We start from the raw sequence: 112,950 nt of genomic DNA, 5'->3' as shown, positions 1-112,950 counted from the left end.
TCGAACTCCTTCCCGCCGTCGACGTCCGTGACGGCCAGGCCGTCCGCCTCGTGCACGGTGAGTCCGGGACCGAGACGTCCTACGGCTCCCCGCTGGAGGCCGCCCTCGCCTGGCAGCGCTCCGGCGCCGAGTGGCTGCACCTGGTCGACCTGGACGCCGCCTTCGGCACGGGCGACAACCGGGAGCTGATCGCCGAGGTGGCCAGGGCGATGGACATCAAGGTGGAGCTGTCCGGCGGCATCCGCGACGACGACACCCTCGCCGCCGCCCTCGCCACCGGCTGCACCCGGGTGAACCTCGGCACCGCCGCCCTGGAGACCCCCGAGTGGGTCGCCAAGGTCATCGCCGAGCACGGCGACAAGATCGCGGTGGGCCTGGACGTGCGCGGTACGACGCTGCGCGGCCGCGGCTGGACCCGTGACGGCGGCGACCTCTACGAGACGCTGGAGCGCCTCGACAAGGAGGGCTGCGCCCGCTACGTCGTCACCGACATCGCCAAGGACGGCACCCTCCAGGGCCCGAACCTGGAGCTGCTGCGCAACGTGTGCGCCGTGACGGACCGGCCGGTCGTGGCGTCCGGCGGCGTGTCGTCGCTCGACGACCTCCGGGCCATCGCCGAGCTGGTACCCCTCGGTGTCGAGGGCTCCATCGTCGGGAAGGCCCTGTACGCGAAGGCGTTCACCCTGGAAGAGGCCTTGGAGGCTGTGTCGTCATGAGCGATGCCGTGCGGCGCGTGCAGAGCGGAAGTCCCTGGGAAGAGAGCTTCGGGTTCGCGCGCGCCGTCGCGGCGGGTGACCGTGTGCTGGTGGCCGGTACGACGTCCTTCCGGGGCCGTGTGGTGTACGGGGAGGGGGACCCGTACGAGCAGGCCAAGGTGGCGTTCACCAGCGCGCTGGAGGCGATCGCGGAGTTCGGGCTCGGTATCGAGTCCGTGATCCGCACGCGGATGTACCTGACACATGTGCGGGACGTGGACGCCGTGGGCCGGGCCCACAAGGAGATCTTCGACTCCGTGCGCCCGGCCTCGACCCTGCTGGTCGTCGAGGGCTTCGTCGACCCGCGCATCCTGGTCGAAGTGGAACTAGAGGCATTCAGAGGAGCCGTGAACTCATGACCCTGGCGGTCCGAGTCATCCCCTGCCTGGACGTGGACAACGGCCGGGTCGTCAAGGGCGTCAACTTCCAGAACCTGCGCGACGCGGGCGACCCGGTCGAGATGGCCAAGGTGTACGACACCGAGGGCGCCGACGAGCTGACGTTCCTGGACATCACCGCCTCGTCCGGCAACCGCGAGACGACGTACGACGTGGTCCGCCGCACCGCCGAGCAGGTGTTCATCCCGCTGACCGTCGGCGGTGGCGTCCGCACGGCCGAGGACGTGGACAAGCTGCTGCGGGCCGGCGCCGACAAGGTGGGCGTCAACACGGCGGCCATCGCCCGCCCGGACCTGATCCGTGAGATCGCCGAGCGCTTCGGCCGGCAGGTGCTGGTGCTGTCCGTGGACGCGCGCCGCACCGAGTCCGGATCCTTCGAGGTGACCACCCATGGCGGCCGCCGTGGCACCGGCATCGACGCCGTCGAGTGGGCGCACCGGGCCGCCGAGCTGGGTGCCGGCGAGATCCTGCTGAACTCCATGGACGCGGACGGCACCAAGGACGGCTACGACCTGGAGATGATCGCGGCCGTGCGCAAGCACGTCACCGTCCCGGTGATCGCCTCGGGCGGCGCGGGCCGGCTGGCGGACTTCCCGCCGGCCGTCGAGGCGGGCGCGGACGCTGTCCTGGCGGCCTCCGTCTTCCACTTCGGCGACCTGCGCATCGGCCAGGTCAAGCAGACGCTGCGGGAGGCGGGACACCCGGTGCGCTGACACTGCGCCGAGTTTCGGCCCCGGTCGCCCTCGGGCAGCCGGGGCCTTCTCGTCGGCGGACAGGAAAGGGAAGTTGCGCAAAATCTGTTGCGCAACTTTTCTTTCCCATTTAGCGTTGCGTGCATGACAGCCAAGGGGAGTCGTCCCATCACGGACGTGGGCACGCTGAAGGCGTTCGCCCACCCGCTGCGGATGAAGCTGTACCGAGCCCTGTGCGTGGCCGACAAGGCGACCGCCTCGCACCTCGCCGACCAGGTCGACGAGGCCGTCTCGCTGGTCAGCTACCACCTGCGCAAGCTCGCCGAGCACGGTCTGATCGAAGAGGCCGAGCCGCAGAGCGGGGACGGCCGGGAACGCTGGTGGCAGCCCGCGTCTGAGGGGGTGAGCATCCGCGACGGAGACTTCCGGGACGCACCCGAGAAGGCGGCCGTGCACCTGGCGGCGACCCGGCTCTTCCACGACCAGCGTGCCGAGATGTACCGCCGCTACCTGGACGAGAGGGCCACCTGGAGCGCCGAGTGGAACGCCGCCGCACCCGACAGCGAGTCCCTGCTGCGCCTCACCGCGGCCGAACTGGACGCACTGCGCCAGGAGCTGATCGCTCTGGTGCGGAAGTACGACGAGAGGGGCCGGTCCGCCGAAGCCGCCGGTGAGACCGAAGGGCGCGAGCACGTCGCGCTGCACGTGTCCGGATTCCCGTTCCGCGTCTGAGAGAGGGCACCGCCGTGACCGTCCTGTCCGACATACCCGCTCGGCAGCTCGAAAAGGCCGCCCACCGCGACCCCAACGTCCTGCGCTGGCTGGGTGCCTACACCTCCTCGATGCTCGGCGACAGCATCTACTACATCGCCCTGTCCTGGGCCGCCGTCCAGGCCGGAACGCCCGCGCAGGCCGGTGTGGTGATGTCTGCCAGCGCGCTGCCGCGGGCCGTGCTGATGCTCGGCGGGGGAGTGCTCGCCGACCGGCTGGGCCCGCGCCGTGTCGTCATCGGCAGCGACGCGGTGCGCTGTGCCGCCGTCCTCGCGGTGGCCGCCCTGCTGTTCCTGACCAGTCCCGGGCTGTGGCCGCTCGCCCTGCTGGCCCTCGTCTTCGGCACCGTCGACGCCGTGTTCATGCCCGCCGTCGGCGCCCTCCCGGCACGGATCACCGGCAAGGACCAGCTGGCCCGGGTCCAGGGCATGCGGGGCCTCGCGATCCGCTTCGCGAACGTCGTCGGGGCCCCGCTCGGTGGCCTCGGCGTGGCGCTCGGCGGCGCGGCGACCGCGTTCACCCTCGCCGGACTGCTCATCGCGGTGTCGGTGCCGCTGCTGGTCTGCGTACGGGTCCGGAAGCTGCCGGCGGACGACCGGACGGGCCCCCGGGAGACGTCCGCCTGGCAGGACCTGCGGGACGGTCTGCGCCACATCCGCCGCCACCGCGTCCTCGCCCCGCTCATGCTGGCCATCGCCCTCGGCGACTTCGGCTTCGTCGGGCCCTTCAACGTCGGCCTGACCCTGCTCGCCGACCGGCGTGGCTGGGGTGCCTCCGGAATGGGCTGGATCCTCGCCGGCTTCGGCGTCGGCGCGGGCGCCGCCTCGCTGCTGCTCACCGTCCGGGGGCGGCTGCCGCGCGCCGGGCTGGTCGCCGGTTACGCCATCCTCGGGGGCTCCGTCGCGATCGGCGCCCTCGCCTTCGTTCCGAGCCTCGCCGGGGCCGTCGGGGTCGCCCTGCTCGTCGGGCTCCTCGCCGGGCTCAGCGGCGCCATGTGCGGAGCCCTGCTCCAGACCCAGGCGGACCCCGCCCACCTCGGCCGGGTCACGGCCGTCTCCGGCCTGGTCAGCCTCGGACTCGCCCCGCTGAGCATGCCGTTCGCGGCCGCCGCGATCGGCACCTGGGGCCTCGGGCCGGTCTACGTCGTCAGCGCCGTCGTCTGCGGCCTCGGCGGGGTCGTCGCCCTGTGCGTCCCGGGACTGCGCCGCGCCGAACTGCCCCGCTGAGACTCAGCCGTGGGCCGGCTTGGGCTGGGTCAGCTGGACCAGGTTGCCGACCGTGTCGTCGATCACGGCCGCGATCACCGGACCCTGCTCCTGGGGCTCGTGGGTGAAGTGCACGCCCAGGTTCACCAGCCGCTTGTACTCCGCCTGGATGTCGTCCACCGAGAAGACGATGCACGGGATCCCGGCCTCGTACAGGGCCCGGCGGTACGGCTCCGCGATGGGGCCGTCGCCGGGCTCCAGCAGCAGCTGGAGATCGTGCTGGGCCCCGCCGGGAGCGCCGACCGTGACGAACAGCGTGCCGCCGCCCAGGTCCAGACGGGTACGGGTCTCGAAGCCGAGGACGTCCGTGTAGAAGGCGTGCGCCTTCGGCACGTCGTCGACGTACACACCGGTCATCGCGACCTTGATCATGAGGTGCCTCTCAGATGCCCAGCTGTTTGGACTCGTGCAGCTTCGCGATGGCGTTCTCGTCGCCGTCCAGCTCTACCTTCGCCGCGCTCTGCCGGCCGAACGCGAACATCAGCAGCTCCGCCGGCTCGCCGGTCACCGTCACCACGGGCGCACCCCGGTGGGCGACGGCCGTCTGGCCGTCCGGGCGCCGCAGGACCAGGCCCGTCGGCACACCCCGGCCCAGCAGGCGGGAGGTGCGCTCCAGCCGGGACCACAGCGACTCCTGGAAGACGGGGTCGAGCTCGCGCGGCGTCCAGTCCGGCTGGGCGCGGCGCACATCCTCCGTGTGGACGTAGAACTCCACGATGTTGGCCGCCTCGTCGATCTGCTTGAGCTGAAAGGGCGAGAAACGCGGCGGGCCGGTCCGGATCAGCTGGATCAGCTCCTCGTACGGCTTCGCGGCGTACTCGGCCATCACCTTCTCCAGCCGCGGCGCGAGCTGCTTGATCAGCGTGCCCCCGGCCGCGTCCGGCCGCCGCTCCCGCACCACCACGTGCGCGGCCAGATCGCGTGTCAGCCACCCCTCGCAGAGGGTCGGGGCCTCCGGACCGGTGGTTTCCAAGAGGTCGGCGAGCAGAAGCCGTTCACGCTGAGCGAAGGTCGACATGCAGTCAGCCTACGACTACGCACAGGGTCCGCCCACCCGTCACCCGGCCACCGCCCCACGACGAGGCGCTGCGCGCCACTCGGCCCGATCAGTGGACCTGGGCCGTGACGGTCCGCGCCGCGCGGCACAATGGCACCCATGACCAGTACGCCTCCGCCCAGCAGCCTGGACGCCGGGATCGCCGCGCGCCTGAAGCGCAGCGCCGACGGGCTCCTCCCGGCCATCGCCCAGCAGTACGACACCGGTGAGGTGCTGATGCTCGGCTGGATGGACGACGAGGCGCTGCATCGCACGCTCACCACCGGCCGCTGCACCTACTGGTCGCGCAGCCGCCAGGAGTACTGGGTCAAGGGCGACACCTCCGGCCACTTCCAGTGGGTCAGGTCCGTCGCCCTGGACTGCGACGCCGACACCCTGCTGGTCAAGGTCGACCAGGTCGGCGCCGCCTGCCACACCGGCGCCCGCACCTGCTTCGACGAGGACGTGCTGCTCAAGGACGCCGATTCCGGCGTGCGGGCACTCGATCAGTAAGGTCAGCCGCCATGGACCTCGAGACCTTCCGCAAGCTCGCCACCGACCGACGCGTCATCCCGGTCACGCGCAAGCTCCTCGCCGACGGCGACACCCCGGTCGCGCTCTACCGCAAGCTCGCCGCCGAACGCCCCGGCACCTTCCTGCTGGAGTCCGCGGAGAACGGCCGCTCCTGGTCCCGCTACTCCTTCGTGGGCGTGCGCTCCGCCGCGACCCTCACCACCCGGGACGGCGAGGCCCACTGGCTCGGTGCCCCGCCCGTCGGCGTCCCCACCGGCGGGGACCCGCTCGCTGCCCTGCGCGCCACCGTCCAGGCCCTGCACACCCCGCACCAGGAGGGCATGCCGCCCTTCACCGGCGGCCTGGTCGGCTACCTCGGCTACGACATCGTCCGCCGTCTGGAGAAGATCGGCCCCGGCGAGCGCGACGACCTGAAGCTGCCCGAGCTGACCATGCTCCTCACCAGTGACCTCGCCGTCATGGACCACTGGGAGGGCTCGGTCCTGCTGATCGCCAACGCGATCAACCACAACGACCTCGACACCGGGGTGGACGAGGCCTACGCCGACGCCGTGGCCCGCCTCGACGCCATGGAGGCCGACCTGTCCCGGGCGGTCGCCCAGCCCCCGGCCGTCCTGCCGCCCTCCGAACTGCCCGAGTACACCGCCCTGTGGGGCGGCCCCGACTTCCAGGCGGCCGTGGAGGACGTCAAGGAGCGCATCCGCGCGGGCGAGGCCTTCCAGGTCGTGCCCTCCCAGCGCTTCGAGACCCCGTGCACGGCGAGCGCGCTGGACGTCTACCGGGTCCTGCGGGCCACCAACCCGTCCCCGTACATGTACCTGTTCCGCTTCGACGGGTTCGACGTCGTCGGCTCCTCCCCGGAGGCGCTGGTCAAGGTCGAGGACGGGCGCGCGATGGTCCACCCCATCGCCGGCACCCGGCACCGCGGCGCCACCCCGCAGGAGGACCAGGCCCTCGCCGAGGAGCTGCTCGCCGACCCCAAGGAGCGCGCCGAGCACCTGATGCTCGTCGACCTCGGCCGCAACGACCTCGGCCGGGTCTGCGAGCCCGGCTCGGTGGAGGTCGTGGACTTCATGTCCATCGAGCGCTACTCGCACGTCATGCACATCGTCTCCACGGTCACCGGCCGGGTCGCCCAGGGCCGTACGGCCTTCGACGTGCTGACCGCCTGCTTCCCGGCGGGCACCCTGTCCGGCGCCCCCAAGCCCCGGGCCATGCAGATCATCGACGAACTCGAGCCGTCCCGGCGCGGCCTGTACGGCGGCTGCGTCGGCTACCTCGACTTCGCCGGCGACTCCGACACGGCCATCGCCATCCGCACCGCCCTGCTCCGGGACGGCACGGCCTATGTGCAGGCCGGCGCGGGCATCGTCGCCGACTCCGACCCCGTCGCCGAGGACCAGGAGTGCCGCAACAAGGCCGCCGCGGTGCTGCGGGCCGTCCACACGGCGAACCGTCTCGGACGGTAGCGACCGGTCGGCGGAACACGGTGGAGAGCGTCACATGTGAACCCCCGGGTGACGGTTCGCCCGGGGTTCAGGCGATAGTGGACCACGTGACTGCCCTACCTCACCCCCGTTCCGAAGCCGCCGCGCCCGCCCGCTCCGGCCGGCGGAGCCTCGCCGTGGCCCTGCTGTTCGGTGCCCTCGGCGCGGCCGTGGCGCTGCTCGCGACCCGGCAGCGCTGGGCGGAGGGCACCGCCACGGTGGCCGGCGGCGCGTTCCCGCTGACCGCCAAGGGCAGCGACGTCACGGGCGTCCCCGCGGCCCTCGCCATAGTGGGCCTCGCCGCGCTCGTCGCCGTCTTCGCCGTCCGCGGGGCGGGCCGGCTCGCCGTCGCCGCGGTGCTCGCGCTCTCCGGCGCGGGCATCGTCGCCGCCGCCCTCGTCGGGGCGTCCGACGGCTCCGCGCTGGACGAGAAGGCCGCGCAGACCACCGGAGACACCTCGGCCTCGGTCGCCGCGCTCAGCCACACCGGCTGGCCGTACGTCGCGGCCGTCGGCGGCGTCCTGATCCTGCTCGCCGGGCTGCTCGCCCTGCGCTACGGCAGCCGGTGGCCGGCCATGTCCGGCCGCTACGAGCGCGGGGCCGAGCGCCCGCGGCGCAAGGCGCGCCCGGTGGACCCCGAGCGTCCCGAGGAGATCTGGAAGGCCCTGGACCGGGGTGAGGACCCGACCGGCGCCTGAGCGGTAGACCCCCTGGCGGTCGCCGGATGTGGCGAACCAGACGCCACCCCAGCGTCCGGCACGCGTGTACGTACGGGACAATGGACGAAGAGCGTCCGGCTCGGACTAGGACACACAGCAACGAGGAGCAAGTCATGGCGGGCAGCAGTCACGGTCACACCCCGGCCGCCTGGACCGGCGTCACCATCGCCTTCATCGGATTCTGCGTCGCGGGCGCCTTCATGGTGATGGCCCAGCCCGTCGGCTTCTGGGCCGGCATGGCGATCGTGGTCCTCGGTGGCGTCGTGGGCTCCGCCATGCGTGCCATGGGCCTCGGCCAGCCGAAGCAGCAGGCGCACGCCGTCGTGCACGCGACCCCCGCCGCGACCCGCGAGCCGGTCGGCGCCGAGAGCTGAGCACCACCGCTTCCCGCGAGGGGCGGCCCTAACCCCAGGAGGGTACGGGCCGCCCCTCGCGCGTGTCGGGGCCCGGCCGGCGTCCGTCGCCGGCGGCGCCGCGGGGCCGGTGCGTGTCAGCGCCGCCGAGCCCGCCCCTCGCGCGCGTGCGCGGGGCGTACGGGGCAGAATGCATGGCGTGAACGCCGACAGCCGCAGCGCCCCGCGCACCAGCCCGCCGCCCGCCCTGTGGGGCCGGCTCGCCCTGCCGGCCGGACTGCTCGCCGCCGTCGCAGGGGCCTTCGCCTACGTCGGCACGGTCGACCCGAACGAGCCCGGCCACTACCCGGTGTGCCCCCTGTACCGGCTCACCGGCCTGTACTGCCCCGGCTGCGGCGGACTGCGCAGCGCGCACGCCTTCGTCCACGGCGACTTCCTCGCCGCCCTGCACGACAACGTGCTGGGCGTGGCCGCCTACCTCGGCTTCGTGGTGCTGTGGACCGTCTGGGTGGTCCGTGCGGTGCGCGGCCGGCCGCTGCGGATCGAACTCGGGCGGGTGCAGATGTGGGGCGTCGGCGCGTTGCTGCTGGTCTTCACCGTGGTCCGGAACCTGCCGGGCGGCGGCTGGCTGCACCCCTAGACCCGGCTCCCGGACCCGGCCGCGGAATGTCCAGGTGGTGGGACCGGTATAGATCGGATGCAGGGCCATCGTGGACCTGCGGATACCATCAAAGTGACCAAGGGTTTTCAGAACCCGAAGGAACAACCGTCTGAAAGGGGGCCGCTCGCGTGAGTGTGCTCGACGAGATCATCGACGGAGTCCGTGCCGACCTCGCGGAGCGGCAGGCGCGCGTCAGCCTCGACGAGCTCAAGGAGCGTGCGGCGAAGGCCCCCGCCGCCAAGGACGGGGTGGCCGCGCTCAAGGGCGAGGGCGTCAAGGTGATCTGCGAGGTCAAGCGCTCCAGCCCCTCCAAGGGCGCGCTGGCCGCGATCGCCGACCCGGCCGGGCTCGCGGCGGACTACGAGGCGGGCGGTGCCGCCGTCATCTCCGTCCTCACCGAACAGCGCCGCTTCGGCGGCTCGCTTGCCGACCTGGAGGCCGTCCGCGCGCGCGTGGACATCCCGGTCCTGCGCAAGGACTTCATCGTCACGTCGTACCAGCTGTGGGAGGCCCGGGCGTACGGCGCCGACCTCGCGCTGCTGATCGTGGCCGCCCTGGAGCAGCCGGCTCTCGAGTCGCTGATCGAGCGTGCCGTCTCCATCGGCCTCACCCCGCTCGTCGAGGTGCACGACGAGGAGGAGGTCGAGCGGGCCGTGGCCGCCGGCGCCAGGATCATCGGCGTCAACGCGCGCAACCTGAAGACCCTGGAGGTCGACCGCGGCACCTTCGAGCGGGTGGCCCCGGAGATCCCCGACAGCATCGTCAAGGTCGCCGAGTCCGGTGTGCGCGGGCCGCACGACCTGATCGCGTACGCCAACGCCGGTGCCGACGCGGTCCTGGTGGGCGAGTCCCTGGTCACCGGCAAGGACCCGAAGACGGCTGTCTCCGACCTGGTCGCGGCGGGCGAGCACCCCGCGCTGCGACACGGCCGAAGCTGATCAACGACTAGGCTTGCCGCGATGACTCCGACCACACCCGCCACGGCCATGGACCGGTACGCCCGCCTCGCGCGCGGCTGCCGCCCGCGTGGTTGCCGCGCGCCCGCCCGCAGGGTGCACGGCCGGCGGGTGCGGTACGTCATCGGCGACGAGCCCGGGCAGGTCAACGGCATGCGATGGCAGCGCCCCCTCGGGGGCGCGGGGCAGTGCCCGAACACGCGGCTTCGCCGCGTGGGCGCGACCAGCCACTGACGGCCGGCACTCGACCGGCGAAACCCCGCCCCCACGGCGACCAGTGCTGTTCACACACCACTCCACTCACCGTGAGGATTCCGCATGCCCAGCGAGTTCTTCATCCCTGACCCCACCGGCCAGGTGCCCAGCGGCGAAGGCTACTTCGGCGCGTTCGGCGGCAAGTTCATCCCGGAGGCCCTCGTCGCCGCCGTGGACGAGGTCGCCGTCGAGTACGAGAAGGCGAAGCACGACCCCGAGTTCGCCCGCGAGCTCGACGACCTGCTCGTCAACTACACCGGCCGCCCCAGCTCCCTCACCGAGGTGCCGCGGTTCGCCGAACACGCCGGTGGCGCCCGGGTGTTCCTCAAGCGGGAAGACCTGAACCACACCGGCTCCCACAAGATCAACAACGTTCTCGGCCAGGCCCTGCTCACCAAGCGCATGGGCAAGACCCGTGTCATCGCGGAGACCGGCGCCGGCCAGCACGGCGTCGCGACGGCCACCGCCTGCGCCCTGTTCGGCCTCGACTGCACCATCTACATGGGCGAGATCGACACCCAGCGCCAGGCCCTCAACGTGGCCCGTATGCGCATGCTCGGCGCCGAGGTCGTTGCCGTGAAGTCCGGCAGCCGCACGCTGAAGGACGCCATCAACGAGGCGTTCCGGGACTGGGTCGCCAACGTCGACCGCACCCACTACCTGTTCGGTACGGTCGCCGGTCCGCACCCCTTCCCGGCCATGGTCCGCGACTTCCACCGGGTGATCGGCGTGGAGGCGCGGCGGCAGCTCCTGGAGCGCGCCGGCCGTCTCCCCGACGCCGCCGTCGCCTGCGTCGGCGGCGGTTCCAACGCCATCGGCCTCTTCCACGCCTTCATCCCCGACGAGGGCGTCCGTCTGATCGGCTGCGAGCCGGCCGGGCACGGCGTGGAGACCGGCGAGCACGCGGCCACCCTGACCGCGGGCGAGCCCGGCATCCTGCACGGCTCCCGCTCCTACGTCCTGCAGGACGACGAGGGCCAGATCACCGAGCCGTACTCGATCTCGGCCGGTCTGGACTACCCGGGCGTCGGCCCGGAGCACTCCTACCTGCGTGACAGCGGCCGCGGCGAGTACCGCGCGATCACCGACGACGCCGCCATGCAGGCCCTGCGCCTGCTGTCGCGGACCGAGGGCATCATCCCGGCCATCGAGAGCGCCCACGCCCTCGCCGGTGCCCTGGAGGTCGGCAAGGAGCTGGGCAAGGACGGGCTGATCGTGGTCAACCTGTCCGGCCGAGGCGACAAGGACATGGACACTGCGGCGCGCTACTTCGGCCTCTACGAGACCGACGCCGAGGTGGCCGCCAACGAAGCCGACACCGCCGAGATCGAGGGGGACGCCAAGTGAGCGGCAACATCCAGCTTCTGAACGACACCCTCGCCGCCGCCAGGGCGGAAGGGCGCGCCGCCCTCATCGCCTATCTCCCGGCCGGCTTCCCGACCGTGGACGGCGGCATCGAGGCGATCAAGGCCGTCTTCGACGGCGGCGCCGACATCGTCGAGGTCGGCCTGCCGCACAGCGACCCGGTCCTCGACGGTCCGGTCATCCAGACCGCCGACGACATCGCCCTGCGCGGCGGCGTCAGGATCGCGGACGTCATGCGGACGGTCCGGGAGGCGCACGAGGCGACCGGCAAGCCGGTGCTCGTCATGACCTACTGGAACCCCATCGACCGCTACGGCGTCGAGCGCTTCACCGCCGAGCTGGCTGAGGCGGGCGGCGCGGGCTGCATCCTGCCCGACCTGCCGGTCCAGGAGTCGGGCCTGTGGAGGGAGCACGCGGAGAAGCACGGCCTCGCCACCGTCTTCGTCGTCGCCCCGAGCAGCAAGGACGAGCGGCTCGCCCAGATCACCGCGGCGGGCAGCGGCTTCGTCTACGCGGCCTCGCTGATGGGTGTCACCGGCACCCGTGAGTCGGTCGGCGCCCAGGCCCACGACCTGGTCGAGCGCACCCGGGCGACCGGCAGCCCGCTGCCGGTGTGCGTCGGGCTCGGCGTCTCCAACGCGGTCCAGGCCGCAGAGGTCGCCGGCTTCGCCGACGGCGTCATCGTCGGCTCGGCGTTCGTGAAGCAGATGCTGGACGCCCCGGACCACGCCTCCGGCATCGAGGCGGTGCGCGGGCTCGCCGGTGACCTGGCGAAGGGCGTCCGCCGACAGGCATAACCGTCTGTAACGGAAGATTCGGTCACTCGAACGAGTGGACCTCAGGCCGGGGAGGCGCGCTGCGCCTCCCCGGTTCGTTCTGGGGGTGTGAGCGAGAAGAACCGTGACGGAAAGCGCACCGCCCGGGAGCGGCTGGCGGTCGAGCGCGAGAAGCAGAAGTCCGCGGAGAAGCGACGGCGCGCACTGATCGTGGGCGCGAGCGTCGTCTGCGTCCTGGGACTCGCGGCGGTGATCGGCGTGATCGCCGCCAACTCGGGCAAGAAGAAGTCCGCCAGCGCGGGGCCGGTCGTGGCGCCCTCCGGCGCGCAGGGCAAGGACAGCCTCGCGATCCCGGTCGGCAAGGACGGCGCCAAGGCGACGCTCACGGTCTGGGAGGACTTCCGCTGCCCGGCCTGCCAGGCCTTCGAGACGATGTACCGGCCCACGCTCCACGAGCTCACCGACGCGGGCAAGCTCAGAGTCGAGTACCACCTGGTCCGGCTGATCGACGGCAACCTCGGCGGCACCGGCTCCCTGCGCGCCGCCAACGCGGCGGCCTGCGCCCAGGACGCCGGAAAGTTCCGCGACTACCACGACGTGCTGTACGCGAACCAGCCGAAGGAGACCGACGACGCCTTCGCGGACAACGCCAAGCTGATCCAGCTGGCCGGCAAGGTGAACGGCCTCGACACCCCCGCGTTCCAGAAGTGCGTCAAGGAAGGCACCCACGACAGCTGGGTGAACCAGTCCCACAAGGCATTCCAGACCGGCGGTTTCAGCAGCACGCCCACCGTCCTGCTCGACGGCAAGAACATCTACGCGGACCAGACGCTGACCCCGGCGAAGCTCAAGCAGATGGTGGAGGACGCGAACCGCGGGTAAGCGTGTTTCTCACGTGCCCGTTATGGACCCGTAGCCGGGCTGCCTGCCGTCCTCGCCGCCCGGCACGGTAGCGTCGACCTTGCCATGGAACTTGCCTACATTCCCAGCCCGTCGCGCGGGGTCTGGAACCTCGGTCCGATCCCGCTGCGCGCTTACGCCTTCTGCATCATCATCGGTGTCTTCGTCGCCGTCTGGCTCGGCAACAAGCGCTGGATCGCCCGGGGCGGGCGAGCCGGCACGGTCGCCGACATCGCGGTCTGGGCCGTTCCCTTCGGCCTCGTCGGAGGCCGGCTCTACCACGTGATCACGGACTACGAGCTGTACTTCAGCCCGGGCCGGAACTGGGTGGACGCCTTCAAGGTGTGGGAGGGCGGCCTCGGCATCTGGGGCGCGATCGCGCTCGGCGCCGTGGGCGCGTGGATCGGCTGCCGGCGCCGGGGCATCCCGCTGCCCGCCTACGCCGACGCCATCGCCCCCGGCATCGCCTTCGCTCAGGCCATCGGCCGTTGGGGCAACTGGTTCAACCAGGAGCTGTACGGACGCGAGACCCATGTGCCGTGGGCGCTGCACATCACCTCCTCCGAGGGCGGCCGGGTGCCGGGCTACTACCACCCGACCTTCCTCTACGAGTCCCTGTGGTGCATCGGCGTCGCCCTCCTGGTCATCTGGGCCGACCGCCGCTTCCAGCTGGGCCACGGCCGGGCCTTCGCCCTGTACGTCGCCGCGTACTGCGTGGGCCGCGGCTGGATCGAATACATGCGCGTCGACGACGCCCACCACATCCTGGGCCTCCGCCTCAACGACTGGACCGCGATCATCGTGTTCCTGCTGGCGGTGACGTACATCGTGGTGTCGGCGAAGAAGCGGCCGGGCCGTGAGGCGGTGGTGGAACCGGGTGCCTCCGACGGTCCGTCCGAGGACGCCGCAGGTGCCGAGGCCGAAGCCGTCGGCGCGGAGGCCGACACCGAGGCGGACGCCGAGGTCGAGGACAAGGCCGAGCCGGATGCCGTGGAGGCGAAGGACGAGCCGGAGTCGGCGAAGAAGAGCTGACGTCCGGTCGTACGACTGGTTGTACGGCGTCGAGGGCGCCCGGAATCTTCCGGGCGCCCTCGACGCGTGCGCAGGGAGGTTCAGTGCCTCCGCCCCAACGACAGAGTCCGCTGCGCCGCGGCCACCACCGCAGCGTCGACGAAGCGGCCGTCGGGCAGGGCCTGGGCGCCCTCGTTCGTCGCCGCGGCCTTGATGATCGTTTCCGCTGCCTCGATCTCCGCGGACGTCGGGAGATACGCCCGCTCGATCACCGGCAGCTGCCGTGGGTGGATCGCCGCGCGGCCCAGGAAACCGAGGGTGCGGCCGCGGGCGCAGGAGGCGGCCAGCCCGTCCAGGTCGCGGATGTCGGGGTGGACGGACTGGGCCGGCGGTGCCAGGCCGGCCGCGCGGGCGGCGACGACCACCCGGGAGCGGGGCCAGTCGAGGCCCGCGTCGGCCCGTACGCCCAGGTCGGCCCGGAGGTCGGCCTCGCCGAGGGAGACGCCCCGCAGGGACGGGTGAGCGGTGGCGATGGCGTACGCGTGCTCGATGCCGAGGGCCGACTCCAGGAGGGCGTACAGGGGGACCGGAGTGGCCACGGCGACCTGCCTGATCTCGCCCGGGGACGTCACCTTCGGCAGTCGTAGCCCGGACAGGCCCGGCAGCGTGGCCAGCGCCGTCAGGTCGGCGGCCGCCCAGGGGCCGTCGAGGGCGTTGACACGGACGTGGACCGGGACGGGCTGCGGCTCGCGGAGGCGCTCGGTCGTGGCCGCGCGGGCGTAGTCCTTGCGGTCGGGGGCGACCGCGTCCTCCAGGTCGATCACCACCACGTCGGCACCCGCGGCCAGCGCCTTGGCCACGACGTGCGGGCGGTCGCCGGGCACGTAGAGCCAGGTCAGCGGGAACGGCGTCACAGGGCGCCCTCCTCGCGCAGGGCGCGCAGCTCGGCCGGGGTCAGTCCCAGCTCGGTGAGCACCGCGTCCGTGTCGGCGCCGTGCGGGCGGCCGGCCCAGCGGATCGCGCCGGGCGTGGCGGACAGCCGGAAGAGCACGTTCTGCATGCGCAGCGGGCCCAGCTCCGGGTCGGCGACGGTGGTGACCGTGTCCAGGGCCTGGTACTGGGGGTCTTCGAGAACGTCCCGGGCGTCCTGGACCGGGGCCACCGCCGCGTCCGCCTTCTCGAAGGCCGCGAGCACCTCGGCGCGGTTGCGGGCCGCGATCCAGGAGCCCACCGCCTCGTCCAGGACGTCGGCGTGCGCGGCCCGGTCCGTGCCCGTGGCGAACCACGGCTCCTCGATCAGCTCCGGACGGCCCACCAGCCGCAGCACCCGCTCCGCCACCGACTGCGCGGAGGTGGAGACGGCGACCCAGCGGCCGTCGGCGGTGCGGTAGGTGTTGCGCGGGGCGTTGTTCGCGGACCGGTTGCCGGTGCGTTCCTGGACGTAGCCGAGCTGGTCGTACCAGGTGGGCTGGGGGCCGAGGACGGCGAGGATCGGCTCGATGATCGCCATGTCCACGACCTGCCCCTCGCCGGTCCGGTCCCGCGCGGCCAGGGCCGTCAGCACGGAGTACGCCGTGGTCAGGCCCGCGACCGAGTCCGCGAGCCCGAACGGCGGGAGCGTCGGCGGTGCGTCCGGTTCGCCGGTGAGGGCCGCGAAGCCGCTCAGCGCCTCGGCGAGGGTGCCGAAGCCGGGCCGGTGCGCGGACGGACCGAACTGCCCGAAGGCCGTGACCCGGGTGAGGATCAGCCGCGGGTTGGCGGCGGACAGCTCCGCCCAGCCCAGATCCCACTTCTCCAGGGTGCCGGGGCGGAAGTTCTCGATCACCACGTCGGCGGTGGCGGCGAGCCGGAGCAGGGTCGCGCGGCCGCCGGGCTTGGACAGGTCGAGGGTGATGGTGCGCTTGTTGCGGCCGAGCACCTTCCACCACAGGCCGACGCCGTGCTTGGCCGGGCCGTGCCCCCGGGACGGGTCGGGGCGGCCGGGATGTTCCACCTTGATCACCTCGGCGCCGAAGTCGCCGAGCAGGGTCGCGGCCATGGGGCCGGCGAAGAGGGTGGCCAGATCGAGGACCCGCAGGCCGTGCAGGGGCTGGATCCGCGGGGCCGTACTCGCACTCGTCGTCGTGGCTGTCGTCGTACTCATGCTCATGCCGTGCACTGGGCGTCGATCTCCGGGCGGTACGGCATCGACGCCGACGCACCCTCCCGCTGCACGGACAGGGCCGCGGCGGCGGCCGCCCAGGACAGGGCCTCCCGCACCGGCTTCTCCTCGGTGAGGGCCACCGCGAGCGCGCCGATGAAGGTGTCGCCCGCCCCTGTGGAGTCCACGGCCTTCACCTCGGGTGCGGGCACCACCAGGGGTTCGGCGCCCCGCGCCAGGTACAGGCTGCCGGTCGCGCCCAGGGTGACGACGACCTCCGGGACCAGGTCGAGCAGAGCGGCGGCCGCCTCCCGCGGGTCGGTGCGGCCGGTGAGGGTGACGGCCTCGTACTCGTTGGGGGCCAGCAGGTCGGTCGCGGCGAGGAGTTCGGGCGGGAGCGGCTGGGCGGGGGCCGGGGTGAGGATGGTACGGACACCGTGCCGGCGGGCCGCCTGCGCACCCGCGACGACCGCGGCCAGCGGGATCTCCAGCTGGAGCAGCAGGGCGTCGACGGAGGCGAGCACGCCCTCGTCGCCGGGCGCGAGGTGGTCGACGGTGCCGTTCGCGCCGGGGATGACGACGATGGAGTTGCCGCCCTCGTCGTCCACCACGATGTGCGCGGTGCCGGACGGTCCCTCGACCGTGCGCAGGAAGTCGCTGTCCACACCGGAGTGTTCGAGGGTGTCGCGCAGGCGCACCCCGAAGGCGTCGTTGCCGACCGCGCCGATCATGGAGACCGTGGCGCCGGCGCGGGCCGCGGCGATCGCCTGGTTGGCGCCCTTGCCGCCGGGGATCGTGCGGAACTCCCGTCCCGTCACGGTCTCGCCGCGCTGCGGAGCCTTGGTGACGTAGGTGACGAGGTCCATGTTGGTGCTGCCGAGGACGGCGATGTGGGTCATGGTCGGGTCGCCTCCAGGTGCGTGAGGTGGGCGAGGGTGTCGAAGCCGGTGCCGTCGAAGTGGGCGACGGAGCTGGCGAGCCGGTTCTTCAGCGGGGCCCGCCAGCGCTCGGGGAGCGCCCCCGGGGCGCCGGCGAGGAGGCCGGCGACGCTGCCGGCGGTCGCTCCGTTGGAGTCGGTGTCCCAGCCGCCGGACACCGCACGGCACACGGAGCCGGTGAAGTCGCCGTCCGCGTGGGTGAGGGCGGCGACGATCAGCGCGGTGTTGGGGATGGCGTGGACCCAGTGGTGGGTCGCGGAGTAGGCGGCGTGGAGTTCGTCCACGACGTCGTCGAAGTCCCTGTGCTTCCCGGCCGTCCGCAGGGCGTGGCCGATCGCGTGTGCCAGGCGCGAGCGGGGTGGGACCACGCTGCGGCCGGTGCGCAGACAGGCGTGGATGTCGTGGGTGCCGGTGGCAGCCGCCGCGAGGGTGGCGGCCGTGAACATCGCCGCGTAGACGCCGTTGGCGGTGTGGGTGAGGCGCGCGTCGCGGTGGGCCTGCTCGGCGGCGGCCGCGGGGTCGCCCGGGTTCGTCCAGCCGTGCACGTCGGCGCGGATCAGGGCGCCGATCCACTCACGGAACGGGTTGCGGTGGCGGGCGGTGTGCGGGGGCTCGATGCCGGTCAGGAGGTTGCGCAACGCGATGCGCTCGGCGGTGAAGGTGCGGCCGGGCGGGAGTTCGTCGAGCCAGAGCCGCGCCACGTCGGCGGTGGTGAAGGTCCTTCCGTGGCGCCTGAGCAGGAGCAGGTTGAGGAGGGGGTAGTTGAGGTCGTCGTCCTCGGGCATGCCGTCGATGTTCTCGGCGAGGCAGCTCGCGGCGGAGCGGCGGTTCCAGGGGTACTGCGCGAGCAGGTCTTCGGGGACGCCCTTCGCGGTGAACCAGGTGGACAGGGGCCAGTTGCCGGCGGACCGGGCGAGGGCGCGGATGCCGCCCAGGGGGAGCTTCTCGACGGGTTTGCCGAGCAGACAGCCGATGGCCCGGCCCAGCCAGGACGCTTCGAGGGCGAGGGGGGTGAGAGCGGGCGCGGGGCGTCCGGAGGGTTCGGGCCAGTCGGGGCACAGCGCCTTGACGCGGGCCAGGTCCGTCGGCTCGTCGTCGGCCAGCCTGCCGGGCAGGTCGGCGAGTTCGTCCAGCAGGTCCTCCGCCAGCAGCCGTAGGTACCGCGACGCCGGCCGCGGTGAGGCTCCCGCGCGCTCCGGCGGCTCCAGACCTCCCGCGGCGCGCCATCTCGCCTCGATCCGCGACGGTTCCCGGCCGTCCAGACGGGCCTGGCAAAGTTCGTGGCCCAGGAGGTCCTCCGGCTGGACCCAGGTCAGGCGGAGCATGCCGAGCCTCCGAGCGCCGCGAAGGCCCGCTCGTGTGCACGCCGGCGGCGCACGTCCCGTGCGAAGACCTCGCGGGTGACCGCGGCCAGGGTGCGGGCCGGCTCCCACAGGTCCAGGCGGCTCGCCTCCGCCACCGTCTTCGCCCAGTCCTCGGGGACCGGTGAGCCCAGGGCGCCCGCGAGCGCGCCGGCCATCGTGGCGGTCGAGTCGCAGTCGCGGCCGTAGTTGACGGCGCCCAGGACCGCCCGGCGGTAGTCGCCGCCGGCGACCAGCAACATGCCGAGGGCGATGGGGAGTTCCTCGATGGAGTGCAGCCGGGAGGGCCGGCGGGCGCCGAGCGAGGGGGCGCGGTAGTCGGGGCCGACCGTGTCGTACGGGGCGACCGCCTCCCGGAGGGGGACCAGGGCCGACTCGAAGTCGCCGTGGCCGCACGCCACTTCGCAGACCTTCTCGATCGCCGTGCGCGTGCCGTCCTTCGCCAGGGACAGACAGGCGCTCACCACGGAGTCCGGGGTCGCGCCCGGTGCCGTGGCGGCGGCGACCGCCGCGGCGAAGACCGCGGCGGCCTCACGGCCGTACGACGACTGGTGCGCACCCGCGACGTCCAGCGCCTCGGCGTAGGCCCCGGCCGGGTCGGCCGCGTTGACCAGGCCGACGGGGGCCATGTACATCGCCGCACCGCAGTTGACGATGTTGCCGACGCCCGCTTCCCGCGGGTCCACATGGCCGTAGGCCAGCCGTGCCACGAGCCACTTCTCGGCGAGGAAGACGCGGTGCAGCGGCAGCGCCTCGGCCTCCAGCTCCGGGATCCAGCGCGGGTTGGTCATCAGGTCCGGGACCAGGTGGTCGGCGACGGCGTACGCGTCGAGGTGGTCGCGGACCCGGGCGTAGACCCTGACCAGTGCGTGGGTCATCAAAGTGTCGTCGGTGACGTGGCCGTCGCCCTTGTGGTACGGCGCGATGGGACGTGCCGTGCGCCAGTCGTCGCCGTGCCAGGGGCCGACGATGCCGTGGACCCGGCCGCCGTGGCGGTCGGTGATCTGGTCGGGGGAGTAGCCCTCGACGGGGCCGCCGAGCGCGTCACCGACGGCGGCTCCGACCAGGGCGCCGGTGATCCGCTCGTCCAGACCGGGCCCGCGGTTTTCTTCTCCTATGGGCGTCATGCCCCGAATCATCCTCCTGGTCGGGCCCGTTGTGCGGCTTCCAGGAGTCCGGCGAGTTCCACCAGGTCGGTGCCGGTGAGGCGGGGGAGCGCGCAGCCGGAGAGGACGCGGCAGGCGTCGCGCCAGCCGGCCGGGACGGCCGCGCCGCCGCCCAGGGCGCCGGTGAGCGCACCCGCGAGGGCGGGGGCGGAGTCGGCGACCCGGGACAGACAGGCGGCGGCGGGGACGGCCTCGGCGAGACGGCCCCGGGCGGCCGTGGCGAGGGCCAGGGCGACGGGGACGGTCTCGGCGGCGGCGATGCCGTAGCTGTAGACGTGGTCGACGATCTGGTGTTCGAGGAGGGGGACCAGGGCGAAAGCCGACTCGCTGTCCTCGGCCAGGGCGAGGGCGTGGCGGGTGTTGCGGCCGATCTCCGTCGCCGCGGGAAGCTCGGCGAGCGCGGCCGTCACACAGGTGTCCGGGTCCGCTCCGGCGAGGGCGAGCGAGAGGGCCGCCGCCATCGCGCGGGCGCCGTGCACGCCGTCGCCGTCCTGGGTGTAGCGGGCGTCGAACTCGGCCAGGCCGGCGGCGCGTTGGGGGTCGCCGGGATGGGCCACCGCGAGGACGCAGGCGCGGACGCAGGCGGCGTCGTCGAAGTAGTGCGGGTTGTCGTGGCCGGTGGCGGGCGGGCGCAGGCCGGCGGCGAGATTGCCGAGGCCGGCGCGGACCGAGATACGGGCGCGCAGGGGCAGTACGGCGGACTCGATCTCGGGGGCGCGGTCCGCCGCCGCGGCGACCTCGGCGGCCACGGCGGTCCAGGTGAGGTCGATGGCGGCGCGCATACGGCGTTCCCGGCTGAGGTCGCCCAGCACGTCGTCGTCGCCCGCCCGCAGGACCGCCTCCGCGGCGAACGCCGCCCACTCGGCGTCGTCGGAGGGGCCGAGACGGAGGGGTTCCGGCGGCTGGTTGAGTGCGATCGGCACGGGCAGGGTGGTGGTGGCGTTCTGCTCGGCGAAGGTGTCCAGCTCGCGGGTCAGACGGCGGGTCCACTCGGGCATCCGGGCGGCCCGGTGCCGGGCGGCGGGCCAGCCGGCGGCGTCTCCCGCGGCGAGGCCGAGCAGCAGTCCCTCGATGCGGCGCGTCATGACACCCGCTCGCTGTCCTGGAGGGCGCCGGCGGGGGCGGGGACCAGCAGCTCCGCCACGTCCAGGACGTGATGGCCGGTCATGGAGGGCAGACAGCGGCCCCGTACCGGACCGATGGCCGATGCCCACTCCGGGGGGATCGCCGAGACACCCTGGGTCGCGCCCGACAGGGCGCCCGCCACCGCGGCCGTCGTGTCCGCGTCGCGGCCCATGTTGACCGCCGTGAGGACCGCCTCCCGGAAGTCGCCGTCCGCCGCCGCGTACGCGCCGAAGGCGAGGGCGACCGCTTCGGGGGCCAGGTCGGTCCAGGGGTAGCCGCCGATGACCACCGCGGAGCGGACCGCGCGTTCGCCGCGGTGGGCCACGGTCACCGCGCGCCGCAGCGAGCGGGCCGTCCAGGAGTCCTCGGGTACGACGGCGAGCGCCGAGGCGATCACCACCGCGGGCGAGGCACCCGCCATCGCCGCCGCCACTCCCGCCGCGACCGCCTGGCCGCCGTAGATGCCCTCGCCCTCGTGGCTGACCTGGCCGTCGATCGCCACCAGACGGGCCGCTTCGGCCGGACGGCCCGCCGCGAAGACGCCGAAGGGGGCCGCCCGCATCGCCAGGCCGTCGCTCCAGGCGTGCCGGTGCTGCGCGGAGATGGGCGCAGCGAGGCCGCGGCGGAGGTTCTCCAGCGTGCCCCGCTCGCTGAAGCCCGCACCGCGGAAGGAGCCCTCGGCCCGGTCGGCGATCCACTCGTGCCAGGCGGCCTCGACGTGGGCGGGGGTGAGTGCCGAGCCGTGCCGGGCCAGCAGCAGCCCCGAGAAGATCGCGTACTCGGTGTCGTCCGTGCCGCACGGCTCCTCGGTGACGTATCCCGTGATGCGGCCCCAGCGGGCGCGGATCTCGGAGGGCTTCAGGTTCTCCGCGGGCGCCCCCAGCGCGTCTCCGACGGCCAGGCCGAGCAGGGCGCCGCGGGCCCGTTCGCGCAGTCCGGTGGCGTCCCCGGGCGCCGGGGCCGGGGGAGTGCAGGCGATCGATGCCATGGGCGGCCTCTCCTTCACGCGACCACGACGGGGCCTCAGCGGGGCCGTGCCGGGGCCTCAAGGGGGTCACGGGGACCTTTGCGGATGTCTCCCACGGGAGGCGTGCGGGTGAGCCTCAGCGGGCGCCGTGTCACCCGGTCGGTATCTGAGCAATGAACCGCACAGATGAGCGATTGATGGAAAAACCGCAGGTTAGCCCAGCCTTTCCTTGCTGGCGGCGATGAAATTATGGGCGTACGTTCGGTATTGTCGAAAAGTAGAACTCATCCAAAGTTAGCTTTGGCTAATCTTCCTGGGGGACCCGCATGGCGATCATCGAGACCGAGGCGGCGCTGCACGAGGCGCACCGCGACAACCACACGCACCGGGATGTGAACGGCGGTTGGCTGCGCCCCGCCGTCTTCGGTGCCATGGACGGCCTGGTCTCCAACCTCGCCCTGCTGACCGGTGTCGCCGGCGGTTCCGCCGGTCACCAGACGATCGTCATCACCGGGCTCGCGGGCCTCGCCGCCGGTGCCTTCTCCATGGCGGCCGGTGAGTACACCTCCGTCGCCTCCCAGCGTGAGCTCGTCGAGGCCGAACTCGATGTCGAGCGGCGTGAGCTGCGCAAGCACCCACAGGACGAGGAAGCCGAGCTGGCGGCGCTCTACGTGGCCCGCGGGGTGGAGCCGGAACTGGCCCGTGAGGTCGCCCGGCAGCTGTCCGAGGACCCCGAGCAGGCCCTGGAGATCCATGCCCGCGAGGAGCTGGGCATCGACCCCGGTGACCTGCCGTCGCCGCTGGTCGCGGCCGTGTCGTCCTTCGGTTCGTTCGCGCTCGGCGCCCTGCTGCCCGTGCTGCCCTTCCTGCTGGGTGCGACGGCCCTCTGGCCGGCCGTGCTCCTCGCGCTCGCCGGGCTCTTCGGCTGCGGTGCCGTGGTGGCCAGGGTGACCGCGCGGACCTGGTGGTACAGCGGCCTCAGGCAGCTCGCGCTGGGCGGCGCGGCGGCCGGTGTGACGTACGCCCTGGGCAGCCTGTTCGGAACGGCCGTAGGATAGCGGGACCGCTACCTATGCGTTGGGCCGCATAAGTAGCCGTTACTTGCTGGTTTCGAATGCTTAACCACCGGGCATGAGCCGTAAGCGCTGTGGGCAATGACGCCTGCGGCGCACTCGCGGGAGGAGCGACGACGCTCCCCCTGCCCCCCTTCGGGCCGTCGGACGCCGATCTGATCGATCTTGTACCGCTCGGTCCCCCCATACTTTCCGCCGCTCGTACGCGGCGCAGCCGCGACCCCGTGGCACCTGCCGTAAACCCGGACGGCGTCCGCATGTTGGAACGGAGTATCCGGTTTCCGAGAACCGTTCCATCATGTAATCTGCACGAAATTTAGCCACATCCGCAGAGGGCCAACGTCGTCCCTCGGCACTTGCCACATGCCACATGACGACGACGGGAGAGCCGATGCGTACGCCGCGCCAGCCGTCCCAGCATTCCGCGAATGGCCAGAACTGGTCCTTCATGGATGCTCGCCCTGCTGCGCAGGGTATGTACGACCCCCGCAACGAGCGCGACGCCTGTGGCGTCGGTTTCGTGGCCACACTCACCGGTGAGGCGAGCCATGCGCTGGTCGAGCAGGCGCTGACCGTCCTGCGCAACCTCGAGCACCGCGGCGCCACCGGCTCCGAGCCCGACTCGGGCGACGGTGCCGGCATCCTCTCCCAGGTGCCCGACGCCTTCTTCCGTGAAGTGGCCGGATTCGACCTTCCCGCGGCGGGCTCGTATGCCGTAGGCATCGCCTTCCTGCCGGGCGAGGGGACCCAGGACGCCGTCTCGCAGATCGAGACGATCGCGGCCGACGAGGACCTGACCGTCCTCGGCTGGCGCGAGGTCCCCGTCGCACCGGAACTGCTGGGCGCCACCGCCCGGTCCACCATGCCGGTCTTCCGGCAGGTCTTCGTCGCCGGCGGCGCCAGCGAGGGCATCGCGCTGGACCGCAAGGCCTTCGTGCTGCGCAAGCGCGCCGAGCGGGAGGCCGGTGTCTACTTCCCGTCCCTGTCCGCCCGCACGATCGTCTACAAGGGCATGCTGACCACCGGCCAGCTGGAGCCCTTCTTCCCGGACCTGTCCGACCGCCGTTTCGCCTCGGCCGTCGCGCTCGTCCACTCGCGCTTCTCCACGAACACCTTCCCGTCGTGGCCGCTCGCGCACCCCTACCGCTTCGTCGCCCACAACGGTGAGATCAACACCGTCAAGGGCAACCGCAACTGGATGCGCGCCCGCGAGTCCCAGCTGGTCTCGGAGCTCTTCGGGGACAAGGGCCTGGAGCGGATCTTCCCGGTCTGTACGCCGGACGCCTCCGACTCCGCCTCCTTCGACGAGGTGCTCGAGCTGCTCCACCTCGGCGGCCGCTCGCTCCCGCACTCCGTGCTGATGATGATCCCGGAGGCGTGGGAGAACCACGACTCCATGGAGCCGGCCCGGCGCGCCTTCTACGGCTTCCACTCCACGATGATGGAGCCCTGGGACGGCCCCGCCTGCGTCACCTTCACCGACGGCACCCAGGTCGGCGCCGTGCTCGACCGCAACGGTCTGCGCCCCGGCCGCTACTGGGTCACCGACGAGGGCCTCGTCGTCCTCGGCTCCGAGGTCGGCGTCCTCGACATCGACCCGGCCAAGGTCGTCCGCAAGGGCCGCCTGCAGCCCGGCAAGATGTTCCTCGTCGACACCGCCGAGCACCGCATCATCGAGGACGACGAGATCAAGGCGTCCCTCGCCGCCGAGCAGCCGTACGCCGAGTGGCTGGAGACCGGTGAGATCGAGCTGGGCGACCTGCCCGAGCGCGAGCACATCGTCCACACCCACGCCTCGGTCACCCGCCGCCAGCAGACCTTCGGTTACACCGAGGAAGAGCTGCGCGTCATCCTCGCGCCGATGGCCAAGGCCGGCGCCGAGCCGATCGGCTCGATGGGCACCGACTCGCCGATCGCCGCCCTCTCCGAGCGCCCGCGGCTGCTCTTCGACTACTTCACCCAGCTGTTCGCGCAGGTCACCAACCCGCCGCTGGACGCGATCCGCGAGGAGCTGGTCACCTCCCTGCGCAGCTCGCTGGGCCCGCAGGGCAACCTGCTCGACCCGACCGCCGCCTCCTGCCGCTCCGTCGTGCTGCCCTTCCCGGTCATCGACAACGACGAGCTGGCCAAGCTCATCCACATCAACGCCGACGGGGACATGCCCGGCTTCAAGGCCGCGACCCTCTCCGGCCTGTACCGGGTCTCCGGCGGCGGCGACAGCCTCGCCGCGCGCATCGAGGAGATCTGCGCCGAGGCCGACGCGGCCATCGAGAACGGCGCCCGGCTGATCGTCCTCTCGGACCGGCACTCGGACGCCGAGCACGCGCCGATCCCGTCGCTGCTGCTCACCGCGGCCGTCCACCACCACCTCATCCGCACCAAGCAGCGCACCCACGTGGGCCTGCTGGTCGAGGCCGGCGACGTCCGCGAGGTCCACCACGTCGCGCTGCTGATCGGCTTCGGCGCCGCGGCCGTGAACCCCTACCTGGCGATGGAGTCCGTCGAGGACCTGGTCCGCGCCGGCACCTTCCTGTCGGACATCGAGTCCGAGAAGGCCATCCGCAACCTGATCTACGCCCTCGGCAAGGGCGTCCTGAAGGTCATGTCCAAGATGGGCATCTCGACGGTCGCCTCCTACCGCGGCGCCCAGGTCTTCGAGGCCGTCGGCCTGGAGGACACCTTCGTCGAGAAGTACTTCAACGGCACCGCCAGCAAGATCGGCGGCGTGGGCATCGACGTCATCGCCAAGGAGGTCGCCGCCCGCCACGCCAAGGCCTACCCGGCCTCCGGCATCGCCCCGGCGCACCGCGCGCTGGAGATCGGCGGCGAGTACCAGTGGCGCCGCGAGGGCGAGCCGCACCTGTTCGACCCGGACACCGTCTTCCGCCTGCAGCACTCCACGCGCTCCGGCCGGTACGACATCTTCAAGAAGTACACCGAGCGGGTGAACGAGCAGTCCGAGCGTCTGATGACGCTGCGCGGCCTGTTCGGCTTCAAGTCCGACCGCCAGCCGATCTCCATCGACGAGGTCGAGCCGGCGAGCGAGATCGTCAAGCGGTTCTCGACCGGCGCCATGTCGTACGGCTCCATCTCCAAGGAGGCGCACGAGACCCTCGCCATCGCCATGAACCAGCTGGGCGGCAAGTCCAACACCGGTGAGGGCGGCGAGGACCCGGAGCGCCTGTACGACCCGGCGCGCCGGTCCAGCATCAAGCAGGTCGCCTCCGGCCGCTTCGGTGTCACCTCCGAGTACCTGGTCAACGCGGACGACATCCAGATCAAGATGGCCCAGGGCGCCAAGCCCGGCGAGGGCGGCCAGCTGCCCGGCCACAAGGTCTACCCGTGGGTCGCGAAGACGCGTCACTCGACGCCGGGCGTGGGTCTCATCTCCCCGCCGCCGCACCACGACATCTACTCCATCGAGGACCTGGCCCAGCTGATCCACGACCTCAAGAACGCCAACCCGGCGGCACGTATCCACGTGAAGCTGGTGTCGGAGGTCGGCGTCGGCACGGTCGCGGCCGGTGTGTCCAAGGCACACGCGGACGTGGTCCTCATCTCGGGTCACGACGGCGGCACGGGTGCCTCCCCGCTGACCTCGCTCAAGCACGCGGGCGGTCCCTGGGAGCTGGGCCTGGCCGAGACGCAGCAGACGCTGCTGCTCAACGGCCTGCGCGACCGGATCGTGGTCCAGACCGACGGCCAGCTGAAGACCGGCCGTGACGTGGTCATCGCCGCGCTGCTCGGCGCCGAGGAGTTCGGTTTCGCGACCGCTCCGCTCGTCGTCTCCGGCTGCGTGATGATGCGCGTCTGCCACCTGGACACCTGCCCGGTCGGCATCGCCACCCAGAACCCGACCCTGCGCGACCGCTTCAACGGCAAGGCCGAGTACGTGGTGAACTTCTTCCGGTTCATCGCCGAGGAGGTCCGCGAGATCCTCGCCGAGCTGGGCTTCCGCTCCATCGAGGAGGCCGTCGGCCACGCCGAGGCGCTCGACGTCGCCCGTGCCGTCGACCACTGGAAGGCGCAGGGCCTGGACCTGCAGCCGCTCTTCCACGTGCCGTCGCTGCCCGAGGGCGCGGTGCGTCACCAGATCGTCGAGCAGGACCACGGCCTGGAGAAGGCCCTGGACAACGAGCTGATCAAGCTGGCCGGGGACGCGCTCGCCGCCTCGGACGCCACCGAGGCCCAGCCGGTGCGCGCCCAGGTCGCCATCCGCAACATCAACCGCACGGTCGGCACCATGCTCGGCCACGAGGTGACGAAGAAGTTCGGTGGCGCGGGCCTGCCCGACGACACCATCGACATCACCTTCACCGGCTCCGCGGGCCAGTCCTTCGGCGCGTTCCTGCCGCGCGGCGTCACGCTGCGCCTGGAGGGCGACGCCAACGACTACGTCGGCAAGGGCCTCTCCGGCGGCCGTGTCGTCGTCCGCCCGGACCGCGCGGCCGACCACCTCGCCGAGTACTCGACCATTGCGGGCAACACCATCGCCTACGGTGCCACCGGCGGCGAGCTGTTCCTGCGCGGCCGTACCGGTGAGCGGTTCTGCGTCCGCAACTCCGGCGCGCTGGTCGTCTCCGAGGGTGTGGGCGACCACGGCTGCGAGTACATGACCGGTGGTCGCGCGGTGGTCCTCGGCGAGACCGGCCGCAACTTCGCGGCGGGCATGTCCGGCGGTGTCGCGTACGTCATCGACCTCGACCGCGACAACGTCAACGTCGGCAACGCCGGCGCGGTCGAGGCGCTGGACGACTCGGACAAGCAGTGGCTGCACGACGTGGTGCGCCGGCACGCCGAGGAGACCGGCTCGACGGTCGCCGAGAAGCTGCTGGCCGACTGGGACGTGGCCGTGTCGCGGTTCAGCAAGATCATCCCCAGCACGTACAAGGCAGTGCTCGCCGCCAAGGACGCCGCCGAGCGAGCCGGTCTCTCCGAGACCGAGATCACCGAGAAGATGATGGAGGCGGCGATCAATGGCTGACCCGAAGGGCTTCCTGAACCACGGCCGTGAGGTCGCCAAGACCCGCCCCGTCACCGAGCGCGTCAAGGACTGGAACGAGGTCTACGTCCCCGGCTCCCTGCTGCCGATCATCAGCAAGCAGGCCAGCCGGTGCATGGACTGCGGCATCCCGTTCTGCCACAACGGCTGTCCGCTGGGGAACCTGATCCCCGAGTGGAACGACTACGCCTACCGCGAGGACTGGGCGGCCGCCCAGGAGCGCCTGCACGCGACCAACAACTTCCCGGAGTTCACCGGTCGCCTCTGCCCGGCCCCCTGCGAGTCGGCGTGCGTGCTCGGCATCAACCAGGCGCCGGTCACCATCAAGAACGTTGAGGTCTCGATCATCGACAAGGCGTGGGAGACCGGGGACGTCGCCCCGCAGATCCCCGAGCGCCTGTCCGGCAAGACGGTCGCGGTCATCGGCTCGGGCCCGGCGGGCCTCGCCGCCGCCCAGCAGCTGACCCGGGCCGGCCACACGGTCGCCGTCTACGAGCGCGCGGACCGCATCGGAGGCCTCCTCCGGTACGGCATCCCCGAGTTCAAGATGGAGAAGCGGCACATCAACCGCCGTATCGAGCAGATGCGCGCGGAGGGCACCCGCTTCCGCACCGGCATCGAGATCGGCCGCGACCTCAAGGCGACCGACCTGAAGAAGCGGTACGACGCGATCGTGATCGCCGCCGGCGCCACGACCGCCCGTGACCTGCCGGTGCCGGGCCGCGAGCTCAAGGGCATCCACCAGGCGATGGAGTACCTGCCGCTGGCCAACAAGGTGCAGGAGGGCGACTACGTCACCGCGCCGCTCACGGCCGAGGGCAAGCACGTCGTCGTCATCGGCGGTGGCGACACCGGCGCCGACTGCGTGGGCACCGCCCACCGCCAGGGAGCGGCCTCCGTCACCCAGCTGGAGATCATGCCCCGCCCGAACGACGAGCGGCACCCGACCAGCCAGCCCTGGCCGACCTTCCCGATGCTCTACAAGGTCACCTCGGCGCACGAGGAGGGCGGCGAGCGGGTCTACTCCGTCTCGACGACCCACTTCGAGGGCGACGAGGACGGCAACGTGCAGTGGCTGCACCTGACCGAGGTCGAGTTCGTCGACGGCAGGCTGACCCCGAAGCCGGGCACCGAGCGCAAGATCCCGGCCCAGCTGGTCACCCTCGCCATGGGCTTCACCGGCACAGACCGGGAGAACGGCCTGGTGGAGCAGTTCGGCCTGGACCTCGACGAGCGCGGTAACATCGCTCGCGACGCCGACTTCCGGACCAACGTGCCGGGTGTGTTCGTCGCCGGTGACGCCGGCCGCGGCCAGTCCCTCATCGTGTGGGCGATCGCGGAGGGCCGCTCGGCCGCCCGCGGTGTCGACCGGCACCTGACCGGAGCCAGCGACCTGCCCGCCCCGATCCGCCCGACGGACCGCTCGCTGATGGTCTGACGGTTCCGCAGAAGAACGTCCCGTACAAAGGCGTACGGAACACTGGTGGCGCCTGCCCCACAGTCCCCGACCGGACGTGGGCGGGCGTCGCCGCCTTTTCAGCGGGAAGTCGCCTTCAGCCCCTGGAACTTCACGGTCGCGTCCTCGGTGTAGGCGCCCACCCTGCCCTCGGTGTACGGCCGTTCGTGGTCCAGGAAGGTCACCAGGTGCCGGCCGCCCACCTCGACGGCGAGACTCCCGCCGTTCTGCTCCACCCGGACCGTGTACCAGGCGCCCACCGGGTACACCGTCCGCCCGGTCGCCAGGAAGCGCTGGCCACCCGGATAGGCCGGATCCCGCTTGCCCAGCTCCCAGCCGTTCGGCTTCAGGGTGACGTAGTAGAAGTGCTCCGGATCGGTGTACGCCCAGACCAGCCACGGCACTTCCCACGGGTTCGGTTCGGGATCGCGCAGCTGCCGCACCGTCCGCATCCGCGCCTCGTACCGCACGTCCGTGTACGAGGCGGTGCTCACCACGAGGCCCGCGTGTGTGGTGCCGGGATCCTCCGCGGCCCTGGGGGAGAGTGAGAGGGAGTCGTCGTCGCCCAGGTTGGTGCCGTGGCCGTTGAACACCGAGAGCCAGCGGCCGTGGACCGTGCCGTCGATCCACGGCTTGGGCGGCGGCGCGGCGTCGCCCCGGCACTGGGTCAGGGTGACCGCCAGGAGCGCGGTCAGTGTGATCGCCAGTGCCAGGGTGGTGAGCAGACGGCCCCTGCGCCCCTGCGGGATCGGCGGGATCCGGCGGCGGGGGCGCAGGAGCGATGACGTCATGCCGCAGAGTATGGCCCGGACGCGGTGAGGCCGACCGGAACTTCGGCCGCGAAGTCCTCGGCCAGTTGGGCGAGTACGCGCCCGGCGGCCTGTCCGTCCCCGAACGGGTTGCCCGCGGTCGCCATCCGCCGGTACTCCACCGGATCGTCCAGCAGCCGCTCGGCCCAGGTCACGATCGCGTCCGGGTCCGTGCCGATCAGCCGGGCCGCGCCGGCCTCGACCGCCTCCGGGCGCTCGGTGGTCGTACGCAGCACCAGCGCGGGCTTGCTCAGACTCGGGGCCTCCTCCTGGATGCCGCCGGAGTCGGTGAGCACCAGGTCGCACTCGGCCAGCGTGGCCGCGAAGTCCAGGTAGTCGAGCGGTTCGACGAGCGAGATACCGGCGTGGCCGTCGAGTTCGGGCAGCAGCGCGTCCCGTACGGCCGGGCTCTTGTGCAGCGGCAGCACGATCTCCACGTCCCCGCGCCCGGCGAGCCGGGTGAGCGCACGGCCCATGCCGCGCATCCGCTCGCCCTGGTTCTCCCGGCGGTGCAGGGTCACCAGGACCCGCCGGGCGCCGGTACGGAACGCGGAGGTGCCGGTGCCCTCGGCCAGCACCCACAGCAGGTTGTCGATGACGGTGTTGCCGGTGGTGAACACCTGCTCCGCCGGGACGCCCTCGTCGGTCAGATGCCGTGCCGCGCGCGAGGTCGGGGCGAAGTGCCAGCGGGCCATGCGTCCGATGAGGCTGCGGTTGAGCTCCTCAGGGAACGGGTTGTCGATGACTCCGGTGCGCAGCCCCGCCTCGACGTGGGCGACCGGGATCTTCTCGTAGAACGCGGCCATGGCGCCGGCCAGCGCGGTCGTGGTGTCCCCCTGCACCACGACCAGGTCCGGCCGCTGCTCCCGCATGGCCTCGCCGAGTTCGCCGACCAGGCGGGCGGTCAGCTCGGACAGCTGCTGCCGGCTGCGCATCACGTCGAGCGCGATCCGTACGTCGACGCAGAGCAGGCCGAGCATCTGGTGGAGCATCTCGCGGTGCTGGCCGGTGGTGACGACGATCGGCTCGAACTGCTCGCTGTCGGCCATGGCCCGCGCCACCGGCGCCAGCTTGATCGCTTCCGGCCGGGTGCCGAGCACGAGCATGGCGCGTACGGGCAGGGTTGACGGAGGTGTGGACATGGAAGGCCCCCCTAGGGCATGCGCGATCGTCGCAGGACCGCGCAGGAGTGTGAGCGGTGCGGAGATGAGAGACGCGACGAGAGAAGAGGTGCGAGAAGAGATGAGAGTGGAGATGCGCGAAGAGACGTGGGCCGTGCGGCGGGCAGGCCGCGGGAGAGGGACGGTCGCCCTCAGGTGCGCGCGGTCTTCAGCCAGGTCTGCTTGCCGGTGAGCATCCGCCAGAACCCCCACCAGCCGGCGAAGAACCAGATGTAGCCGTAGAAGACGAAGACATGGGCGAGGAGCACACAGCGCACCAGCCCGAGCTGCCGCTCACGCTTGAAGTACACGTAGCCGTAGGTGTAGGCGGCCGTGAACGAGAGGACGTACGGCCCGAGCAGCCACATGGGCGACACGAGCGCGTGACCCACCTGGACGGAGGCCATGACGGTGGCACCGAGTGCGACCAGGAAGGAGATCGGCAGCAGCGAGGTGAGCAGGATCAGGACCGGGCTCGACAGGTGGTAGAGCATGTCCAGCGCCGGCCGGGTCGGCACGTCCCTGAGGATGAGCGGGACGAGACCGGCGGACTGCAGATGACCCTGGAACCAGCGGGATCGCTGCCGGACCAGGCGGCGCAGGCTGAGCACGGCCTGCTGGGACACCGCGGCGGTGGTGCAGTGCATGTTGGTCCAGCCCTTGGCGATCAGCCGTACCCCGAGGTCGAGGTCCTCGGTGAGGCTGTCGCTCCACGGGCCGTCCCCGTCCAGCGTGTTGAGGGCCGACAGCCGCATGAACTGGCCGTTGCCGCCCATGCCCACGCTGCCGATGAAGCGCCGGGCGCTCTGGAACACGTCGCCGTACACGACGAACTCCATGTCCTGCATGCGGGCGAGCAGCCCGAGGTGCCGGTTGTACATACGGACGCAGACCTGAACCGCGCCCGTACGCGGGTCGTCGAAGTACGGGTCGACGGACTGCACGACGTGCGGGTCGAGCCGCCCGTCCGCGTCGACCACACACAGCACGACGTCCGCCGGGTCGTGCCGGGCGAGCAGGCCGGACTCCCTCAGGTGCCGCACCCCGTCGTTGAGTGCGGCACCCTTGCCCCGGCGCGCGTTCGGCGGAGTGCGCCGGTGCAGCCGGACCAGGTTCGGATCGGCGGCCAGTGCGATTTCACTGGTGCGATCGTCGGAGCCGTCGTCTATGACCAGAGCCATGAAATTCCCGGCGGGTAACGAAGTGATGCGCGCAAGGCTTTCCGCGAGAACTTGCTCCTCGTTCAGGCATGCCAGCAGGAATACGTAAAAACGCTCTCTGCGGTCTGTTCTGGTACGCCGAATTCTGCGTCGCGAGAGAAGGAAAAGACTGGTGTTGTAGCAGCCGGCCATCACGATCAGAGTGATGCTCGACCAAAGGAGCAGCTCAATGATCACGGCTGCCCCCGGTATGGGCCCGCACCCGCTGTCCCTGACGTCGCAGATGTATCCGGGCCAGCAGTATCAGGCACGCCGTCAGGCAGTAGAACAGAAATCCGGCCCCGGCTACCGCTTGTAGCCCCTTGGCCAAAGGTAGTCCGGGTATTGCTTCCGGTGCGGCCATCGCTCCTGCCAAGGGCAGCAGTGCCCCCAGGGCGGGTCGTCCGTACATTGTCCCCCCATATTCGGTGCGCATCCCCAATGCGCGAGGCGAACTTAGCAGACCTTCCGGGACCGAGAAGGACATTTGACAGTCGTCGAGGTGGCCAGAAGAATCTGGTCTTCCTAACGCCAAATGCTCTGTCAATCATTTGGCAAAGTGGGGGGAAGATCGTGAGACGAGTGATCCCGCCCCGGAAGCGGGCACACAGCCGAATTTCCGTCGTACTACTACTCGTCGCCGCTCTGCTGAGCGGCACATTCATGGCCACCGATGCCCAGGCTGCCGGGGGGCAGCACCGCAGAGGCGAGGCCGCCGGCACCAGGTCCGGACTCAACCGGGTCGACCTCAAGGGCTGGGCGAAGGCCCAGTTCGAGGCCGACCGGACGCGGCGCACCCGGCCGCACCCGAAGACCACCCCGATCACCCGCACGGCCGCGGCCGCCGTCCCGGTCCGCACCGCGACCGGGGCGACCGCCGCGAAGCGGCAGAAGGCCCTGCTCGCCCCGGCCGACGCCGCTGCGGACGCCACTTCGACCGCACTCGTCCTCTACGACACGGCGGGCCCCTACGGGCAGCTGGGCGAGCTGTACGCGATGGCCACGGCCAACCTCGCCGGCCACTTCGGCACGGTGACGGCCAAGCCGGTCCAGCAGTACACCGCCGGAATGATCGACTCGTACTCGGCCGTGATCTACATCGGCTCGACGTACTACGGCGGCACCGTCCCGGACGCCGTCCCGGCCGCGTTCTACGCCGACGCGTCGGCGAGCACCAAGCCGGTGATCTGGATGGGCGCCAACATCTGGAACATGGCGGGGGCGGTGGGCGTAGCCCAGTTCAGGCAGAAGTACGGCTGGGACCCGACGACGTCGTACTACGAGGACGGCGGTTCGATCGGCGACGTCACGCAGGTGACGTACCGCGGCCAGACGCTGACCCGCACCGTTCCGGCCGGGCAGGACGGCGGCGTGCTGCGCCCCAACGTCCTGACGGGGCCCGGGTATGCGGCCGTCACCCGGCTCGCGGAGGGCCTGGACAGCTCGAACGGGCACACCTTCGACTGGGCGGTCCGCTCCTCCAACCTCACCTACATCGGTGAGATCCCGTTCGCCTACGTCTCCGAGACCGACCGCGTCATCGCCTTCGAGGACCTGCTCTTCGACGCCCTCGCCCCGGCCACCGCCGAGCGGCACCGGGCGATGGTGCGCCTGGAGGACATCAGCCCCGACTCGGATCCCGCCGGACTACGGTCGATGGCCGACTACCTGTACTCGCAGAACATCCCGTACGGCATCAACGTGATCCCCGTCTACACGGACCCCAACGGCACCTACAACGACGGCGTCCCGCAGACGATCACGCTCGCCCAGCGCCCGCAGGTGGTCAGCGCGCTGAAGTACATGCTGGCCAGGGGCGCGGTCCTGATGGACCACGGCTACACCCACCAGTACGGCAACGTCGCCAACCCCTACAACGGCGTCACCGGCGACGACTTCGAGTTCTACCGGGCGCACGTCGACTCCGCGAACAACGTCGTCTACGACGGCCCGGTCGCCGAGGACTCCAGCCTCTGGGCGCAGACCCGGGTCACCAGCGCGCTCGCCCAGTTCGCGCTGGCGGGCCTGCCCAAGCCGACGCTGTGGACCACCCCGCACTACGCGGGCTCCGCGGCCGACTACAAGGTCTTCAGCTCCAACTTCTCCGCGCGCCTGGAGCGTTCGCTCTACTTCGCCGGCACGCTGAGCGGGGCCCGGTCCGACCCGAACCGGTTCATCGGCCAGTTCTTCCCGTACGTCGTCAAGGACGTATACGGCACCAAGGTGCTGCCCGAGAACATCGGCAACTACGAGCCGGAGGCGTACAACAACCACCCGGCGCGCCTGCCCGCCGACCTCATCGCCTCGGCGAAGGCCAACCTGGCGGTGCGCGACGGGGTGGCGAGCTTCTTCTACCACCCGTACTACCCGGTGCAGCCGTTGAAGGACACGATCGACGGCATCAGGGCACTCGGCTACACCTTCGTCAGCCCGGCGGCGCTGTGACGGCGCCCGCCCCCAGGAGGAGGACCGTCGCCGTCACGGCGGCGGTCCTCCTCGCCGCCGGCGGCTGCGTGTCCACGGGCCCGGGCCACGGGTCCGGCAACGGCAGCACGCACGCCTCCCGCCCGGAGACCGGGACCACCACCATGCGCGGCATCACCCTGCCCTCGTGGTACCGCACCGACTACGACAGCCCGGCCGCACCCCGCTATCTGCGCGGCATCAGGGCCACCGGGGCGCGCTGGGTCACCTTCACGCCGACCTGGTACCAGAAGCGGGTCACCGACTCCGGCCCGCACACCACCGAGGAGACCGCGAGCGACGCGAGCCTGCGCAGGATCGTCGGGCGCGCCCACGCGGCCGGCCTCAGCGTGATGATCAAACCGCACGTGGACCTGCCCGGCGACCAGGACCGCGCCGAGATCCGCCCCGGCGACCGGTCCGCCTGGTTCGCCGCCTACAGCCGCTTCATCACCCACTACGCGGACATCGCCGCGGACACCGGAGCCGAACAGCTCGCGGTCGGCACCGAACTCGCCGGGGTCTCCGGCGACACCGCCGCCTGGACGAAGGTGATCAAGGCGGTCCGCGCCCACTACGACGGCCCGCTGACCTACGCCGCCAACTACGACGAGTACCAGCACATCCACTTCTGGAAGGACCTCGACCTCATCGGCATCGACGCCTACTGGCCGCTCGCCGAGAAGCCCACCACCGATCCCGCCCTGCTGAACCGTGCCTGGGCCCCGATCCGGCAGAAGCTCGCCGCCTACTCGGCAGGCCAGCACCGCCGGATCCTGTTCACCGAGGCCGGCTACGTCAGCCAGCGCGGCTCCACCACCGCCCCGTACTCCTGGACCGTCAGCACACACCCGGCCGCCGCCGAACAGGCCGCCGCCTACCGGGCACTCCTCGACTCCTTCGAGGGCCGCCCGTGGTGGGCCGGTGTCTGCTGGTGGATGTGGGACGACTGGCCGGACAGCGGAGAGACCCCGGCACGCCTGGCGTACACCCCGCACGGCAAACCCGCCGAGGAGGTGCTGCGCCGGAAGTGGGCCGGCTGACGTCCGTGACGCGCTACGGAATCCGGTACGGCTCCTCGTACACCCGCCACTCCAGGGGAGTGTCCAGGCCGAGGTTGCCGTCGTAGAGGAACCGCCGCTGGGCCGTGTCGACGCGGGAGGTGTCGACGCCCGGCCTCTTCGCCCTCATGGCCCGGCGGCGGACGTCGAGGAAGATGTCGAGGTAGTTCTTCTCGCTGCCGCCCTCGGCGGGGGTGTCGGCCTCCTCCAGTGCGCGTGCGCGCAGGCCGTTGAAGCTGTCGGGGCCGCTGCCGGGGCCGTGGTAGACCATCGCGTCGTAGTAGATGAACTGGCCCAGCGTGCCGAGGCCGTCGAGCTTGGCGCGACGCACCGCGGGGTCGAAGTAGACCCGGTCGCGCTCCTCGTCCTGGGCCTTGCGGAAGGCCGGGAGCTTCGCCTCCGCCTTCCAGGCCGCCGTGAAGCCGGGGTCCAGGCCCTCGTGCGAGTCCGAGCCGTCGACATCGCGCAGGGCCGGCAGGTACTTCGCGAGGCCGTTGTCCGGGTGGGCCCCGGTGTAGCGCTCGACCAGGGTGAGCAGGTCGTGGGTGCCGGTGCAGAAGCCGATGAGGCCGGCGGTGTAGCCCTGCCCGTCACCGATGTCCTCGATGTAGCCGTAGGCGGTGCGCCAGTCGAGCGTGGAGTTCTCGGCGCTGGCCACGATCTGCTGCGCCAGCTCCTTCTTGGCGGGCGCGGCCAGGCCCGGCGGGGCGTCGGCGATGCCCTCCGCGTCCTGGTCCTGCTCCTTCCCGGGCCGCCCGTCGGCCTCCCGGGAAGCCGACGTGTGCCTGCTCTCCGGGGAGCCGGACCGGTCGGGGCCGGTGGCGTACACCGTCGCCGCGACGACCACCGGCACGGCCGCGAGCAGCAGGATTCCCGCCCGCCTCATGCGGCCGCGCCTCCCGTGAGATCCGAGACCTTGAGCCAGGCGAGGACCAGCAGCAGCACCAGCAGGGCCGCGCACACGCCCGCCTGGATCAGGACGCGGCGGTTGCCCCGGGGCGCGTACGCGTACGCCAGCGTCACCGCCCCGCCCGCCAGCAGGCCCCCGAGGTGACCCTGCCAGGAGGTCACCCACGCGGAGATGACCAGCCACAGCAGCAGACCGCCCATGTACTGGTTGACCGCGCGCATGTCGTAGCCGAGACGACGGCCCATGACGTAGTACGCGGCGCCCAGCCCGAAAACGGCCCCGGAGGCGCCGACCGTGGGGGTCTCGGGGGCGATCAGCAGCACCAGGACCGAGCCGCCGAGCGCCGACAGCAGGTACAGGGCGAGATAGCGGACCCGGCCCAGCTGGGCCTCCACCACCCGGCCGACGTTCCACAGCGCCAGCATGTTCATCAGGATGTGCGCGATGCCGAACGTGCCCTCGGCGGGCGTCAGGTGCAGGAACGCCCCGGTCAGCAGCCGGTACCACTCGCCGTGCGCGACGCCCTCCGGGTAGTAACCCGCCGGCACGGTGCCCAGCATGTCGAAGCGGTCCTCGACCGAGGGCCGCGCCAACTCGGCCAGATAGGCCAGCACGTTGAGCCCGATCAGCAGGTACGTCACCAGCGGGACCGCGCTGATCCGGCCGCCGAACGCCGTGCGCGCCTGCCGGACCGAGCGTGCCCCCTCCTTCACGCACTCCACGCACTGATGGCCGACCGAGGCCTCCCGCATGCAGGACGGGCAGATGTGGCGGTCGCAGCGCGTGCAGCGGACGTGGGACTCCACCTTGGGGTGACGAAAACAGGTGGTGACGGCGGACTCGGCGGTCACGGCCGGCTCCTCTGAGGAAAGTTCGGGACAGGGTGAGCCGGTGGGGACGGCGGCGAACAAAATAGCGAACCGATGTGACGGGAGCGACAGCCGGGTCCTCTGATCCCTTAGGCTCGGCTTCCTGCACAGCCGAGGGGGGAACCATGGCCGCGATCAGCCTGCGCAAGGTGGAGGAGGCCGCGCCCGCGCTCGTCGAGCCGTACCGCTCGGCCGGCGTCTGCCTGCGCAAACACGGCCTGGACGGGCTGCGGGCCGCCGTGTACCTGGTGGTCGACTACTCGGGCTCGATGAAGCCGTACTACAAGGACGGCAGCGTGCAGGCGCTCGCCGACCGGGTGCTGGGCCTGTCCGCGCACCTGGACGACGACGGCCGGGTGCCCGTGGTGTTCTTCTCCACGGACGTCGACGCGGTCACCGACATCGCCCTCGACGGCCACAAGGGCCGCATCGAACGGATCGCTGCCGGGCTCGGGCACATGGGCAAGACCAGCTACCACCTGGCGATGGACGCCGTCATCGACCACTACATGGACAGCGGCGCCACCGACCCCGCGCTGGTCGTCTTCCAGACCGACGGCGGCCCGATCAACAAGCTCGCCGCGGAGCGCTACCTGTGCAAGGCGGCGAAGCTGCCGCTGTTCTGGCAGTTCGTCGGCTTCGGCGATCCGGGCAGCCGCCAGTTCGAGTTCCTGCGCAAACTGGACGAGCTGGCGGTCCCCGGCAAGCGGCCCGTGGACAACGCCGGCTTCTTCCACGCGGGCCAGGATCCCCGGAAGGTCTCCGACGCCGAGCTGTACGACCGGCTCGTCGCCGAGTTCCCGCAGTGGCTCGCGGCCGCACGCGCCGCGGGCATCGCGCGGCCGGCCTGAGCCCTGCGCCGGCCGGCCCCGACCGCCTAGCCGGCGTCCTCGAGCACCGCGTCCCTGCACTGCTCCGGCGTGCCCCACGCAGTGCGCAGGGCGCGGGCCTTGGTCAGCCACAGGGACAGGTCGTACTCCGCCGTGTAGCCGATCGCGCCGTGCAGCTGGAGTGCCGTGCGGGCGGTGGCGTAAGCCGCCTCGCATGCCTTCAGCTTGGCGGCCGCCACGTCCGCGGGGCGCAGGGACAGCGCCGCCGAGAAGAGCAGGGGCCGGGCGAACTCCAGGGACGTCCTCGCGTCGGCGAGGCGGTGCTTGACGGCCTGGAACGAGCCGATGGGGACACCGAACTGCGTGCGCTGCCGGACGTGGGCGACCGTCCGGTCGAGCAGGGCGAGTCCCACGCCGAGGGCCTGGGCGGCGGTGGCCAGGCGCGCCCAGGTGAGGGCGCCGGTGTCCGGCGGGCCGGGGGACAGGAGTTCACCGCCGGGGGTCAGCGGGGTCAGCCGGCGGGCCGGGTCGAGGGAGGGGCGGACCGGGCCGGGACCCGGCGACAGGTGCAGTCCTTCCGGGGCCGGGACGAGATGGAGCGCGGCCGCGTCGCCGTCGAGGGCGTACCCGGTGGGTGCCGCCACGGTGGCGATGGTCTCGCCCGCGGCGAGCCCGGGCAGGAACCGCTCGGCCGGCCCGTCCGCGCCGAGCAGTACCGCCGCCGCGACCGTCTCCACCAGTGGCCCGGGCGCCGTGTGCCTGCCCAACTCCACGAACGCGACGGCCAGTTCCACCGGATGCGGCCCCAGCCCCCCGTACTCCTCCGGCACCGCGAGAGCGAACACCCCCGCCTTGGCGATACGACGCCACAGCGCACGGCCGCCCGCATGGTCGCCGCGGCTCCAGTCCCGGACCACCGCCGGGGTGTCCGCCGCCGTCAGCATCGCGTGCAGCGAGTCGGCGAAGGCGCGCTGCTCGGTGTCGAGGAGGAAGCGCATCAGCGGCGTCCCTTCGGCAGGCCGAGCAGGCGCTCGGCGACGATGTCGCGCTGGATCTCGTTGGCCCCCGCGTAGATGGGCCCGGCCAGCGCGAAGACGTACCCCTGCGCCCAGTCCGTGTCCGCCGGCTCGCCCTCCTCGCCGAGGAGATCGAGCGCCGTCTCGTGCAGTGCCAGGTCGTACTCGGACCAGAACACCTTGTTCATGCTGGACTCCGGGCCGAGCGCGGCGCCCTCCAGGAACCGGGCGGCGGCCGCGTAGGTGAACAGCTGGTAGGCGCGGGCGCCGATCAGGGCGTCCGCCACCCCGGCGCGTGCCTGCTGCGGGCGGCCCTGCGCCCTCCACAGCTCCAGCAGCCGATCGGCGGAGGCGAGGAAGCGGCCGGGGGAGCGCAGGGTGAGGCCGCGTTCGTTGCCCGCCGTGGACATCGCGATCCGCCAGCCCTGGCCGGGTTCACCGATCACGTCCTCGTCCGGCACGAACACCTCGTCCAGGAACAGCTCCGCGAAGGCCGGCTTCCCGTCCAGGCGGCCGATCGGGCGGACGGTGACACCGGGGGCCCGCAGGTCGAACATCAGATACGTGAGCCCCTGGTGCGGTTTCGGGGCCTCGGGGTCGCTGCGGAACAGGCCGAAGGCCCGGTCGGCGAAGGCCGCCCGCGAGGACCAGGTCTTCTGGCCGCTCAGCAGCCAGCCGCCGTCCGTCCGCACCGCCCTGGAGGTGAGCGAGGCCAGGTCGGAGCCCGCCTCCGGCTCGGACCAGGCCTGCGCCCAGACCACCTCGGCGGAGGCCATCGGCGGCAGCACACGCGTGCGTTGCTCCTGCGTGCCGTGGTCGAACAGGGTCGGCGCGAGCAGGCTGATGCCGTTCTGGCCGACCCGGCCCGGCGCGCCCGCCGCCCAGTACTCCTCCTCGAAGATCAGCCAGCGCATCAGTCCCGCGCCCCGCCCCCCGTACTGCTCGGGCCAGGACACCACCGACCAGCGGTCCGCGGCCAGTTCGGCCTCCCACGCGCGGTGCGCCGCGAAGCCCTCCGCGGTCTCCAGGGAGGGGAGCGCGGTGCGGGGCACGTGTGCCGCCAGCCAGGCGCGGGCCTCGGCGCGGAACTCCTCGTCGGCCGGAGCGTGGGTCAGGTCCACGGTCGCCGTCACCGTCCTTCCCTAACAAGTGTTTGGTAGGTTAGCGTGGCCCCATGACAGGCGTCGAGAGTCCGGCGTACGAACCCGGGCACGGGCTGCTGAAGGGGCGCACCGCCGTCGTCACCGCGGCGGCCGGCGCGGGGATCGGCGGGGCCACCGCGCGCCGCTTCCTGGAGGAGGGCGCCCGGGTGCTGATCAGCGACGCGCACACGCGCCGCCTTAAGGAGCACGAGGCCCGGCTCGGCCGGGAGTTCCCCGGCGCGGTGGCCGCGGTGCCCTGCGACGTCACCGACGAGACCCAGGTGGGCGCACTCTTCGAGACGGCCGTACGGGAGCACGGAAAGCTCGACATCGTGGTCAACAACGCGGGGCTTGGCGGCACCTCGGACCTCGTCGACATGACCGACGAGCAGTGGTCCCGCGTTCTCGACGTCACACTGAACGGCACCTTCCGCTGCACCCGGGCGGCCCTGCGCGCGATGCGGGACTCCGGCGGCGGGGTGATCGTCAACAACGCCTCCGTCGTCGGCTGGCGCGCCCAGGCGGGCCAGGCCCACTACGCCGCCGCCAAGGCCGGCGTGATGGCGCTGACCCGGTGCGCGGCGGTCGAGGCGGCCGCCTACGGGGTGCGGATCAATGCGGTGGCACCCAGCCTCGCCATGCATCCGCACCTGGCGAAGGTCACCTCCGCCGAACTGCTCCAAGAGCTGACCGCACGGGAGGCCTTCGGGCGGTACGCCGAGCCCTGGGAGGTGGCCAACGTGATCGTGTTCCTCGCCTCCGGCTACTCCTCGTACCTGACCGGCGAGGTCGTCGCCGTCAGCAGCCAGCACCCCTGACGACGAGCAGACCACAATGGGTTCGTGCCGACCAAGAAGAAGCCCCAGGTGACCGCCCCGAAGAAGCCCACGGCCGCCGCCGCCCAGGCGCGCCGCCACGAACTCCTCGGCACCGCCGCCGAGGTCTTCGCCGAGCAGGGCTACAACGCCACCACCGTCCGCACCATCGCCGACCATGCGGGGATGCTCGCGGGCAGCCTCTACTACCACTTCGACTCCAAGGAGTCGATGCTGGAGGAGATCCTGCGGACCTTCCTGGACGAGCTGTGGGACGGCTACGACACCGTCCTGGCCTCCGGGCTCGGGCCCCGCGAGACCCTGGAGGCCCTGGTCACCGAGTCCTTCCGGGAGATCGACCGGCACCGCGCCGCCGTCGCGATCTACCAGAAGGAGAGCAAGCAGCTCGTCGCGCAGGACCGCTTCGCCTTCCTCGCCGACTCGCAGCGCCGGTTCGAGAAGGCATGGCTGTCCACGCTGGAACGCGGAGTCGCCGAGCACGTCTTCCGCGCCGACCTGGACGTCCGGCTCACCTACCGGTTCGTCCGGGACACGGTGTGGGTCGCCGCGTCCTGGTACCGGCCCGGCGGACAGCATAGCCCGGAGGAGATCGCCCGCCAGTACCTGTCGATGGTGCTGGACGGGATCGCCGTACGCGAATGACATCACGCTCAACACCCCTTTCCTGTGAGGGAGTCGCCATGGCCGAGGCCTACATAGTCGAAGCGGTCCGCACGCCCGTCGGGCGGCGCGGGGGAGGGCTCAGCGGGGTCCACCCGGCCGACCTGGGCGCCCATGTGCTGAAGGCGCTCGTGGAACGGGCCGGGATCGACCCGGCCGCCGTGGAGGACGTCGTCTTCGGCTGTCTGGACGCGGTCGGGCCGCAGGCCGGGGACATCGCCCGCACCTGCTGGCTGGCCGCGGGGCTGCCCGAGGAGGTGCCCGGCGTGACCGTCGACCGGCAGTGCGGCTCCTCCCAGCAGGCTGTGCACTTCGCCGCGCAGGCCGTGCTCTCCGGCACCCAGGACCTGGTGGTCGCGGGCGGGGTCCAGAACATGTCCCAGATCCCCATCGCCTTCGCCTCCCGGCAGGCCGCCGCCCCCCTCGGCCTGACCGCCGGCCCCTTCCTCGGCAGCACCGGCTGGCGAGCCCGCTACGGCGACCAGCCCGTCAACCAGTTCACCGGCGCCGAGATGATCGCCGCCAAGTGGGGCATCAGCCGTACGGACCAGGAGGAGTTCGCCCTGCGCTCGCACCGGCGGGCGGTCTGGGCCATCGACACCGGCCGCTTCGAGCGCGAGACCGTCCCCTGCGGCGAGGTCACCGTCGACGAGGGCCCGCGCCGGGACACCTCCCCGGAGAAGATGGCCGCGCTCAAGCCCGTCCTCGACGGCGGCACCATCACCGCGGCCTGCTCCTCCCAGGTCTCCGACGGAGCCGCGGCCATGCTGCTCGCCTCCGAGCGGGCGGTACGGGAACACGGACTGCGCCCGCGGGCCCGCGTCCACCACCTCTCCGTGCGCGGCGAGGACCCCATCCGCATGCTCTCCGCGCCCATCCCGGCCACCGCCCACGCCCTGAAGAAGACCGGCCTGACCATCGACGCCATCGATCTCGTGGAGATCAACGAGGCCTTCGCCCCCGTCGTGCTCGCCTGGCTGAAGGAGACCGGCGCCGACCCGGAGAAGGTCAACGTCAACGGCGGCGCCATCGCCCTCGGCCACCCGCTCGGCGCCACCGGCGTCCGGCTGATGACGACCCTGCTGCACGAACTGGAACGCACCGGAGGCCGGTTCGGCCTCCAGACCATGTGTGAGGGTGGCGGCCAGGCGAACGTGACGATCATCGAACGCGTGTGACCAGAGCGTCGACAAGAGCGGCCACCCGCGTCGGCGGACGGAGTCCGGCGCAGGCTCCCGAAGCCTGGGAGGCCCCTGGGCCGAGCAGTGCGAGGGGGCCGTCGGGGATGGTGCCCATGTGTGAGGGTGGCGGCCAGGCGAACGTGACGGTCATCGAACGTCTCTGAGTCTCTCCAGCCCCGCCAGCACCTCCTCCGCCTCCTTCACGATCCGCCCCACCAGTTCCGCGCACGACGGCAGGTCGTCGATCACCCCGGCGACCTGCCCGGACGCCATCACCCCGAGGTCCGTACGGCCGTCCACCATCGCCGACTTCAGCAGCATCGGCGTGTTCGCGGCCAGCAGCACCTGACTCCAGGACAGCTCCTTGCCGTGTCTGAGGGCCAGGCCGTCCCGGACCAGCTGCCGCCAGGTGAGCCCCGACAGCCGCCGGAAGCCCGAGGCCCGCCGCGCCGCGTGGGCGAGGGCCCGGAGACGGCCGGACCGCTCCAGAGTGTCGACCAGGTCCGTGCGCAGCATCCGGTGCGGCAGCCCGTCCACCGCCCGGGTGACCGTCACGTCCCGGACCGTCGCCGCCAGATACCTGGCCTTCACCGCGTCCGGCACCGTCGAGTCCGAGGTGAGCAGGAACCGCGTGCCCATCGCCACCCCGGCCGCCCCGTAGGCCAGCGCGGCGACCAGGCCCCGCCCGTCGAAGAAGCCGCCCGCCGCCACGACCGGTATCCGCACGGCGTCCACCACCTGCGGCAGCAGCACGGTCGTCGCCACCTCGCCGGTGTGCCCGCCGCCCTCGCCGCCCTGCACGATCACGGCGTCCGCACCCCACGCGGCCACCTTCTCGGCGTGCCGTCGCGCCCCGACGGACGGGACGACCACCACACCCGCCTCTTTGAGCCGGGTGATCAGCTCGGGGGAGGGAGCCAGGGCGAAGGAGGCCACCCGGACGTGCTCGTCCAGCATGATCTGCACCCGGTCGGCCGCATCGGCCGCGTCCGCCCGCAGATTCACCCCGAACGGCGCCCGGGTCCGCGACCGGACCTCCCGTATCGCCTCCCGGAGCTGGTCCACGGTCATCGTCGCGGAGGCCAGGATGCCCAGCGCCCCCGCATTCGCCGCCGCCGAGACCAGCCGGGGGCCGGCCACCCAGCCCATCCCGGTCTGCACGATCGGATACCGGACCCCTGCCAGCCGGGTCAGGGCGGTCTCCATCACCCCCTCGCCCCCTCGGGCACCTCACGCGCGCGGGCCCCCGCCGGATCCAGCACCTCGCGGATCAGCCGCAGCTCCTCCTCGCCGGGGGCTCGGGTGTACGGCACCTCGTCGGGCACGGCGAGCGCGAAGCCCGTCGCCTCCCGCACCTGTTCCACGCTCACCCCCGGATGCAGCGAGGCCAGCCGCATGGAGCGGTCGGGGGTGGCGAAGTCGAAGACACCGAGGTCGGAGACGACCCGGGGGACGCGATGGAAGCGGGCCGTGCTCCCCAGCTCCGCCGCCCGGTCGTACCCCACCCCGCACACCATGTCCGCCCGCTCCACGAACACCCGCCTGGAGTGTCTTGGGATCCAGTAACTCGTTGGATTGTTCAGCGTGTTCAGCGGCGCTCCGCGCACCCCGAGCAGCTGCCGCCGGGGCCGGTCCCAGTCGCCGATGCAGGAGATGTTCTGGTTGCCGTACCGGTCGATCTGGCTCGCGCCCATCATCACGTGCCGGCGACCGCCCGCCACCAGCGTCAGGTGCTGCCGGTAGGGCAGCCAGCCCTCGGGCGTGCCGTCCGGGCGGACCAGCAGTGCCTCCCCGTCGGTGAGCAGCAGGTCCGGCGCGAAGGTGAGCCGGGCCAGCCGCGCGCCCAGCGACGGGATCAGGCCCATCGGACTGGCCAGGATCTCCCCGCCGTCCCGCCAGGCCTCGGCGCAGGCGATCACGCAGTACTCGGCGCGGGTGGGCGGGAGAAGAGATGCGCGGGTGGGCGGGAGAAGAGGTGCGCCGGTGGGCGGGAGATGAGGTGTGCCGGTGACCTTCATGCTTCCCGCTCCTTGCGCCACTCCCGTACCGCCGACCGGTACGCCTCCTCGTCCCCGGACAGGTACCGCTCGGCGAACTCCGGCCAGGGTGTGGACGCGTACTCCCGCTGGTACTCCTCGTCCCGGCCGTAGTCCGGCGCGCAGGAGGTGAAGTGCGCGCCGTTCGGTGCCTCGACCACACCCGTGACCGCGAGCCGTTTGAGGAGCAGTGACTGCGGGGCCGCCTCCTTCGTCAACTCGGCCGTGTCGACGATCCGTTCGCAGGAGACGTAGGCCTCGTCCGCCGCCTCGCAGAACAGGTCGTCGAAGTAGGGGTCCGGGCCCAGGTACTGCCCGTTGCCCAGCCGGTCGGCGCGGTTGACGTGCACCAGGGCCGCGTCCATCCGCAGGGCGGGCATGGCCACGAACGTCTCCCCGTCCTCGTACGGAGAAGTGACCGTCCTCAGGTCCGGGGCGACCCGCATGACGTCCGAGCCGAGACCCGCCCGCACCGGCAGGAAGGGCAGTCGCTGGGCGGCCGCGTGCAGCCCCCACATGAACATCCCCTCGTCGATCTCCGTCAGCGCGAAGTCCCCGCGCTCCCGGGCCGCCCGGTAGTGCGGTTCGAGCGGGATGGAGTCGAGCGTGACGAAGGCGGTGACCAGTTTGCGGATCCGGCCGGCCGCGGCCAGCATGCCGATGTCCGGGCCGCCGTACGAGATGACCGTGAGGTCCCCGATCCCGGCTCTCAGCAGGGCTCTGACCAGTGCCATCGGCTTGCGCCGTGAACCCCAGCCGCCGATGCCCAGGGTCATCCCGCTGGACAGCCGGGAGACCACCTCGTCGGCGGTCATCGTCTTGTCTCCCACCTACGCACCCTCCTTCCCGAACGTGTCGCGGACCCGGTCGGCCAGTCCGCTGAGGTTGGCCTCGAACGTGAAGCCCTGTTCGAAGCGGTAACTGCGGCGCACGTCGACGGGATCGATCCCGTTGATGGCGGCCTTGGCCATGCGCAGCAGCCGTCCGTCCTTGGCGGCGATCTCGCGGGCCAGCTCCAGCGCGGCCGCCCGCAGCTGCGCCCGGGGCACCACCCGCCACACCGAACCGTGCGCGTGCAGCTCGGCGGCGCTCGCCGTGCGCGAGGTGTAGTAGAGCGCGCGCATCAGATGCTGCGGGACCAGCCGGGCCAGATGCGTGGCGGCACCCAGCGCGCCCCGGTCCAGCTCCGGCAGCCCGAAGGAGGCGTCGTCGCTCGCCACGATCGCGTCCGCGTTCCCCACCAGGCCTATCCCGCCGCCCAGACAGAACCCGTGCACCGCCGCTATCACGGGTGTCTCGCACTCGTACACCGCGGCGAAGGCCTCCGCACAGCCCCGGTTGGCGCCGATCAGCGCCTCCTGGCCCGCCGCCTGTATCTCCTTGATGTCCACGCTCGCGTTGAAACCGCGCCCCTCGGCGGCCAGCACCACGCACCGCACCTCGGGATCACGTCCCGCCGCGCGCACGGCCCCGGCCAGTTCGAACCAGCCGCGGACCGGCAGCGCGTTCACCGGCGGGAAGTCGACGGTGACTACGGAAATCCCCTTTTCCGGGACCGACATGGAGACACCCATGGACGCATCAGCTACCTTCGCACTCAACGCCTTTCCACCAAACATTTGTTAGGTGTGAGGCTTCGAAGCTAGCAGTCGGCGAAGACGAGCGGGAGAGCCTGTGGAAAACTCCGCGGCAGGGCCTGTGGACAACTCGCTGCGCGGCAGGACCGTCGTCGTCACCGGCGGCACCCGGGGCGTCGGGGCGGGCATCGCGCGGGCCTTCGCCCGGGCCGGCGCCCAGGTGCTGGCCTGCGCCCGGCGTCCCCCCGAACAGCCCCTCGACGGCGTGGAGTTCATGTCCCTCGACCTGCGCGACCCACCCGCCGTCAGCGCCTTCTTCGCCGCGCTGCCCCGGCTCGACGTCCTCGTCAACAACGCGGGCGGCACCCCGTACCGGCGGCTGGCCGACGCGGACGCCGAGCGGCACGCCCGGGTCATCGAGCTGAACCTGGTCACCCCGCTGACCGCCTCCCTCGCCGCCTACGACCGGCTCCGGCTCACCCGGGGCTCGGTCGTCATGGTCGGCAGCGTGAGCGGCGGCCGTCCCTCGCCCGGCTCGGCGGCCTACGGCGCGGCCAAGGCGGGCCTGGCGAACCTGGCCGCGTCGATGGCCGTGGAATGGGCGCCGGAGGTCCGAGTCAACACGCTGGTCGTCGGCATGGTCCGCACCGAGCAGTCCCATCTGCACTACGGCGGCCCGGACGGCCTCGCGGCGGTCTCCCGCACCGTCCCGCTGGGCCGGCTGGCCACCCCCTCGGACGTCGGCGCGGCCGCCGTCTTCCTCGCCTCGGACGCGGCCGGCTACATCAGCGGGGCGAGTCTGCTGGTGCACGGGGGCGGGGAACGGCCGGCCTTCCTGGACGCCGCGACCGCCGACAAGGAAGCACAAGAAGGCCTGGGATGACCGGAATCTGCGCAGGGCGAGTCGTCGTCGTCACCGGAGCCGGACGGGGGCTCGGACGCGCCCACGCCCTCGCCTTCGCCGCCGAGGGCGCCCGGGTCGTCGTCAACGACCTGGGTGTCGGACCGGACGGGGTGCCCGGACCCGACAGCCCTGCGGCGGCCGTCGTCACCGAGATCCGGGAGGCGGGCGGCGAGGCGGTCGCGCACGGCGCCGACATCGCGACCACCGAGGGCGCCGCCTCCCTGATCAGAACCGCCGTCGAGACCTACGGCCGACTCGACACCCTCGTCAACAACGCCGGCTTCCTGCGCGACCGCATGCTCGTCAATCTCGACGAGGACGACTGGGACGCCGTGATCCGCGTCCACCTCAAGGGGCACTTCCTCCCCCTCAGACATGCCGCCGCGCACTGGCGGGCCGAGGCCAGGGCGGGCCGCACCCCGGTCGCCCGGATCGTCAACACCAGCAGCGGGGCGGGCCTGCTGGGCTCGGTCGGGCAGGGGAACTACAGCGCCGCCAAGGCCGGGATCATCGGTCTGACCCTCGTGGCGGCGGCCGAACTCACCCGCTACGGCGTCCAGGTCAACGCCGTCGCCCCGGCGGCCCGCACCCGCATGACGGAACGCACCTTCGCCGAGACCATGGCGGCCCCGGCCGCGGGTTTCGACGCCATGGCCCCCGAGAACGTCTCCCCGCTGGTCGTCTGGCTCGGCTCCGCCGCGTGCGCCGGGGTGAGCGGCCGGGTGTTCGAGGCGGAGGGCGGCCGGATCACCGTCATGCAGGGCTGGCGCCCCGGGCCCGGCCTGGACAAGGGGGCACGCTGGGCCCCCGCCGAGGCGGGCGAGGCCGTGTCGAAGCTGCTGGCGGAGGCGGAGCAGCCGGGGGCGGTGTACGGGGCCCGGGAGTAGGGCGCGCCGAGTACGCGGAGCTGCACCGGGCCCACCGAGGGGCTCCGCCCCCGGCCGGCTGCCCCGAACCTAGGTGTCGCACTCCAGAACCGTCCTGCACAACCCGCACCGCGCCCGCACCCGCCCCCGGACCGGCACCCTGATGCGCTGGTGGCAGGTGGGGCAGGAGAAGGAGACGCGGAGGTGGCCCGCGGGGTCGGGGCTGAAGGCGTAGGGCGCTCCGGGCGGGACGCCGTGGCGCCGGTCGTGGGCGTAGCGGCGGCGGCCCGCCCAGCCGGCCCCCGTCAGCGGCGGCTGCTGCTCGTCCCGCCGCGCCCGCTCCATGCCCTTGACGTAGGCCGTGTACGCCTGCGGGCTGGTGAACCACACCGAGGGATCCTCGCCGAAGAGCCGGGCCCGTTTGGCGAGCACGTAACCGAACTCCTCGGGGGTGAGATAGCCGAGCTTCTGGGAGGAGGCACTGTCCTCGCGGTAGGCGTCCAGCAGCAGCCACCCCGCGCCCAGGTAGGTCGTCGCCGTGTCCGTGAGGATCTCGTTCTCCGCCGTGGTGGGGAAGGCGAGGTCGAGGCGGTGCAGATAGACGTGGGTCACCTCGTGGGCGAGGGCCGCGCCGATGTCCCTGCGGTGGGTGCGGAAGCGGTCGTTCAGCTCGACGAAGTACTCGGGGCCCGCCGCCAGTTCGACATTGGCCGCGTGGCTCATCTCCCGGAAGCCGACGATCAGCCGGGCATCGGGCAGCCGGAAGTGCCGCACGATCTCGCGGGCCACGCGCTGCGCGCCCAGATGCACGTCGTCCGTGTCGCTGAAGGCCACGTCGGCGGGGGCCACACTGGACGAGAAGGTCTGCACGGTGTCGTACGACAGCCGCTTGTACAGCGCGGTGATCGCGGCCCGCACCGTCTCCAGATGCGGGTAGCCGTGCTCGACCGGTCCGCCGTTCGCCACGTCCGACCCCCTCAAGACGCCCAGAACTGCCATCCACTCTAGGCGGGTGCGAGCGGATTTCGCCGGTGGGCGGCCCGACCGCCCGCACCCGGGCCGCGGCGGCCGGACCGGGGGCTCAGACCGGCAGCAGCCGCGGTGCGCACGGACCCGGCCCCGCCTCCTGCAGCTCGAGCACCCACACCTCGTTCTCGCCCGCACGCAGCACCGGCCCGGGGACGTACAGGGACCGCTGCGGCCCCACGGACCAGTAGCGCCCCAGACCGAAGCCGTTGACCCAGACGAAGCCCCGCGTCCAGCCGGGCAGTTCGAGCCGGGCGTCCCCGGCCCCGAGGACCGTGACGGTGCCCCGGTACAGCCCCCGGGCGCCGTCCCCGGACACCGCGCCGAAGGACACCGCCTCGATGCCGTCGTCGAAGGCGTCCAGATCGAGCCCGCGCGCGCGTACCCCGTGCAGATACTGCCGCTCGTGCAGGACGCCCCCGGCGATGCCCTTCGCCTCGCCGGAGCGCGGCCCGTAGTTCACCCTCCCCAGGGACTCCACCCACAGCTCCACGCGCGCGGGTCCCGCGACGGGCTCCTTCAGCCGGGCCTCCTCCTCGGTGAGCACCCCGGCCCGCTCGCCGTCGACGTACACCACCGCGAGGTCCCTGAGACCGCGCACCGTCAGCGGGTACGGCTGCCGCGGCCCCGGCACGCCCACCTCGTAACGCACCAGCCCCCGGGCCACGCCCAGCTCCTCGAAGGACGGCGGTACGGGGGTGACGGTCTCCGCGCCGCCGAGCGCCTCCAGGACGTCACCCATGGGCGCCCATCCGGTGAGCGCCACCTCCGTTGGAGAATCCAACCGAGCAGGCGGGGGCGGAAGTTCGGGCAGGGGATCGGGGCGGTAACCGGCCAGCACCTCGCGGAAGCGCCAGAACTTCTCCGTGGGGCGCCCGTACTCGTCGACCGGTGCGTCGTAGTCGTACGAGGTCACGTCCGGCTCCAGCGGGCCTTCGTGCAGCTCGCCGCCGCCCCGGTTGGCGCCTGCCCAGCCCCCGAAACTCGTGCCGCCGTGCGCCATGTACAGGTTCACCGAGGCACCGCACTCCAGGATCTCCCGCAGGGCCCCGGCCGCTTCTCCGGTATCCCGTACGGCGTGTCCGCCGCCCCAGTGGTCGAACCAGCCGCACCAGAACTCCATGCACATCAACGGCCCCCCGGGGCGGTGCCGGCGCAGCGTCTCGAAACCCGTGCGCGCGTGGGAGCCGAAGTTCACCGTGGCGAGCACACCGGGCAGCGAGCCGCCGGTGAGCATGTGGTCCTCGGGGCCGTCCGAGGTGAACAGCGGCACCGTCACGCCCTTGACCCGCAGCAGCTCGGCGAGCTGTTCGAGGTAGTCCGCGTCCGAGCCGTAGCTGCCGTACTCGTTCTCGACCTGCACCATGACCACCGGGCCGCCCCGGTCGATCTGCCGGGGCACGATCTCGTGCAGCAGGAGGTGGTGGAACCAGTTCCGCACGTGGAACAGGAAGCGCTCGTCGCGGGTACGCGGGTGCGTGCCCGGCTCGCCCGTCACCCAGTGGGGCAGCCCGCCGTTCTCCCACTCGGCGCAGATGTACGGCCCCGGCCGCACGATCGCCCACAGGCCGGCCTCGCGGACCGCGTCCAGGAACCGGCCGACCGCCCGCACGTCCCGCAAGCGCCCCGGGCCCGGCTGGTGCAGGTTCCACGGGACGTACGTCTCCACGCAGTTGAGGCCCATCGCCCGCAGCATCTCCAGCCGGTGCCGCCAGTGCGCCTCGTGCACCCGGAAGTAGTGCAGCGCCCCGGACAGCAGCCGCACCGGCCGCCCGTCCAGCAGGAAGTCGGATTCCCCCACCGTGAACTCGCTCATGCACCCGAGCGTCGGCCCTGGCGGTGACCGACGCCATGGACGAAGATCGGCGCTGCTTGGACAAAAGTCCGCCGTCGCCGACGCCGGGAGGAGCGCAGATGTACCAGACCTGGATGCGGTTCTTCAGCCCCGGCCCCGCACACCACCGCCTCGGCCTGGTCTGCCTCGGCGTCGGCCTCCAGCACGGCACACTGCCCACGGTCGGCCCCCGCACCCTCGACCACCACGTGGCCGTCGTGGTCGGCGCGGGCGGCGGCTGGTACCGGGGCGCCGACGGTCGCCGTACCACCGTCACCGCGCCCGCGCTGCTCTGGCTCACCCCCGGAGTGCCGCACCACTACGGGCCCGACCCGGACACCGGCTGGGACGAGGGCTTCGTCGACTTCGCCGGGCCCGCCACCGCGACCTACACCGAACTCGGCTACATCGAGCCCGAGCGGCCCGTCGTCCCGCTCTCGGACGCCACCGGCCCCCGCGCGGTCGTCGCCCGCATCGCCCGCGCCGCCCGCCGCGGCAACCCCCTGCTGGAGGTCGAGACCGGTGCCGCCGTCCACGAACTCCTCGTCGCGCTGCGCCGCGCCCGCGCCGACCTCGCCCCCGACGGCGACCAGGTGCTGCAGGCCCTGGCCCGGGACGCCTGCCGGCCGATGAGCGTCGCCGACCACGCCGCCCGGCACGGCATGACGCCCGCCGAGCTGCGCCACGCCGTCCGCCGCGCCGCCGGATGCAGCCCCAAGGACTATCTCCTCGGGATCCGGCTGGGCCGCGCCAAGGAGCTGCTCGCCGCCACCGAGCTGTCCGTGGCCGCCGTCGCCCGCCGTGTCGGCTACGACGACCCCGCCTACTTCTCCCGCCTGTTCTCCCGCCGGGTCGGCCTCGCCCCCGTCCGCTTCCGCGCCCAGCAGGGCCGCAGCGTCCCCGGTGGCTGGAGCGACCGGATCCCGGATCCGGACGATCCACCGACGATCGGCGGCTGATCGCATGCTGATCAGCCGGTGATCGGGAGGTGCCGCGCCCCTTAGGGTTGACGCCCATGACCATCAGGAACACCGGTAGCGGTGACGTCGACCCCGCGGTCCGCCAGGAACTGGAGCGGCTGCGCGAGAGCATCGACAACATCGACGCGGCCGTCGTCCACATGCTCGCCGAGCGCTTCAAGTGCACCCAGCAGGTCGGCCGGCTCAAGGCGGTGCACCAGCTGCCGCCCGCCGACCCGGCCCGCGAGGCCCGGCAGATCGAGCGGCTGCGCAGCCTCGCGGCGAACGCCAAGCTCGACCCGGCGTTCGCGGAGAAGTTCCTGAACTTCATCATCGCCGAGGTGATCCGGCACCACGAGTCCATCGCCGAGGACACCGCGAACGGAGAGCCCGCCTGATCCCTGCCGTCGGGCACACCCGGCAAGGGGTGCGTGACCTGACATATGCCGTGTACCGATCCGCCCCTGTGCGCTGTCGGCGGCATCAGGCAGCATGGCGTGCATGTCCGTCATCACGCGCGACGAAGCGCAGCTCCGAGCACAGTTCCTCGACGTCCACCGCTACTCGATCGAGCTCGACCTCACCACGGGGGACGAGACCTTCGACTCCCGTACCGTGATCAGGTTCAGCGCGCGGACCGACGGGGACACGTTCGTCGAGCTGAAGCCCGCGGAGCTGCGCGCCGTCACGCTGGACGGACAGCCCCTCGACCCGGAGACGTTCAAGGACGAACGGCTGCCGCTGAAGAACCTCACCGCCGGCGAGCACGAGCTGCGAGTCGACGCGGTCATGCCCTACTCCCGCACCGGCGAGGGCATGCACCGCTTCACCGACCCCACCGACGGCGAGACGTACGTCTACACGCAGCTGTTCCTGGACGACGTCCAGCGGGTCTTCGCGGCGTTCGACCAGCCCGACCTGAAGGCCGTCTTCGAGCTCACCGTGACCGCGCCCGACGGCTGGAACGTCCTCGCCAACGGCATCACCGAGCACCTCGGCGAGGGCCGCTGGCGGGCCGCCCCGACCCCGCCGATCTCCACCTACCTCGTCGCCGTCGCCGCCGGCCCCTGGCACTCCGTGCGCACCGAGCACCGCGGCCTGCCCTTCGGCATCCACTGCCGCCGCTCCCTCGCGCCCCACCTCGAGGCCGACGCCGAGGAGATCCTCGAGGTCACGCGCGCGTGCTTCGACCGCTACCACGAGAAGTTCGAGGAGCCCTACCCCTTCGACTCCTACGACCAGGCGTTCGTCCCCGAGTTCAACGCCGGCGCCATGGAGAACCCCGGACTGGTCACCTTCCGCGACGAGTTCGTCTTCCGCTCGGCCGTCACCGACACCGAGCGGCAGACCCGCGCCATGGTCATCGCCCACGAGATGGCCCACATGTGGTTCGGCGACCTCGTGACCCTGAGGTGGTGGGACGACATCTGGCTGAACGAGTCCTTCGCCGAGTACATGGGCTACCAGACCACCGCCGAGGCCACCCGCTTCACCGACACCTGGACCGACTTCGGGGTCGCCCGCAAGGCCTGGGGCTACGACGCCGACCAGCGCCCCTCCACCCACCCGGTCGCCCCCGAGGCGGTCGACGACACCGCCGCCGCGCTGCTCAACTTCGACGGCATCTCCTACGCCAAGGGCGCCTCCGCACTGCGCCAGCTGGTGGCCTGGCTCGGCGAGAAGGACTTCCTCGCCGGCATCAACATCCACTTCAAGCGGCACCGGTTCGCCAACGCCACCCTCGCCGACTTCATCGACTCCCTCGCCGCGGCCACCGAGCGCGACGTGCACGCCTGGGCCGACGCCTGGCTGCGCACCACCGGTGTCGACACGCTCACCCCGGCGGTCGAGTCCGTCGACGGCGTCTGCGCCCTGACCGTCGACCACGCGGGCAGCCGCCCGCACCGCGTCACCGTCGGCCTCTACGACCGCGACCTCGGCGACGAGGGCCGTGGCCGTCTCACCCTGCGCGAGCGCATCGGCCTCGACGTCCCGCAGAGCGCCCCGGAGTCCATCGGCAAGCGCCCCGCGCTGATCCTGCTCAACGACGGCGACCTGACCTACGCCAAGGTCCGCTTCGACGCCGACTCCTTCGAGGCGGTCCGCACGGGCCTGTCCGGGCTGCCCGACCCGCTCACCCGCGCGGTGGTGTGGAACGCCCTCAGGGACGCTGTCCGCGACGGCGAACTGCCGCCCCAGGCCTACCTTGAGACGGCCCGCGCCCACCTGCCGCTGGAGACCGACCTGGCCCTCGTCCAGGGTGTCCTCGCGTTCGCCTCCACCCACGTCGCCGACCGCTTCCTGCGCCCCGAGGACCGCCCGGCCGCCCTCGCCACCCTCAGCTCCCTCTGCCGCGACCTGCTGCGCCGCACCGAGGACGGCGACAACCCCGGCCTGCGCCTGGTCGCCGTACGGCACTTCATCGACGTCGCCGCCCACCCCGACACCATCGCCGCCTGGCTCGCCGACGGCACGGTGCCCGGCGGGCCGGAACTCGACCCGGAGCTGCGCTGGCGCATCCTCGTCCGGCTCGCCGTGCTCGGCGCCACCGACGAGGCCGCCATCGCCGCCGAGCTGGAGCGCGACCCGTCCGCCACCGGCCGGGAGGGCGCCGCCACCTGCCGCGCCGCCCTGCCCGACCCCGAGGCCAAGCGCGCGGCCTGGGAGTCGATGTTCGTCACGGACGACCTCTCCAACTACCTGTTCACGGCCACCGCACGGGGCTTCTGGCAGCCCGAACAGGCCGACCTGGTACGCGAGTACGTGCCGCGCTACTACGAGGACGCGGTCGCCCTCGCCGCCCGCCGCGGCCCCGCCATCGCCGTGGCCGCCGGCCGCTGGGCCTTCCCGTACCACGCCGTCGACGCGGAGGCCCTCGCCCTCGGCGAGGCCTGCCTGAACGAGGCCGACCCGGTCGTCGCCCTCCGCCGCAAGCTCGTCGACGAACTGGACGACCTGGCACGGGCGTTGCGGGTACGGGGCGAGTAGGCCCGCCCCGGGAGCCACCCCGCGGCCGGTCCGACGCCCACACGTCGGACCGGCCCGCCGGACCGGGCTCGCGCCCCGCGAAGCGCTCACCGGGCACGCCGATCCTCCGCGCGTCAACCACCCGGCCGGCGTCAGCCGCAGGTCACCGCACTCCAACGCGTTTTCCCCGTACGGCAGTACCCACTTTCGGGTTCCGATCGTTGGGCTTTCCGGACGCGTGGGACTCTTCCCGTACAAACTGGGAGATGCCTTACAGAGGTCCCTGCGCGCCCCGGAGGAGAGCCCATGAGCATGCCGCCCCTCGCCTCAGGACCCGACGGCCCCGTAGCCCTGCGGCCGCTCCTGGACACCGTCATGGACGCGCTCGCGAGCGGTGCCCGGGCCCGCGGCGGACCGCTGCCGGCCGGCGGGCCCGAGGCCGTCGCCGCACGGATCACCGACGCCCTCGGGGACGTCCTGCCGGACGACGGCGACCCCGACGCGCTGCGCGCCCTCGTGCATGCCCTCGCCGAGGGCGCCGCCGACCCCGCCGACCCGCTGTGCGCGGCCCATCTACACTGCCCGCCGCTCGCCGTCGCCACCGCCGCCGACCTCGCCGCGAGCGTCCTCAATCCGTCCCTGGACTCCTGGGACCAGGCCCCGGCCGCCTCCACGCTGGAAGCCGAGGTCGCCCGTGCCCTCGCCCAGGAGATCGGCCTCGCGGACGCCCTGGTCACCACCGGCGGCACAGAGTCCAACCAGCTCGCCCTGCTGCTCGCCCGCGAGGCCCACGGCAGCGTCCAGCTGGTCTGCGGCGCCAACGCCCACCACTCGCTGCCCCGCGCCGCCTGGCTGCTCGGGCTGCCCGAGCCGGTCGTCGTCCCCGCCCCGGGCGGCACCCTCGACCCCGCCGCCCTCGACGCGGCGCTCACCGCGCTCTCCGGCCCGCTGCTGGTCGCCGCCACCGCCGGCAGCACCGACGCCGGGCTCATCGACCCGCTGCCCGAGATCGCCGGCCTGTGCACCGCCCACGGCGCCCGCCTGCACATCGACGCCGCGTACGGCGGCGGCCTCGCCTTCAGCGACCGGCACCGGGACAAGCTCGCCGGACTCGAAGCCGCCCACACCGTCACCCTTGACCTGCACAAACTCGGCTGGCAGCCGGCCGCGGCCGGTCTCCTCGCCGTGGCCCGGCCCCGCGACCTCGCCGCCCTGCACCAGCGCGCCGACTACCTGAACGCCGACGACGACACCGAGGCCGGACTCCCGGACCTGCTCGGCCGCTCCCTGCGCACCACCCGCCGCCCGGACATCCTCAAGATCGCCGTCACCCTGCGGGCGCTGGGCCGCAGCGGGCTCGGTGCCCTGGTCGACCAGGTCTGCGCCCGCGCACGTGAGTTCGCCGCGCTCGTCCAGGGCCACACCGGCTTCGAGCTGTACGACCGGCCGGTCATCAGCACGGTCCTGTTCCGGCCCGCCGACGCGGACGACAACACGGTGGCCGCCCTGCGCCGCAGGCTGCTGCACGAGGGCCGGGCCGTCCTCGGCCGCGCCCGGCTCGACGACCGCCTCTGGCTCAAGGCCACCTTCCTCAACCCCCACACCCGGCCGGACGAACTGGCCCAGCTCCTCAAACTCGTAGAAGGAACGACCCCCAGATGACCAACCCTCCACGCCACGAGCCGGAGTCCCCGCGCGACCTGGTCGGCATCGGCATCGGACCCTGCAACCTGTCCCTCGCCGCCCTCGCCCACCCGCTCGCCGAACTCGACGCCGTCTTCTACGAGCAGCGCCACGCCTTCGCCTGGCACCCCGGCCTCCTCATCGAGGGCGCCACCATCCAGGTGCCGTTCCTCGCCGACCTGGTGACCCTCGCCGACCCCACCAGCCCCTGGAGCTTCCTCAACTACCTCAGGACCCGCGAGCGGCTCTTCCCCTTCTACTTCGCCGAGCGCTTCCAGATCCAGCGTGCCGAGTACGACGCCTACTGCCGCTGGGTCTCCGAGAACCTCCCCGGGCTGCGCTTCCGCCACCAGGTCGACGCGGTCCGCTGGAACCCCGAACGCGACGTGTTCGAGGTCGACTTCACCCAGCTCGACGCCGAGGGCGAGGCCGAGGCGCTGGGCCGCACCTACACCCGAAACGTCGTCCTCGGCGTGGGCACCGCCCCCTACGTGCCAGACCCGCTGCAGCCTCTCGTCGAGGCCCCCGGCGTCCCGGTCGTCCACGCCGCCGACTACCTCGACCACCGTGCCACGGTGCTCGCCGCCGAGCACGTCACCGTCGTCGGCTCCGGGCAGTCGGGCGCCGAGGTCTTCCTCGACCTGCTGCGCCACCGCCCCGCCGGACGCGAGCGGCTGCACTGGATCGGCCGGAGCGAGGCGTTCGCGCCGATGGAGTACTCCAAGCTCGGCCTGGAACACTTCACGCCCGACTACACCCGCTACTTCCACGCCCTCACCGAACCCGTCCGCGACCGGCTGGTCGCAGCCCAGTGGCAGCTGCACAAGGGCATCGACGCCGGCACCCTCGCCGACATCCACGACGAGCTGTACCGGCGGACCCTGGACGGAGGCTGGCCCGACGCGGTCCTGACTCCCGGGGTCCGCGTCCGTACCGCCGGTCGTGTCGCCACCACCAAGGTCGAACTCCACCTGGAGCACGTCCAGCAGGGCAGCCGCTCCCGGCTCACCACGGACGCCGTCGTCCTCGCCACCGGCTACCGCGAGCGCCCGCTGGGCCGGCTCCTCGCGGGCCTCGACCCCTACATGCGCCGCGACAGCAGCGAACGGCCGCGTATCGAGGGAGATTTCCGGCTGGTCCTCGACCCCTCGGTCACCGGGTCGGTGTACGTCCAGAACACCGGACTCCACGCCCACGGCGTCGGCACCCCCGACCTCGGGCTCGCCGCCTGGCGCAGCGCCACCATCCTCAACTCCCTCACGGGCAAGGAGCCGTACCCGCTGCCCACCCGGACGTCCTTCACCACGTACGGACTGCAGGAGCCGCAGTCCCGGGTGCCGCAGACCAGGCAGGCGACGCGGCTGACTCCGCTGGTGGACGAGAGGTAGAAGGCCCCCGGACCCCCCGGGACGATGACACGCAATCTGTGCATGGCCGTCCCGGGGGCCGGTCTCCTGCCTGTGCGGCCTAGAAGACGGGCGTGCCGTTCCGCGTGAGCTTCCAGTCCACGGACGCGAAGTCCTTCGGGTCAAGGACGCCCTTCGCGGTGACCCACTCCGAGATCCGGGTGCGGATCTCCGTCGACTCCGACCACAGTTCCTTGGCCGACGCGACGTGCGGGAAGGCGCCGCCGCCGTTGGCGCGGTAGTTGTTCACCGCGAACACGAACTGCTGGGCGTCGTCCAGCGCGGCACCCTTGAAGGTGAGGTTCTTGATCCGCGAACCGGCCGGCTGGGCGATGTCGATGTCGTACGACAGGCCCGAGACGTAGTCGTAGTTGTAGTCGGGGCGGCCGCCCTCGTTGGTCAGCTTCTCCACGTCGACGGCGGCGTCGGCGGCCGTCTGGACGTAGTACGCCGCCGAGTACTCCAGGTACGCCCGCACCTGGGCACCCGTCAGCAGCTTGGCGACCAGCGTGTTGTCGTACACGTACAGGCTCGACAGGTCCCGGATGGTCACGTCGCCGGCCGGGATCTCGGAGGTGCGGGAGAACGGCGAGGCCTGCGCGAGGACCGGCAGCGAGGCGTACTCGGTGCCCGCCAGCGCGGCCTTGACCACGTCCTCCTGGACCCTGGTGATCAGGTCGATGATCGGGGCGTCCTTGTAGCGGGCCTCGACCGTCGTCAGGGTCGCGGTCGCGGTGCCGACGACCTGGTTCACGTACGTGACGACCTTCGCGTGCTCGTCGGCGAGCAGCTTGGTGATCTTCGGGTCGTCGGCGACCGAGTTGGAGTTGAGCACCTTCGAGGAGACGGACTCGACGGTCCACCGGCCCTTCTCGAAGACCAGCTCGATGTCGAACACGGACAGCCGCTCCGCGTAGGCCAGCGGCTCCGACAGCACGACCGTCTTCCCGGTCCTGTCGTTGGTGACCTTCAGCTCCGGGATCTCCACGTGCGCGTGCCCGACGAGGATCGCGTCGATGCCCGGGACCTGCTTGGCCACGTTGGCGGCCGCGTTCTCCACGTACGGCAGCTGGTCACCGTAGGACGAGGTGCCGGAGGACCCGGAGTGCGCCGAGACCAGGACGACGTCGGCGCCCAGCGCCTTCAGCTTCGGCACCCACTTCGCGGCCTGCTCCTCCAGGCCCGGGAACGCCAGCTTGCCCTGCACGTACGCCTTGTCCCAGATCGCGATGCCGGGGTTGGTCAGACCGAGCACGGCGACCTTGACCGGACGGGCGCCGGGCACGTGGAACGTCTTGACGAAGTACGGCTGGAAGGCGGGCCGCAGCGTCTTCGCGTCGACCGCGTTGGCGCCGAGCAGCGGGAAGTCCAGCTGCTCCTCGAACTTGCGCAGGGTCTCGATGCCGTAGTTGAACTCGTGGTTGCCGAGCGCGGCGGCGTCGTACCCGATCGCGTTCATCGCCTGCGCCATCGGGTGCACCGGGCCGCCCTTGGCGGTGATCGGGTCGACCTTGGCGTAGTAGTACGTCAGCGGGGTGCCCTGGATCGTGTCGCCGGCGTCCAGCAGCAGCGTGTTGCAGTGGCCCTTCTCCGCGCGGATCCTGTTGACCAGGGTCGAGATCCGGGCCAGGCCCTGGGCGTTGCCCGCCTTGTCGGTGTACTCCGCGTTCTTGAAGTAGTCCCAGTTGAAGACGTGGCCGTGCAGGTCGGTGGTGCCCATGACGGTGAGCGAGTGGCGCTTCACGTGCTTCCCGGGCGTCTGCTGCTCGGCCGCCTCGGCCGCCGGAGCCGCCGCCGCACCGGCGATCGCGACCCCCGCGCCCGTCGCGGCGGACTTCTTCAGGAACTTCCGGCGGTTCAAAGGCATCTCTCGGTCTCCTTGGCGAATGGTCAACAACGCGCGTAGATTCTGACCTGGTCATGACCGACGGCAACAGGTCCAAGAGGTTGCGATCTGGTGACCTGATGCGTGAACTCCGGCCGCCGAAGCGGGAGGTGCGTGACAGAGTGGGACGTATGACCTCCCCGTCGGCCGTCCCGTACGGCACCCCCGACGCCCCTCTCCTCGTGGTCCGCGGCGAGGCCGAACTCGACGTCGAGCCCGAGATCGCCCGCATCGGCGTGACCGTGACCGCCCGCGGCCGCGACCGGCGCTCCACCCTGGACGACCTCACCCGGCGCAACGCCGCCGTCCTCGACCTCGTGAAGTCCTACGGGGACGCGGTGGAGGAGCTGTCGACCGGAGCCTTCTCCATCACCCCGGAGCTGACCGAGCGCGGCCGGGGCGAGCGGGTGCGCAGCTACCAGGGCCGCGTCCACCTCGGCGCCGAGTTCTCGGACTTCACCGTCCTCGGTGAACTGACCACGCGGCTGGCCGACTTGGAACTGACCCGGGTCGACGGCCCCTGGTGGTCCCTGCGCCCCGGCTCGCCCGTGCACGCCGAGGCCCGGCGGCGGGCGGTCGGCGAGGCGCTCCAGCGTGCCCGGGAGTACGCCGAGGCCCTCGGCACCTCGATCGCCGCCCTGGTCGAACTGGCCGACACCGGCGCCGAGCGGCCGCGGGCCGGCGGGGCCGCCTTCGCGCGGGGTGCCCGGCGTATGAGCACGGCCGAAGCGGCCGAGCCCGCCGAACCTCTCGATCTGGAACCCTCGCGACTGCGTGTCACCGCCCAGGTCAGCGCTCAATTCACACTGGTGCCGCCGCGGCTGTGAATTCCGGACATGGGGAAGTTATGACCGAAAAGAATCGCTCATAGGAGCGGGCTGCCGCACAATTCAACACTTGTCAATAGCCCTTTACTCAAAGGTTGTTGAGTGGCCATGTAGCCCGGATTCTCTACCGACGGGTAAGGCCTAGGCTCGAATCATGCGCCGAGCAAAGATCGTCTGTACTCTGGGGCCCGCCACCGACTCGTACGACCAGATCAAGGCACTGGTCGAGGCCGGAATGGACGTCGCCCGTTTCAACCTCAGCCACGGCACTCACGCCGAGCACGAGGAGCGATACCGGCACGTACGGAAGGCGGCCGACGAGACCGGTCGCAGCGTCGGAATCCTCGCCGACCTTCAAGGTCCGAAGATCCGGCTCGGCCGCTTCAGTGAAGGTCCCGTACTCCTTGAACGCGGCGACTCCTTCACCATCACCGTGGAGGAGGGCGTCGAGGGCGACCGGCACGTCTGCGGCACCACCTATGCCGGCCTCGCCGCCGATGTCACCCCGGGTGAGCGCGTCCTCGTGGACGACGGCAAGGTCTGCCTGGAGGTCACCGCCGTCGACGGCCCCCGGGTCCGCACCCGGGTGATCGAGGGCGGCGTCATCTCCGACCACAAGGGCCTGAACCTCCCCGGCGTCGCCGTCTCCGTGCCCGCCCTCTCCAAGAAGGACGAGGACGACCTGCGCTGGGCGCTGCGCACCGGCTTCGACGTCATCGCCCTGTCCTTCGTGCGCAGCGGCAAGGACGCCGCGGACGTCCACCGCATCATGGGCGAGGAGGGCCGCCGCCTCCCGGTGATCGCCAAGGTGGAGAAGCCGCAGGCGGTCGACAACATCGACGACATCGTCGCGGCCTTCGACGGCATCATGGTCGCGCGCGGCGACCTGGGCGTGGAGATGCCGCTGGAACAGGTCCCGATCGTGCAGAAGCGCGCCGTCAAGCTCGCCAAGCGCAACGCCAAGCCGGTCATCGTGGCCACCCAGATGCTGGACTCGATGATCGACAACTCCCGCCCGACCCGCGCCGAGGCCTCGGACGTGGCCAACGCGGTCATCGACGGCACGGACGCGGTGATGCTGTCCGGCGAGACCAGCGTCGGCAAGTACCCGATCGAGACGGTGCGGACGATGGCGAAGATCGTCGAGGCGGCCGAGGAGGATCTGCTCGCCAAGGGTCTGCCGCCGCTGACCGAGCGGAACAAGCCCCGCACCCAGGGCGGCGCCGTCGCCCGGGCCGCGGCCGAGATGGGCGACTTCCTCGGGGCGAAGTTCCTGGTGGCGTTCACCCAGTCGGGAGACACGGCCCGCCGCCTGTCCCGCTACCGCTCGCCCATCCCGCTGCTGGCCTTCACCCCGGAGCAGGCCACCCGCTCGCAGCTCAGCCTCACCTGGGGTGCGGAGACCTTCCTCGGCCCGCACGTCGACTCCACGGACGCCATGGTCGACCAGGTGGACGAGCTGCTCCTGAAGTACGGCCGCTGCCGGAAAGGTGACGTCGTGGTCATCACGGCGGGTTCCCCGCCCGGTGTCTCCGGCTCGACCAACATGGTCCGGGTGCACCACATCGGCGAGGATGACAGTCCCAAATAGCGGACCCCGGGATGGGACAAGGGCATGGAAAAGGGCCCCTCACCCGGAGGGGCCCGCCAATTCAGTGACCTTGGAATCCAAGGAAAAGTGCCCCGGGTCGGACTCGAACCGACACTGTACGGGTTTTGAATCCGTTGCCTGCTGCCAATTGGGCTACCGGGGCTCGCAGAATCCAAGGTTTCCCCCGACCCTCCGCGCGTCCACCATACCGTAGCTAGGTAGGCTCTTGTCAGCAGTACCCCTGCCCTGAACGAGGAGCCCCAGTGACCGCCGAGTCGCCCCAGCCCGTAGACGCGCCCGACGACGACAAGTCGCACGTGCCTCCGCTGACGACCCGTGTCGTCATCGCCGAGGACGAGGCACTGATCCGGCTCGACCTGAAAGAGATGCTGGAGGAGGAGGGGTACACCGTCGTCGGCGAGGCCGGGGACGGGGAGCAGGCCGTGGAGCTCGCCCGCGAGCACCGGCCGGACCTGGTGATCCTCGATGTGAAGATGCCCAAGCTGGACGGCATCTCCGCGGCCGAGAAGATCGCCGAGGAGTCCATCGCCCCGGTCCTCATGCTCACCGCCTTCTCCCAGCGCGACCTCGTCGAGCGCGCCCGGGACGCCGGTGCCATGGCCTACCTGGTGAAGCCGTTCAGCAAGAGCGACGTCGTACCGGCCATCGAGATGGCCGTCTCCCGCTTCACCGAACTGAAGCAGCTGGAGCAGGAGGTCGCCGACCTCACCCTGCGGCTGGAGACCCGCAAGCTGGTCGACCGCGCCAAGTCCGTCCTGCAGACCGAGTACGGGCTGACCGAGCCCGCCGCCTTCCGCTGGATCCAGAAGACCTCCATGGACCGCCGGATGTCGATGCAGCAGGTCGCCGAGGCGGTCATCGCGGACAACGAGGAGAAGAAGGCCGCGAAGAAGGCCTGACCTCCCGCACCGGAACGACGAGGCCCGCGCCCCCGGAGAAGGGGGGCGCGGGCCTTCGCGTCCCATGGGGGGGCGCGGGGAACTGCGCGACCAGCCATGGCCGACCCGCAGTGCAGGGACGGCCTTTCGAGCGGAGCGGCTAGTCCTCGCCGAGGTACGCCTTGCGGACCGACTCGTCGTGCAGCAGGTCCTGACCCGTGCCGGACAGGACGATGTTGCCGACCTCCATGACATGGCCCTGGTCGGCGAGCGAGAGCGCCGCCTGGGCGTTCTGCTCGACCAGCAGGATCGTCGTGCCCTGGGACTTCAGCTCGGCGATCGTCGCCATGATCTTCTGCATCATGATCGGCGACAGGCCCATGGACGGCTCGTCCAGCATCAGCAGCTTCGGCTGGGACATCAGGGCGCGGCCCATCGCCAGCATCTGCTGCTCACCGCCGGAGAGGGTGCCGGCCGCCTGCTTCCTGCGCTCCCCGAGGATGGGGAAGAGGTCGTAGGCGCGCTGGATGTCCTTCTCGATGCCCGGCTTGTCGCTCCGCAGGAACGCACCGAGGCGCAGGTTGTCCTCGATGGTCATGCGCGGGAAGATGTGCCGCCCCTCGGGGGAGTGGGCGAGCCCCAGCGAGACCACCTCGTGGGCCGGGACCTTCTTCAGCGACTTGCCGTTGAACCTGATCTGCCCGCCGACCGGCTTCAGCAGACCGGAGAGCGTGCGCAGGGTGGTGGTCTTGCCGGCGCCGTTGGTGCCGATGAGGGTGACCACCTCGCCGGCGTCGACCTTGAAGGAGATGCCCTTGACGGCCTCGATCTTGCCGTAGGCGACCCGCAGGTCCTCTACTTCGAGCAGTGCGGTCATCGGTCGTTCTCCTTGCCGGGCGCGGCGTCCGTCGTGGCCTCGGCGTGCGCCTCGGCCGCCTCGACCTCGGCGACCTCCTCGTCGCCGGGAGCGTTCTCGAAGGGTTCGCCGAGGTACGCGGCGACGACCCGCTCGTCGCCCTGCACGGTCGCGCTGTCGCCCTCGACGAGCTTCTGGCCCTGCACCAGGACGGCCACGCGGTCGCAGAGGTTGAAGATGAAGCGCATGTCGTGCTCGATGACGAGCACGGCGATGCCCTTGTCCCGGATGGCGAAGACCAGTTCCTCGGTGGCCCGGGTCTCCTGCGGGTTCATTCCGGCGGTCGGCTCGTCCAGGAGCAGCAGGCCGGGCTCGCTGGCCAGCGCCCGGGCGATCTCCAGCTTGCGCTGCTCGCCGTAGGGGAGGTTGCGGGCGAGGTGCTCGGCCTTCGCCTCCAGGCCCACGAACTCCAGGAGTTCCATGGCGCGGGCGCGGGAGGCCGCCTCGGCCTTGTGGAAGCCGGGGCCGCGCAGCAGCGCGGACCACAGGCCCTCCTTGGTGCGGGTGTGGCGGCCGACCAGCACGTTCTCCAGGACCGTCATGTTGGCGAACAGACGGATGTTCTGGAAGGTACGGGCGATGCCCGCCGCCGTGACCTTGAAGGACTTCGGCGGCAGGACCTGGCCCTTGTAGCGGACCTCGCCCTCGGTGGGGACGTACAGACCGGTGAGGCAGTTGAAGAACGTGGTCTTGCCGGCGCCGTTGGGGCCGATCAGACCGACGATCTCGCCGCTGTTGACGGTGAAGTCGACGTTGCGCACGGCCGTCAGACCGCCGAAGCGCATGGTCACGCCGCGGGCGTCGAGCACGACCTCGCCGGGTGCGGACGCGCCGGGGGCGGCGTCCTGGGTGGTGGTGTCGGTGGTCATGGTGGTCACGCCCCTGCCTTGCTGAGGACGGCGGGCGCTTCTGCCTCTTCGTGGAATTCGAGCTGGCGGCGCCGGTTGGGGATGAGGCCCTCGGGACGGAAGCGCATGAGGATCACGAGCGCGACGCCGAAGGCGAAGAGCTGGTAGTCGCCCAGGAACTGGAGCTTGGCCGGGATCAGGTACAGCAGCGCGGCACCGACCAGCGGACCGGAGATGGTGCCCATGCCGCCGAGGACCACCGCGGCCAGCAGGAAGGCCGAGTTGGGCGGCACGACGTGCGCGAACTGGTACTGCTCCGGGGTCACCGTGTACGTGACGTGGGCCTGGACGGAACCGGCGAGGCCGGCCATGCAGGCGCCCAGGGCGAACGCGATGAGCTTGACCCGGAAGCCGTTGATGCCCATGGCGAGCGCGGCGGTCTCGTCCTCGCGGATGGCGATCCAGGCGCGGCCGATGCGGGAGTCGCTGCTGCGCCGGAACACCACGACCACGATGAGCGTGATGAACAGCATCAGCAGGAAGTAGTTCGCGAACCGGCCGACGGTGGCGCCGAGGAACTGGTGCTCCTGGCCGAAGTCGAAGCCGAGGATGTTCAGGTTCGGGATCGAGGAGATGCCGTTGGAGCCGTTGGTGACGTCCGGGCCCGAGGTGCCGTCCATGTTGAGGACGGTGATGCGGAAGATCTCACCGAAGCCGAGGGTCACGATGGCGAGGTAGTCGCCGCGCAGTCGCAGGGTCGGGGCGCCGATCAGCACGCCGAAGACCATCGCGACGGCCGCGCCGCACAGCGCCGAGGCCCAGAACGGCAGGTTGACGTGCAGCGGCGAGGACGGCGAGCCGGAGACCAGGGCCGCGGTATAGGCGCCGACACCGAGGAAGGCGACGTAACCGAGGTCGAGGAGGCCGGCGAGCCCGACGACGATGTTCAGGCCGAGCGCGACCGTGGCGAAGATCAGGATGTAGACGCCGATCGTCGCGTACTGGTCGTCGGACTGGGTGAACGGGAAGGCGGCCGCGGCGGCGAAGGCACCGGCCATGGTGATGTTGCGGTGGCGCGCGGTGATCGCCGAGACCCGGGCCACGAGCCCGGCCTTGGCGAGGGCGCCGAAGCCGAAGCCGGCGGTGATGAGGAAGCCGATGAACAGCTGGTCGTACTCGGTGCCGATGCCGTAGGTGAAGACGGTCAGACCGACGGCCATCGCCGCGATGATGACGAGGATCTCGGCGTAGGCGGGCAGCTTGGGGGCCGGCGCCGGGGTCTTGGCGGCGAAGGCCGCCTTGAAGTTGCTCCAGTTCTGCCGGGACTGGTGACGGAACTTCTCCAGGCCGGTGTCGTCCGGGTCGGCGAGGTCCGGGGCCGGCCGCTCGTACGGCAGGGCCAGCGCGCCGACCAGGGCCGCCAGCGTGGCGATGGCCACGATGAAACCGCCGGCCTCCAGGTTCACCAGACCGCCCAGCTTGGCGCTGATGGCGATGACCGTGTACCAGGCGGTGGCGAAGGCGCCGAGCGCGGCCGTCTTGAGGGCGCTGTCGGCGCCGGCCGGGGTCAGCCACTTCAGGCCCTTGACGCCGTAGGAGGCGAGGCCGAAGACGGTGGTGAGGATGCCGCCGATCAGGACGAGGACCTGAAGGCCGCCCGGGTAGCCGTAGACGGTGAGGTCGCCGGGGAACGCGGCGGTCCAGGTCCAGGCGAGGAAGGTGGAGAGGATCGTCAGGACTCCGCCGCCGGTGGCGAGAGCCCGGCCGAGCGGGGCGGGCAGGCCGATCAGGCCGGACGGGGCGGCCGCGGGAGCGCTGGGGGTCCCGGATGCGGTGGTCTGTGTGGTCATCGGTGTCACGCCCTGTCCGCGACGCGTTCGCCGAGCAGACCCTGGGGCCTGAACAGCAGAACGAGGATGAGGAGTACGAACGCCCAGACGTCTGCCCAGGACTGGCTGCCGAACTTGTCCATGCCGGGGATGTCGGCGATGTAGGCGGTGGACAGGGCCTCGGCGACGCCGAGGACGAGGCCGCCGAGCATGGCGCCGTAGATGTTGCCGATACCGCCGAGGACGGCCGCGGTGAACGCCTTCAGGCCGAGGATGAAGCCCATGCGGAAGTCGATCTGGCCGTACTTGAGGCCGTAGGCCACGGATCCGACGGCGGCGAAGGTGGCACCGAGGGCGAACGCGACCACGATGATGCGGTCGGTGTTGATGCCCATCAGCTTCGCGGTGTCCGGGTCCTGGGCGGTGGCCTGCATGCCGCGCCCGGTACGGGTGCGCATCACGAAGTAGGCGAGGAACGCCATGCTGAGCGGCGCCGCGCAGACCAGGAAGATGTCACCGGTCTGGATCGTGACGTTGCCGATCTCGAAGGGCCCGCCGGGGATGCTCGGGAAGGTGCGGGCGGACTTGGCGCCCGGGTACCAGGCCCACACCGCCTGCTGGAGGGCGAGGGAGAGGCCGATGGCGGTGATGAGGGGAGCGAGGCGGGGTGCGCTGCGCAGGGGGCGGTAGGCGAACCGTTCCGCTCCGACGGCGACCGTGACGGCGACGAGGATGGCGCCGATGAGCATCAGCGGCAGGGCCACCCACATCGAGGTGCCGTCGGGAAGGATGTAGGCGTAGACCGTGAGCGCGCCGAACGCGCCGGTCATGAATATCTCGCCGTGGGCGAAGTTGATGAGCTGGACAATGCCATAGACCATCGTGTAGCCAATGGCGACCAGCCCGTACATGGATCCAAGTAGCAGGCCGTTGACCAGCTGCTGCGGCAGTTCGTTCACCGCATGTCCTCCGAGCGTTCGGAAAGTTCGACGGATGTGACCGGATGCGAGTCCGCGCGGGGCGCCTGTGGAACAGCGCCCCGCGCGGCTCGGCTGGTGCGGGTGTGGGTCAGCTGCCGTTGTAGGTGCCGGACTCCACGGCCTTCCAGGCACCGCCCTTGACGGAGTAGACGGTGAGCTGCTTGTTGGTCGCGTCACCGTACTCGTCGAAGGAGACCTTGCCGGTCACACCGTCGAAGGAGACGTTCTGCATCGCAGCGGTGATCTTCGCGCGGGCGTCGGACGGCAGCTTGCCGCCGTTGTCGTCGACGACCTTCTTCACGGCCTCGATGATCGACCACGCGGAGTCGTAGGAGTAACCGCCGTACGCCGCGTACGCCTCCTTGTAGCCCGCCGCCTTGTAGTTGGCGACGAACTCCTTGGCGGAGTCGAGCGTCTCGACCGGCGCGCCGACCGAGGTGGCCAGGTCGCCGGTGCCGGAGGCGCCGGCCAGCTTGATGAAGTCGTCGGCGTAGATGCCGTCGCCGCCGACCAGCGGGATCTTGGCGCCGGCGGCCTTGATCTGCTTGCTGAGCGGACCGGCCTGCGGGTACTCGCCGCCGTAGTAGACCACCTGGGCACCGGAGTTCTTCACCTTGGTGGCGACCGCGGAGAAGTCCTTGGTGTCGGGGTTGATGTGCTCCGTGCCGACGATCTTGCCGCCGAGCTTCTTGAACTCGTCGGTGAACGTCCCGGCGAGGCCGGCGCCGTACGTCTTCTTGTCGTCGATGACGAAGGCCTTGGTCTTCTTGGCCTTGTTGTAGACGTACTGGGCGGCGAACGGGCCCTGGATGGCGTCCGTGGTCGCGGTGCGGAAGTACGACTTGTACTGGCGAGCCTTCGACTTGCGCCAGTCGGTGCCCTGGGTCAGGTCCGGGCTGGTGTTGGCCGGGGAGACCTCGACGAGCTTGGCGTCGTCGAAGACCTTCTGCATCGACTGGGCCACGGAGGAGTTCAGCGGACCGACGACGCCGAGGACGTCCTTCTCGCCGACGAAGCCGGTGGCGTTCGTCTGGCCCGAGGAGGGCTGGGCCTGGTCGTCGCGGGCCTCGACCTTGAAGGTGATGCCCTTGACGTAGTTCTTCTTGTTGGCCGTCTTGGCCGCCAGGTCCACGGAGTTGCGGATGCCCAGGCCGAGCGCGGACAGGTCGCCGGTCAGCGGGGCGTCGACGCCGATGGTGACGGTGGTGCCGCCGCCGTTGCCGGAGTCCGAACCCTTGTCGCCGCTGTCGCGCGAGCCGCAGGCGGTGAGGGTGAGCGCACCCGCCGCCAGGGCGGCGGTGATGGCGATGAGCGAACGTTGACGCACGATCAGTCCTTTCCGATCGACGACCGCATCCCCGTGGAAACGGTCGAGTCGCTCGCGCCTGGCCGAAGTGGGAATCCGACTGCGCGGTGACTGGCCGTGACTCTAGGCGTGTGTGGGGAACGTGGAGGAGGGTCTGACCAATGCTGTGACGCTCTTGTTATGACACGAGGTAATGCAGAGCGGTACACCGTGGGGGGATCGCCGGAATTAAGGCCGATTCGCCCTGTCCGCATTGTGAGAACCCGCAGGACCGCCCCTGATGCGTTCAGGTGTCTCAGGGGTTTTGGTGATTACGAGCCACTGTTGCTGCAGGCGACTTTCAGGCCGTGCGAGAGGTGCTGTGCGTAGCGGGGGCCGAGGATGAAACTCTGAATCTGCATTGCGCGCGTATTACGTAGAGTTACTTCCAGGAAAGGCATCCCGGCGTCCTTCGGAACCTTTCCGCATTCCGTCACTTGCATGGTTATGGTGATCTTGCGGGGAGCGCCTGCCTTTGTCCGGAACGGGACATGCGGCGCCACGGCCACCGACAGGCCGGCGTACGGCTGCGTCACTCGGGCCACGGTGACCGGCGGCCCCGACGCCACGCTCAACAGCACCTCGAAGCTGAAGCTGCGGGCCGGCGCACCCGGCGCGGTGGCCCGCTCGCGCAGATACGACACCGTCACCACCTGGGCGGGGTACGGCACTTGGGGTGGCGGCAGTTGCTGCGGGCGGGTCGCGTAGAGATAGCCGCCGCCCGCGAGCAGGAGCGCGACGGCGGCGAGGGCCAGGGCGGCGCGGCGGTGGCGGGCGTACAGGGACGAGGGCAGTGCGCGCCGGCGGCCGCGGGGCGCTCGCGGCGCGGTGTCCCACGCCCGCGTACCCTCGCCGGGCTCCAGGGGGCCGATGCCGCTCATCGCCACGGACCTCCGCCCGGGGTTCCGTGCCGGTACCGCTCGGCGCAGGACGTACGGGCCTGACGGTCGATCAACTCGTCGGCGGCCGTGGCTCCTTGGCGCCGCCCGGCCGCCCGCGCCGCGTCCACGACGTCGCGCAGGATCTCGTACTGTCCGTTGGACAGCCCCATGGACTGATAGTCGCCGTAGGTGCCGCTGTCGAGCACCTTCCGCGACCAGTGCGCGACGATCCTCGCGCACAGCTCCGCGTCGGCGGCCGGCGACGCGGAGGCCGGGCCGCGGGCCGCGTGCCCGGGGCCGCCGGAGCCGCCCGCACCCGGCCCGGCGCCGCCCGTCCCGGCGCAGCTCGTCGTCCACAGCAGCGCCAGCGAGAGCACCAGGAACCTCACCCCCGGCCGGGGGCCCCCAAGCCGTCCCATGTGCCGAAACTAAGGGGGAGGGGCGGCGGGGGGCAACGGGGCGGCGGAGACGCTCTCAGTCGCCGGCGGGCCGGACGTGCGCCTCGTCACCGGCCCGCACGTCGCGCAGCAGGCAGGTCAGCCGGGCGCTGCACACCCGGCGGCCCTCCTCGTCACTGATCACGATGTCGTACGTCGCCGTCGACCGCCCACGGTGCACCGGCGTCGCCACGCCGGTCACCAGGCCGGAGCGGACCCCGCGGTGGTGCGTGCAGTTCAGGTCCACGCCGACCGCGATCTTCGAGCTGCCGCCGTGCAGCATGGCGCCGACCGAGCCCAGCGTCTCCGCCAGCACCGCGGACGCGCCTCCGTGCAGCAGCCCGTACGGCTGGGTGTTGCCCTCCACCGGCATCGTGCCGACGACCCGCTCCGCCGACGCCTCCAGGATCTGCACGCCCATCCGCGTCCCGAGGTGGCCCGCCGAGAACAGCGCGGGCAGGTCGACACCGAGCGCGGCGTACTCGTCGATGACCTCCTGCGGGAATTTCACCTGCGGCTGCTCGCCCATGGGCCCGGCTCCGTTCGTCGTACATCTGGCTCCTGGCTGAGCAAACGCTCAGTCGGTCGCCGATTGTTCCAGACGGGCTTCCGGCCGGTTCTCCGGGCGGCCCTCCGGCACGCTCTCCAGGCGGACCACGACGGACTTGCTGGCCGGGGTGTTGCTGGTGTCGGCGGTGGCGTCCAGCGGCACGAGCACGTTGGTCTCCGGGTAGTACGCCGCCGCGCAGCCCCGCGTCGTCGGATAGTGGACGACACGGAAGCGGGGCGCCCGTCGCTCCACGCCGTCCTTCCACTCGCTCACCAGGTCCACGTACGACCCGTCGGTGACGCCCAGGGCCCGCGCGTCCTCCGGGTTCACCAGCACCACCCTGCGGCCGTTGGTGATGCCCCGGTAGCGGTCGTCCAGGCCGTAGATCGTGGTGTTGTACTGGTCGTGCGAGCGCAGGGTCTGCAGCAGCAGCCGGCCCTCGGGCAGCTCCGGGTACTCCACCGGCGCCGCCGTGAAGTTCGCCTTGCCGGTCGCCGTCGGGAAGCGGCGCTCGTCGCGCGGCGCGTGCGGCAGCGTGAAGCCGCCCGGCCGGGCCACGCGCGCGTTGAAGTCCTCGAAACCGGGGATCACGCGCGCGATGCGGTCGCGGATCGTCGCGTAGTCCTTCTCGAACTCCTCCCACGGCACCTTGCTGTCCGCGCCGAGCACCCGGCGCGCCAGCCGGCACACGATCGCCGGCTCGGACAGCAGTTGCCCGCTCGCCGGCGCGAGCCGCCCGCGCGAGGCGTGCACCATGCCCATGGAGTCCTCGACCGTGACGAACTGCTCCGCGCCCCTCCCGTCCGGGCCGGCCTGCAGATCGCGCTCGGTACGGCCGAGCGTCGGCAGGATCAGGGCACGCGCACCCGTGACGACGTGCGAGCGGTTGAGCTTGGTCGACACGTGCACGGTCAGCCGTGCGCGCCGCATGGCCGCCTCGGTGACGTCCGTGTCCGGGGAGGCGGCGACGAAGTTGCCGCCCATGGCGAAGAACACCTTCGCCTCGCCGTCCCGCAGCGCGCGGATGGCCCGCACGACGTCGAATCCGTGCTCGCGCGGGGGCGCGAACCCGAACTCCTTCTCCAGTGCGTCCAGGAAGGCCGGGGCGGGCCTCTCGAAGATGCCCATCGTGCGGTCGCCCTGCACGTTGGAGTGGCCGCGCACCGGGCACACACCCGCGCCCGGGCGCCCGATGTTGCCGCGCAGGAGCAGGAAGTTGACCACCTCGCGGATGGTCGGTACGGCGTGCTTGTGCTGGGTGAGGCCCATCGCCCAGCAGACGATGGTCCGCTCGGAGGCGAGGACCATGCCGAGGGCCTGCTCGATCTCCGCGCGGGACAGGCCGGTCGCCCTGAGCGTCTCGTCCCAGTCGGCGGCACGCGCGGCCTCGGCGAACTCCTCGTACCCGTACGTGTGTTCGCGGACGAACTCCTCGTCGACGGCGCCTTCGGTCTCCAGGACCAGCTTGTTGAGGAGACGGAACAGCGCCTGGTCGCCGCCTATGCGGATCTGCAGGAACAGATCGGTGAGAGCGGCGCCCTTGAGCATGCCCTGCGGGGTCTGCGGGTTCTTGAACCGCTCCAGGCCGGCCTCGGGCAGCGGGTTGATGCTGATGATCCTCGCGCCGTTCGCCTTGGCCTTCTCCAGCGCGGAGAGCATGCGCGGGTGGTTCGTCCCGGGGTTCTGCCCCGCGACGACGATCAGGTCGGCCTTGTAGAGGTCCTCCAGCAGGACGCTGCCCTTGCCGATGCCGATCGTCTCGGAGAGCGCCGAGCCGGACGACTCGTGGCACATGTTCGAGCAGTCGGGCAGATTGTTCGTGCCCAGCTCACGCGCGAAGAGCTGGTAGAGGAAGGCTGCCTCGTTGCTGGTGCGCCCCGAGGTGTAGAAGACGGACTCGTCGGGGGAGCCGAGGGCGGAGATCTCCTCGGCGATGATCTCGAAGGCACGCTCCCAGCTCACCGGCTTGTAGTGATCTCCGCCTTCGGCGAGATGCAAGGGATGCGTGAGCCGCCCCTGCTGTCCCAGCCAGTACCCGCTCCTGGTGGCCAGGTCGGCCACCGAGTGCGCGGCGAAGAACTCCGGGGTGACCCGGCGCAGGGTGGCTTCCTCGGCGACCGCCTTGGCGCCGTTCTCGCAGAACTCCGCCTTGTGCCGGTGCTCCGGCTCCGGCCAGGCACAGCCCGGGCAGTCGAAGCCGTCCTTCTGGTTCACCCGCAGCAGGGTCAGCGCGGTGCGCTTCACACCCATCTGCTGCTGGGCGATGCGCAGGGTGTGCCCGATGGCGGGCAGCCCCGCCGCCGCGTGCTTCGGCTCCGCGACCTGCGGCGCGTCCTGAACCGGATCACCCTTGGGCGGCTTCGTCGCCATCGCACGGTCCCCTTCGACTGTGTTTGAGAAGTAGGCCTCAGATCCTCCCACGGGGCACCGACAGCGGTGAGCCCCGGTCCTGCCGGGCGACGGGAGCCGTGCCCGCGCCGGGGCCCGCGGGGGTTCCGGCCGGGATCCGCGGGCTCGCGGCCCGTGTCCGTGGGGCTGCGCGCGGGGCGGCGAACCCGCCGCGGCCCGGAGTGTCGGTGGGGCGTGGCAGGATCGGGGGCGTGGCAGAGACAGCATCGAAGAAGACCGACAAGAACCCCGGCGGCACCCGTCCCCGGCTGATGCTCATGGACGGGCACTCGCTGGCCTACCGCGCGTTCTTCGCGCTGCCCGCGGAGAACTTCACGACCGCGACGGGCCAGCCGACGAACGCGATCTACGGTTTCGCGTCGATGCTGGCCAACACCCTGCGTGACGAGGCGCCCACGCACTTCGCGGTGGCTTTCGACGTCTCCCGCAAGACCTGGCGCTCCGAGCAGTTCATCGAGTACAAGGCGAACCGCTCCAAGACCCCGGACGAGTTCAAGGGCCAGGTCGAGCTGATCGGCGAGCTGCTCGACGCCATGCACGCGCCGCGCTTCGCCGTCGAGGGCTTCGAGGCGGACGACATCATCGCCACCCTCGCCACCCAGGCCGAGGCCGAGGGCTTCGAGGTGCTGATCGTCACCGGCGACCGCGACTCCTTCCAGCTGGTCACCGAGAACACCACCGTGCTGTACCCGACGAAGGGTGTCTCGGAGCTGACCCGCTTCACCCCGGAGAAGGTTTTCGAGAAGTACGGGTTGACGCCCGTCCAGTACCCCGACTTCGCGGCCCTGCGCGGCGACCCGTCCGACAACCTCCCCGGCATCCCCGGGGTCGGCGAGAAGACCGCCGCGAAGTGGATCAATCAGTTCGGCTCGTTCGCCGAGCTGGTCGAGCGCGTCGACGAGGTCAAGGGCAAGGCCGGGCAGAACCTCCGCGACCACCTGGAGGCGGTCAAGCTCAACCGCCGCCTCACCGAGCTGGAGCGCGGGGTCGAGCTGCCGAAGACGGTCACCGACCTGGAGCGGGGCCCGTACGACCGCAAGACCGTCGCGATGGTCCTGGACACCCTGGAGATCCGCAACCCCTCCCTGCGCGAGCGTCTCTTCGCGGTCGACCCGGGCACCGAGGAGGCCGAGGCCACCCCGGTCGCGACGGAGCGCGTGGAACTGGACGGCAAGATCCTCGGTACCGGCGAGCTGGCCCCCTGGCTGGCCGAGCACGGCACCGGGACCCTCGGCGTCGCCACGGTGGGCACCTGGGCCCTGGGCACCGGCTCGGTCGCCGAGGTCGCCCTGGCGGCGGCCGGGGGAGCGGCCGCCCGGTTCGACCCCGCCGAGCTGGACGAGACCGACGAGAACGCGTTCGCGGCCTGGCTGGCCGACGCCGGCCGCGCCAAGGTGTTCCACAGCGCCAAGGGCGCGATGCGCGTCTTCGCCGAGCACGGCTGGAGCGTGGAGGGCGTCGCCATGGACACCGCCCTCGCCGCCTACCTGGTCAAGCCGGGCCGCCGCTCCTTCGACCTGGACGCGCTGTCCCTGGAGTATCTGCACCGCGAGCTGGCCCCCGCCGCCGCGGCCGACGGCCAGCTGGCCTTCGGCGCGGACGACGGCGCCGAGGCCGAGGCGCTGATGATCCAGGCCCGCGCCGTCCTCGACCTGGGCGAGGCCTTCGAGGTCCGCCTCCAGGAGGTCGGTGCGGCCGACCTCCTCCGGGACATGGAACTGCCCACCTCCGCCCTGCTCGCCCGCATGGAGCGTCACGGCATCGCCGCCGACCGCGCGCACCTGGAGGCGATGGAGCAGACGTTCGCCGCCGCCGTGCAGCAGGCCGTGAAGGAGGCGCACGCGGCCGCGGGCCACGAGTTCAACCTGGGCTCCCCGAAGCAGCTCCAGGAAGTCCTCTTCGGCGAGCTGGCCCTGCCCAGGACGAAGAAGACCAAGACCGGCTACACGACCGACGCCGACGCCCTCGCCTGGCTCGCCACCCAGACCGACAACGAACTGCCGGTGATCATGCTCCGGCACCGCGAGCAGGCGAAGCTGCGCGTCACCGTCGAGGGCCTGATCAAGACCGTCGCCGGAGACGGCCGGATCCACACCACCTTCAACCAGACGGTGGCCGCGACCGGCCGGCTGTCCTCCACGGACCCGAACCTGCAGAACATCCCGGTCCGCACCGACGAGGGCCGGGCGATCCGCCGCGGCTTCGTGGTCGGCGAGGGCTTCGAGTCCCTGATGACCGCCGACTACAGCCAGATCGAGCTGCGCGTGATGGCCCACCTCTCCGAGGACGAGGGCCTGATCGAGGCGTTCACCTCCGGCGAGGACCTGCACACGACGGTCGCCTCCCAGGTCTTCTCCGTCGAGCGGGACGCGGTTGACGCGGAGATGCGCCGCAAGATCAAGGCCATGTCGTACGGCCTGGCGTACGGCCTCTCCGCCTTCGGCCTCTCCCAGCAGCTGAACATCGAGGCGGCCGAGGCGCGCGCCCTGATGGACACCTACTTCGAGCGCTTCGGCGGCGTCCGGGACTATCTGCGCCGGGCGGTCGACGAGGCGCGGGCGACGGGCTACACGGCGACGCTCTTCGGGCGCCGCCGCTACCTCCCGGACCTCAACAGCGACAACCGGCAGCGTCGCGAGGCGGCCGAGCGCATGGCCCTGAACGCGCCGATCCAGGGCACGGCGGCCGACATCGTCAAGATCGCCATGCTCAACGTCGACCGGGCCCTGCGCGAGGCGGCCCTCAAGTCCCGCATGCTCCTCCAGGTCCACGACGAAATCGTCCTGGAGATCGCCCCCGGCGAGCGCAAGACCACCGAGGAGATCGTCCGCCGCGAGATGGCGAACGCGGTCCTCCTGAGGGCCCCGCTCGACGTCTCGGTGGGCGTGGGCCCGGACTGGGAGTCGGCGGCGCACTAGCCGGGACAGCGCCTGATCGCGTGCCGTTGCGGCAGGAAAGGGAGACTCCGCTCCGCGGAGAATTTCCCGCCGCAACGGCGATCAACCCCCACGGCGCATCCCCGCGGTGCCGAACTCACCGAAACCCGCCCTGCCGAACCCCCGGAGGGCGTTTCACTCACGTGGCCCCCGCCAAAACGCCCCCCGAGCCCCAGACCCGCAACACTGCGAGCATGGGTATACGCATGCTCCACCACCGGACACCCGAAGCGCAGGGCAGCACCCCGGCCCCGGCGGACACCGCCGCGGACCGGGGCACGCCCGCCTCGCCGGTTCCGGCCCTCGCGGCCGACGCAAGCACCGCCCGCATCCCCGCCGACCTGGCCACGACCGTACGCAGGGCCGCGGTGGACCTCCGGCGCCGACTCGCCGCCCGCACCCGCCACGCCCCCGACTGGCGCGCCTGGCCGGATCTCGCCCGCGGCTACCTCGCGCTGCTGCTCACCCTGATCCCGAGAACGCGGCCCCGGCGCACCCTCACCGTGTTCGTGGTCCCCGTCATCGAGCGGCCGACCGGTCCCGGCGCGCACCGACCGCCGCTGCGGGACCGCCCGGAGCCGGGGCAGGGCGCCACACCCTGACCCCGGCGGCGTACACCAGCACCCCGAGCACGAGCCCGGAGCCCACGCCGAAGCACAGGGTGGGCACCAGGTCCCAGGGCCGCGCGTGCGCACCCCAGTACTCCCACCACCGCGCCGCCCGCTGCACCGCTCCCGCCAGGGCGCAGCCGCCGAGCACGGCGGCGGCCCACCAGCGGTCCCGTACGGACAGGGCGGGCACCCCCACCGGCTCGCCGGCCGGCGCCCGCCGCAGCGCGCGTACCAGGAACAAGGCGATGACCACGGCGGCCACCGCGGACGTGCCGTACTGCAGCCACGAGTAGAGCGGCATGCCCGCAAGGCCCCGCCCGAGGGCGGGAACCAGCCGGGACCCCCACCGGTCGTGATGCGTGAAGGCGTCCCACACGACATGCGTCAGCGCGCCGAGCACCGCGGAGACGTACCACCACAGCACCGAAACGGCCCGCACGCGCGCGCGTGGCGCACCGCAGCGCAGCAGAGCGGCCGGGCGGCCCTGCCGGGCCCGGGGCAGCAGCGCCACCAGCGGTTCCCGGACGAGCAGCCACAGCCCCACCAGCGCCCAGGAGACGGGCACGTCGACGCCGGCCACTCCGGAGAAAGAGTGCGTGACCGCACCGAACTCCATGCCGCCCGGCAGGACGCTCGCGGCGTAGTAGGTCATGTCGGGCGCGAAGGAGCCCGCGACGAGCACCGAGGGCACCAGCCGGCCCCGGCCGCCGCCGTCCCGGCGGATGGCGGGCAGCACGGCCGCCGCATGGCTGAGCGTGAACGGCAACAGAGCCCCCTGGAGCGGTCGTCGGCCGTGGCACCGGAACCGGTGATCATGCCCGTCCAGTATGCGTGAGTACCGTCCGACGCCCGCCACACCAACGGAAGTTGGCCAACCGGTGAAAAACGGGCGCGAACCCGTGCCCGCTTCAAGGAAGGTGTCGTAGGGTCACCTGGGTCGCGGTGCCGGGCGCACGCTCGAACGTACGTCGCGTGGATGGAAAGACGGAACAGGCGCAACCAGAGCACCGGGTCAACCGTCAGACCAGAGCGAGGCACACGGACGGAGACGGACGCAGGGGCGTCCACGGGAGGGGTTCACTCTATGGCGGCGCACATCGGCAGGCGGCTGCGCAAGGGAGCGGCGACCACCGCCGTGGCCGCAGCGGCGGTCGCGGCTCTGTCCGCGTCCCAGGCTCCGGGAGCCCCCGGCGAGGACCACGGCAGACAGGCCGCGGCCGGCGCCAGCGCCCCGGTACCGGACGTGACCGCCGACGGCAACGCCACCGGCAACTCGCCGTACTACACGGACCTGCCGCCGCTCAACAGCCCCAACCCCAGCCCGTCGCCCACCGTCGGCACCCCCGTCTCCCGGGGCCCGGCCGAGGCCGGTATCCCCGCGACGGTCCTCGACGCCTACAAGAAGGCCGAGGCCGAGCTGCGCAGCTCCAAGCCGGGCTGCAACCTGCCCTGGCAACTCCTGGCCGCCATCGGCAAGGTCGAGTCGGGCCACGCCCGCGGCGGCCGTGTCGACGCCGACGGCACCACGCTGAGCCCGATCCTCGGCCCGCAGCTCGATGGCAACGGCTTCGCGCTCATCAAGGACACCGACCACGGCGAGTACGACGGCAACAGCACCTACGACCAGGCCGTCGGACCGATGCAGTTCATCCCGTCCACCTGGGCCTGGGCCGGCCGCGACGGCAACGGCGACGGCAAGGCGGACCCCAACAACGTCTACGACGCCGCGCTCGCCGCCGGCCACTACCTGTGCCGCAACGACTGGGACCTGTCCGGCGAGGCCGGCCTGCACAGCGCGATCCTCAGCTACAACAACTCGCAGGACTATCTGAACCTGGTCCTGAGCTGGCTGGAGTACTACCGCAAGGACAGCCACTCCGTGCCCGACGGCTCCGGCGGCGTGCCCTCCCACCGCAGCGACGACGGCTCGAAGCACACCACCAAGCCCTCCGACCCGCCGAAGACCAAGCCGGGCAAGCCCGGCGGCGGCAAGGGGCACCACGACCCGAAGCCGCCGAAGCCGCCGAAGCCGCCCACGCCCTCCGACACCGTGGACCACCTGAAGGACGCGAGCACCGGCAACGCGAAGCTCACCGCGATGGCCGGCGACGCGTTCGCCCAGCGGATCGGCACCCGCGCCGAGACCAAGGCCGGGTCGGCCGTCGGCAAGGTCCGGATCCGGTTCACCATCACCGGCGACACCGACGCCACGTTCGCCGGGGGCGAGACCGTGGCCACGATCGCCACCGACGCCAAGGGCGTGGCGCTCGCACCGGCGCTCGAGGCGGGCGAGAAGACCGGCACCTTCAAGATCACCACCGTTGTCGTCGGCCACAAGGCCAAGGGCGTCGACTACACGGCCACCGTCACCGCACGCGCCGCCGACACCCTGGCCCGCACCAGCGACACCCCGCTGACCTGCACCCCGGGCGGCGAGTTCGCCGACCAGGTCCAGGTGAAGGCGACGTACAAGGGCACCGTCGCCGACAAGGTGGCGGCCACCGCCACCCTGATCAAGTCGGCCGACGACGCCACCGAGAACGACAAGGGCCCCTACTTCAAGGACGCCGACGGCAAGGCCGTACGCACCCTCACCGGCCTCCAGACGGACGACAAGGGTCTGCTCACGCTGCCGAAGCTGTACGCGGACGACGTCACGGGCACCTTCCTGCTCCGCATCACCACCACCGGCGGCGCGACGCTCACCGTCGAGCTGAAGGTCGCCGCGGCCGACGCCTCGGCCAGCCCCTCGCCGAGCCCGTCCGCGACCCCCTGACGGAGCGAAGCCGGCACAGCGCGACAGGGCGCCCCTCCGCCACGGCGGAGGGGCGCCCTTGTCCGTATGCCCGTATGCCCGTATGCCCGTTTGCGTTACGTGTTCTCATCTCGCGCGCGCGTTGCTACGGTGCCGCACCTGACGATCCATCAGGAACCGTCCGCCGGGAGGCCCCGCATGCGCGCCCTGATCGCCGCCGCGACCGGTCTCGCCCTCGCGCTCGCCCTGGTCCTCGCGATCACCGCCATGGGCGCGCCGACGGGCCGGACGTCCCCCAAACCGCTGCTGACGACGGTGCCCGCGCACCCGTAGCAGCGCCCGTCCGGGAGGGAGGCCGGAATGCGCCGCAAGGCAAGCCTGGTCCTGCTCGCCTGCGCCGTGTTCTTCGCGGCGCTGTCCCCGCTGCTGCGCTGGTACGCCTTCCCGCGCCTGGCCAGGATCCCCGCGAACCAGTACCAGGACATGGTGCTCGAGGCCAAGGGCGCGACCCTCCTCGACTACGGCACCATGCGCGCGAGGAAGGTCCCCGAGGTGACCATCGTGCAGACCCTCAAGGGCAACGTGGAGGCCGCCGAGCGGATCGGGAAGAGCGCGGGGCGGCCCGTCGTCGTCTGGGACGGGCTGTCCTACGTCCAGGGCCCCGACGGCAAGATGGTCTCCCGCGTCCCGGAGCGCTACATCTTCGACGCCCACAGCCAGGACCCCGTCCACGCCACCGGCGAGTCGGTCGACGGAGACCCGGTCAAGCGGGACGGCATCGAGTTCAAGTGGCCGTTCCTGACCCAGAAGCGCGACTACGAGTACTTCGACGCGCAGACCCGCACCACCAGCCCGATCCACTACCAGGGCACCCGGACCTTCCGCGGCCTGAAGGTCTACTACTTCGAACAGACCATCCCCTGGACCAAGGTCGCCATGCCCAAGACCATGCCGGTCAAGGGCATCACCCCCGAGTCGGTGGCCAGGACCGGCACCACCCGCTGGTACAGCACGGTCCGCAGGTTCTGGGTCGAACCCGTCACCGGAGCGCCCGTCTACGGCGAGGAGCTCCACAAGGAGGAGCTGCGCGGCGGCACCCTGCTCGGCGGCCGCGCCCGCGTGACCGCGTTCGCCGGGGACGTGAAGATGCGCGAGGACTACATCGAGCACACCGTCGCCCTGGTCGAGCACAACCGCACCCTGGTCCTGCTGATGACCTCCTACCTGCCCTGGGGCTTCCTGAGCCTCGGCCTGCTGCTCCTCGCGCTCTCCCTCTACCTGGAGGCACGCGGCCGCCGGCCCGGGGACCCGGCACCCGCGCGGGCGACGGAACCCGAACCGGTCAGCGCCTGAGCCGCGCGTTGGTGTGCCGGGTGGGCTCGGCGGTCGCCGGGTCCTCGGGCCACGGATGCTTCGGGTAGCGCCCGCGCAGCTCCGCGCGCACCCCCTTGTAGCCGTCCTTCCAGAAGGAGGCGAGATCGGCCGTGACGGCGGCGGGCCGTCCGGCGGGGGAGAGGAGATGGACGAGCACCGGCACCCCGGCCACCGCCGGAGTCTCCTGCAGCCCGAACATCTCCTGCAGCTTCACCGCGAGGACGGGCCGCTCCGGGTCCGCGTAGTCGATCCGGATTCTGGACCCACTGGGTACGGCGATCCGTTCGGGCGCCAGCTCGTCCAGCCGGACGGCCTCCCCGCTCGCCCAGGGCAGCAGCCGCGCGATCGCCTGTCCGGCGTCGATCCGCCCGAGATCGGCCCGCCTCCGGGCCCGGCCCAGCTCCGGCTCCAACCACTCGTCCACGCGCGCGTGCAGCGCTTCGTCCGACACGTCAGGCCACGGCTCCCCGAGGTGCGCACGCACGAACGCCAGCCGCTGCCGCAGCACCTCCGCCTCCGCGGACCACCGCAACAGCCCGAACCCCTCCTGCCGGAGCCCTTCGAGGAGGGCGCCGCGCACGAGCCCGGGATCGACGTCCTTCAGCGGCCGTACGGCCAGCTCGACGGCCCCGAGCCGTTCGACACGCCGGGCCACGACATCCCCGTCGGCCCAGTGGACCTCGTCCCGCTCCGCCAGCAGCGCCCCGGCCGCGGCCCGCGCCACGTCCTCGTGCACACCGGCTCCGAGCCGCACGCGCGCATGCCCCTTCCCGCCGGGCCGGTCGGCGACGGCGACGACGATCCAGGGTGCGCCGCGCAGCGCCGACCCCTCGGACAGCTCGGCCCGGGTCCCGGACGCCATGAGGTACGAGCCGCCGTCGAGCCTGGCGACCCGCTCGGGGAAGGCGAGCGCGGCGACGAGGCCGGCGATGCTGTCGTCACCGGTGCCGGGTCCGGCCTGGGAGGCCGCCGGCAGCCGACGGTCCTGGGCGACCGGGTGGGAGAACTCCTCCGACACGGCCCGCAGCCGCCGTACTTCACCGGTCCACCGCCCCGCGTAGGCGTCACCCCCACGCCGGGCCCGCCGCAGCGCACCGGCAAGATCATCCCCGTAGTCCCGGGGCACCTCTTCGGAGAGCAGAGCGACGACCGGGGCACCCCCACCGGAGGTGTCCAGCAGGGCCCGCCCCAGCCGGGGGTGCACTCCCAACCGCCCCAGCCGTACGCCGATCTCGGTGGCCCGGCCGGCGGAGTCCACCGCTCCCACCGCCGTCAGCGTGGCGCGCGCCGCAGCCATGGCCCCACCCGGCGGCGCATCCAGCAGTGCCAGTCCGGATGCGTCCGGATCGCCCCAGCAGGCCGCCTGAAGGGCGAACGCGGTCAGGTCGGCCACCTTGATCTCCGGCGCCGGAAAGGCCGGCAGACGGACGTCCTCCGCCTCCGTCCAGCACCGGTACACCACACCGGGCGCCTCACGCCCGGCCCGCCCCGCCCGCTGCCGCCCGGCCGCCCGGGACGCCCGTACCGTCGCCAGCCCGCTCAACCCGCGCGCGTGGTCCACACGAGGCTCCCGCGCCAGGCCCGAGTCGACCACCACCCGCACCCCGGGCACCGTCAGCGACGACTCCGCCACGGACGTGGCCAGCACCACCCGGCGCCGCTCCCCTGGGGCCAGCACCGCGTCCTGCACGGCGGCCGGGGCCCGCCCGTGCACCTGCAGCACCTCGACCTCACCCGGACGGCCCAGCTGCCCGGCCACACGCGCGATCTCGCCCACGCCGGGCAGGAAGCACAGCACGTCCCCCTCCCGCTCGGCCAGCGCCCGCCGCACCACCGCCGCCACATGCCCCAGCAGCGCCGGATCGACCCACATGCCGTGCGGCGGCCGCACCGCACGCGCGGGCGGCGCCCAGACGACGTCCACGGGATGCGGGACACCCTCGGCCTCGACCACCGGAGCGTCGCCGAGCAGCCGTGCCCAGCCCTGTGCGTCCGTGGTCGCCGACGCGGCCACCAGCCGCAGCTCCGGCCGCAGCGTCTGCCGTACGTCCCAGAGGAAGGCGGCCACCGTGTCGGCGTCCAGATGCCGCTCATGGCACTCGTCGAGGACCACCACGTCGACGCCGGCCAGTTCCGGATCCCGTTGGAGCCGCTGCAACAGCACACCGGTCGTCACGACCTCCACGCGCGCGCGGCGCCCCACGACCCGCTCGCCGCGCACCGTGAAGCCGACGCTCTCGCCGGGCTTCTCGCCCAGCAGCCACGCCATCCGCCGGGCCGCCGCCCGCGCCGCGATGCGCCGAGGCTCGGCCACCACGACCCGGCGCGCCGGGCCGCCGCCGACCAGCCCCGCCAGCACGAGCGGCACCAGCGTCGTCTTGCCGGTGCCGGGCGGCGCCACCAGCACGGCGGTGCCGTGCCCCTCCAGGGCGTCGCTCAGGGCGGGCAGGGCGGCACGGACGGGCAGCGCGTCCAGGGCGTCGTAACGGATCACGCCCCCAGTGTCGTACGGACACGAAAACGCCCCGCACGCGTGCGTGCGGGGCGCCGGTGAGCGAGGCCGCTCAGTCCCGTTCGCAGACGAAGACCGCCGTACCCGGGATCAGGTTCCCGCGCAGCGGGGACCAGCCGCCCCACTCCGAGGTGTTCCAGGCCGGCCACTCCGGCTCCACCAGGTCCACGAGCCGGAAGCCCGAGGCCACGACGTCCCGGACCCGGTCGCCGAGCGTCCTGTGGTGCTCGACGTAGACCGCGCGGCCCTCCTCGTCCTGCTCCACGTAGGGCGTGCGGTCGAAATAGGACGCGCACACCGACAGGCCCTCGGGGCCGGGCTCGTCCGGGAAGGCCCAGCGGATCGGGTGCGTCACCGAGAAGACGAACCGGCCACCCGGCCGCAGCACCCGCCGCACCTCGCGCAGGACCAGCCGCGGGTCGGCCACGAACGGCAGCGCCCCGTACGCGGAGCACGCCAGGTCGAAGGAGCCGTCCGCGAAGGGCAGCGCGCCGGCATCGGCGCAGATCAACGGAAACGATCCGCCGATGCGCAGGGCGTGCTGGAGCTGGCGGTGCGAGATGTCCAGGGCCACCGGGCTGGCGCCCTGGGCGGCCAGCCAGCGCGCGCACTGCGCCGCGCCCGCACCTATCTCCAGGACCTCCTTGCCCTTCAGGTCCTCCGGCGCGCCGAGCAGCTCGGCCTCCACCTCGTCCAGGCCCTCCGGGCCCCAGACGAAGCGGTCGTCGCCGAGGAAGGTGCCGTGCTCGACCTGGTACTCGTCGGCGTTGCGGTCCCACCAGCCACGGTTGGCCCGGGCGCTCTCCGCGACCCCGGTGTCACGCCGGGTGGCTTCCGCCTCGAACCCCTCAGGGTCGAGTGCTTCGGACTCTTGGATGATCGGCTCCCTCGTCGTACTCTTCCGTGCAACCCGCCCGGGCGAGTGCGTCACAGAAGGGGTCCCACGGCCCTGCGCGGCCTCCTGGGACGCTTTCTTGTGCCGGGTATGCGGTGAACCGCCCCGGGTGTGCGCCTTCGCGCATTGACCATGTCCGGCTGCCCCCGTATGCTACAAGTTGCGCTGCGGGCCTGCGCACCTCAGACGTAGCAGGCTGCGCTCGCATCTGTTGTATGTCCCCTCGGTTGTCGAGGCGCCATCACCAGTTTCTGGTGGGGCGCTTCCTTGGCTGTCCGGCTTCTTCAGAGCGATACGGGCTCCCGGCGTAGCAGTACCTACGACTTCAATGTCCGTACCGGAGCCCTTTCCCACATGACGAGCAGCACCGAGACCACCGCCACCACCCCGCAGGTTGCGGTCAACGACATCGGTAACGAGGAAGCCTTCCTCGCCGCGATCGACGAGACGATCAAGTACTTCAACGACGGCGACATCGTCGACGGCGTCATCGTGAAGGTCGACCGGGACGAGGTCCTGCTCGACATCGGTTACAAGACCGAAGGTGTCATCCCGAGCCGAGAGCTCTCGATCAAGCACGACGTCGACCCGAACGAGGTCGTGGCCGTCGGCGACGAGATCGAGGCCCTGGTCCTCCAGAAGGAGGACAAGGAAGGCCGCCTGATCCTCTCGAAGAAGCGCGCCCAGTACGAGCGTGCCTGGGGCACCATCGAGAAGATCAAGGAAGAGGACGGCATCGTCACCGGTACCGTCATCGAGGTCGTCAAGGGTGGTCTCATCCTCGACATCGGCCTCCGCGGCTTCCTCCCGGCCTCCCTGGTCGAGATGCGCCGTGTTCGCGACCTTCAGCCGTACGTCGGCAAGGAGCTCGAGGCCAAGATCATCGAGCTGGACAAGAACCGCAACAACGTGGTCCTGTCCCGCCGTGCCTGGCTCGAGCAGACCCAGTCCGAGGTCCGCCAGACGTTCCTCACGACCCTCCAGAAGGGTCAGGTCCGCTCCGGCGTCGTCTCCTCGATCGTCAACTTCGGTGCCTTCGTGGACCTGGGTGGCGTCGACGGTCTGGTCCACGTTTCCGAGCTCTCCTGGAAGCACATCGACCACCCGTCCGAGGTTGTCGAGGTCGGCCAGGAGGTCACCGTCGAGGTTCTCGACGTCGACATGGACCGCGAGCGCGTCTCCCTGTCGCTGAAGGCGACCCAGGAAGACCCGTGGCAGCAGTTCGCCCGGACCCACCAGATCGGTCAGGTCGTCCCGGGTAAGGTCACCAAGCTGGTTCCGTTCGGTGCGTTCGTCCGCGTGGACGAGGGCATCGAGGGTCTGGTCCACATCTCCGAGCTGGCCGAGCGCCACGTGGAGATCCCGGAGCAGGTCGTCCAGGTCAACGACGAGATCTTCGTCAAGGTCATCGACATCGACCTCGAGCGTCGTCGCATCAGCCTCTCGCTGAAGCAGGCCAACGAGTCCTTCGGTGCCGACCCGGCCTCGGTCGAGTTCGACCCGACCCTGTACGGCATGGCCGCGTCCTACGACGACCAGGGCAACTACATCTACCCCGAGGGCTTCGACCCCGAGACCAACGACTGGCTCGAGGGCTACGAGAAGCAGCGCGAGGAGTGGGAGCGCCAGTACGCCGAGGCGCAGTCCCGCTTCGAGCAGCACCAGCAGCAGGTCATCAAGTCCCGCGAGGCCGACGCTGCCGCTGCCGCCGAGGGTGGCGAGGCTGCCGCTCCGGCCGCTTCGGGTGGCGGTTCGTACTCCTCCGAGGGTGCGGACACCTCTGGTGCCCTGGCCTCGGACGAGGCCCTGGCCGCGCTCCGCGAGAAGCTGGCCGGCGGCCAGAGCTGAGCGCTAGCCGCTGGGTTTAGCCGATAGTGCTGAGGGGCCGTACCTTTCGAGGTGCGGCCCCTCGGTCTTGTTCGGGGTCTGCCGGTCGTCCTTCGGCCGCGGGCCGGCTGTGGCCGGTCGTGCAGTTGCCTGCGCGCCCAGGGGGTTCGCGCCGCCCGTATCAGGGGGTGACCGGGATGTTGGTCAGGCCCTTGCCGCCCGTCACCGTGTTGCTGCCGTACACCGTCGTCCTGCACGCGGTGCTGTAGTTCGTCACGTTGATCGCCAGCCGGGTCGAGCCGGTGGCGCCGGTCAGAGTCGACTTGTTGTTCCTGAAGACCGTGCCGCAGCCCCAGCCGGACTGTTGGGTGTGGGTCTGATAGCCGTCGTTGCTGGTGTTCCGGCCGGTGTTGTCCTGGACGAGGACGTCGTCGCCCTTCACGTCGACCCAGGAGTCGTCGTAGTTGGCGCCCGTCAGCCCGCTGCCGTCGAACGTGTTGCCGACGATCTGCGCGCCCGTCGTGCCCTCCTTGATGTCGACGTTCTCGCCGCCGACGTCGGGGCCGATCGTGTTGCCGAGGATCTGGACGCGGTCGCTCTTGTCGGAGAGCGTGTTCGCGGTCCCCACGTAGACGCCCTCGCCCATGCCCCGGCCGTCGTTCCCGGTGTCGTAGATCCTCGAGTTCCTGAGCACGCCGTCCGTGCTGGAGTTGCGGAAGTGCACGCCCTCCATGTCGAGCCCGTGCACGGTGACGCCGTCCACCACGACACCCTTGGCCGAGTCGATCATGATGCCCTTCTGGCCGCCGGTCACGGTCAGCCCGCTGACCGTCCAGTAGGACGCGCCGTTCAGGTGCAGGCCGTAGCTGCCGCTCGCGGTGAGTACGGCCTTCGGGGAGCCGGTGAGGGTGATGCGGGCCGCAGCGCCGGCCGGCGTGCTCGCCTTGAAGTTGCCGGTGTACGTGCCGTCCGCGAGATGGATCGTGTCGCCCGGCTTCGCACTGCTGAGCGCGGTCTTGAGCTGGGCCGCGGTGCCGACCTCGACGGTCCGGACGGCCGGGGCGGCCGGGGCCGGACCCGCGGAGAGGAGCAGGCCGCCGGTGGCGGTGGTCGCGGCGAGCAGGGAGGTGAGCAGCGTGCGCGTGCGCATGGGGGGTGCCTTCCTGTCGTACGTGCAACAGATACGGATCTCATATGTGAACGCTGTGCGTGAATGTGAACTCCGGTCTTCGTGAAGGTACGGACCAGTTGACGGGGCGTCAAGGTGTGCGGAGCGAGGTGCCTGCTCAGCGGCCCGGCGCGGGAATGCCCATGCCCCAGGGGGCGTTGTCCATGAAGAACACGAGGAGGAGCGGTCACAGTGCTTGATCCGCAGGGTTTGTACGCATGGGAGCCGAAGGGCCTGGCCGTCGTCGACATGGCGCTCGCCCAGGAGTCGGCCGGACTTGTCATGCTCTACCACTTCGACGGATACATCGACGCGGGTGAGACCGGCGACCAGATCGTCGACCGGCTCCTCGACTCACTGCCCCACCAGGTCGTGGCCCGCTTCGACCACGACCGGCTCGTGGACTACCGGGCCCGCCGCCCGTTGCTGACCTTCAAGCGGGACAGCTGGACCGACTACGAGGAACCCTCCATCGAGGTCCACCTCGTCCAGGACGCCACCGGCGCTCCCTTCCTGCTGCTGTCCGGGCCCGAACCGGACGTGGAGTGGGAGCGGTTCGCGGCCGCCGTGCGGCAGATCGTGGAGCGGCTCGGCGTCCGCCTCTCTGTGAACTTCCACGGCATCCCCATGGGCGTCCCGCACACCCGCCCCGTGGGCCTCACCCCGCACGGCAACCGCACCGACCTGGTCCCGGGCCACCGCAGCCCCTTCGACGAGGCCCAGGTGCCCGGCAGTGCCGAGTCTCTGCTGGAGTACCGCCTGATCGAGGCGGGACACGACGTCCTGGGTGTCGCCGCGCACGTCCCGCACTACATCGCCCGCTCGCCGTACCCGGACGCCGCGCTGACCGTCCTGGAAGCCGTCACCGCCGCCACCGGGCTGGTGCTGCCGGGCATCGCGCACTCCCTGCGCACGGAGGCGCACCGCACGCAGACCGAGATCGACCGGCAGGTCCAGGAGGGCGACGAGGAGCTGACCTCGCTCGTCCAGGGCCTTGAGCACCAGTACGACGCCGCCGCGGGCGCCGAGACCCGGGGCAACATGCTCGCCGAGCCGGTCGAGATTCCGTCCGCCGACGAGATCGGGCAGGAGTTCGAGCGGTTCCTGGCGGAGCGCGAGGGCGAGAGCTGAGCACGGTAGGCAGGCCCGGCCGCGGAGCCGACGCCGGGGGTGGCCCCGTCGGCGGCAGGGCCTAAGCTTCCGCTCATGCTGAAAGTGGGCCTGACCGGCGGCATCGGCGCCGGCAAGAGCGAGGTGTCGCGGCTGCTCGTGGAGCACGGGGCCGTGCTGATCGACGCCGACCACATCGCGCGCGAGGTCGTGGCGCCCGGCACGCCCGGGCTCGCGGCCGTGGTGGAGGCCTTCGGCGAGGAGATCCTCGCCGCGGACGGCAGCCTGGACCGGCCTCGACTCGGCTCCATCGTCTTCGCCGACCCCGGGAAGCTGGCCGTCCTCAACTCGATCGTGCACCCCCTGGTGGGCGCCCGCTCCCTCGAACTGGAGAGCGCCGCGGCCGAGGACGCCGTCGTGATCCACGACGTGCCGCTCCTGACCGAGAACGGCCTGGCGCCGCTGTACGACCTGGTGGTCGTCGTCGACGCGAACCCCGACACCCAGCTCGACCGGCTGGTCCGGCTGCGCGGGATGACCGAGGACGACGCACGCGCGCGCATGGCCGCGCAGGCCACCCGTGAGCAGCGCCGGGAGATCGCGGACATCGTGATCGACAACGACGTCCCCCTGGACGGGCTGCACAAGCGCGTGGCGGACGTCTGGGACGATCTCGTGCGCCGGGCGCGCGAGCCGCGGGCGGCATCCGGGGACGGGCGGCCGCGCGACGGTGGCGCGGAATAGCCGTTCGCGTCGGGGCGTTGAACCGCCGCAGTGAGGGAAGGACTCTGCCGTGCCCGAGACCAGCGGTTCGACCGGACGTACTCCGGAGACGCATGTCATAGACTTCCGCGCCGCCGAGCAGTTGCTCAACGCGCGGGATCCGCGGGGTGCGGTGAAGCTGCTGGACGGAGTCATCGCCGCGCATCCCGAGAACACCGCCGCCCGCCTGCTGCGTGCGCGTGCATTCTTCGCGGCCGCACAACTGCGGCCTGCCGAACTCGAGTTCACCATCGTGCTGGAGCGTGAGCCGGACAACGCGTTCGCGCACTTCGCGCTCGCCCGCACCTACGAACGCCAGGGCCGCGCCGACCAGGCCAAGCGTCACTTCCGGCTGGCCGCGGCGCTCGACCCCAACCCGCAGTACCTGAAGGCGGCGGGCTTCGAGTCCTGACCGTCGGCGGGTCCGCCCCGGGGTGCCCGCGCTGATGGGTCCGGGCCGGGCCCGCGCCGGGGCACGCCAAGGACCGAGCCCGCGCCGGGGCGTCCGAAAGCCGCCGTCACGGGTGCCGGGGCCGAGGCGGGCGCGTGTAGGGCCGGCTGCTCGGCCGAGGGCGGGGCGGGCCACCGTCCACCGGCCGGTACGGCGGTACGTCACGGCCCGGCTGGTAGTGCGGGCCCTGCCGGATGTGCCTGAGGATCATGGTCATGTCGACAGTGGCCACCAGCCAGAGCACCCCGCACGCGGCAGCCCAGCCGGGGCGCCCGACGAGTGCGAACACCGCGGTGCCGAAGATCGCCCAGACCAGCCCCCACACGCTCAGCCAGAAGCGCGCTCGCAGCGCACTGCGCGCGGTCGCCGGCTCACTGCCCGTACGCATCGGACCACCACTCCTCCTTGCAACGTACTCTTCGGCGGGGACGTTCATCAACGACGTTCACCGAAGGGGGACGCTCCGTGCTGCCGGACGCCGACGACCTGCCCGACGTGCTCCTCGACCTGGCCGTGCCGCACGAGGAGATCAACGAACTGGTCGCGCTGCGGCGCACGGTGACGCGTGACCCGGGCGCGCGGCGCCTCCTCGAGGAGGGCGTGGAGGAGCTGCTCCGGGACCTGGGCGAGACGGGCCGCGCACCCGACCTCGCCGAGCTGCTCGCATCCGCTCCGCCCGAGCTGCACGGCACCTTCGCCGTGTACGTCTTCGTCGCCGCGCTCCCGCACACCCTCGCCCACCACCGGGAACGCGGCATCCCGGCCGAGATCTCCCGGCGCACCCTGGCCGACCTGGGCCGTCACCTCGCGGTGCACCGCAGACGGCACGGCAGGGCCGGGGTGCAGTCGCCGCGCTGGCTCGCCCACCACTTCCGCGGGGAGCTGTACCAGCTGGGGCGGCTGCAGTTCGAGCGGGCGCGACTCGGACAGCACACCGCGCCGGTGATCGCGGCGGCCGGTCTGGACGCGGTCCCCGGCACACCCTGTCTGAACCTGCACATACCCGACTTCCACGGCCCGCTCACGCCGTCCGCCTGCGACCGTTCCCTGGCGCTGGCCCGGGAGTTCTTCGCCCTGCACTTCCCCGAGGAGCACACCGACGCCGTGCTGTGCCATTCCTGGCTGCTCGACCCCCAGTTGAAGCGGTACCTGCCCGCGCGGTCCAACGTCGTGCGCTTCCAGGAGCGCTTCCGCATCGCCCGCGAGGACACGGAACCGGCCGACACCGAGCCGGTCCAGTTCGTCTTCGGGGACCCGGACCTGCCGGTCGCCCGCCTGCCGCGGCGCACATCCGTGGAGCGGGCCGTCGGCGACCATCTGCGGGCCGGCGGGCACTGGTACATCGGGCACGGCTGGTTTCCGCTCCGGGAGTTCCCGCTGCGTGGTGAATGACTCGAACGAGTGAACCGGGGCCGGGTGGGAACGGGCGTGCGGGGGCCGCCCGTTGTTCGGGCATGACAGTCGAAATGCGTGAGGGACACGACGGATCCGGACCCGGTGCGATCACCCCGGACGGCTGCGCGGTCGAGCTGTACACGCGGCTGCCGGTGGGCGACGAGCCGGACGTCATCGCCGCAGCGGTGCCCCCAGGGGCACACATCCTGGAGCTGGGCAGCGGAGTGGGCCGGATGACCCATCCCCTGCTGGAGCGCGGCTTCACGGTCACGGCGGTGGACGAGTCCGCCGAGATGCTCGCCCACGTCCGCGGGGCGCGCACGATATGCGCCCCGATCGAGAAGCTGGACCTGGACGAGAGGTTCGACGTGGTGATGCTCGCGTCGTTCCTCGTGCACAACGGTGACGTCGAGGTGAGGCGGGGCATGCTGCGCGCCTGCGCCCGGCACGTGGCGGAGGGCGGCTGCGTGCTCATCCAGCGGGAGGGCGCGGACTACCACACGAACGTGCCGAGGGAGCGGGACGACCCGAGCGGCTTCACCGTGCGGATCGCGTCGTCGGAACCGGTCGGCGACGGGGTGAACTCGGTGCGCGCCGAGTATGTGTTCCCGGACGCCGTCTGGACCCAGACGTTCCTGGCCCGACCCCTGACGAAGGAGCAGTTCGAGGAGGCGCTGGCGGAGGCGGGACTGGAGGTGGACGCCTGTCTGACTCCCGACGGGACATGGGTGAGGGCGGTACCGGCCGCGTAGGAGCGATGAGTTTGTGGACTGCGGGCGGTCTACCTCGGTGACAGCAATCGGGACCGCTTCACCCAGGAGACCCCCATGTCCGAGACCACCGCCCCCGCCGCTTCCGCTCCTGCCACCGCTTCCGCGACCACGCGCGGCCGCCTCGCCCGGATCGCCCTGCGCACGGTGCAGGTGCTGCTCGCCCTCTTCTACGCGAGCGCGAGCGCCCTGCCCAAGCTGATCGCGCACCCGTCGGCCGTCGAGTCCTTCGAAAAGATCGGCTGGGGCAGCGTGGGCATGTACACCATCGGCGCGCTCGAACTGGCCGGTGCGGTCGCGCTGTTGGTGCCGGTGCTGCAGTCGGTGGCGGCGATCGCGCTGAGCGCGCTGATGGTGGGTGCGTTCGTCGTCCAGCTCACCGTCTTCGACGGTCAGTACGCGGCGACCCCGCTGATCCTGATCGTGCCGCTCGTCCTGATCGCCTGGTCCCGGCGCGGGTACAACGCGGAACTGCTGCGGCTGCTGCAGAGGACGGGCCGACGGGCGTGACGCGTGCGGGACACCGCAGGTGACGTCGGTCGGGGCGCGGGGGCCCGGCCGGCGGCACCGCGCGCGGACACGGTCACCGGTGTGCTGGGACGGTGTGCCGACACATGGGGACGATGCACACGCGGGCGGCGGCTCACCGGCCTCGGGGCCGCCCGCCCCGCCCGCCGGGCTCCTGCGCCCTGTCCGACCCGGCTGACCCGCCCGGGTCACCCGGACCGCTCGATCCGCTCGGTGCACCCGGCCCGCCGAGTGCACCCATGCCGCCCGGCCCGCGCAGTCGTTCCATCTCGCGGCGATCCCGCTTGGTGGGGCGGCCGGCGCCGCGGTCGCGGAGGCCGACGGGGGCCACGGCCTCGCGCGGCGGGGGAGGAGGGGAGTTGTCGATGTAGCACTGGGTGGCCACCGGGGCGCCGACGCGCTTGCGGATCAGCCGCTTGACGATCACGACCCGCTCCCGGCCCTCGTTCCGCAGGCGCACCTCGTCGCCGACGCGCACGGAGTAGGCGGGCTTCACGCGCTCGCCGTTGACGTGGACGTGCCCGCCACGGCAGGCGGTGGCGCCGAGCGAGCGGGTCTTGATCAGGCGGACGGCCCAGATCCAGCTGTCGATCCGTACGGTCTCGCCGCTCGCCGGCCCCGCGGCCTCGGCGGCAGACACGGCGGCGGCGATCTTCGGGTCGACCGGCTGGGCACCGGCGGCTCCAGAACCCTCGGCGTCCTGGACGGGGGCCGCGTCGCCCGATCCGCCGGAGTCACGCTGCACGTTCTCGTCCGCATCCTCGGAAGCCATGTCCCGACCTTAACCCGGCGGACTGGGCGATCCGGAGGCGGTTTCCGGGGAGCGGCTGTCCCGGGCGTTGTCCAGGCCGGGGCATACGGTGGCCGTATGGACGACAGCTGTGCCCTCGCTCGGCTCGACCGGCGCGTCGCTGAGTGCCGGGCCTGTCCACGGCTGGTCGAGTGGCGTGAGGAGGTGGCTCGGACCAAGCGGGCCGCATTCGCCGACTGGACGTACTGGGGGCGGCCGGTGCCCGGCTTCGGCCCGGCCGACGCCCGCCTCGTGATCATCGGGCTGGCCCCCGCCGCGCACGGGGGCAACCGCACGGGGCGCATGTTCACCGGGGACCGCTCGGGAGACGTGCTGTACCAGGCGCTGTACGACGTGGGACTCGCCTCGCAGCCCACCTCCGTGCGTGCCGACGACGGCCTGGAGCTGTACGGCGTGCGTGTCACCGCACCCGTGCACTGCGCCCCGCCCGCCAACAAGCCCACCCCCGAGGAACGCGACACCTGCCGCCCCTGGCTGGTTCAGGAGCTGAAGCTGCTGCAGCCGACGGTCAGGGCCGCCGTGGTGCTCGGTGCGTTCGGCTGGCAGGCGGCGCTGCCCGCGTTCGCCGAGGCCGGCTGGCCCGTGCCCCGGCCCCGCCCCGTCTTCGCCCACGGCACCCGGGTCGCCCTCGGCGGCCTGGACGTCTTCGGCTGCTTCCATGTCAGCCAGCGCAACACCTTCACGGGCCGGCTCACCCCCGAGATGCTGCGCGAAGTGCTGCGCACGGCGGCCGAAGCGGCCGGACTGCCGTAGCGAAGTCTCAGCCGGTTTCGTCCGGCTCGTTTCCGAACAGGTGCCGTACCGTCGAGCGGTAGTTGGCGCGGACGTGGCCGAGTGCGTGGGCGCGAGCGCGGTCCGGGTCGCCGGAGGCGATGGCCTCGTACAACTCGCGGTGTTCGGCCAGGAGCTGGGGCCACTCCTCGTTCTGCCGGGTGAGCCAGCGCAGCCGGCCGTCGACCGGCTCCATGACGGAGATCAGCAGGCTGTTGCCGGCCATGGCCAGGATGCGGTCGTGGAAGCGGGTGTTGATGTCCGTGATCGCCTCACCGTCCCCCTCCTTCGTCGCCGTCGCGGCCTCGGCCAGCAGCCCCCGCAGCTCCGCCAGCGCCTCGGGCTTCACCCGTGCCGCGGCCAGTCCCGCCGCGTACACCTCCAACGCCTCGCGCAGTTCGAAGAGTTCCTTCACATCGGTCTGGGTCAGCCGGCGTACGACCGTGCGGCGCGCCGACTCGAACAGGACGAAGCCCTCGGCGACCAGGGCGCGGATCGCCTCCCGCACCGGCACCCGTGAGACGCCGAACCGCTCGGCCAGCTCTCGTTCGACGAGCCGTTCACCGGGCCCGAGACGCCCCGCGATGATGTCCTGCCGCAGGGTCGCGAGGACCCGTTCGCGCACCGCGCCCAGGGGTTCGGTCTTCGTCGTGGTGGGGCTCATGGGGCCATCTTCGCCGACCCGGTGGTGCTTTTACGGAGAAGTAACGGCGATGACATCGGTCCGAACGCTTGACGGCGAGACCATGAGGCAGTTTGGTATACCAAACGAGGCGCTCGGCACCCCCCACAGTCTCGGCACCCCACAGTCCGGTACTCCGGACGAGCAGCCGCCCTCCTCCGTCCCCTCGCCCATGGAGGCCCCGTGTCCCTCGCCGACCGCGCCGAAGCCACCGGCGCCCCAGCGTTCGTCCCCGACCCCCGCCTCACCAACGAGGACCTCGCCCCCGCCGAGCAGCGGAACTGGAAGGTCTTCGACCTGTTCGCCATGTGGATGTCCGACGTCCACAACCTCGGCAACTACACCTTCGCCGCCGGCCTGCTGGTCCTCGGCATGAACGTCTGGCAGGTCTTCACCTCCCTGCTCGCCGGCTTCGTGCTCATCTACGCCGGCATGAACTGGATGGGGAGGATCGGCCAGCGCCACGGCGTCCCCTTCCCCGTCGTCAGCCGCATCAGCTTCGGCGTCTGGGGCGCCAACATCCCTGCGCTGATCCGGGCCGTGATCGCCATCATGTGGTACGGCATCCAGACCTATCTGGCCTCCGTCGCCGTCAACGTGATGCTGCTGGCGGCCTGGCCGGGCCTGGAGTCCCTGACCCACAGCTCCTTCCTCGGCCTGGACGCCCTCGGCTGGATCTCCTTCGTCTCCCTCTGGCTGATCCAGGCGCTGATCATCAGTCAGGGCATGGAATCGGTACGGAAGTTCCAGGACTTCTGCGGTCCGGCGATCTGGCTGGTGATGATCGCGCTGGCGGTCTGGGTCCTGGCCAAGGCCCACTGGAGCATCTCGCTCACCTCCACGCCGCACCCGGTCTCCGTCGGTGAGCAGTGGCGGCAGTGGTTCGGCGCGATCGGCCTGATCCTCGCCACCTACGGCACGCTGATGCTCAACTTCTGCGACTTCTCCCGCTTCGCACCCGACTACAGGACGGTCCGGCGCGGCAACTTCTGGGGCCTGCCCATCAACTCCACCGCCTTCGTCGTCGTCTCCGTCATCGTCACCGCGGGCTCCCTGGAGGTCTGGGGCGAGGCCATCACGGACCCGGCGGAGCTGGTCGCCAAGGTCGGCAACACCTGGGTGCTGGTGCTGGCCGCGCTGATGTTCGCCATCGCCACGATGGGCGTCAACATCGTCGCCAACTTCGTCTCACCGGCGTACGACCTGGCCAACGTCTGGCCCCAGAAGATCACCTTCAAGGTCGGCGGGCTGATCAGCACCGTGGCCGCCCTGGTCGTCACCCCCTGGAACCTCTTCTCCAACCCGACCGTGGTCAACTACTTCCTCGGTGGTCTCGGCGCCTTCCTGGGACCGCTGTTCGGCGTGATCATGGTCGACTACTACGCGGTCAAGCGCGGCCGGGTCGACGTGAACCAGCTCTTCGACGCCACACCCGGCTCCCGCTACTACTACCGCAAGGGCGTCAACCCGAAGGCTCTGTGGGCGTTCCTGCCCTCGGCTGCGGTCGCCGCGGTGCTGGCACTGGTCAAGGCCTTCAGTGACGTGGCGCCGTACTCCTGGTTCATCGGCACGGCGCTGGCCGCCGGGCTGTACGCGGTGCTGTGCCGCGGCGAGCGGGCCCGGACGGCCGGGGCGGAGGTCTGACGGACGTGCGGATCGTCGTCACCAACTGCAACACCACGCAGGAGATGACCGAGGAGATCGTCCGTGGTGCCCGGGCCGCCGCAGCCCCGGGCACCACGGTGACCGGGCTGACCCCCGCGTGGGGCCCGGCATCGGCCGAGGGCTGGCTCGACAGCTACCTCTCGGCCGCGGCCGTCCTAGACGCACTGCGCACCTACGCCGGCCCGCCGTACGGCGCCGTCGTGCTGGCCGGGTTCGGGGAGCACGGCCGGGAGGGCGTACGCGAGCTGGTGGACGTGCCCGTCGTGGACATCACCGAGGCCGCGGCCCACCTCGCCTGCCTCCTCGGGCGGCGGTACGGGGTCGTCACCACCCTCGACCGGTCCCGCGGCCAGATCGAGGACAGCCTGGAGACCGCCGGTGTGGCCCGCAACTGCGCCGCCGTGATCGGCACGGGCCTCGGCGTGCTCGACCTCGCCGACGACCCGGCCCGCACCGAGGCCGCCTTCCTCGCCGCTGCCGAACGGGCCCGCGAGGCCGGCGCCGAGGTCCTGGTGCTGGGCTGCGCCGGGATGACGGGACTGCAGCGGGCGGTGGGGGAGAAGCTCGGGCTCCCGGTGGTCGACGGAGTCGGAGCGGCGGTGAAGCTGGCGGAGTCGCTGGCGTCGCTGGGGCTGACGACCAGCCGGGCGGGCACCTATGCGAAGCCACTGCCGAAGGGCAGGACCTGGGGAGCACGCCCGAGGAGGTGAGGGACACCCTGCACGTGGACGTCCTGCACGTGGGCGTCCTGCACGTGGGCGTCCCTCACCTGGGTTTCCCTCAGCTGGGTGTGCTTCACATGGACGTTCGGGCGTCCCTCAGGGCCGCCACTCGTATCGCACGTCCGGCTCCCGCTCCTCGTTGTCGCGGCCGTCCGTGTACTCGGCGGCGACGAATCCATGCCGCTCGTAGAACCGGTGGGCGGGCTCGTTGACCTGGAAGGTCCACAGGCCGAGTCCGCCCGGACTCCGCTCCTTGGCCAGCGCGACGAACCGGTCGCCGATGCCACGGCCGCGCCAGCCGGGGTCGAGATACAGCTGGGACAGCTCGTCGCCGGCGAGCACCATCATGCCCACGATCTCGTCGTCTCCCGTCGCGGCGACCCAGGTCTCCCGCGACGGCACCACGACCTCACGGAAGTAGTCGCGCACGTCGTCGTCGGAGCGCGGGCGCACGACCGTGGGCAACGCGGCGTCGTAGGACCGCAGCCACACGTCGGCGACGGCACGGGCGTCCGCCGCCACCGCGCGGCGAAGGACCGGCTCAGCCGTCACCCCGCCCTCCTCCCGCTCCGGCACCACGGCCGTCGCCGTGATCTCCACCAGCTGCCCGGTGTACCCGAGGCAGGCGACACCGAGCAGCGTCGACGAGTGCGGTCCCCGGCTCAGCCCCGAGGCCTCGACGACCTCCCACACCGCGGACAGCACCGACGGCTCGCTGCTCACGACGTACACGTCGGTCGAGACGACGTGCTCCAAGCCACTGCCCACCGAGCGCAGTTGCTCCCGGAGATTGGCGACCACCTGCTCCGCCTGCCGCACGGGATCCCCGGCTCCCACCACCTCCCCCTTCGCATCGAGCGGCACGGCTCCCGCGAGAAACGCGAGCTTCGTGCCGGCCTCGACGACGGAGGCGTGGGAGTAGGCGGGCGGCGGGAAGAGCCCCGGTACGGTCACTCGGCGAATCATGGCGGCCCCAAGGGTGGTGGGTGGACAACCTGCTGATCATCCGGCGCCCGCCCGGGCCTCCGCACCCGATTTTCCGGCTCGGCAACGACCCCGGACGGCAGGTGCGACGGGCCGCCGCCCGCCTCCCGTCGCGCCACCGCGACCCTCGCCGACACCTCCCGCCGCCGGCGCCGTACGGCGGCCCTCGCCGCGATGGAACGCCGTACCGCGGCCGCCGCCACGGCCCTGAACTCGGCGCTCTGCTCCACCGCTTCGACCCGGTCGACGCGGTAGAGCCGGGTCCGTGGGGCCGACGCCGAGTACGGATTGACGCGCAGCAGGTCGGGCTCGCCCAGCAACCGGCGCACCAGCTCGGCCGTCCACCCGCGAGCCCGCAGCCCGGCGTCCGACACATGACCGCGCCGTGCCCTCGCACCGCTTTCCCCAGTCGTCACCATGACCTCCCCCGTCGTGACAATGAGTGACGACTTCCTTGATAACGCGCCCCACTGACAATCCGGTCGCCGTGCGCCCGGCACCCGCCCTACGCTCCCCGCACCGAACCCTCACCCCAACTGGAGCCCCCACCCATGCCCACGCTCCCCGACCCCGACTTCCTCTCCGCCACGGCCGACCGCCTGGCCGGCCTGCCCACCGTCCGAGCCGTGGCCCTCGGTGGCTCCCGAGCCCAGGGGGCACACGTCCCCGACAGCGACTGGGACCTCGCCGTCTACTACCGCGGCCCCTTCGACCCCGCCGACCTGCGCGCCCTCGGCTGGGAGGGCGAGGTGTCCGAGATCGGCGGCTGGGGTGGCGGTGTCTTCAACGGCGGGGCCTGGCTGACCATCGACGGACGCCGGGTCGACGTGCACTACCGGGATCTGGACGTGGTCGAGCACGAGCTGGCGGAGGCGGAGGAGGGACGGTTCCGGGTGGAGCCGCTGCTGTTCCATCTGGCGGGCATCCCCAGCTACTTGATCGTGGCCGAACTGGCCGTCAACCGGGTACTGCGCGGCGAACTGCCGCGCCCGGCCGCCTATCCGGAAAAGCTGCGGAGGACCGCGGCGGAACGCTGGTCCGGCACCGCCCGCGCGACCCTGGCCTACGCCAGGGCCAACCACGCCCCGCACGCCCGCCTCACCGAGGTCGCCGGCGCGCTGGCCACCGCCGCCGTACAGGCCGGCCATGCGGTGCTGGCGGCACGCGGGGAATGGGTGACGAACGAGAAGCGACTGCTGGAGCGGGCCGGGCTGCGACGGATCGACGAGGTGGTGGGCGCGCTGCGGGCGGAGCCGGAGGCGCTGACGGGTGCCATCGGGCAGGCCGAGGAGATCCTCGGACTGGGCCCCGAGAGGTGAGGGACGACCTTGGCCCCGGGACCCCGGGCACATTGCGTTCATAAAGAAACCCCCCACCCCACCACCTTTCACCTCCCCGAAACGTGATCGTCCCGTTTGCTCGGTGAAAGCGATCTACGGTGGGACACACACCCAGCAGTCCGGCCGCCGTCGTCCGAAGGCCCACCCCTGCCCTCGAACGAACAGGAGCCCCGTGCCGCGCCCCGCCATACCGACCCTGCCCCCTTGGCTCGCCCATGCGTTCCGTACCCAGCGCGGGCCCGTCCCCTGGAGCGCGGTGACCCGGGGTGCGCTCGCCGCCGGGCCGCTGCTGCTCGCCGGCGTCGTCACGGGACGTGTCGCCGACGGGGTGGTCGCCGCCATCGCCGCGATGCTCGCCGGTATCAACGACCGGCCCGGCAGCAGGCGGGCCTCCGTCCGTCGGCTCGGGGTGCCCGCGCTGGCCGGCGCCCTCGGGCTGCTCGTGGGGACGTACACCGGGCAGCTGCTGTCCGCCGTACCGCTGACCCTCTTCCTCACTCTCCTCGGGCTGGCCGCCGGAGGCGCGAGTGCCGTCGGGCCCGTCGCCTCCGCCGCCGGTACCCAGCTGCTGGTCGCCGCCGCCATCGGTGCGGGGATGCCGGCGGCCGAGAGCGGCTGGCAGCGGGCCCTCGCCTTCCTCGCCGGCGCCGGCTGGCTGCTCCTGCTGCGGCTGGCGCTGCCCACGCCCGGTTCGCTCGCCGGGGACTTCCGCTTCGACGGCGAACGGGAGGCGGTCGCCGACGTGTACGACGCCGTCGCCGCGCTGCTCGACGCCGTGGGCGGCGACGCCGCCACCACCCGCCGGGCCGCGCTCACCGCTGCCCTCGACCACGCCCAGGACGCCCTCGCCGGGCCCCGGCTGCGCCGGTACGCCGGCTCCACGGCCGAGCGCAGGCTGCACGCCCAGTACGCCGCCGCGCTGCCCATGGCCGAGGCCGCCACCGCCCTCGCCTGGGCGGGCGAGCCCGTCTCCGCACGCGCGGCGGAAGGGCCCCGGCGGCTCGCCGCCGCCGTCCGCGGCAACACCGGCACCGGCCCGCTGCCGGCCCCCGGGTTCCCCCACGCCCGGCTCCGCTCGCGCGGGGCAAGCCCCGTCGCCCCCGCCCTGCGCGCCCTCGACAACGCCCTGCTGCGCGCCGCGGAGGCCTTCGACCGGACCGCGGGCGGCGCACACCGGCCGTTCGCCCGGCGCCGCGGCGCCGCGGACGCCATCCGGGCCGCGCTCGGCACCGGCGGACGGGAGTACGGGCTGCGCGTCGCGCTCTGCTTCGGGGCCAGCGCCGCCGTCGCCCAGGCCCTGCACCACACCCGCTGGTACGGGCAGCACCAGCACTGGTACTGGCTGCCCGCCACCGCCGTCTTCCTCGTCAAGCCCGACCTCGGGCCGCTCGCCTCCCGCGTGCTGAGCCGGGCCGCCGGGACCGTGCTCGGTGCCCTGGTGTTCGCAGGGCTCGCCGCGCTGCTGCCGCGCCCGGAGGGGCTGATCGTGCTGGTGGCGGTGTGCGGGGCGCTCGTCCCCGTCGCCACCCGGAACTTCGGCGCCCTCACCACCGTCGTCACCGTCCTCGTGCTGGCCCTGGTGATGGTCGGCGGCGAGCCGCAGGCCTCCGTCAGCCGGATCGGCGAGACCCTGCTGGCCTGCGTGATCGTGCTGATCGTCGGACATCTGCCGATGCCGGGGGAGCGGGGCGGCGGGGTACGGGCCCGGCTCGCCGCCGCCGCGAGCGCCGCGCACGCCTATCTCGTGCACGTCCTGAGCGAGTCCGGAGACCGCACCGAGCGGTGGGCGCTGCGCCGGGAGGCCTACCGCACCCTCGCGGAGGCCCGCACCGCGATCGCGCTCTCCGCCGCCGAACTGCCCGCCCTCGCCCGGCACACCGAGGGCACGGACGCCGTCGCCGCCGTCCTGGAACGACTTGTCGACACCACCACGGCCTGCGCCGTGCACCTCGACGACACCGGCCGCCTCACCCCACGGCACACCCGTCAACTGCAGGAACTGCTCGACGAGTTGGAACACGACCGGGAGCGGGTCCGGCTGCCCGCCGCCGCGTAGCCCCGGCCGGGCGGTTCGGCCCGCCTCGCGGTACGGGACCGTCGTACGTTGGGCCCATGAACGCCTCTCCCGCCGACCTGGTCGTCACCGGCTGCACCGTCCTCGTGCACGACGAGGACGAGCGGATCGCCTTCCGTGAGGACGCCGCGATCGTCGTACGCGAAGGCGTGATCGAGGCGGTGACCACCGCGGCCGCCGTGGCGGACCTGCCGGCCGCGGAGCGGATCGAGGCGCGCGGGCAGGTCGCGATGCCCGGACTCGTCAACTGCCATACGCACGCACCGATGGTCGCCCTGCGCGGTCTCGCCGAGGACCTGCCGACCGAGGAGTGGTTCAACGACGTCGTCTGGCCCGTCGAGTCCAACCTCACCGGGAAGGACGTCGAGCTGGGCGCCCGGCTCGCCTGCGCCGAGATGATCCGCGGCGGGGTCACCTGCTTCGCCGACCACTACTTCCACATGGACGTGGTCGCCGACGTCGTCACCGAGTGCGGGATGCGGGCGCACCTCGGTGAGGCCTACTTCTCCTCGCAGGGTCCGCGAGGACGGGAACGGTCACTGGAGTTCGCGCTGGGCCACCGGGGCGCCGCAGGCGGGCGCATCACCACCGCCCTCGCACCGCACGCCCCCTACACCGTCACGGACGCCGACCTCACCGCCACCGCCGAACTCGCCCGCGCCCACGGCCTGCCCGTCCACCTCCACGCCGCCGAGAACCGCGACCAGACCGACACCAGCCTCGCCCGGCACGGCGTCACCCCCGTCGAGGTCCTCGACCGCACCGGACTCCTCGACATCGACCTGCTCGTCGCCCACGGCACCGGCATCATCGAGCGCGACCTGCCGCTCCTCGCCCGCACGGGGGGCCGTACGGCGGTGGCGACCGCACCCCGCGGCTACCTCAAGTTCGCCTGGCCAGGCACCACCCCGGTACGGGCCCTGCGTGCGATCGGTGTCCCCGTCGGCCTCGCCACGGACGGCGCCGCCTCCAACAACTCCCTCGACGTGTGGGAGTCGATGGCGCTGACCTCCCTGATCCAGAAGTCCACCGAGGGCGACCCGCGCTGGCTGACCTCCCGTCAGGCCCTGCACCACGCCACGCTGCAGAGCGCCCGCGCGGTCGGCCTCGGCGGCAGCATCGGGACCCTCGCCCCCGGCCGGCGTGCCGACATCATCCTGGTCGACCTCACCGGCCCGCACACCCGGCCGGTCCACGACCTCGCCGCCACCCTCGTGCACAGCGCCCGCTCCGCCGACGTGCGTACCACCGTCGTGGACGGACGCGTCCTGATGCGGGACCACGAGCTCCTCACCCTCGACGTGCCCGCCGTCGCACGGGAGCTGGACCGGCGACTGCCCGCACTGATCGACCGGAGCCACGGACGGCGCATCCAGGAGTACGACACCTGAGTCCCTCCCGGGACGGGTGAGCCGGCTCCGGGGCGCCGGAGCGGTGCCGGAGAAAAATCTCGGAATCCGGCGCCGTACTCCGATGAGTTCCGCCCTCGCCGGCGGTCACCACCCCGAACCGGCCTGCGGACAGGAGGGCTCATGTCGCTTCCGGAGATCGTCTCGCGTGAGCAGTGGCGCGCGGCGCGCGAGGAGTTGCTGCGCAAGGAGGAGGCGGTCAGCAGGGCGCGGGACATACTGAGCGCCGAGCGGCGGCGGCTGCCCGTGGTCGAGGTCGACCCGGAGTACGTCTTCGAGGGCGGCGACGGCAAGGCCACTCTCCTCGACCTCTTCGAGGGCCGGGCCCAACTCGTCGTCCACCATTTCATGTTCGCGCCGGAGTGGGAGGCGGGCTGCCCGTGCTGCGCGGCCTTCCTCGACCAGGTCGGCCACCTCGCCCATCTGCGGGCCCGGAACACCTCGTTCGCGGCCGTCTCCCGGGCGCCGTTCACCCGGCTCCTGCCGTTCAAGGCGCGGATGGGCTGGGCGGTGCCGTGGTACTCGTCCTGCCACAGCGACTTCAACCGTGACTTCGAGGCGACCGTCGAGCGCGCCGGGGAGCTGGTCGAGCGGCCCGGCCTCAGCTGCTTCCTGCGGGAGCGCGATCAGGTCTTCCACACCTACTCGGTCCACGACGACGGCCTGGACGGACTCGGCGCCACCACCGGCCTGCTCGACCTCACCGCGCTCGGCCGTGACCCGGCGGGCAGCGACCGGCTCCGGTACCACGACGAATACGAGGAGTGACACAGAACGTGACGAGACTGTCGCCGAATGTGCCGTTCCTATCGGAAAGTGAACGGATTCTCACGGTCCGCTCTGACTCGGTGTCAGCAATGTCTCAGTCCCGTCACCGCGCGAGCCGTCAGCCTTCTCCAGGGCGTTAACTCCAAGAAGTACGACGCTTTCCGGAGGTGCGAGATGGTGAACGGGCGAACCGTGCTCGAGTGCTTTCCCGCAGGTGGCCCGCGGGGATCGTGGCCGGCAGAGGAGTTCGCGCACGCCCGGCGGCTCGAAGGCCTGCCCGCCGAGGTCGTCATGGACCTCGTGACGGACACCTTCCTGGTCATCGTGCGCGGCGACGCCACGGAGTGAGCCGGCTCAGGCCGGCTTCGGGGCCGGCACCTTCGCCGTGAACTGCTCCGCCTGCAGCGCGTACAGCTCCGCGTAGACACCACCCCTGGCCAGGAGTTCCTCCGGAGTGCCGGACTCCACCAGCCGCCCGTGCTCCAGTACGTGCACCAGATCGGCATGGCGGACCGAGGCCAGCCGGTGGGTGATCAGAACGACCGTCTGACCGCTGCCCGCCAGCGCCCGGATCTTGTCGAACACCTCCAGCTCGGCCCGCGCGTCCAGCGCCGCCGTCGGCTCGTCCACGATCAGGATGCGCCCGCGCCGGTAGGCCGCCCGGGCGATGCCGAGGCGCTGCCACTGGCCGCCGGACAGCTCGTGGCCGCCGCTGAAGTTGCGCGCCAGCAGCGTGTCCAGGCCGCGCGGCAGATCCGCCACCACCTCCTCGGCACCCGCCTCGGCGATCGACGCGGCCAGACGTTCCTCGGTGAGGGGCGCGGAGGAGCGGCCGACGGCCACGTTCACCCGCGCGGTGAACGGCCAGCGCTTGAAGTCCTGGGCCACCATCGCGACGCGCTCGGCGAGCAGCCGCCGGTCGGCGCTCGCGGCGTCGACACCGTCCCACAGGATCCGGCCCCGATCCGGTGTGTACAGGCCCGCGAGCAGCTTGACCAGGGTGGTCTTGCCCGAGCCGTTCTCACCGACGAGCGCGATGATCCGGCCGAGCGGGAGCGTGAGGCTCACGTCGTCGAGGGCGGGGTGGGACGCCTCACCCGGATAGCCGAACGTGACGTTCTCGAACCGGATCTCGCGTGGCTCCTCGGGCAGCGGCAGGCCCCCGGACGGGATCGCACGCTCGGCCGCCTCGGTGTACAGCCGCTGCAGATCGCCCACGAACAGGGCCTCCTCGTGCAGCTCGTTGATCTCCAGCACCAGCGTGTCCAGGCTCGCCGATCCGGTACGGATCGCGATCACCGCCGTACCGGCCACGGACAGGGCCATCGCGCCGCCCAGCAGCAGCGCGCCCAGCGTGGCGTACGTCGCGACGGTCGCGAGCCCCGTCCAGGCGGCCGCGATCAGGCCGGTCCGGGCCGCCAGCCGGGACAGCCGGGCCTGCTCCGCCTCGGCGGTCTCCGACATGGAGCGGAAGTGCCGCAGCAGGAACGGGCCGACGCCGTGCACCCGGATCTCCGGCGCCGCGGCGGGCTCGGTGAGCAGGTTGCCGATCAGATGGCCCGCGCGGGCGTGCTGCACCCAGGTGTGGAAGGACTCGTAGCGGCGGCGGGCGTTGATCAGGGCGCCCCAGGCGCTGGGCAGGGTCATGGTGACCAGCAGCGGCAGCAGTGCCGGATGCAGCACGGTGAGCACACCCGCCGCCGCGACGAGGGAGATCACCGCGTTGACGACCCGGGCACCGATGGAGATCATGCCGCGGGCGGACCGGGCGCCGTACTGGGCGGTGTCCAGCAGCTTGTGGAAGGCGTGGTCCTCGATCGCGGCCAGCTCCACGTTGGCCGCCCGCTCCAGGTACAGCTCGGTGGCCACCCGCTCCACCTTGGGTTCCAGCCGTCCGGTGGCGTAGGTCGAAGCGGCCCGCAGCAGCGCCGCGACGAGCATCACGGCGGCCATGACGGCCAGGGCGGGGGCGGCCGCGCGCAGCCGCTGCGCGATGTCGGGCCCGGCGAGCAGCTTCCCGAGTGCGCTGTTCATGGCCAGCAGGCTCACCGCCTGGGTCACGCCCCGGGCGAGCTCGGTGGCCAGCACGACCCGGGCCGCCCGCGGGTCCGCCCGGCGGGCCAGCCGCAGGCTGGACGCCAGCATGCCGGGCAACCGGACCACCATCGCCCGGAAGCTCAGCTCCAGAAAGGCCTCCGCATGCTCGTTCCACCCCATGTCGTACCGCAGCGGCCCCCCGAACAGCAGCTGCTCCGACCCCGAGACCTCGGAGCCACCCGCCTCGCGCTTCTTTCCCACCGTGCCCCTCCACCGCGGCCCATGACCGAACGGCCACTATCGCGGGCGGACCGGCGGTGGGGCAGGGCGCGAGAGGTGGCACCGGGGGCGTGAAGGGGGTGCGGCGGTGGCGGCGTGGCAGGCGTGGCCGTCGGGCCGGGACGCGGGGCCGGGGCGTGACGCTGTTGCGTCGGGCGAGCGAGGAAGCGCCGGTCAACAGGTGGTGCCGGTCAGGAGGAGGTGCCGGTCGGGAGTCCCGCACCTCGCCTCACCCCGTCGGCCGAGCCCGGCGCAGCCTCACGCAGAGACGGCTCGGGACCAGTCCGGGGTGGCCCCCGTCACCCGGCACAGGGCCAGGTAGAGGGGGATCGGTGGGGTGTAGGGGACCGTGCCCTCGGGGCGGTGGATCAGGCGGGCGGTGACGGGGACCAGGGCGCCGGGGGCGTACTGGGCGGGGGCAGGCCAGGGGAGGGCGTAGTCGGAGTCCGACGGGACGATCCACCACCAGTGGGTGCCGTCGGCGTACACGCAGCCCACCCGCGGCAGCCGCGGGACGATCAGAGGCCCGAGGCGGTCGGGTACGGCCACGGCGTCACAGCCCAGCGGTGACGTCATTCCCTCCGGCACCTGCAGGCGACGGACCGTGGCCGGCGTGTGCTGCCGGCGTCCGAGGCGGACCAGGGTGTCCAGGCCGAGCGGCCGGCCGGAGTCGTCGGCGCCGCTCACGGCTGCTCCCATGCTTGCCGCTGCTTCGGGGCCCGGTACCGGGCCTGTGCCTCTTCCTCCTCGCCCGGACCTGGCGGCGGGCCGTCCGGCTTCGGGCGGGCACCCCAGCCCAGGTCGTTGCGGGGTTCCACGGCGCCGAGGGCCGCGTCGGTCCGACGGGCCAGCTCGGCCCAGACCAGCAGCCCCGGCCCGTGTTCCTGCGCACCCCAGGCCTGGCACAGTGCGTCGACGAGGAGCAACCCCCTCCCGTGCTCCTCATCGGGGCGCTGCGGGGAGGGGTGGGGCTCGCCGGGCGCACAACCCTCGTCACGCACGGCTATGCGGACCATGTCGTCGTGGTCGTGCAGCTCGCACACGACGCGACTGCTCGCGGTGTGCACGATCGCGTTGGTGACCAGCTCGGATATGACGAGGGCCGCGTTGTCGCAGGTGTCCGCGCACACCGACCAGCCGGTCAGCCGGGCACGCGCCAGGCGTCTCGCCTGGGCGGGGGAACCCGGATGTGCGGCCAGCTCGAAGCGGAACCGGCGCTCGGCAGCGCCCCCACCAGGGGCTGCTCCCGTTGCCGCACCTGGACCAAGGCGGTCTGCGGCGGCGTCTGTTCCTAAGGGCGCGGACGGAATCACGCTTGCCACTATCTCCCCGGCGTGGACACTTGGCAAGTGTCACTCTGAAAATTGCAGAGTGCTGTGTGACTCGGTCAACGGCCGTGGCACACTGCTCGCAACAGCACCTCGAGCGGCGCCAATTGGGACCGTCGTCGATCCGGCCGGATCTTCGAATGAGTCTTCGAACGGCGCCGCAGGGCTGTCGGGATTCTTTTGCCGGAGCGGACTCTTGTGTCGGAGGTGGGAGCGTGAGCGAGCCGCGGTCCGCGCCGACCGTGGGCCAGGTGGTCCTCGGCCGACGCCTGCTGGACCTGCGGGAGCGTGCCGGGCTGAAGCGCGAGGAGGCCGCCGGTGTGCTCCGCGTCGCCCCCGCCACCATCCGCCGTATGGAGATGGCCGAGGTCGCCCTCAAGATCCCGTACCTGCAACTGCTGCTGAAGGCCTACGGAGTTCCCGAGGCCGAGGCCGACCTCTTCGTCCAGCTGGCCGAGGAGGCCAACAAGCCCGGCTGGTGGCAGCGGTTCCACGACATCCTGCCGGGCTGGTTCTCGATGTACGTCAGCCTGGAGGGCGCGGCCGCCCTCATCCGCTCCTACGAGCCGCACTTCGTCCCCGGTCTGCTGCAGACCGAGGACTACGCGCGCGGCGTGCTGAAGTCGGGTGCCATCGGCCAGACCAGCCCCGACGACATCGAGCGCCATGTCGCGCTGCGCATGCAACGCCAGGAACTGCTCACTCGTACCGACGCCCCCCGTTTCTGGGCGGTGATGGACGAGACGGCCCTGCGCCGCCCGGTCGGCGGCCCGGAGGTGATGCGTACGCAGATCGAGAAGTTGCTCGAGGCCACGACGCTGCCGAATGTGACGCTCCAGGTCGCCCCGTTCGCCAACGGGCCGCACCCGGGGACGTACGGACCCTTCGTCCTGTTCCGATTCGCCATGCCGGAACTCCCGGACATGGTCTACAGCGAGTACATGACCGGCGCCGTCTACCTCGACGCGCGCTCCGAGGTGGCGACCCACCTGGAGGTCATGGACCGCATGGCGGCGCAGGCCGCCACGGCACAACGCACGAAGGAGATCCTCCAGGATCTCCGCAAGGAGCTGTGAATGGATCAGATAGAGCCGCGCACTCGCGTCTACAACGGCATGCCCGCACGTGAGTTGGGCAGCGAGGGGTGGCACAAGCCCTGGAGCGGCGGCAACGGCGGAAACTGCCTGGAGGCGATGAAGCTCGCCGACGGCCGGATCGCCGTACGGCAGTCGACCGACCCCGACGGACCGGCGCTGATCTACACCACGGACGAGATGACCGCGTTCATCGAGGGCGCCAAGGCGGGGGAGGCCGACTTCCTGCTCTCCTGAACTGCCTGATGCCTGATGCCTGATGCCTGATGCCTATTGCTCGACCTGCCCATGACTCTCACCCGGGTGGCAGCACCCCGCACAACGCCTCCAGCGCCGCACCGTAGGCGTGTTCCGGCGGCGTTCCGTACCCGACCACCAGGCCGTCGGCCGCCGGCATCCGCGTCTGCGGGTGCCGGAACGCGGCCAGTCCGTCCAGGGCGACCCCCTGCCACGCGGCCGCCTTCACCGCCGACCGCTCGGTGCCGGGCGGCAGCGTGAGCACGGCGTGCAGCCCGGCCGCGATGCCGGTCACCTCGATGTGCGGCGCGTGTGCGGCGAGTGCCGCGACCAGCCGGTCACGGCGGCGCCGGTACGACTGCCGCATGCGCCGTACGTGACGGTCGTACGACCCGGAGAGCACGAAGTCCGCGAGCGCCAGCTGATCCGGCACGCTCGCCCACGCCTCCCGTTCCCCCTTGGCCGCGAGCACCGGCCCGACGTACCGCTCGGGCAGCGCCATCCAGCCCAGCCGCAGCGCCGGTGACAGGCTCTTGCTGACCGAGCCGATGTGGATCACCCGCTCCGGGTCGAGCCCCTGGAGCGCGCCGACGGGCCTGCGGTCGTACCGGAACTCGCCGTCGTAGTCGTCCTCCAGAACCACCGCCCCGCGCGCGCGTGCCCAGTCGATCACCGCCGCCCGGCGTTCCGGATGCAGCGGACCCCCGGTCGGGAACTGGTGCGCGGGCGTGAGCAGCGCGGCCCGCTCCCGCCCCAGCTCCGCCACCCGCGCCCCGTGCTCGTCCAGCGGGAGCGGTACGGTCCGCACCCCCGCCGCCGCGAGCAGCCCGCGGTGGAAGTCCAGCCCGTACGCCTCCACGGCCAGCGGACCGCGCAGCACACCTCCGCCGCCCTGGCTGAAGATCAGCCGCAGGGCGTGCGCGAAGCCGGAGCAGATCACGATCCGGTCGGGTTCGGTGCGCACCCCGCGCGCGCGTGCCAGATAGTCCGTGAGCGCCTCCCGCAGCTCGCGGCGCCCGGCGGGGTCGCCCGGCCCGAACGCCTCGCTGGGCGCCGCCTGCAACGCCCTGCGGTACGCGGCCGACCAGGCCGCCCTCGGGAAGGCCGAGGCGTCCGGGGTGCCCTGCCGCAGATCGTGCCGCGGCCCCCGCGCGCGTGGAGGCGACTTCTTGGGTGCGCGCTCGGCGTGCCGCAGGGGCTCCGCACGCTCGGCGACCCGGGTGCCCGAGCCCTGCCGGGCGGTCAGCCAGCCCTCCGCGACCAGCTCCGCGTACGCGTCGGCGACGGTGTTGCGGGCCACGCCCAGATCGGCGGCGAGCGAGCGGTACGGCGGCAGCCGGGTGCCCGGAGTCAGCCGCCCGCTGCGCACGGCCTCACGCAGCGCCCGGATCAGCGCCGCCCGCCGACCGCCCGGCCCGGACAGCTCCAGGTGCAGGTCGGCGCCGATCCGCTCCGCTGAATTGACCCACGAATCCACCATGAAAATGCACCCTACAGCCGGTCTTTCAGGGCCATAGGTTTGAGCACATGACGACGACGAACACGATCGACACCGCGACCACCACCCCCACCCGCCTGGACTTCGCGAAGGCCGCCCCGAAGGCCTTCCGCGCCCTCATCGGCTTCGGCGCCGCCGCCCGTGCCGGCCTCGACCCGGCCCTCGTCGAGCTGATCCAGATCCGTGCCTCGCACCTCAACCACTGTGCCTACTGCCTCCACATGCACACCAACGACGCCCGCAAGGCCGGCGAGAGCGAGGACCGGCTGCACATGGTCGCCGTCTGGCGTGAGGCCCGGCACTTCTTCACCCCGAAGGAGCAGGCCGCTCTCGCGCTGACCGAGGCGGTCACCCTCGTGGCCGACGGGGGTGTCCCCGACGAGGTCTACGCCCAGGCTGCCGCCCAGTTCGACGAGGCGGAACTGGCCCAGGTCCTGGCACTGATCCTCACGATCAACACGTGGAACCGGGTGGCGCTGGCGACCGGGAAGGTGGCGGGGACGGACGAGAGGCGCCGCTGACGCCCGCCGGCCGCAACTCCCGCTTCGTCACACGGACATCGGCCGGTCATGCGCGGATATCGGCGACGGCAGCCGTGAACTCCCCGTCAGGTAATGGTCCACGGCTGCCGCCACCGCCCGCCCCTCCGCGATCGCCCACACGATGAGCGACTGTCCACGCGCCGCGTCCCCGGCGGCGAACACGCCGGCGACGTTGGTCGCGAAGCCGCTGTCGCGGGCGATCGTGCCTCGCGGCTCCATCAACAGCCCCAACTGGTCGACCAGGCCGTCCTCCCGGTCGGGCCCGGAGAAACCGAGGGCGAGCAGCACCAGGTCGGCGGGCAGCGTCCGCCCGGTGCCCTGCACCGGCTGCCGCCGCTCGTCCACCTCGACCAGGTGCAGCGACCGCACGTGCCCGCCGTCGTCCCCGGCGAAGCGGAGCGTGGACGCCGCGAACAGCCGCGCGTCCGCGTCCGCCGCCGGAGCCGTCCGCAGGTCCCGCGCCTCCTCGTGCGCGGCGGACAGCCGGTAGAGCTTCGGGTAGGTCGGCCACGGCTCGGCCTCCTCGTCGCGCTCGGTACCCGGCTGCGCGTAGATGTCCAGCTGGGTCACCGACGCGGCCCCCTCGCGCACCGCGGTGCCCAGACAGTCCGCTCCGGTGTCGCCGCCACCCACGATCACCACATGCTTTCCGGCCGCGGACAGCGGCGAGGCCTCCAGATCCCCCTCGCACACCCGGTTGGCCAGCGGCAGGTACACCATCGCCTGGTGTATCCCGGTCAACTCCCGGCCCGGCACCGGAAGCTCCCGCCAGGCCGTCGCACCCGTGGCCACCACCACCGCGTCGTAGCGGGTCCGCAGTTCGTCCGCCGGGACATCCCGCCCGACCACCGTTGACGTACGGAACCTCGTCCCCTCGGCGCGCATCTGGGCGAGCCGCCGGTCCAGATGCCGCTTCTCCATCTTGAACTCGGGGATGCCGTACCGCATCAGCCCCCCGATCCGGTCGTCCCGCTCGTACACGGCGACCGTGTGCCCGGCCCTGGTCAGCTGCTGCGCCGCGGCGAGCCCGGTCGGTCCGGAGCCGATCACCGCGACGGTCTTTCCCGACAGCCGGTCCGGAGGCCGCGGCGGGGTGAAACCCTCCTCCCACGCCCGGTCGGCGATCGCGCACTCGACGTTCTTGATGGTCACGGCCGGCTGGTTGATCGCCAGCACGCACCCGGCCTCGCAGGGCGCCGGACACAGCCTCCCGGTGAACTCGGGAAAGTTGTTCGTCGCGTGCAGCCGGTCGCTCGCGGCCCGCCAGTCCTCGCGGGAGACCAGGTCGTTCCACTCGGGGATCAGATTGCCCAGCGGGCAGGCGTCGTGGCAGAACGGGATGCCGCAGTCCATGCAGCGGTCCGCCTGCTTGCTGACGATCGGCAGCAGCGCTCCCGGGACGTAGACCTCGTCCCAGTCCCTGACCCGTTCCTCGACGGGCCGCCGCGGCCATTCCTGGCGCGGCGTGGTCATGAACCCCTTGGGATCGGCCATGGTCGTCTTCCTCGCGTACGTGTACCGGAGGTACTCGATGTACGACGGGCCGTGCGTCATCGGGCGGCACTCTTTCGGCCACGATACGTCCACCCCGACACGCACGCAGAGTGGCCGACAGCGCTTTCTGAGCGGAATTCCTCAGCGCCCGGCCCGCCGCCTCCCCGA

General features: G+C 71.9%; 104 protein-coding genes, 1 tRNA gene and 1 pseudogene (1 of these 106 cut by a window edge). 58 read left to right on the top strand and 48 right to left on the bottom strand.

Features of this window, described 5'->3' with window-relative positions; genetic code table 11:
* The 5 genes from priA to AC07DS_RS21020 all read left to right on the top strand — a co-directional run.
* Positions 1-716: the 3' portion of a bifunctional 1-(5-phosphoribosyl)-5-((5-phosphoribosylamino)methylideneamino)imidazole-4-carboxamide isomerase/phosphoribosylanthranilate isomerase PriA gene (gene priA / locus AC07DS_RS21040; protein ID WP_145875170.1), read on the top strand. The gene continues 10 nt to the left of window position 1, outside the view; 716 of the gene's 726 nt are visible here — the last part of the coding sequence; its start codon lies beyond the left edge, outside the window; it ends in the stop codon at positions 714-716.
* Complete coding sequence (locus AC07DS_RS21035; RefSeq protein WP_145875168.1) at positions 713-1,114, top strand: RidA family protein; 402 nt, start codon at positions 713-715, stop codon at positions 1,112-1,114. The genes priA and AC07DS_RS21035 overlap by 4 nt, the downstream gene beginning before the upstream one ends.
* Positions 1,111-1,866, top strand: a complete 756-nt coding sequence (gene hisF / locus AC07DS_RS21030; RefSeq protein ID WP_145875166.1) for an imidazole glycerol phosphate synthase subunit HisF — start codon at positions 1,111-1,113, stop codon at positions 1,864-1,866. Before AC07DS_RS21035 ends, hisF begins: the two co-directional genes overlap by 4 nt.
* Before the next feature lie 123 nt (positions 1,867-1,989).
* Positions 1,990-2,577 (top strand): helix-turn-helix domain-containing protein, encoded by a 588-nt coding sequence (locus tag AC07DS_RS21025; protein WP_479147358.1) that lies wholly within the window; start codon positions 1,990-1,992, stop codon positions 2,575-2,577.
* Positions 2,578-2,591: 14 nt separating this feature from the next.
* The gene (locus AC07DS_RS21020; RefSeq protein ID WP_479147356.1) at positions 2,592-3,842 is read left to right on the top strand and encodes an MFS transporter; all 1,251 of its coding nucleotides are present in this window, start codon (positions 2,592-2,594) and stop codon (positions 3,840-3,842) included.
* A gap of 3 nt (positions 3,843-3,845) precedes the next feature.
* Here AC07DS_RS21020 and AC07DS_RS21015 read toward each other — a convergent pair whose 3' ends face one another.
* Together AC07DS_RS21015 and AC07DS_RS21010 are read right to left on the bottom strand one after the other, a co-directional pair.
* Positions 3,846-4,253 (bottom strand): VOC family protein, encoded by a 408-nt coding sequence (locus tag AC07DS_RS21015; protein ID WP_479147354.1) that lies wholly within the window; start codon positions 4,251-4,253, stop codon positions 3,846-3,848.
* A 10-nt stretch (positions 4,254-4,263) separates the two neighbouring features.
* Positions 4,264-4,899 carry a TIGR03085 family metal-binding protein gene (locus AC07DS_RS21010; protein ID WP_145875158.1) on the bottom strand — a complete coding sequence of 212 codons (636 nt, stop codon included), beginning with the start codon at positions 4,897-4,899 and terminating at the stop codon, positions 4,264-4,266.
* A 138-nt stretch (positions 4,900-5,037) separates the two neighbouring features.
* Between AC07DS_RS21010 and hisI the strand changes: the two genes are divergently transcribed.
* From hisI to lgt, 11 genes are all read left to right on the top strand, one after another.
* Positions 5,038-5,430, top strand: a complete 393-nt coding sequence (hisI, locus tag AC07DS_RS21005) for a phosphoribosyl-AMP cyclohydrolase (protein ID WP_479147352.1) — start codon at positions 5,038-5,040, stop codon at positions 5,428-5,430.
* An 11-nt stretch (positions 5,431-5,441) separates the two neighbouring features.
* A complete protein-coding gene (locus tag AC07DS_RS21000) occupies positions 5,442-6,920 on the top strand; it encodes an anthranilate synthase component I (protein WP_145875154.1) in 1,479 nt (492 codons plus the stop codon).
* A 77-nt stretch (positions 6,921-6,997) separates the two neighbouring features.
* Positions 6,998-7,636, top strand: coding sequence for a TIGR02234 family membrane protein (locus AC07DS_RS20995; RefSeq protein WP_479147350.1), 639 nt, complete (start codon positions 6,998-7,000; stop codon positions 7,634-7,636).
* Positions 7,637-7,770: 134 nt separating this feature from the next.
* Entirely contained in the window at positions 7,771-8,031 is a 261-nt protein-coding gene (locus AC07DS_RS20990; RefSeq protein ID WP_479147348.1) for an HGxxPAAW family protein, read from the top strand.
* A 169-nt stretch (positions 8,032-8,200) separates the two neighbouring features.
* Positions 8,201-8,650, top strand: a complete 450-nt coding sequence (locus AC07DS_RS20985; RefSeq protein WP_479147346.1) for a DUF2752 domain-containing protein — start codon at positions 8,201-8,203, stop codon at positions 8,648-8,650.
* Between the two features lie 149 nt (positions 8,651-8,799).
* Positions 8,800-9,609: an indole-3-glycerol phosphate synthase TrpC gene (trpC, locus tag AC07DS_RS20980; RefSeq protein WP_479147344.1), complete on the top strand. Its 810-nt coding sequence runs from the start codon at positions 8,800-8,802 to the stop codon at positions 9,607-9,609.
* 21 nt (positions 9,610-9,630) lie between these two features.
* Positions 9,631-9,861, top strand: coding sequence for a tryptophan biosynthesis modulator TrpM (gene trpM, locus AC07DS_RS20975; protein ID WP_479147342.1), 231 nt, complete (start codon positions 9,631-9,633; stop codon positions 9,859-9,861).
* Between the two features lie 84 nt (positions 9,862-9,945).
* Positions 9,946-11,229 (top strand): tryptophan synthase subunit beta, encoded by a 1,284-nt coding sequence (trpB, locus tag AC07DS_RS20970; protein WP_479147340.1) that lies wholly within the window; start codon positions 9,946-9,948, stop codon positions 11,227-11,229.
* On the top strand, positions 11,226-12,044 hold the full coding sequence (gene trpA / locus AC07DS_RS20965; RefSeq protein WP_479147338.1) for a tryptophan synthase subunit alpha: 819 nt from the start codon (positions 11,226-11,228) through the stop codon (positions 12,042-12,044). Before trpB ends, trpA begins: the two co-directional genes overlap by 4 nt.
* 87 nt (positions 12,045-12,131) lie before the next feature.
* Positions 12,132-12,905 carry a DsbA family protein gene (locus tag AC07DS_RS20960; RefSeq protein WP_479147336.1) on the top strand — a complete coding sequence of 258 codons (774 nt, stop codon included), beginning with the start codon at positions 12,132-12,134 and terminating at the stop codon, positions 12,903-12,905.
* Between the two features lie 84 nt (positions 12,906-12,989).
* Positions 12,990-13,955, top strand: coding sequence for a prolipoprotein diacylglyceryl transferase (lgt, locus tag AC07DS_RS20955; RefSeq protein WP_479147334.1), 966 nt, complete (start codon positions 12,990-12,992; stop codon positions 13,953-13,955).
* An 80-nt stretch (positions 13,956-14,035) separates the two neighbouring features.
* Here the strand turns inward: lgt and AC07DS_RS20950 are convergent, their stop codons facing one another.
* The 7 genes from AC07DS_RS20950 to AC07DS_RS20920 are packed head-to-tail and all read right to left on the bottom strand — an operon-like array spanning position 14,036 to position 21,652.
* Positions 14,036-14,848 (bottom strand): HpcH/HpaI aldolase/citrate lyase family protein, encoded by an 813-nt coding sequence (locus AC07DS_RS20950; RefSeq protein WP_479147332.1) that lies wholly within the window; start codon positions 14,846-14,848, stop codon positions 14,036-14,038.
* Positions 14,845-16,077 (bottom strand): CaiB/BaiF CoA transferase family protein, encoded by a 1,233-nt coding sequence (locus tag AC07DS_RS20945; RefSeq protein ID WP_479147330.1) that lies wholly within the window; start codon positions 16,075-16,077, stop codon positions 14,845-14,847. The genes AC07DS_RS20950 and AC07DS_RS20945 overlap by 4 nt, the downstream gene beginning before the upstream one ends.
* 2 nt (positions 16,078-16,079) lie before the next feature.
* Positions 16,080-16,973: a ribokinase gene (gene rbsK / locus AC07DS_RS20940; RefSeq protein ID WP_479147328.1), complete on the bottom strand. Its 894-nt coding sequence runs from the start codon at positions 16,971-16,973 to the stop codon at positions 16,080-16,082.
* Positions 16,970-18,337 carry an ADP-ribosylglycohydrolase family protein gene (locus AC07DS_RS20935; RefSeq protein ID WP_479147326.1) on the bottom strand — a complete coding sequence of 456 codons (1,368 nt, stop codon included), beginning with the start codon at positions 18,335-18,337 and terminating at the stop codon, positions 16,970-16,972. Before AC07DS_RS20935 ends, rbsK begins: the two co-directional genes overlap by 4 nt.
* Positions 18,325-19,500: an ADP-ribosylglycohydrolase family protein gene (locus AC07DS_RS20930; RefSeq protein WP_479147324.1), complete on the bottom strand. Its 1,176-nt coding sequence runs from the start codon at positions 19,498-19,500 to the stop codon at positions 18,325-18,327. The genes AC07DS_RS20935 and AC07DS_RS20930 overlap by 13 nt, the downstream gene beginning before the upstream one ends.
* 8 nt (positions 19,501-19,508) lie before the next feature.
* Positions 19,509-20,624 carry an ADP-ribosylglycohydrolase family protein gene (locus AC07DS_RS20925; protein WP_479147322.1) on the bottom strand — a complete coding sequence of 372 codons (1,116 nt, stop codon included), beginning with the start codon at positions 20,622-20,624 and terminating at the stop codon, positions 19,509-19,511.
* A complete protein-coding gene (locus AC07DS_RS20920; protein WP_336112120.1) occupies positions 20,621-21,652 on the bottom strand; it encodes an ADP-ribosylglycohydrolase family protein in 1,032 nt (343 codons plus the stop codon). Before AC07DS_RS20920 ends, AC07DS_RS20925 begins: the two co-directional genes overlap by 4 nt.
* A gap of 305 nt (positions 21,653-21,957) precedes the next feature.
* Between AC07DS_RS20920 and AC07DS_RS20915 the strand changes: the two genes are divergently transcribed.
* The 3 genes from AC07DS_RS20915 to AC07DS_RS20905 all read left to right on the top strand — a co-directional run bounded on the left by AC07DS_RS20915 (position 21,958) and on the right by AC07DS_RS20905 (position 29,144).
* Positions 21,958-22,689, top strand: a complete 732-nt coding sequence (locus tag AC07DS_RS20915; protein ID WP_145875127.1) for a VIT1/CCC1 transporter family protein — start codon at positions 21,958-21,960, stop codon at positions 22,687-22,689.
* A gap of 406 nt (positions 22,690-23,095) precedes the next feature.
* Positions 23,096-27,688, top strand: coding sequence for a glutamate synthase large subunit (gene gltB, locus AC07DS_RS20910; RefSeq protein ID WP_479147321.1), 4,593 nt, complete (start codon positions 23,096-23,098; stop codon positions 27,686-27,688).
* On the top strand, positions 27,681-29,144 hold the full coding sequence (locus tag AC07DS_RS20905) for a glutamate synthase subunit beta (RefSeq protein ID WP_479147319.1): 1,464 nt from the start codon (positions 27,681-27,683) through the stop codon (positions 29,142-29,144). The genes gltB and AC07DS_RS20905 overlap by 8 nt, the downstream gene beginning before the upstream one ends.
* A gap of 98 nt (positions 29,145-29,242) precedes the next feature.
* Here the strand turns inward: AC07DS_RS20905 and AC07DS_RS20900 are convergent, their stop codons facing one another.
* The 3 genes from AC07DS_RS20900 to AC07DS_RS20890 all read right to left on the bottom strand — a co-directional run bounded on the left by AC07DS_RS20900 (position 29,243) and on the right by AC07DS_RS20890 (position 32,483).
* Positions 29,243-29,953, bottom strand: coding sequence for a calcium-binding protein (locus AC07DS_RS20900; RefSeq protein WP_479147318.1), 711 nt, complete (start codon positions 29,951-29,953; stop codon positions 29,243-29,245).
* Entirely contained in the window at positions 29,950-31,113 is a 1,164-nt protein-coding gene (wecB, locus tag AC07DS_RS20895; protein WP_479147316.1) for a non-hydrolyzing UDP-N-acetylglucosamine 2-epimerase, read from the bottom strand. The genes AC07DS_RS20900 and wecB overlap by 4 nt, the downstream gene beginning before the upstream one ends.
* Positions 31,114-31,283: 170 nt before the next feature.
* On the bottom strand, positions 31,284-32,483 hold the full coding sequence (locus AC07DS_RS20890; protein WP_479147524.1) for a glycosyltransferase: 1,200 nt from the start codon (positions 32,481-32,483) through the stop codon (positions 31,284-31,286).
* A 420-nt stretch (positions 32,484-32,903) separates the two neighbouring features.
* Between AC07DS_RS20890 and AC07DS_RS20885 the strand changes: the two genes are divergently transcribed.
* Positions 32,904-34,775, top strand: a complete 1,872-nt coding sequence (locus tag AC07DS_RS20885; RefSeq protein ID WP_479147315.1) for a DUF2334 domain-containing protein — start codon at positions 32,904-32,906, stop codon at positions 34,773-34,775.
* Positions 34,772-35,836 (top strand): glycoside hydrolase family 113, encoded by a 1,065-nt coding sequence (locus AC07DS_RS20880; RefSeq protein ID WP_479147314.1) that lies wholly within the window; start codon positions 34,772-34,774, stop codon positions 35,834-35,836. The genes AC07DS_RS20885 and AC07DS_RS20880 overlap by 4 nt, the downstream gene beginning before the upstream one ends.
* A 13-nt stretch (positions 35,837-35,849) precedes the next feature.
* Here the strand turns inward: AC07DS_RS20880 and AC07DS_RS20875 are convergent, their stop codons facing one another.
* Entirely contained in the window at positions 35,850-36,740 is an 891-nt protein-coding gene (locus AC07DS_RS20875) for a chitosanase (protein WP_479147313.1), read from the bottom strand.
* Positions 36,737-37,615 carry a rhomboid family intramembrane serine protease gene (locus tag AC07DS_RS20870; protein WP_479147312.1) on the bottom strand — a complete coding sequence of 293 codons (879 nt, stop codon included), beginning with the start codon at positions 37,613-37,615 and terminating at the stop codon, positions 36,737-36,739. The genes AC07DS_RS20875 and AC07DS_RS20870 overlap by 4 nt, the downstream gene beginning before the upstream one ends.
* A 143-nt stretch (positions 37,616-37,758) precedes the next feature.
* Between AC07DS_RS20870 and AC07DS_RS20865 the strand changes: the two genes are divergently transcribed.
* Positions 37,759-38,484 (top strand): VWA domain-containing protein, encoded by a 726-nt coding sequence (locus tag AC07DS_RS20865; RefSeq protein ID WP_479147311.1) that lies wholly within the window; start codon positions 37,759-37,761, stop codon positions 38,482-38,484.
* A gap of 26 nt (positions 38,485-38,510) precedes the next feature.
* On the opposite strand, the gene AC07DS_RS20860 is transcribed toward AC07DS_RS20865, so the two are convergent.
* Positions 38,511-39,461 carry an acyl-CoA dehydrogenase family protein gene (locus AC07DS_RS20860; RefSeq protein ID WP_479147310.1) on the bottom strand — a complete coding sequence of 317 codons (951 nt, stop codon included), beginning with the start codon at positions 39,459-39,461 and terminating at the stop codon, positions 38,511-38,513.
* Positions 39,461-40,600, bottom strand: a complete 1,140-nt coding sequence (locus AC07DS_RS20855; RefSeq protein WP_479147522.1) for an acyl-CoA dehydrogenase family protein — start codon at positions 40,598-40,600, stop codon at positions 39,461-39,463. Before AC07DS_RS20855 ends, AC07DS_RS20860 begins: the two co-directional genes overlap by 1 nt.
* Before the next feature lie 53 nt (positions 40,601-40,653).
* Between AC07DS_RS20855 and AC07DS_RS20850 the strand changes: the two genes are divergently transcribed.
* Genes AC07DS_RS20850 through AC07DS_RS20840 form a run of 3 tightly spaced genes read left to right on the top strand, consistent with a single transcriptional unit; the run spans position 40,654 to position 43,295 of the window.
* Positions 40,654-41,439 carry an SDR family oxidoreductase gene (locus AC07DS_RS20850; RefSeq protein WP_479147309.1) on the top strand — a complete coding sequence of 262 codons (786 nt, stop codon included), beginning with the start codon at positions 40,654-40,656 and terminating at the stop codon, positions 41,437-41,439.
* Positions 41,440-41,463: 24 nt separating this feature from the next.
* Positions 41,464-42,099, top strand: a complete 636-nt coding sequence (locus AC07DS_RS20845) for a TetR/AcrR family transcriptional regulator (protein WP_479147308.1) — start codon at positions 41,464-41,466, stop codon at positions 42,097-42,099.
* A gap of 38 nt (positions 42,100-42,137) precedes the next feature.
* On the top strand, positions 42,138-43,295 hold the full coding sequence (locus tag AC07DS_RS20840; RefSeq protein WP_479147306.1) for an acetyl-CoA C-acetyltransferase: 1,158 nt from the start codon (positions 42,138-42,140) through the stop codon (positions 43,293-43,295).
* 150 nt (positions 43,296-43,445) lie between these two features.
* Here the strand turns inward: AC07DS_RS20840 and AC07DS_RS20835 are convergent, their stop codons facing one another.
* The 4 genes from AC07DS_RS20835 to AC07DS_RS20820 are packed head-to-tail and all read right to left on the bottom strand — an operon-like array spanning position 43,446 to position 46,908.
* Entirely contained in the window at positions 43,446-44,504 is a 1,059-nt protein-coding gene (locus AC07DS_RS20835; protein WP_479147305.1) for an NAD(P)H-dependent flavin oxidoreductase, read from the bottom strand.
* A complete protein-coding gene (locus AC07DS_RS20830) occupies positions 44,504-45,316 on the bottom strand; it encodes a CoA-transferase subunit beta (RefSeq protein WP_479147303.1) in 813 nt (270 codons plus the stop codon). The genes AC07DS_RS20835 and AC07DS_RS20830 overlap by 1 nt, the downstream gene beginning before the upstream one ends.
* Positions 45,313-46,164 carry a CoA transferase subunit A gene (locus tag AC07DS_RS20825; RefSeq protein ID WP_479147301.1) on the bottom strand — a complete coding sequence of 284 codons (852 nt, stop codon included), beginning with the start codon at positions 46,162-46,164 and terminating at the stop codon, positions 45,313-45,315. The genes AC07DS_RS20830 and AC07DS_RS20825 overlap by 4 nt, the downstream gene beginning before the upstream one ends.
* Positions 46,165-46,908, bottom strand: coding sequence for an enoyl-CoA hydratase family protein (locus tag AC07DS_RS20820; protein ID WP_479147520.1), 744 nt, complete (start codon positions 46,906-46,908; stop codon positions 46,165-46,167). It lies immediately after the preceding gene.
* Positions 46,909-47,008: 100 nt separating this feature from the next.
* Here AC07DS_RS20820 and AC07DS_RS20815 point away from each other — a divergent pair, with 100 nt between their 5' ends.
* Positions 47,009-47,794 carry an SDR family oxidoreductase gene (locus AC07DS_RS20815; RefSeq protein ID WP_479147300.1) on the top strand — a complete coding sequence of 262 codons (786 nt, stop codon included), beginning with the start codon at positions 47,009-47,011 and terminating at the stop codon, positions 47,792-47,794.
* Positions 47,791-48,702, top strand: a complete 912-nt coding sequence (locus tag AC07DS_RS20810) for an SDR family oxidoreductase (RefSeq protein WP_479147298.1) — start codon at positions 47,791-47,793, stop codon at positions 48,700-48,702. The genes AC07DS_RS20815 and AC07DS_RS20810 overlap by 4 nt, the downstream gene beginning before the upstream one ends.
* Before the next feature lie 69 nt (positions 48,703-48,771).
* On the opposite strand, the gene AC07DS_RS20805 is transcribed toward AC07DS_RS20810, so the two are convergent.
* Together AC07DS_RS20805 and AC07DS_RS20800 are read right to left on the bottom strand one after the other, a co-directional pair.
* Positions 48,772-49,647, bottom strand: coding sequence for a hypothetical protein (locus AC07DS_RS20805; protein ID WP_479147296.1), 876 nt, complete (start codon positions 49,645-49,647; stop codon positions 48,772-48,774).
* A 115-nt stretch (positions 49,648-49,762) separates the two neighbouring features.
* The gene (locus tag AC07DS_RS20800) at positions 49,763-51,523 is read right to left on the bottom strand and encodes a glycoside hydrolase family 35 protein (protein WP_479147294.1); all 1,761 of its coding nucleotides are present in this window, start codon (positions 51,521-51,523) and stop codon (positions 49,763-49,765) included.
* Between the two features lie 98 nt (positions 51,524-51,621).
* Here AC07DS_RS20800 and AC07DS_RS20795 point away from each other — a divergent pair, with 98 nt between their 5' ends.
* The 5 genes from AC07DS_RS20795 (at position 51,622) to AC07DS_RS20775 (ending at position 58,538) form a co-directional block, all read left to right on the top strand.
* The gene (locus tag AC07DS_RS20795; protein WP_479147292.1) at positions 51,622-52,500 is read left to right on the top strand and encodes a helix-turn-helix domain-containing protein; all 879 of its coding nucleotides are present in this window, start codon (positions 51,622-51,624) and stop codon (positions 52,498-52,500) included.
* A 56-nt stretch (positions 52,501-52,556) separates the two neighbouring features.
* Entirely contained in the window at positions 52,557-52,898 is a 342-nt protein-coding gene (locus tag AC07DS_RS20790; RefSeq protein ID WP_479147291.1) for a chorismate mutase, read from the top strand.
* 103 nt (positions 52,899-53,001) lie between these two features.
* On the top strand, positions 53,002-55,488 hold the full coding sequence (gene pepN / locus AC07DS_RS20785; RefSeq protein ID WP_479147289.1) for an aminopeptidase N: 2,487 nt from the start codon (positions 53,002-53,004) through the stop codon (positions 55,486-55,488).
* 285 nt (positions 55,489-55,773) lie between these two features.
* A complete protein-coding gene (locus AC07DS_RS20780; RefSeq protein WP_479147287.1) occupies positions 55,774-57,129 on the top strand; it encodes a pyridoxal phosphate-dependent decarboxylase family protein in 1,356 nt (451 codons plus the stop codon).
* Positions 57,126-58,538 carry a lysine N(6)-hydroxylase/L-ornithine N(5)-oxygenase family protein gene (locus AC07DS_RS20775; RefSeq protein ID WP_479147285.1) on the top strand — a complete coding sequence of 471 codons (1,413 nt, stop codon included), beginning with the start codon at positions 57,126-57,128 and terminating at the stop codon, positions 58,536-58,538. Before AC07DS_RS20780 ends, AC07DS_RS20775 begins: the two co-directional genes overlap by 4 nt.
* Before the next feature lie 79 nt (positions 58,539-58,617).
* On the opposite strand, the gene AC07DS_RS20770 is transcribed toward AC07DS_RS20775, so the two are convergent.
* The gene (locus tag AC07DS_RS20770) at positions 58,618-60,423 is read right to left on the bottom strand and encodes a bifunctional metallophosphatase/5'-nucleotidase (RefSeq protein WP_479147283.1); all 1,806 of its coding nucleotides are present in this window, start codon (positions 60,421-60,423) and stop codon (positions 58,618-58,620) included.
* Between the two features lie 149 nt (positions 60,424-60,572).
* Here AC07DS_RS20770 and AC07DS_RS20765 point away from each other — a divergent pair, with 149 nt between their 5' ends.
* Positions 60,573-61,268: an SIMPL domain-containing protein gene (locus tag AC07DS_RS20765; RefSeq protein WP_479147281.1), complete on the top strand. Its 696-nt coding sequence runs from the start codon at positions 60,573-60,575 to the stop codon at positions 61,266-61,268.
* Between the two features lie 154 nt (positions 61,269-61,422).
* Positions 61,423-62,859 carry a pyruvate kinase gene (gene pyk, locus AC07DS_RS20760; RefSeq protein ID WP_479147279.1) on the top strand — a complete coding sequence of 479 codons (1,437 nt, stop codon included), beginning with the start codon at positions 61,423-61,425 and terminating at the stop codon, positions 62,857-62,859.
* 88 nt (positions 62,860-62,947) lie between these two features.
* On the opposite strand, the gene AC07DS_RS20755 is transcribed toward pyk, so the two are convergent.
* Positions 62,948-63,022: transfer RNA gene (locus AC07DS_RS20755), tRNA-Leu, on the bottom strand.
* A 100-nt stretch (positions 63,023-63,122) separates the two neighbouring features.
* On the opposite strand from AC07DS_RS20755, the gene AC07DS_RS20750 reads away from it, so the two are divergent.
* On the top strand, positions 63,123-63,779 hold the full coding sequence (locus tag AC07DS_RS20750) for an ANTAR domain-containing response regulator (RefSeq protein ID WP_468807737.1): 657 nt from the start codon (positions 63,123-63,125) through the stop codon (positions 63,777-63,779).
* 139 nt (positions 63,780-63,918) lie between these two features.
* On the opposite strand, the gene AC07DS_RS20745 is transcribed toward AC07DS_RS20750, so the two are convergent.
* From AC07DS_RS20745 to AC07DS_RS20705, 9 genes are all read right to left on the bottom strand, one after another.
* Positions 63,919-64,635, bottom strand: coding sequence for an ABC transporter ATP-binding protein (locus AC07DS_RS20745; protein WP_145875070.1), 717 nt, complete (start codon positions 64,633-64,635; stop codon positions 63,919-63,921).
* On the bottom strand, positions 64,632-65,543 hold the full coding sequence (locus AC07DS_RS20740; protein ID WP_145875068.1) for an ABC transporter ATP-binding protein: 912 nt from the start codon (positions 65,541-65,543) through the stop codon (positions 64,632-64,634). The genes AC07DS_RS20745 and AC07DS_RS20740 overlap by 4 nt, the downstream gene beginning before the upstream one ends.
* A gap of 5 nt (positions 65,544-65,548) precedes the next feature.
* Positions 65,549-67,372 carry a branched-chain amino acid ABC transporter permease gene (locus AC07DS_RS20735; RefSeq protein ID WP_479147276.1) on the bottom strand — a complete coding sequence of 608 codons (1,824 nt, stop codon included), beginning with the start codon at positions 67,370-67,372 and terminating at the stop codon, positions 65,549-65,551.
* A gap of 5 nt (positions 67,373-67,377) precedes the next feature.
* Positions 67,378-68,310 (bottom strand): branched-chain amino acid ABC transporter permease, encoded by a 933-nt coding sequence (locus AC07DS_RS20730; protein WP_145875065.1) that lies wholly within the window; start codon positions 68,308-68,310, stop codon positions 67,378-67,380.
* A gap of 109 nt (positions 68,311-68,419) precedes the next feature.
* Positions 68,420-69,658, bottom strand: coding sequence for a branched-chain amino acid ABC transporter substrate-binding protein (locus tag AC07DS_RS20725; protein ID WP_479147274.1), 1,239 nt, complete (start codon positions 69,656-69,658; stop codon positions 68,420-68,422).
* A gap of 290 nt (positions 69,659-69,948) precedes the next feature.
* Positions 69,949-70,557: a Tat pathway signal sequence domain protein gene (locus AC07DS_RS20720; protein WP_479147272.1), complete on the bottom strand. Its 609-nt coding sequence runs from the start codon at positions 70,555-70,557 to the stop codon at positions 69,949-69,951.
* Complete coding sequence (locus tag AC07DS_RS20715; protein WP_479147270.1) at positions 70,554-70,976, bottom strand: hypothetical protein; 423 nt, start codon at positions 70,974-70,976, stop codon at positions 70,554-70,556. The genes AC07DS_RS20720 and AC07DS_RS20715 overlap by 4 nt, the downstream gene beginning before the upstream one ends.
* Positions 70,977-71,031: 55 nt before the next feature.
* Positions 71,032-71,523, bottom strand: coding sequence for a hotdog fold thioesterase (locus AC07DS_RS20710; protein ID WP_479147268.1), 492 nt, complete (start codon positions 71,521-71,523; stop codon positions 71,032-71,034).
* A 48-nt stretch (positions 71,524-71,571) separates the two neighbouring features.
* A complete protein-coding gene (locus AC07DS_RS20705; RefSeq protein ID WP_479147267.1) occupies positions 71,572-73,914 on the bottom strand; it encodes an FdhF/YdeP family oxidoreductase in 2,343 nt (780 codons plus the stop codon).
* Positions 73,915-74,144: 230 nt separating this feature from the next.
* Here AC07DS_RS20705 and polA point away from each other — a divergent pair, with 230 nt between their 5' ends.
* Positions 74,145-76,871 carry a DNA polymerase I gene (gene polA / locus AC07DS_RS20700; protein ID WP_479147265.1) on the top strand — a complete coding sequence of 909 codons (2,727 nt, stop codon included), beginning with the start codon at positions 74,145-74,147 and terminating at the stop codon, positions 76,869-76,871.
* Between the two features lie 212 nt (positions 76,872-77,083).
* Positions 77,084-77,491 carry a hypothetical protein gene (locus tag AC07DS_RS20695; protein WP_479147263.1) on the top strand — a complete coding sequence of 136 codons (408 nt, stop codon included), beginning with the start codon at positions 77,084-77,086 and terminating at the stop codon, positions 77,489-77,491.
* Here AC07DS_RS20695 and AC07DS_RS20690 read toward each other — a convergent pair.
* Positions 77,409-78,266 (bottom strand): DUF4184 family protein, encoded by an 858-nt coding sequence (locus tag AC07DS_RS20690; RefSeq protein ID WP_479147261.1) that lies wholly within the window; start codon positions 78,264-78,266, stop codon positions 77,409-77,411. The genes AC07DS_RS20695 and AC07DS_RS20690 overlap by 83 nt on opposite strands.
* Positions 78,267-78,584: 318 nt before the next feature.
* Between AC07DS_RS20690 and AC07DS_RS20685 the strand changes: the two genes are divergently transcribed.
* From AC07DS_RS20685 to pgfA, 3 genes are all read left to right on the top strand, one after another.
* A complete protein-coding gene (locus tag AC07DS_RS20685; protein WP_479147259.1) occupies positions 78,585-80,276 on the top strand; it encodes a lytic transglycosylase domain-containing protein in 1,692 nt (563 codons plus the stop codon).
* A gap of 177 nt (positions 80,277-80,453) precedes the next feature.
* A complete protein-coding gene (locus AC07DS_RS20680) occupies positions 80,454-80,588 on the top strand; it encodes an SPW_0924 family protein (protein ID WP_316753571.1) in 135 nt (44 codons plus the stop codon).
* Positions 80,589-80,615: 27 nt separating this feature from the next.
* Positions 80,616-81,608 (top strand): cell envelope lipid trafficking protein PgfA, encoded by a 993-nt coding sequence (gene pgfA, locus AC07DS_RS20675; RefSeq protein WP_479147257.1) that lies wholly within the window; start codon positions 80,616-80,618, stop codon positions 81,606-81,608.
* Here pgfA and hrpB read toward each other — a convergent pair.
* Both hrpB and AC07DS_RS20665 read right to left on the bottom strand, forming a co-directional pair.
* Complete coding sequence (gene hrpB / locus AC07DS_RS20670; protein WP_479147256.1) at positions 81,598-84,123, bottom strand: ATP-dependent helicase HrpB; 2,526 nt, start codon at positions 84,121-84,123, stop codon at positions 81,598-81,600. The genes pgfA and hrpB overlap by 11 nt on opposite strands.
* Positions 84,124-84,193: 70 nt before the next feature.
* On the bottom strand, positions 84,194-85,072 hold the full coding sequence (locus AC07DS_RS20665; protein WP_479147254.1) for a class I SAM-dependent methyltransferase: 879 nt from the start codon (positions 85,070-85,072) through the stop codon (positions 84,194-84,196).
* A gap of 318 nt (positions 85,073-85,390) precedes the next feature.
* Here AC07DS_RS20665 and rpsA point away from each other — a divergent pair, with 318 nt between their 5' ends.
* A complete protein-coding gene (gene rpsA, locus AC07DS_RS20660) occupies positions 85,391-86,884 on the top strand; it encodes a 30S ribosomal protein S1 (protein WP_009322963.1) in 1,494 nt (497 codons plus the stop codon).
* A gap of 160 nt (positions 86,885-87,044) precedes the next feature.
* On the opposite strand, the gene AC07DS_RS20655 is transcribed toward rpsA, so the two are convergent.
* A complete protein-coding gene (locus AC07DS_RS20655; protein ID WP_479147252.1) occupies positions 87,045-88,013 on the bottom strand; it encodes a right-handed parallel beta-helix repeat-containing protein in 969 nt (322 codons plus the stop codon).
* A 210-nt stretch (positions 88,014-88,223) separates the two neighbouring features.
* Here AC07DS_RS20655 and AC07DS_RS20650 point away from each other — a divergent pair, with 210 nt between their 5' ends.
* From AC07DS_RS20650 to AC07DS_RS20640, 3 genes are all read left to right on the top strand, one after another.
* Positions 88,224-89,162 carry a PAC2 family protein gene (locus tag AC07DS_RS20650; RefSeq protein WP_479147250.1) on the top strand — a complete coding sequence of 313 codons (939 nt, stop codon included), beginning with the start codon at positions 88,224-88,226 and terminating at the stop codon, positions 89,160-89,162.
* A 75-nt stretch (positions 89,163-89,237) separates the two neighbouring features.
* Complete coding sequence (coaE, locus tag AC07DS_RS20645; protein ID WP_479147249.1) at positions 89,238-89,885, top strand: dephospho-CoA kinase; 648 nt, start codon at positions 89,238-89,240, stop codon at positions 89,883-89,885.
* A gap of 49 nt (positions 89,886-89,934) precedes the next feature.
* Positions 89,935-90,315 (top strand): tetratricopeptide repeat protein, encoded by a 381-nt coding sequence (locus tag AC07DS_RS20640; protein WP_145875039.1) that lies wholly within the window; start codon positions 89,935-89,937, stop codon positions 90,313-90,315.
* 106 nt (positions 90,316-90,421) lie between these two features.
* Here the strand turns inward: AC07DS_RS20640 and AC07DS_RS20635 are convergent, their stop codons facing one another.
* A complete protein-coding gene (locus tag AC07DS_RS20635) occupies positions 90,422-90,742 on the bottom strand; it encodes a DUF6343 family protein (RefSeq protein ID WP_479147248.1) in 321 nt (106 codons plus the stop codon).
* Between the two features lie 77 nt (positions 90,743-90,819).
* Here AC07DS_RS20635 and AC07DS_RS20630 point away from each other — a divergent pair, with 77 nt between their 5' ends.
* The 3 genes from AC07DS_RS20630 (at position 90,820) to AC07DS_RS20620 (ending at position 93,029) form a co-directional block, all read left to right on the top strand.
* Entirely contained in the window at positions 90,820-91,746 is a 927-nt protein-coding gene (locus AC07DS_RS20630) for an acyltransferase domain-containing protein (protein WP_479147246.1), read from the top strand.
* Between the two features lie 74 nt (positions 91,747-91,820).
* Complete coding sequence (locus AC07DS_RS20625) at positions 91,821-92,501, top strand: class I SAM-dependent methyltransferase (protein ID WP_479147244.1); 681 nt, start codon at positions 91,821-91,823, stop codon at positions 92,499-92,501.
* 75 nt (positions 92,502-92,576) lie between these two features.
* Positions 92,577-93,029 (top strand): DoxX family protein, encoded by a 453-nt coding sequence (locus AC07DS_RS20620; RefSeq protein ID WP_479147243.1) that lies wholly within the window; start codon positions 92,577-92,579, stop codon positions 93,027-93,029.
* A gap of 133 nt (positions 93,030-93,162) precedes the next feature.
* Here the strand turns inward: AC07DS_RS20620 and AC07DS_RS20615 are convergent, their stop codons facing one another.
* Positions 93,163-93,819 carry an RNA-binding S4 domain-containing protein gene (locus AC07DS_RS20615; RefSeq protein WP_479147241.1) on the bottom strand — a complete coding sequence of 219 codons (657 nt, stop codon included), beginning with the start codon at positions 93,817-93,819 and terminating at the stop codon, positions 93,163-93,165.
* 96 nt (positions 93,820-93,915) lie between these two features.
* Here AC07DS_RS20615 and AC07DS_RS20610 point away from each other — a divergent pair, with 96 nt between their 5' ends.
* Complete coding sequence (locus AC07DS_RS20610) at positions 93,916-94,611, top strand: uracil-DNA glycosylase (protein WP_479147239.1); 696 nt, start codon at positions 93,916-93,918, stop codon at positions 94,609-94,611.
* A gap of 7 nt (positions 94,612-94,618) precedes the next feature.
* On the opposite strand, the gene AC07DS_RS20605 is transcribed toward AC07DS_RS20610, so the two are convergent.
* Complete coding sequence (locus AC07DS_RS20605; protein ID WP_479147238.1) at positions 94,619-95,293, bottom strand: GntR family transcriptional regulator; 675 nt, start codon at positions 95,291-95,293, stop codon at positions 94,619-94,621.
* Positions 95,294-95,494: 201 nt separating this feature from the next.
* Between AC07DS_RS20605 and AC07DS_RS20600 the strand changes: the two genes are divergently transcribed.
* Both AC07DS_RS20600 and AC07DS_RS20595 read left to right on the top strand, forming a co-directional pair.
* Positions 95,495-96,955 carry an NCS1 family nucleobase:cation symporter-1 gene (locus tag AC07DS_RS20600; protein WP_479147237.1) on the top strand — a complete coding sequence of 487 codons (1,461 nt, stop codon included), beginning with the start codon at positions 95,495-95,497 and terminating at the stop codon, positions 96,953-96,955.
* Positions 96,956-96,960: 5 nt separating this feature from the next.
* Positions 96,961-97,686 carry an aspartate/glutamate racemase family protein gene (locus tag AC07DS_RS20595; RefSeq protein WP_479147236.1) on the top strand — a complete coding sequence of 242 codons (726 nt, stop codon included), beginning with the start codon at positions 96,961-96,963 and terminating at the stop codon, positions 97,684-97,686.
* Positions 97,687-97,794: 108 nt separating this feature from the next.
* Here the strand turns inward: AC07DS_RS20595 and AC07DS_RS20590 are convergent, their stop codons facing one another.
* The 3 genes and pseudogenes from AC07DS_RS20590 to AC07DS_RS20580 form a co-directional block, all read right to left on the bottom strand.
* A complete protein-coding gene (locus AC07DS_RS20590; RefSeq protein WP_479147519.1) occupies positions 97,795-98,250 on the bottom strand; it encodes a GNAT family N-acetyltransferase in 456 nt (151 codons plus the stop codon).
* Between the two features lie 81 nt (positions 98,251-98,331).
* Positions 98,332-98,664 (bottom strand): annotated as a pseudogene (locus AC07DS_RS20585) (RidA family protein); the annotation flags it as partial.
* Positions 98,661-99,101 (bottom strand): hypothetical protein, encoded by a 441-nt coding sequence (locus AC07DS_RS20580; protein WP_479147234.1) that lies wholly within the window; start codon positions 99,099-99,101, stop codon positions 98,661-98,663. The pseudogene AC07DS_RS20585 and the gene AC07DS_RS20580, both read right to left, overlap by 4 nt.
* Positions 99,102-99,233: 132 nt before the next feature.
* Between AC07DS_RS20580 and AC07DS_RS20575 the strand changes: the two genes are divergently transcribed.
* The 5 genes from AC07DS_RS20575 to AC07DS_RS20555 all read left to right on the top strand — a co-directional run bounded on the left by AC07DS_RS20575 (position 99,234) and on the right by AC07DS_RS20555 (position 104,621).
* Positions 99,234-100,001, top strand: a complete 768-nt coding sequence (locus tag AC07DS_RS20575) for a nucleotidyltransferase domain-containing protein (protein WP_479147232.1) — start codon at positions 99,234-99,236, stop codon at positions 99,999-100,001.
* Between the two features lie 193 nt (positions 100,002-100,194).
* Complete coding sequence (locus tag AC07DS_RS20570) at positions 100,195-102,078, top strand: FUSC family protein (protein WP_479147230.1); 1,884 nt, start codon at positions 100,195-100,197, stop codon at positions 102,076-102,078.
* A 56-nt stretch (positions 102,079-102,134) separates the two neighbouring features.
* Positions 102,135-103,487, top strand: a complete 1,353-nt coding sequence (locus AC07DS_RS20565) for an amidohydrolase (RefSeq protein WP_479147229.1) — start codon at positions 102,135-102,137, stop codon at positions 103,485-103,487.
* 141 nt (positions 103,488-103,628) lie between these two features.
* Positions 103,629-104,273, top strand: coding sequence for a DUF899 domain-containing protein (locus AC07DS_RS20560; RefSeq protein ID WP_145875016.1), 645 nt, complete (start codon positions 103,629-103,631; stop codon positions 104,271-104,273).
* A 174-nt stretch (positions 104,274-104,447) separates the two neighbouring features.
* Positions 104,448-104,621: a hypothetical protein gene (locus tag AC07DS_RS20555; protein WP_479147226.1), complete on the top strand. Its 174-nt coding sequence runs from the start codon at positions 104,448-104,450 to the stop codon at positions 104,619-104,621.
* 6 nt (positions 104,622-104,627) lie between these two features.
* Here AC07DS_RS20555 and AC07DS_RS20550 read toward each other — a convergent pair whose 3' ends face one another.
* The 3 genes from AC07DS_RS20550 to AC07DS_RS20540 form a co-directional block, all read right to left on the bottom strand.
* A complete protein-coding gene (locus AC07DS_RS20550; protein ID WP_479147225.1) occupies positions 104,628-106,571 on the bottom strand; it encodes an ABC transporter ATP-binding protein in 1,944 nt (647 codons plus the stop codon).
* A gap of 276 nt (positions 106,572-106,847) precedes the next feature.
* Complete coding sequence (locus AC07DS_RS20545) at positions 106,848-107,288, bottom strand: hypothetical protein (RefSeq protein WP_479147223.1); 441 nt, start codon at positions 107,286-107,288, stop codon at positions 106,848-106,850.
* Entirely contained in the window at positions 107,273-107,911 is a 639-nt protein-coding gene (locus tag AC07DS_RS20540) for an ATP-binding protein (RefSeq protein WP_479147222.1), read from the bottom strand. Before AC07DS_RS20540 ends, AC07DS_RS20545 begins: the two co-directional genes overlap by 16 nt.
* A gap of 221 nt (positions 107,912-108,132) precedes the next feature.
* On the opposite strand from AC07DS_RS20540, the gene AC07DS_RS20535 reads away from it, so the two are divergent.
* Together AC07DS_RS20535 and AC07DS_RS20530 are read left to right on the top strand one after the other, a co-directional pair.
* Positions 108,133-108,993, top strand: a complete 861-nt coding sequence (locus tag AC07DS_RS20535) for a helix-turn-helix domain-containing protein (RefSeq protein ID WP_145875010.1) — start codon at positions 108,133-108,135, stop codon at positions 108,991-108,993.
* The gene (locus tag AC07DS_RS20530; protein ID WP_479147220.1) at positions 108,994-109,248 is read left to right on the top strand and encodes a DUF397 domain-containing protein; all 255 of its coding nucleotides are present in this window, start codon (positions 108,994-108,996) and stop codon (positions 109,246-109,248) included.
* Positions 109,249-109,306: 58 nt separating this feature from the next.
* Here the strand turns inward: AC07DS_RS20530 and pdxR are convergent, their stop codons facing one another.
* A complete protein-coding gene (pdxR, locus tag AC07DS_RS20525) occupies positions 109,307-110,728 on the bottom strand; it encodes a MocR-like pyridoxine biosynthesis transcription factor PdxR (RefSeq protein ID WP_479147219.1) in 1,422 nt (473 codons plus the stop codon).
* Positions 110,729-110,775: 47 nt separating this feature from the next.
* Between pdxR and AC07DS_RS20520 the strand changes: the two genes are divergently transcribed.
* On the top strand, positions 110,776-111,267 hold the full coding sequence (locus AC07DS_RS20520; protein ID WP_479147217.1) for a carboxymuconolactone decarboxylase family protein: 492 nt from the start codon (positions 110,776-110,778) through the stop codon (positions 111,265-111,267).
* A gap of 27 nt (positions 111,268-111,294) precedes the next feature.
* Here the strand turns inward: AC07DS_RS20520 and AC07DS_RS20515 are convergent, their stop codons facing one another.
* Positions 111,295-112,782: a glutamate synthase subunit beta gene (locus AC07DS_RS20515; RefSeq protein ID WP_479147518.1), complete on the bottom strand. Its 1,488-nt coding sequence runs from the start codon at positions 112,780-112,782 to the stop codon at positions 111,295-111,297.
* Positions 112,783-112,950 lie beyond the last annotated feature (168 nt).

Source organism: Streptomyces sp. NPDC044064, from assembly GCF_056434245.1.
The sequence above is the reverse complement of the archived record's forward strand: the minus strand, read 5'-3'. Positions and strand labels throughout refer to the sequence as shown.

Coding starts and splice junctions, on each gene's coding strand:
- AC07DS_RS20615 (WP_479147241.1), bottom strand. CDS start 93,819: ATGGCTTCCGAGGATGCGGACGAGAACGTGCAGCGTGACTCCGGCGGA.
- AC07DS_RS20575 (WP_479147232.1), top strand. CDS start 99,234: ATGCCCACGCTCCCCGACCCCGACTTCCTCTCCGCCACGGCCGACCGC.
- trpB (WP_479147340.1), top strand. CDS start 9,946: ATGCCCAGCGAGTTCTTCATCCCTGACCCCACCGGCCAGGTGCCCAGC.
- AC07DS_RS20780 (WP_479147287.1), top strand. CDS start 55,774: ATGAGCATGCCGCCCCTCGCCTCAGGACCCGACGGCCCCGTAGCCCTG.
- AC07DS_RS20555 (WP_479147226.1), top strand. CDS start 104,448: ATGGTGAACGGGCGAACCGTGCTCGAGTGCTTTCCCGCAGGTGGCCCG.
- AC07DS_RS20515 (WP_479147518.1), bottom strand. CDS start 112,782: ATGGCCGATCCCAAGGGGTTCATGACCACGCCGCGCCAGGAATGGCCG.
- AC07DS_RS20945 (WP_479147330.1), bottom strand. CDS start 16,077: ATGAGTACGACGACAGCCACGACGACGAGTGCGAGTACGGCCCCGCGG.
- AC07DS_RS20775 (WP_479147285.1), top strand. CDS start 57,126: ATGACCAACCCTCCACGCCACGAGCCGGAGTCCCCGCGCGACCTGGTC.
- AC07DS_RS20710 (WP_479147268.1), bottom strand. CDS start 71,523: ATGGGCGAGCAGCCGCAGGTGAAATTCCCGCAGGAGGTCATCGACGAG.
- AC07DS_RS20625 (WP_479147244.1), top strand. CDS start 91,821: ATGCGTGAGGGACACGACGGATCCGGACCCGGTGCGATCACCCCGGAC.
- AC07DS_RS20985 (WP_479147346.1), top strand. CDS start 8,201: ATGCATGGCGTGAACGCCGACAGCCGCAGCGCCCCGCGCACCAGCCCG.
- AC07DS_RS21010 (WP_145875158.1), bottom strand. CDS start 4,899: ATGTCGACCTTCGCTCAGCGTGAACGGCTTCTGCTCGCCGACCTCTTG.
- AC07DS_RS20915 (WP_145875127.1), top strand. CDS start 21,958: ATGGCGATCATCGAGACCGAGGCGGCGCTGCACGAGGCGCACCGCGAC.
- AC07DS_RS20840 (WP_479147306.1), top strand. CDS start 42,138: ATGGCCGAGGCCTACATAGTCGAAGCGGTCCGCACGCCCGTCGGGCGG.
- hisF (WP_145875166.1), top strand. CDS start 1,111: ATGACCCTGGCGGTCCGAGTCATCCCCTGCCTGGACGTGGACAACGGC.
- AC07DS_RS20795 (WP_479147292.1), top strand. CDS start 51,622: ATGTACCAGACCTGGATGCGGTTCTTCAGCCCCGGCCCCGCACACCAC.
- AC07DS_RS20925 (WP_479147322.1), bottom strand. CDS start 20,624: ATGACGCGCCGCATCGAGGGACTGCTGCTCGGCCTCGCCGCGGGAGAC.
- AC07DS_RS20850 (WP_479147309.1), top strand. CDS start 40,654: ATGACAGGCGTCGAGAGTCCGGCGTACGAACCCGGGCACGGGCTGCTG.
- wecB (WP_479147316.1), bottom strand. CDS start 31,113: ATGTCCACACCTCCGTCAACCCTGCCCGTACGCGCCATGCTCGTGCTC.
- AC07DS_RS20705 (WP_479147267.1), bottom strand. CDS start 73,914: ATGGCGACGAAGCCGCCCAAGGGTGATCCGGTTCAGGACGCGCCGCAG.
- AC07DS_RS20580 (WP_479147234.1), bottom strand. CDS start 99,101: ATGGTGACGACTGGGGAAAGCGGTGCGAGGGCACGGCGCGGTCATGTG.
- coaE (WP_479147249.1), top strand. CDS start 89,238: ATGCTGAAAGTGGGCCTGACCGGCGGCATCGGCGCCGGCAAGAGCGAG.
- AC07DS_RS20765 (WP_479147281.1), top strand. CDS start 60,573: ATGACCTCCCCGTCGGCCGTCCCGTACGGCACCCCCGACGCCCCTCTC.
- AC07DS_RS20720 (WP_479147272.1), bottom strand. CDS start 70,557: ATGAGCGGCATCGGCCCCCTGGAGCCCGGCGAGGGTACGCGGGCGTGG.
- AC07DS_RS20560 (WP_145875016.1), top strand. CDS start 103,629: ATGTCGCTTCCGGAGATCGTCTCGCGTGAGCAGTGGCGCGCGGCGCGC.
- AC07DS_RS20820 (WP_479147520.1), bottom strand. CDS start 46,908: ATGGGTGTCTCCATGTCGGTCCCGGAAAAGGGGATTTCCGTAGTCACC.
- AC07DS_RS20635 (WP_479147248.1), bottom strand. CDS start 90,742: ATGCGTACGGGCAGTGAGCCGGCGACCGCGCGCAGTGCGCTGCGAGCG.
- AC07DS_RS21025 (WP_479147358.1), top strand. CDS start 1,990: ATGACAGCCAAGGGGAGTCGTCCCATCACGGACGTGGGCACGCTGAAG.
- rpsA (WP_009322963.1), top strand. CDS start 85,391: ATGACGAGCAGCACCGAGACCACCGCCACCACCCCGCAGGTTGCGGTC.
- AC07DS_RS20920 (WP_336112120.1), bottom strand. CDS start 21,652: ATGGCATCGATCGCCTGCACTCCCCCGGCCCCGGCGCCCGGGGACGCC.
- AC07DS_RS20655 (WP_479147252.1), bottom strand. CDS start 88,013: ATGCGCACGCGCACGCTGCTCACCTCCCTGCTCGCCGCGACCACCGCC.
- AC07DS_RS20520 (WP_479147217.1), top strand. CDS start 110,776: ATGACGACGACGAACACGATCGACACCGCGACCACCACCCCCACCCGC.
- pyk (WP_479147279.1), top strand. CDS start 61,423: ATGCGCCGAGCAAAGATCGTCTGTACTCTGGGGCCCGCCACCGACTCG.
- AC07DS_RS20530 (WP_479147220.1), top strand. CDS start 108,994: ATGGATCAGATAGAGCCGCGCACTCGCGTCTACAACGGCATGCCCGCA.
- AC07DS_RS20900 (WP_479147318.1), bottom strand. CDS start 29,953: ATGACGTCATCGCTCCTGCGCCCCCGCCGCCGGATCCCGCCGATCCCG.
- gltB (WP_479147321.1), top strand. CDS start 23,096: ATGCGTACGCCGCGCCAGCCGTCCCAGCATTCCGCGAATGGCCAGAAC.
- AC07DS_RS20905 (WP_479147319.1), top strand. CDS start 27,681: ATGGCTGACCCGAAGGGCTTCCTGAACCACGGCCGTGAGGTCGCCAAG.
- AC07DS_RS20990 (WP_479147348.1), top strand. CDS start 7,771: ATGGCGGGCAGCAGTCACGGTCACACCCCGGCCGCCTGGACCGGCGTC.
- AC07DS_RS20610 (WP_479147239.1), top strand. CDS start 93,916: ATGGACGACAGCTGTGCCCTCGCTCGGCTCGACCGGCGCGTCGCTGAG.
- AC07DS_RS20810 (WP_479147298.1), top strand. CDS start 47,791: ATGACCGGAATCTGCGCAGGGCGAGTCGTCGTCGTCACCGGAGCCGGA.
- AC07DS_RS20865 (WP_479147311.1), top strand. CDS start 37,759: ATGGCCGCGATCAGCCTGCGCAAGGTGGAGGAGGCCGCGCCCGCGCTC.
- AC07DS_RS20605 (WP_479147238.1), bottom strand. CDS start 95,293: ATGAGCCCCACCACGACGAAGACCGAACCCCTGGGCGCGGTGCGCGAA.
- lgt (WP_479147334.1), top strand. CDS start 12,990: ATGGAACTTGCCTACATTCCCAGCCCGTCGCGCGGGGTCTGGAACCTC.
- AC07DS_RS20860 (WP_479147310.1), bottom strand. CDS start 39,461: ATGCGCTTCCTCCTCGACACCGAGCAGCGCGCCTTCGCCGACTCGCTG.
- AC07DS_RS20835 (WP_479147305.1), bottom strand. CDS start 44,504: ATGGAGACCGCCCTGACCCGGCTGGCAGGGGTCCGGTATCCGATCGTG.
- AC07DS_RS20695 (WP_479147263.1), top strand. CDS start 77,084: ATGGGTATACGCATGCTCCACCACCGGACACCCGAAGCGCAGGGCAGC.
- trpM (WP_479147342.1), top strand. CDS start 9,631: ATGACTCCGACCACACCCGCCACGGCCATGGACCGGTACGCCCGCCTC.
- AC07DS_RS20740 (WP_145875068.1), bottom strand. CDS start 65,543: ATGACCACCGACACCACCACCCAGGACGCCGCCCCCGGCGCGTCCGCA.
- pepN (WP_479147289.1), top strand. CDS start 53,002: ATGTCCGTCATCACGCGCGACGAAGCGCAGCTCCGAGCACAGTTCCTC.
- AC07DS_RS20890 (WP_479147524.1), bottom strand. CDS start 32,483: ATGGCCGGCTGCTACAACACCAGTCTTTTCCTTCTCTCGCGACGCAGA.
- AC07DS_RS20930 (WP_479147324.1), bottom strand. CDS start 19,500: ATGACGCCCATAGGAGAAGAAAACCGCGGGCCCGGTCTGGACGAGCGG.
- pdxR (WP_479147219.1), bottom strand. CDS start 110,728: ATGGTGGATTCGTGGGTCAATTCAGCGGAGCGGATCGGCGCCGACCTG.
- AC07DS_RS20875 (WP_479147313.1), bottom strand. CDS start 36,740: ATGAGGCGGGCGGGAATCCTGCTGCTCGCGGCCGTGCCGGTGGTCGTC.
- AC07DS_RS20715 (WP_479147270.1), bottom strand. CDS start 70,976: ATGGGACGGCTTGGGGGCCCCCGGCCGGGGGTGAGGTTCCTGGTGCTC.
- AC07DS_RS21000 (WP_145875154.1), top strand. CDS start 5,442: ATGGACCTCGAGACCTTCCGCAAGCTCGCCACCGACCGACGCGTCATC.
- AC07DS_RS20545 (WP_479147223.1), bottom strand. CDS start 107,288: ATGGGAGCAGCCGTGAGCGGCGCCGACGACTCCGGCCGGCCGCTCGGC.
- pgfA (WP_479147257.1), top strand. CDS start 80,616: ATGCGCCGCAAGGCAAGCCTGGTCCTGCTCGCCTGCGCCGTGTTCTTC.
- AC07DS_RS20935 (WP_479147326.1), bottom strand. CDS start 18,337: ATGCTCCGCCTGACCTGGGTCCAGCCGGAGGACCTCCTGGGCCACGAA.
- AC07DS_RS20685 (WP_479147259.1), top strand. CDS start 78,585: ATGGCGGCGCACATCGGCAGGCGGCTGCGCAAGGGAGCGGCGACCACC.
- AC07DS_RS20565 (WP_479147229.1), top strand. CDS start 102,135: ATGAACGCCTCTCCCGCCGACCTGGTCGTCACCGGCTGCACCGTCCTC.
- AC07DS_RS20800 (WP_479147294.1), bottom strand. CDS start 51,523: ATGAGCGAGTTCACGGTGGGGGAATCCGACTTCCTGCTGGACGGGCGG.
- AC07DS_RS20745 (WP_145875070.1), bottom strand. CDS start 64,635: ATGACCGCACTGCTCGAAGTAGAGGACCTGCGGGTCGCCTACGGCAAG.
- AC07DS_RS20620 (WP_479147243.1), top strand. CDS start 92,577: ATGTCCGAGACCACCGCCCCCGCCGCTTCCGCTCCTGCCACCGCTTCC.
- hisI (WP_479147352.1), top strand. CDS start 5,038: ATGACCAGTACGCCTCCGCCCAGCAGCCTGGACGCCGGGATCGCCGCG.
- AC07DS_RS21035 (WP_145875168.1), top strand. CDS start 713: ATGAGCGATGCCGTGCGGCGCGTGCAGAGCGGAAGTCCCTGGGAAGAG.
- AC07DS_RS20680 (WP_316753571.1), top strand. CDS start 80,454: ATGCGCGCCCTGATCGCCGCCGCGACCGGTCTCGCCCTCGCGCTCGCC.
- AC07DS_RS20770 (WP_479147283.1), bottom strand. CDS start 60,423: ATGCCTTTGAACCGCCGGAAGTTCCTGAAGAAGTCCGCCGCGACGGGC.
- AC07DS_RS21015 (WP_479147354.1), bottom strand. CDS start 4,253: ATGATCAAGGTCGCGATGACCGGTGTGTACGTCGACGACGTGCCGAAG.
- AC07DS_RS20790 (WP_479147291.1), top strand. CDS start 52,557: ATGACCATCAGGAACACCGGTAGCGGTGACGTCGACCCCGCGGTCCGC.
- AC07DS_RS20830 (WP_479147303.1), bottom strand. CDS start 45,316: ATGAAGGTCACCGGCACACCTCATCTCCCGCCCACCGGCGCACCTCTT.
- rbsK (WP_479147328.1), bottom strand. CDS start 16,973: ATGACCCACATCGCCGTCCTCGGCAGCACCAACATGGACCTCGTCACC.
- AC07DS_RS20735 (WP_479147276.1), bottom strand. CDS start 67,372: ATGACCACACAGACCACCGCATCCGGGACCCCCAGCGCTCCCGCGGCC.